The sequence below is a fragment of the Nonomuraea fuscirosea genome (genome assembly GCF_035917475.1).
Classification (GTDB): Bacteria; Actinomycetota; Actinomycetes; order Streptosporangiales; family Streptosporangiaceae; genus Nonomuraea; species Nonomuraea fuscirosea.
The window spans coordinates 7,622,445-7,736,998 of sequence record NZ_CP109074.1 but is presented as its reverse complement, the minus strand read 5'-3'; the positions used below and the strand labels follow the sequence as shown (position 1 = coordinate 7,736,998).

102 protein-coding genes and 1 pseudogene (2 of these 103 cut by a window edge) are annotated in these 114,554 nt (G+C 71.8%); 51 read left to right on the top strand and 52 right to left on the bottom strand.

What is annotated here, in order from left to right; translation table 11 throughout:
• The 10 genes from OIE67_RS35155 to OIE67_RS35110 all read left to right on the top strand — a co-directional run.
• Positions 1-970, top strand: the 3' portion of a protein-coding gene (locus OIE67_RS35155; RefSeq protein WP_326628608.1) for a sarcosine oxidase subunit beta family protein. It extends 233 nt beyond the left edge of the window; the window shows 970 of its 1,203 coding nt (coding positions 234-1,203); the start codon falls outside the window, past its left edge; its stop codon occupies positions 968-970.
• The gene (locus OIE67_RS35150; RefSeq protein WP_326628607.1) at positions 970-1,212 is read left to right on the top strand and encodes a sarcosine oxidase subunit delta; all 243 of its coding nucleotides are present in this window, start codon (positions 970-972) and stop codon (positions 1,210-1,212) included. Before OIE67_RS35155 ends, OIE67_RS35150 begins: the two co-directional genes overlap by 1 nt.
• Positions 1,209-4,508 (top strand): 2Fe-2S iron-sulfur cluster-binding protein, encoded by a 3,300-nt coding sequence (locus OIE67_RS35145; protein WP_326628605.1) that lies wholly within the window; start codon positions 1,209-1,211, stop codon positions 4,506-4,508. Before OIE67_RS35150 ends, OIE67_RS35145 begins: the two co-directional genes overlap by 4 nt.
• A gap of 61 nt (positions 4,509-4,569) precedes the next feature.
• The gene (locus OIE67_RS35140) at positions 4,570-5,241 is read left to right on the top strand and encodes an HNH endonuclease family protein (RefSeq protein ID WP_326628603.1); all 672 of its coding nucleotides are present in this window, start codon (positions 4,570-4,572) and stop codon (positions 5,239-5,241) included.
• A gap of 57 nt (positions 5,242-5,298) precedes the next feature.
• Positions 5,299-6,063: an endonuclease/exonuclease/phosphatase family protein gene (locus tag OIE67_RS35135; RefSeq protein WP_181307021.1), complete on the top strand. Its 765-nt coding sequence runs from the start codon at positions 5,299-5,301 to the stop codon at positions 6,061-6,063.
• 103 nt (positions 6,064-6,166) lie between these two features.
• Positions 6,167-7,618 carry a hypothetical protein gene (locus OIE67_RS35130; protein WP_326628599.1) on the top strand — a complete coding sequence of 484 codons (1,452 nt, stop codon included), beginning with the start codon at positions 6,167-6,169 and terminating at the stop codon, positions 7,616-7,618.
• A 9-nt stretch (positions 7,619-7,627) separates the two neighbouring features.
• Positions 7,628-8,641 (top strand): serine/threonine-protein kinase, encoded by a 1,014-nt coding sequence (locus OIE67_RS35125; RefSeq protein WP_326628597.1) that lies wholly within the window; start codon positions 7,628-7,630, stop codon positions 8,639-8,641.
• Positions 8,638-9,123, top strand: a complete 486-nt coding sequence (locus OIE67_RS35120) for a hypothetical protein (RefSeq protein WP_326628595.1) — start codon at positions 8,638-8,640, stop codon at positions 9,121-9,123. The genes OIE67_RS35125 and OIE67_RS35120 overlap by 4 nt, the downstream gene beginning before the upstream one ends.
• A complete protein-coding gene (locus OIE67_RS35115) occupies positions 9,116-11,584 on the top strand; it encodes an Hsp70 family protein (protein ID WP_326628593.1) in 2,469 nt (822 codons plus the stop codon). Before OIE67_RS35120 ends, OIE67_RS35115 begins: the two co-directional genes overlap by 8 nt.
• Positions 11,581-12,663, top strand: coding sequence for a hypothetical protein (locus OIE67_RS35110; RefSeq protein ID WP_326628592.1), 1,083 nt, complete (start codon positions 11,581-11,583; stop codon positions 12,661-12,663). The genes OIE67_RS35115 and OIE67_RS35110 overlap by 4 nt, the downstream gene beginning before the upstream one ends.
• A gap of 172 nt (positions 12,664-12,835) precedes the next feature.
• Here OIE67_RS35110 and OIE67_RS35105 read toward each other — a convergent pair whose 3' ends face one another.
• The 3 genes from OIE67_RS35105 to OIE67_RS35095 form a co-directional block, all read right to left on the bottom strand.
• On the bottom strand, positions 12,836-13,177 hold the full coding sequence (locus OIE67_RS35105) for a PepSY domain-containing protein (RefSeq protein ID WP_326628591.1): 342 nt from the start codon (positions 13,175-13,177) through the stop codon (positions 12,836-12,838).
• 66 nt (positions 13,178-13,243) lie between these two features.
• Positions 13,244-14,482 carry a sensor histidine kinase gene (locus OIE67_RS35100; protein ID WP_326628590.1) on the bottom strand — a complete coding sequence of 413 codons (1,239 nt, stop codon included), beginning with the start codon at positions 14,480-14,482 and terminating at the stop codon, positions 13,244-13,246.
• On the bottom strand, positions 14,479-15,156 hold the full coding sequence (locus OIE67_RS35095; RefSeq protein WP_326628588.1) for a response regulator transcription factor: 678 nt from the start codon (positions 15,154-15,156) through the stop codon (positions 14,479-14,481). The genes OIE67_RS35100 and OIE67_RS35095 overlap by 4 nt, the downstream gene beginning before the upstream one ends.
• 92 nt (positions 15,157-15,248) lie before the next feature.
• Between OIE67_RS35095 and OIE67_RS35090 the strand changes: the two genes are divergently transcribed.
• Positions 15,249-15,734, top strand: coding sequence for a hypothetical protein (locus tag OIE67_RS35090; protein ID WP_326628586.1), 486 nt, complete (start codon positions 15,249-15,251; stop codon positions 15,732-15,734).
• A 79-nt stretch (positions 15,735-15,813) separates the two neighbouring features.
• Here OIE67_RS35090 and OIE67_RS35085 read toward each other — a convergent pair whose 3' ends face one another.
• From OIE67_RS35085 to aceB, 8 genes are all read right to left on the bottom strand, one after another.
• A complete protein-coding gene (locus tag OIE67_RS35085) occupies positions 15,814-17,730 on the bottom strand; it encodes a zinc metalloprotease (protein ID WP_326628584.1) in 1,917 nt (638 codons plus the stop codon).
• Between the two features lie 61 nt (positions 17,731-17,791).
• The gene (locus tag OIE67_RS35080) at positions 17,792-18,004 is read right to left on the bottom strand and encodes a DUF2277 domain-containing protein (RefSeq protein WP_326628582.1); all 213 of its coding nucleotides are present in this window, start codon (positions 18,002-18,004) and stop codon (positions 17,792-17,794) included.
• Between the two features lie 3 nt (positions 18,005-18,007).
• The gene (locus OIE67_RS35075) at positions 18,008-18,748 is read right to left on the bottom strand and encodes an IclR family transcriptional regulator (protein WP_106235390.1); all 741 of its coding nucleotides are present in this window, start codon (positions 18,746-18,748) and stop codon (positions 18,008-18,010) included.
• A 14-nt stretch (positions 18,749-18,762) separates the two neighbouring features.
• On the bottom strand, positions 18,763-19,509 hold the full coding sequence (locus OIE67_RS35070; protein ID WP_106235392.1) for an IclR family transcriptional regulator: 747 nt from the start codon (positions 19,507-19,509) through the stop codon (positions 18,763-18,765).
• Positions 19,506-20,714 (bottom strand): (Fe-S)-binding protein, encoded by a 1,209-nt coding sequence (locus OIE67_RS35065; RefSeq protein WP_326628581.1) that lies wholly within the window; start codon positions 20,712-20,714, stop codon positions 19,506-19,508. The genes OIE67_RS35070 and OIE67_RS35065 overlap by 4 nt, the downstream gene beginning before the upstream one ends.
• A 46-nt stretch (positions 20,715-20,760) precedes the next feature.
• Positions 20,761-21,966 (bottom strand): FAD-binding oxidoreductase, encoded by a 1,206-nt coding sequence (locus tag OIE67_RS35060; RefSeq protein ID WP_326628579.1) that lies wholly within the window; start codon positions 21,964-21,966, stop codon positions 20,761-20,763.
• A 40-nt stretch (positions 21,967-22,006) separates the two neighbouring features.
• Positions 22,007-23,443 (bottom strand): FAD-linked oxidase C-terminal domain-containing protein, encoded by a 1,437-nt coding sequence (locus tag OIE67_RS35055; protein WP_326628577.1) that lies wholly within the window; start codon positions 23,441-23,443, stop codon positions 22,007-22,009.
• Between the two features lie 15 nt (positions 23,444-23,458).
• The gene (gene aceB, locus OIE67_RS35050; protein WP_326628575.1) at positions 23,459-25,036 is read right to left on the bottom strand and encodes a malate synthase A; all 1,578 of its coding nucleotides are present in this window, start codon (positions 25,034-25,036) and stop codon (positions 23,459-23,461) included.
• Between the two features lie 144 nt (positions 25,037-25,180).
• Between aceB and OIE67_RS35045 the strand changes: the two genes are divergently transcribed.
• The 7 genes from OIE67_RS35045 to OIE67_RS35015 all read left to right on the top strand — a co-directional run bounded on the left by OIE67_RS35045 (position 25,181) and on the right by OIE67_RS35015 (position 36,421).
• A complete protein-coding gene (locus OIE67_RS35045; RefSeq protein ID WP_326628573.1) occupies positions 25,181-25,873 on the top strand; it encodes a DUF4097 family beta strand repeat-containing protein in 693 nt (230 codons plus the stop codon).
• A 108-nt stretch (positions 25,874-25,981) separates the two neighbouring features.
• Positions 25,982-27,394: a GTPase HflX gene (gene hflX / locus OIE67_RS35040; protein ID WP_106235402.1), complete on the top strand. Its 1,413-nt coding sequence runs from the start codon at positions 25,982-25,984 to the stop codon at positions 27,392-27,394.
• 726 nt (positions 27,395-28,120) lie between these two features.
• A complete protein-coding gene (gene hutI, locus OIE67_RS35035; protein WP_103953925.1) occupies positions 28,121-29,329 on the top strand; it encodes an imidazolonepropionase in 1,209 nt (402 codons plus the stop codon).
• 235 nt (positions 29,330-29,564) lie between these two features.
• The gene (locus OIE67_RS35030) at positions 29,565-30,281 is read left to right on the top strand and encodes a DegV family protein (protein ID WP_326628569.1); all 717 of its coding nucleotides are present in this window, start codon (positions 29,565-29,567) and stop codon (positions 30,279-30,281) included.
• A 1,080-nt stretch (positions 30,282-31,361) separates the two neighbouring features.
• Complete coding sequence (locus tag OIE67_RS35025) at positions 31,362-31,997, top strand: ComEA family DNA-binding protein (RefSeq protein WP_326628567.1); 636 nt, start codon at positions 31,362-31,364, stop codon at positions 31,995-31,997.
• Positions 31,998-32,136: 139 nt separating this feature from the next.
• The gene (locus OIE67_RS35020) at positions 32,137-35,277 is read left to right on the top strand and encodes a ComEC/Rec2 family competence protein (RefSeq protein WP_326628565.1); all 3,141 of its coding nucleotides are present in this window, start codon (positions 32,137-32,139) and stop codon (positions 35,275-35,277) included.
• 436 nt (positions 35,278-35,713) lie between these two features.
• Entirely contained in the window at positions 35,714-36,421 is a 708-nt protein-coding gene (locus tag OIE67_RS35015; protein ID WP_326628563.1) for a hypothetical protein, read from the top strand.
• 23 nt (positions 36,422-36,444) lie between these two features.
• Here OIE67_RS35015 and OIE67_RS35010 read toward each other — a convergent pair whose 3' ends face one another.
• Entirely contained in the window at positions 36,445-37,365 is a 921-nt protein-coding gene (locus OIE67_RS35010) for a phosphotransferase (RefSeq protein ID WP_326628561.1), read from the bottom strand.
• Positions 37,366-37,516: 151 nt separating this feature from the next.
• Between OIE67_RS35010 and holA the strand changes: the two genes are divergently transcribed.
• Positions 37,517-38,500: a DNA polymerase III subunit delta gene (holA, locus tag OIE67_RS35005; RefSeq protein WP_326628559.1), complete on the top strand. Its 984-nt coding sequence runs from the start codon at positions 37,517-37,519 to the stop codon at positions 38,498-38,500.
• 618 nt (positions 38,501-39,118) lie between these two features.
• On the opposite strand, the gene OIE67_RS35000 is transcribed toward holA, so the two are convergent.
• Positions 39,119-39,604, bottom strand: coding sequence for a MarR family winged helix-turn-helix transcriptional regulator (locus OIE67_RS35000; protein WP_326628555.1), 486 nt, complete (start codon positions 39,602-39,604; stop codon positions 39,119-39,121).
• Between the two features lie 80 nt (positions 39,605-39,684).
• On the opposite strand from OIE67_RS35000, the gene OIE67_RS34995 reads away from it, so the two are divergent.
• Positions 39,685-41,100, top strand: a complete 1,416-nt coding sequence (locus OIE67_RS34995) for an MFS transporter (protein ID WP_326628553.1) — start codon at positions 39,685-39,687, stop codon at positions 41,098-41,100.
• 421 nt (positions 41,101-41,521) lie between these two features.
• Here OIE67_RS34995 and OIE67_RS34990 read toward each other — a convergent pair whose 3' ends face one another.
• From OIE67_RS34990 to OIE67_RS34960, 7 genes are all read right to left on the bottom strand, one after another.
• Positions 41,522-41,893, bottom strand: coding sequence for an HAD family hydrolase (locus OIE67_RS34990; RefSeq protein ID WP_326628551.1), 372 nt, complete (start codon positions 41,891-41,893; stop codon positions 41,522-41,524).
• A gap of 33 nt (positions 41,894-41,926) precedes the next feature.
• Complete coding sequence (locus OIE67_RS34985; RefSeq protein ID WP_326628550.1) at positions 41,927-42,619, bottom strand: ABC transporter ATP-binding protein; 693 nt, start codon at positions 42,617-42,619, stop codon at positions 41,927-41,929.
• Positions 42,612-43,538 carry an ABC transporter ATP-binding protein gene (locus OIE67_RS34980; RefSeq protein ID WP_106235418.1) on the bottom strand — a complete coding sequence of 309 codons (927 nt, stop codon included), beginning with the start codon at positions 43,536-43,538 and terminating at the stop codon, positions 42,612-42,614. The genes OIE67_RS34985 and OIE67_RS34980 overlap by 8 nt, the downstream gene beginning before the upstream one ends.
• A complete protein-coding gene (locus tag OIE67_RS34975) occupies positions 43,535-46,123 on the bottom strand; it encodes an FtsX-like permease family protein (protein ID WP_326628547.1) in 2,589 nt (862 codons plus the stop codon). Before OIE67_RS34975 ends, OIE67_RS34980 begins: the two co-directional genes overlap by 4 nt.
• 64 nt (positions 46,124-46,187) lie before the next feature.
• Positions 46,188-49,265 carry an ABC transporter permease gene (locus OIE67_RS34970; protein ID WP_326628545.1) on the bottom strand — a complete coding sequence of 1,026 codons (3,078 nt, stop codon included), beginning with the start codon at positions 49,263-49,265 and terminating at the stop codon, positions 46,188-46,190.
• Positions 49,266-49,446: 181 nt separating this feature from the next.
• Entirely contained in the window at positions 49,447-49,716 is a 270-nt protein-coding gene (rpsT, locus tag OIE67_RS34965) for a 30S ribosomal protein S20 (protein ID WP_106235424.1), read from the bottom strand.
• Between the two features lie 109 nt (positions 49,717-49,825).
• Positions 49,826-50,824, bottom strand: coding sequence for a glycoside hydrolase family 18 protein (locus OIE67_RS34960; protein WP_326628543.1), 999 nt, complete (start codon positions 50,822-50,824; stop codon positions 49,826-49,828).
• Between the two features lie 56 nt (positions 50,825-50,880).
• Here OIE67_RS34960 and lepA point away from each other — a divergent pair, with 56 nt between their 5' ends.
• Both lepA and OIE67_RS34950 read left to right on the top strand, forming a co-directional pair.
• Positions 50,881-52,710, top strand: coding sequence for a translation elongation factor 4 (lepA, locus tag OIE67_RS34955; protein ID WP_326628541.1), 1,830 nt, complete (start codon positions 50,881-50,883; stop codon positions 52,708-52,710).
• 97 nt (positions 52,711-52,807) lie between these two features.
• Entirely contained in the window at positions 52,808-53,299 is a 492-nt protein-coding gene (locus tag OIE67_RS34950) for a GNAT family N-acetyltransferase (protein ID WP_326628539.1), read from the top strand.
• A 21-nt stretch (positions 53,300-53,320) separates the two neighbouring features.
• Here OIE67_RS34950 and OIE67_RS34945 read toward each other — a convergent pair whose 3' ends face one another.
• Both OIE67_RS34945 and ccmA read right to left on the bottom strand, forming a co-directional pair.
• Entirely contained in the window at positions 53,321-54,832 is a 1,512-nt protein-coding gene (locus tag OIE67_RS34945; protein ID WP_326628537.1) for a DUF6297 family protein, read from the bottom strand.
• A complete protein-coding gene (ccmA, locus tag OIE67_RS34940; RefSeq protein ID WP_326628535.1) occupies positions 54,829-55,452 on the bottom strand; it encodes a heme ABC exporter ATP-binding protein CcmA in 624 nt (207 codons plus the stop codon). The genes OIE67_RS34945 and ccmA overlap by 4 nt, the downstream gene beginning before the upstream one ends.
• Positions 55,453-55,675: 223 nt before the next feature.
• Between ccmA and OIE67_RS34935 the strand changes: the two genes are divergently transcribed.
• Positions 55,676-55,993, top strand: coding sequence for a hypothetical protein (locus OIE67_RS34935; protein WP_146178049.1), 318 nt, complete (start codon positions 55,676-55,678; stop codon positions 55,991-55,993).
• Here the strand turns inward: OIE67_RS34935 and OIE67_RS34930 are convergent.
• The 6 genes from OIE67_RS34930 to OIE67_RS34905 form a co-directional block, all read right to left on the bottom strand.
• Entirely contained in the window at positions 55,953-56,777 is an 825-nt protein-coding gene (locus tag OIE67_RS34930) for a response regulator transcription factor (protein WP_326628533.1), read from the bottom strand. The two genes, OIE67_RS34935 and OIE67_RS34930, sit on opposite strands and share 41 nt — an antisense overlap.
• A complete protein-coding gene (locus tag OIE67_RS34925; protein WP_326628532.1) occupies positions 56,774-56,977 on the bottom strand; it encodes a hypothetical protein in 204 nt (67 codons plus the stop codon). Before OIE67_RS34925 ends, OIE67_RS34930 begins: the two co-directional genes overlap by 4 nt.
• The gene (locus OIE67_RS34920; RefSeq protein ID WP_326645547.1) at positions 56,974-58,797 is read right to left on the bottom strand and encodes a sensor histidine kinase; all 1,824 of its coding nucleotides are present in this window, start codon (positions 58,795-58,797) and stop codon (positions 56,974-56,976) included. The genes OIE67_RS34925 and OIE67_RS34920 overlap by 4 nt, the downstream gene beginning before the upstream one ends.
• Positions 58,790-59,278 carry a hypothetical protein gene (locus OIE67_RS34915; protein ID WP_326628530.1) on the bottom strand — a complete coding sequence of 163 codons (489 nt, stop codon included), beginning with the start codon at positions 59,276-59,278 and terminating at the stop codon, positions 58,790-58,792. The genes OIE67_RS34920 and OIE67_RS34915 overlap by 8 nt, the downstream gene beginning before the upstream one ends.
• Positions 59,279-59,879: 601 nt before the next feature.
• A complete protein-coding gene (locus OIE67_RS34910; protein ID WP_326628528.1) occupies positions 59,880-61,127 on the bottom strand; it encodes a glycoside hydrolase family 18 protein in 1,248 nt (415 codons plus the stop codon).
• 51 nt (positions 61,128-61,178) lie between these two features.
• Positions 61,179-62,405, bottom strand: a complete 1,227-nt coding sequence (locus OIE67_RS34905) for a styrene monooxygenase/indole monooxygenase family protein (protein ID WP_326628527.1) — start codon at positions 62,403-62,405, stop codon at positions 61,179-61,181.
• 93 nt (positions 62,406-62,498) lie between these two features.
• Between OIE67_RS34905 and hemW the strand changes: the two genes are divergently transcribed.
• On the top strand, positions 62,499-63,719 hold the full coding sequence (gene hemW / locus OIE67_RS34900; RefSeq protein ID WP_326628525.1) for a radical SAM family heme chaperone HemW: 1,221 nt from the start codon (positions 62,499-62,501) through the stop codon (positions 63,717-63,719).
• Positions 63,720-63,725: 6 nt separating this feature from the next.
• Here the strand turns inward: hemW and OIE67_RS34895 are convergent, their stop codons facing one another.
• From OIE67_RS34895 to OIE67_RS34885, 3 genes are read right to left on the bottom strand one after another with little or no spacing between them, the layout of a single operon-like run.
• Positions 63,726-64,547: a DUF4870 domain-containing protein gene (locus tag OIE67_RS34895; protein WP_326628523.1), complete on the bottom strand. Its 822-nt coding sequence runs from the start codon at positions 64,545-64,547 to the stop codon at positions 63,726-63,728.
• The gene (locus OIE67_RS34890) at positions 64,544-65,350 is read right to left on the bottom strand and encodes a DUF3097 domain-containing protein (RefSeq protein WP_326628520.1); all 807 of its coding nucleotides are present in this window, start codon (positions 65,348-65,350) and stop codon (positions 64,544-64,546) included. The genes OIE67_RS34895 and OIE67_RS34890 overlap by 4 nt, the downstream gene beginning before the upstream one ends.
• Positions 65,351-65,367: 17 nt before the next feature.
• Entirely contained in the window at positions 65,368-65,847 is a 480-nt protein-coding gene (locus tag OIE67_RS34885; protein WP_326628518.1) for a hypothetical protein, read from the bottom strand.
• A 505-nt stretch (positions 65,848-66,352) separates the two neighbouring features.
• Between OIE67_RS34885 and hrcA the strand changes: the two genes are divergently transcribed.
• Genes hrcA through OIE67_RS34870 form a run of 3 tightly spaced genes read left to right on the top strand, consistent with a single transcriptional unit; the run spans position 66,353 to position 69,242 of the window.
• On the top strand, positions 66,353-67,366 hold the full coding sequence (gene hrcA, locus OIE67_RS34880; RefSeq protein WP_106235455.1) for a heat-inducible transcriptional repressor HrcA: 1,014 nt from the start codon (positions 66,353-66,355) through the stop codon (positions 67,364-67,366).
• An 11-nt stretch (positions 67,367-67,377) separates the two neighbouring features.
• Positions 67,378-68,520 carry a molecular chaperone DnaJ gene (dnaJ, locus tag OIE67_RS34875; RefSeq protein ID WP_106235457.1) on the top strand — a complete coding sequence of 381 codons (1,143 nt, stop codon included), beginning with the start codon at positions 67,378-67,380 and terminating at the stop codon, positions 68,518-68,520.
• A complete protein-coding gene (locus OIE67_RS34870; RefSeq protein ID WP_326628513.1) occupies positions 68,517-69,242 on the top strand; it encodes a 16S rRNA (uracil(1498)-N(3))-methyltransferase in 726 nt (241 codons plus the stop codon). Before dnaJ ends, OIE67_RS34870 begins: the two co-directional genes overlap by 4 nt.
• 196 nt (positions 69,243-69,438) lie before the next feature.
• Here the strand turns inward: OIE67_RS34870 and OIE67_RS34865 are convergent, their stop codons facing one another.
• Positions 69,439-70,095 (bottom strand): hypothetical protein, encoded by a 657-nt coding sequence (locus OIE67_RS34865; RefSeq protein WP_326628510.1) that lies wholly within the window; start codon positions 70,093-70,095, stop codon positions 69,439-69,441.
• Positions 70,092-70,604 carry a SigE family RNA polymerase sigma factor gene (locus OIE67_RS34860; protein ID WP_106236047.1) on the bottom strand — a complete coding sequence of 171 codons (513 nt, stop codon included), beginning with the start codon at positions 70,602-70,604 and terminating at the stop codon, positions 70,092-70,094. Before OIE67_RS34860 ends, OIE67_RS34865 begins: the two co-directional genes overlap by 4 nt.
• Before the next feature lie 279 nt (positions 70,605-70,883).
• Here OIE67_RS34860 and OIE67_RS34855 point away from each other — a divergent pair, with 279 nt between their 5' ends.
• The 8 genes from OIE67_RS34855 (at position 70,884) to era (ending at position 76,837) form a co-directional block, all read left to right on the top strand.
• The gene (locus OIE67_RS34855; RefSeq protein WP_106235463.1) at positions 70,884-71,228 is read left to right on the top strand and encodes a histidine triad nucleotide-binding protein; all 345 of its coding nucleotides are present in this window, start codon (positions 70,884-70,886) and stop codon (positions 71,226-71,228) included.
• 119 nt (positions 71,229-71,347) lie between these two features.
• Entirely contained in the window at positions 71,348-72,388 is a 1,041-nt protein-coding gene (locus OIE67_RS34850; protein ID WP_106235465.1) for a PhoH family protein, read from the top strand.
• A complete protein-coding gene (gene ybeY / locus OIE67_RS34845; protein WP_106235467.1) occupies positions 72,385-72,861 on the top strand; it encodes an rRNA maturation RNase YbeY in 477 nt (158 codons plus the stop codon). Before OIE67_RS34850 ends, ybeY begins: the two co-directional genes overlap by 4 nt.
• Positions 72,858-74,153 (top strand): hemolysin family protein, encoded by a 1,296-nt coding sequence (locus tag OIE67_RS34840; protein ID WP_326628505.1) that lies wholly within the window; start codon positions 72,858-72,860, stop codon positions 74,151-74,153. Before ybeY ends, OIE67_RS34840 begins: the two co-directional genes overlap by 4 nt.
• Positions 74,154-74,473: 320 nt before the next feature.
• Entirely contained in the window at positions 74,474-75,106 is a 633-nt protein-coding gene (locus OIE67_RS34835; protein ID WP_146178051.1) for a hypothetical protein, read from the top strand.
• Between the two features lie 9 nt (positions 75,107-75,115).
• Positions 75,116-75,427 (top strand): cytidine/deoxycytidylate deaminase family protein, encoded by a 312-nt coding sequence (locus OIE67_RS34830; RefSeq protein WP_326628502.1) that lies wholly within the window; start codon positions 75,116-75,118, stop codon positions 75,425-75,427.
• A gap of 7 nt (positions 75,428-75,434) precedes the next feature.
• Positions 75,435-75,911 (top strand): NUDIX domain-containing protein, encoded by a 477-nt coding sequence (locus OIE67_RS34825; RefSeq protein WP_326645545.1) that lies wholly within the window; start codon positions 75,435-75,437, stop codon positions 75,909-75,911.
• A gap of 17 nt (positions 75,912-75,928) precedes the next feature.
• Complete coding sequence (gene era / locus OIE67_RS34820; RefSeq protein ID WP_245955604.1) at positions 75,929-76,837, top strand: GTPase Era; 909 nt, start codon at positions 75,929-75,931, stop codon at positions 76,835-76,837.
• Positions 76,838-76,861: 24 nt separating this feature from the next.
• Here era and OIE67_RS34815 read toward each other — a convergent pair whose 3' ends face one another.
• The 7 genes from OIE67_RS34815 to OIE67_RS34785 all read right to left on the bottom strand — a co-directional run bounded on the left by OIE67_RS34815 (position 76,862) and on the right by OIE67_RS34785 (position 81,942).
• Positions 76,862-77,320, bottom strand: coding sequence for a hypothetical protein (locus tag OIE67_RS34815; protein ID WP_326628498.1), 459 nt, complete (start codon positions 77,318-77,320; stop codon positions 76,862-76,864).
• A gap of 54 nt (positions 77,321-77,374) precedes the next feature.
• The gene (locus tag OIE67_RS34810; protein WP_326628496.1) at positions 77,375-78,091 is read right to left on the bottom strand and encodes an urease accessory protein UreD; all 717 of its coding nucleotides are present in this window, start codon (positions 78,089-78,091) and stop codon (positions 77,375-77,377) included.
• A gap of 143 nt (positions 78,092-78,234) precedes the next feature.
• On the bottom strand, positions 78,235-78,909 hold the full coding sequence (gene ureG / locus OIE67_RS34805) for an urease accessory protein UreG (RefSeq protein WP_326628494.1): 675 nt from the start codon (positions 78,907-78,909) through the stop codon (positions 78,235-78,237).
• A 16-nt stretch (positions 78,910-78,925) separates the two neighbouring features.
• The gene (locus OIE67_RS34800) at positions 78,926-79,618 is read right to left on the bottom strand and encodes an urease accessory protein UreF (protein ID WP_326628492.1); all 693 of its coding nucleotides are present in this window, start codon (positions 79,616-79,618) and stop codon (positions 78,926-78,928) included.
• On the bottom strand, positions 79,618-81,339 hold the full coding sequence (locus OIE67_RS34795) for an urease subunit alpha (protein WP_326628490.1): 1,722 nt from the start codon (positions 81,337-81,339) through the stop codon (positions 79,618-79,620). Before OIE67_RS34795 ends, OIE67_RS34800 begins: the two co-directional genes overlap by 1 nt.
• A complete protein-coding gene (locus OIE67_RS34790) occupies positions 81,332-81,643 on the bottom strand; it encodes an urease subunit beta (protein WP_326628488.1) in 312 nt (103 codons plus the stop codon). The genes OIE67_RS34795 and OIE67_RS34790 overlap by 8 nt, the downstream gene beginning before the upstream one ends.
• A complete protein-coding gene (locus OIE67_RS34785) occupies positions 81,640-81,942 on the bottom strand; it encodes an urease subunit gamma (protein ID WP_106236048.1) in 303 nt (100 codons plus the stop codon). The genes OIE67_RS34790 and OIE67_RS34785 overlap by 4 nt, the downstream gene beginning before the upstream one ends.
• 199 nt (positions 81,943-82,141) lie before the next feature.
• On the opposite strand from OIE67_RS34785, the gene urtA reads away from it, so the two are divergent.
• From urtA to urtE, 5 genes are read left to right on the top strand one after another with little or no spacing between them, the layout of a single operon-like run.
• The gene (urtA, locus tag OIE67_RS34780; protein WP_326628483.1) at positions 82,142-83,347 is read left to right on the top strand and encodes an urea ABC transporter substrate-binding protein; all 1,206 of its coding nucleotides are present in this window, start codon (positions 82,142-82,144) and stop codon (positions 83,345-83,347) included.
• A 2-nt stretch (positions 83,348-83,349) separates the two neighbouring features.
• Positions 83,350-84,198, top strand: coding sequence for an urea ABC transporter permease subunit UrtB (gene urtB / locus OIE67_RS34775; RefSeq protein WP_106236050.1), 849 nt, complete (start codon positions 83,350-83,352; stop codon positions 84,196-84,198).
• On the top strand, positions 84,195-85,235 hold the full coding sequence (gene urtC, locus OIE67_RS34770) for an urea ABC transporter permease subunit UrtC (RefSeq protein WP_326628480.1): 1,041 nt from the start codon (positions 84,195-84,197) through the stop codon (positions 85,233-85,235). Before urtB ends, urtC begins: the two co-directional genes overlap by 4 nt.
• Complete coding sequence (gene urtD / locus OIE67_RS34765; RefSeq protein WP_326628479.1) at positions 85,219-85,968, top strand: urea ABC transporter ATP-binding protein UrtD; 750 nt, start codon at positions 85,219-85,221, stop codon at positions 85,966-85,968. Before urtC ends, urtD begins: the two co-directional genes overlap by 17 nt.
• Positions 85,946-86,635, top strand: a complete 690-nt coding sequence (urtE, locus tag OIE67_RS34760) for an urea ABC transporter ATP-binding subunit UrtE (protein WP_326628476.1) — start codon at positions 85,946-85,948, stop codon at positions 86,633-86,635. Before urtD ends, urtE begins: the two co-directional genes overlap by 23 nt.
• Before the next feature lie 65 nt (positions 86,636-86,700).
• Here the strand turns inward: urtE and OIE67_RS34755 are convergent, their stop codons facing one another.
• The gene (locus tag OIE67_RS34755) at positions 86,701-89,277 is read right to left on the bottom strand and encodes an AfsR/SARP family transcriptional regulator (RefSeq protein WP_326628474.1); all 2,577 of its coding nucleotides are present in this window, start codon (positions 89,275-89,277) and stop codon (positions 86,701-86,703) included.
• Positions 89,278-89,323: 46 nt separating this feature from the next.
• Here OIE67_RS34755 and OIE67_RS55800 point away from each other — a divergent pair, with 46 nt between their 5' ends.
• Positions 89,324-93,403, top strand: coding sequence for a WD40 repeat domain-containing serine/threonine protein kinase (locus OIE67_RS55800; RefSeq protein ID WP_326645543.1), 4,080 nt, complete (start codon positions 89,324-89,326; stop codon positions 93,401-93,403).
• On the opposite strand, the gene OIE67_RS34745 is transcribed toward OIE67_RS55800, so the two are convergent.
• Positions 93,364-94,155, bottom strand: coding sequence for a Mut7-C RNAse domain-containing protein (locus OIE67_RS34745; protein WP_326628473.1), 792 nt, complete (start codon positions 94,153-94,155; stop codon positions 93,364-93,366). The two genes, OIE67_RS55800 and OIE67_RS34745, sit on opposite strands and share 40 nt — an antisense overlap.
• Before the next feature lie 26 nt (positions 94,156-94,181).
• On the opposite strand from OIE67_RS34745, the gene OIE67_RS34740 reads away from it, so the two are divergent.
• On the top strand, positions 94,182-95,117 hold the full coding sequence (locus OIE67_RS34740) for a TAXI family TRAP transporter solute-binding subunit (protein WP_326628472.1): 936 nt from the start codon (positions 94,182-94,184) through the stop codon (positions 95,115-95,117).
• Positions 95,118-95,256: 139 nt separating this feature from the next.
• Here OIE67_RS34740 and OIE67_RS34735 read toward each other — a convergent pair whose 3' ends face one another.
• From OIE67_RS34735 to OIE67_RS34710, 6 genes are all read right to left on the bottom strand, one after another.
• Positions 95,257-96,582: a sensor histidine kinase gene (locus tag OIE67_RS34735; RefSeq protein ID WP_326628470.1), complete on the bottom strand. Its 1,326-nt coding sequence runs from the start codon at positions 96,580-96,582 to the stop codon at positions 95,257-95,259.
• Complete coding sequence (locus tag OIE67_RS34730; protein ID WP_106235507.1) at positions 96,579-97,244, bottom strand: response regulator transcription factor; 666 nt, start codon at positions 97,242-97,244, stop codon at positions 96,579-96,581. Before OIE67_RS34730 ends, OIE67_RS34735 begins: the two co-directional genes overlap by 4 nt.
• A 9-nt stretch (positions 97,245-97,253) precedes the next feature.
• Complete coding sequence (locus tag OIE67_RS34725) at positions 97,254-98,564, bottom strand: MFS transporter (protein ID WP_326628466.1); 1,311 nt, start codon at positions 98,562-98,564, stop codon at positions 97,254-97,256.
• Between the two features lie 131 nt (positions 98,565-98,695).
• Positions 98,696-101,020, bottom strand: a complete 2,325-nt coding sequence (locus tag OIE67_RS34720; protein ID WP_326628464.1) for a glycoside hydrolase family 6 protein — start codon at positions 101,018-101,020, stop codon at positions 98,696-98,698.
• 51 nt (positions 101,021-101,071) lie between these two features.
• Positions 101,072-102,100 (bottom strand): GNAT family N-acetyltransferase, encoded by a 1,029-nt coding sequence (locus OIE67_RS34715; RefSeq protein ID WP_326628462.1) that lies wholly within the window; start codon positions 102,098-102,100, stop codon positions 101,072-101,074.
• 138 nt (positions 102,101-102,238) lie between these two features.
• A complete protein-coding gene (locus OIE67_RS34710) occupies positions 102,239-102,484 on the bottom strand; it encodes a DUF2630 family protein (RefSeq protein WP_326628460.1) in 246 nt (81 codons plus the stop codon).
• Between the two features lie 38 nt (positions 102,485-102,522).
• Here OIE67_RS34710 and ddaH point away from each other — a divergent pair, with 38 nt between their 5' ends.
• The 5 genes from ddaH (at position 102,523) to OIE67_RS34685 (ending at position 109,778) form a co-directional block, all read left to right on the top strand.
• Positions 102,523-103,269, top strand: a complete 747-nt coding sequence (gene ddaH / locus OIE67_RS34705) for a dimethylargininase (protein ID WP_326628458.1) — start codon at positions 102,523-102,525, stop codon at positions 103,267-103,269.
• Between the two features lie 181 nt (positions 103,270-103,450).
• Positions 103,451-105,157: a 2-isopropylmalate synthase gene (gene leuA, locus OIE67_RS34700; protein WP_326628456.1), complete on the top strand. Its 1,707-nt coding sequence runs from the start codon at positions 103,451-103,453 to the stop codon at positions 105,155-105,157.
• A 226-nt stretch (positions 105,158-105,383) separates the two neighbouring features.
• The gene (locus OIE67_RS34695) at positions 105,384-106,760 is read left to right on the top strand and encodes an MDR family MFS transporter (protein WP_326628454.1); all 1,377 of its coding nucleotides are present in this window, start codon (positions 105,384-105,386) and stop codon (positions 106,758-106,760) included.
• Positions 106,757-109,165, top strand: coding sequence for a PEP/pyruvate-binding domain-containing protein (locus OIE67_RS34690; protein ID WP_326628451.1), 2,409 nt, complete (start codon positions 106,757-106,759; stop codon positions 109,163-109,165). The genes OIE67_RS34695 and OIE67_RS34690 overlap by 4 nt, the downstream gene beginning before the upstream one ends.
• A gap of 10 nt (positions 109,166-109,175) precedes the next feature.
• A complete protein-coding gene (locus OIE67_RS34685; RefSeq protein ID WP_326628449.1) occupies positions 109,176-109,778 on the top strand; it encodes a TetR/AcrR family transcriptional regulator in 603 nt (200 codons plus the stop codon).
• Between the two features lie 107 nt (positions 109,779-109,885).
• Here the strand turns inward: OIE67_RS34685 and OIE67_RS34680 are convergent, their stop codons facing one another.
• Positions 109,886-110,209, bottom strand: a complete 324-nt coding sequence (locus tag OIE67_RS34680) for a PadR family transcriptional regulator (protein ID WP_326628447.1) — start codon at positions 110,207-110,209, stop codon at positions 109,886-109,888.
• A gap of 24 nt (positions 110,210-110,233) precedes the next feature.
• Positions 110,234-110,926 (bottom strand): TetR/AcrR family transcriptional regulator, encoded by a 693-nt coding sequence (locus OIE67_RS34675; protein WP_326628445.1) that lies wholly within the window; start codon positions 110,924-110,926, stop codon positions 110,234-110,236.
• A 120-nt stretch (positions 110,927-111,046) separates the two neighbouring features.
• Between OIE67_RS34675 and OIE67_RS34670 the strand changes: the two genes are divergently transcribed.
• Both OIE67_RS34670 and OIE67_RS34665 read left to right on the top strand, forming a co-directional pair.
• On the top strand, positions 111,047-111,400 hold the full coding sequence (locus OIE67_RS34670) for a YrdB family protein (RefSeq protein WP_326628443.1): 354 nt from the start codon (positions 111,047-111,049) through the stop codon (positions 111,398-111,400).
• Between the two features lie 26 nt (positions 111,401-111,426).
• Complete coding sequence (locus tag OIE67_RS34665; RefSeq protein WP_326628441.1) at positions 111,427-112,314, top strand: Gfo/Idh/MocA family protein; 888 nt, start codon at positions 111,427-111,429, stop codon at positions 112,312-112,314.
• 68 nt (positions 112,315-112,382) lie between these two features.
• Here OIE67_RS34665 and OIE67_RS34660 read toward each other — a convergent pair whose 3' ends face one another.
• Together OIE67_RS34660 and tnpA are read right to left on the bottom strand one after the other, a co-directional pair.
• Positions 112,383-113,207, bottom strand: a complete 825-nt coding sequence (locus OIE67_RS34660; protein WP_326628438.1) for a trypsin-like serine peptidase — start codon at positions 113,205-113,207, stop codon at positions 112,383-112,385.
• A gap of 168 nt (positions 113,208-113,375) precedes the next feature.
• Positions 113,376-113,792 carry an IS200/IS605 family transposase gene (gene tnpA, locus OIE67_RS34655; protein WP_326628436.1) on the bottom strand — a complete coding sequence of 139 codons (417 nt, stop codon included), beginning with the start codon at positions 113,790-113,792 and terminating at the stop codon, positions 113,376-113,378.
• A gap of 43 nt (positions 113,793-113,835) precedes the next feature.
• On the opposite strand from tnpA, the pseudogene OIE67_RS34650 reads away from it, so the two are divergent.
• Positions 113,836-113,931: pseudogene (locus OIE67_RS34650) on the top strand (hypothetical protein); the annotation flags it as partial.
• Between the two features lie 91 nt (positions 113,932-114,022).
• Positions 114,023-114,554 carry the 5' portion of an RNA-guided endonuclease InsQ/TnpB family protein gene (locus OIE67_RS34645; RefSeq protein WP_326628434.1) on the top strand. Its footprint extends 368 nt past the window's final position, so the window shows 532 of its 900 coding nt (coding positions 1-532); it begins with the start codon at positions 114,023-114,025; its stop codon lies off the right edge, out of view.

Genomic DNA, 114,554 nt, shown 5'->3' with positions numbered 1-114,554 from the left:
GCACTCGCTGAAACTGTGGGAGGGGTTGAGCGCGGAGCTGGACTACGACCTGCAGTTCAGTCAGCGAGGGGTGCTCAACCTGGCCCACAGCCTCGGCGACGTGCGCGAGGGCAGGCGCAGGGTGAACGCCAACCGGCTCAATGGCGTGGACGCCGAGTGGCTGGACGCCGACGAGGTCAGGAAGTTCTGCCCGATCATCAACGTCTCCGGCAGCGCCCGCTACCCGGTCATGGGGGCCACCCTGCAGCGGCGGGGGGGCATCGCCAAGCACGACCACGTCGCATGGGCGCTGGCCCGCAAGGCGGACGCGTACGGGATCGACCTCATCCAGGGATGCGAGGTCACCGGGTTCGAGCTGAGCGGCGGCCGGGTGACCGGCGTGCGGACCTCGCGCGGCCCGATCGCGGCCGGCAAGGTCGCGCTGGCGGCGGCCGGGCACACCTCGGTGCTCGCCGCGCTGGCCGGCGTCCGGCTGCCGTTGCAGTCGCACCCGCTCCAGGCGCTGGTGTCGGAGCTGCTGGAGCCGGTGCTCGACTGCGTGGTCATGTCGAACGCGGTGCACGTCTACGTCAGCCAGGCGCACAAGGGGGAGCTGGTCATGGGGGCGGGCATCGACGCGTACAACTCCTACGGGCAGCGCGGCGGCGTGCACGTGATCGAGGCGCAGATGGCGGCGGCGCTGGAGCTGTTCCCGCTGTTCAGCCGGGTACGCGTGCTGCGCACCTGGGCCGGCATCGTGGACGTCTCACCCGATGCCTCGCCGATCATCGGCCCAACCCCCGTCGAGAACCTGTACGTCAACGCCGGCTGGGGCACCGGCGGCTTCAAGGCCACCCCGGGCGCGGGCTGGGTGTACGCCCACACGATCGCCGAAGAACAACCCCATCCGCTGGCCGAGCCGTTCGGGCTGGACCGGTTCACCACGGGGGCGCTCATCGACGAGCACGGCGCGGCGGCGGTGGCCCACTGATGCTGCTCATCGACTGCCCCCACTGCGGGCCCCGCGACGAGAACGAGTACCACTACGGCGGCCAGGCCGGCATCCCCTACCCGCTCGGCGAGACCACCGACGAGGAGTGGGCCGCCTTCGTCTTCCTGCGCGACAACCCCAAGGGCTGGTTCCGCGAGCGGTGGTTCCACGTGCACGGCTGCCGGACCTGGTTCGACGTCGAGCGGCACACCGTCACTCACGAGGTGAGGAAGGCGCGATGAGGTTCACCTTCGACGGCCGCCCCATGGAGGGCGAGCCGGGTGACACGCTGGCCGCCGCGCTCCTGCGGGGCGGGGTCCGGATCGTCGGCCGCAGCGTCGAGCTGGGCCGGCCGCGCGGCGTCTTCACCGCCGGACCAGAGGAGCCGAACGCGCTGGTCCGGGTGGGCGCCGATCCGATGCTGGCGGCCACGACCGTGGAGCTGTACGACGGGCTGGAGGCGTGGAGCCTGCGCGGCAAGGGGCGGGTGGACGTCAGCGCCGCTTCCGATGCTGGGGACGGGCGTCGCTGTGACAAGGGTTACCTGCACTGCGACGTGCTCGTGGTCGGGGGCGGGCCCGCCGGGCTGGCCGCCGCCACGGCGGCCGGGCTGGCCGGCGCGCGGGTGATCCTCATGGACGACCAGCCCCGGCTGGGCGGCGACCTGCTGAACTCCAGGACGCTCCTGGACGGCCGGCCCGCGACGGACTGGGTGGACGCGCTCGACCTGCCGGGCCGGGTGCTGACCAGGACGACCGCCATCGGCTACTACGACCACAACTACGTGGTGGCCGTCGAGCGGCGGGCGCGCGGCGAGCGGCTGTGGCACGTCAGGGCGCGGCGGGTGGTGCTGGCGACGGGCGCGCACGAGCGCTCGCTCGCCTTCCCCGGCAACGACCGGCCCGGCGTCATGCTGGCCTCGGCCGCCCGCGCCTACGCCAACCGGTACGGGGTGACACCCTGGCGGCGGGCGGTGGTGTTCGCGTGCACGGACTCCGGCCACGAGGCGGCGCGGGACCTGGCGGCGGCCGGTGTGGAGATCGCGGAGATCGTCGATCCCCGTGTGGACGGGCAGGTGGTCACCGGCACGACGGGCGACGCGGAAGGCGTGCTGAACGGCGTCCAGGTGGGCGCGCGGCACGTCGAGGCGGACCTGCTGGCGGTGGCCGGCGGCTGGAACCCCGCTGTGTACCTGTTCAGCCAGTCGCAGGGCCGGGTCAGGTTCGACGAGGACCTCCAGGCGTTCGTCCCCGGCACATCGGCGCAGGCGGAACGGTCGGCGGGGGCGTGCGCGGGCCGCTACGGCACCCGTGAGGCCATCGCGGACGGCTACGCGGCCGGCACCGAGGCCGCCCGGGCCGCCCGCGCAGCCCGAGCCGCAGGCGCCGCGCAGGCCCGGACAGGCGAGGCCGGGGTCGATGCGACGGCCTCCGGGATGACGGACCGTGATGCGGCCTCCGGGATGACGGGCCGCGATGCGACGGGTCCCGGTGCGGCGGAGCCGGGTGCGGCCGGGTTGCGGGTGCCCGAGTGTGACGAGCGGCCGCTCGATAGGCCGGCCGTGTTGTGGGTGGTCGAAGGGAGCTCGCACGAGCCCGCCTTCGCGGATCTGCACCGGGACGTCACCGTGGCCGACCTCGCCAGGGCGACCGGTGCCGGGATGCGCTCGGTGGAGCACGTCAAGCGTTACACCACCGCGGGCACCGGCGCCGACCAGGGCAAGACGTCGGGCGCGGTCGTCGTCGGCGTCATGTCGGCCCTTCTCGGCGCGGCTCCCGGCCAGGTCGGCACCACGACGTTCCGGCCGCCGTACACGCCGGTGTCCTTCGCCACCCTGGCCGGACGTGACCGGGGCGAGCTGTCCGACCCGGTCAGGACGACCGCGATGCACGACGCGCATGTCGCCAGGGGCGCGGTGTTCGAGGACGTCGGCCAGTGGAAGCGCCCGTGGTACTTCCCGCAGGACGGCGAGCCGATGGAGGCCGCCGTGCGGCGGGAGTGCCACGCCGCCCGCACCGCCGTGGCCGCGATGGACGCCTCCACCCTCGGCAAGATCGACATCAGGGGCGCGGACGCGGGCGTGTTCCTCGACCTGATCTACACGAACCTGTACTCCACCCTCGCCGTCGGCGCCTGCCGCTACGGGCTGATGTGCGGGGCCGACGGGATGGTGTTCGACGACGGCACCACGACCCGGCTGGCCGAGGACCACTACCTCATGACCACGACCACGGGCAACGCCGCCGCCGTGCTCGACTGGCTGGAGGAGTGGCACCAGACCGAGTGGCCGGGCATGGACGTGTCGTTCACGTCGGTCACCGACCACTGGGCGACCGTGGCCGTGGCGGGGCCGCACGCCAGACGGGTCATCGCGGCTGTCGCGCCGGGGGCGGTGGAGCTGCCGTTCATGCGCTACGCGGCCACGGACGTGCTCGGCGTGCCGGGGCGGGTGTTCAGGATCAGCTTCTCGGGCGAGCTGGCGTACGAGGTGAACGTGCCCTGGGCGTACGGGCGGGCGCTGTGGGAGGCGGTGCTGGCGGCCGGGGCGGTGCCGTACGGGACCGAGACCATGCACGTGCTGCGGGCGGAGAAGGGGTTCGCGATCGTCGGGCAGGAGACCGACGGCACCGTCACCCCGCAGGACCTCGGCATGGCGTGGATCGTCTCCCGGCGCAAGCCGGAGTTCGTCGGCCGGCGCTCGCACCTCCGTCCCGACACCGCGCGCGAGGACCGCAAGCGCCTGATCGGCCTGCTGCCCGACGATCCGGGGGCCCGGCTGGAGGAGGGCGCGCAACTCGTCGCGGCCGGGCGGCCGGTGGAGGGCCCGGTGGAGGACCGGGCGGAGGGCTCAGCGGAGGGCCGGGTGGAGGGCCCGGTGATGGGCATGGTGCCCATGCTCGGCCACGTCACCTCGGCCTATCACAGCGCGGCGCTGGGACGGACGTTCGGGCTGGCGCTGGCCAGGGGCGTCGGGCCGGGAGACCGGCTCACCGCCGTGTCCGGGGGAGTGGCGCAGCCGGTGACCGTCGTGGAGCCCGTCTTCTACGACCCGGACAACGCCCGCCGCGACGGTGAGCCTCTGCCTGACGGCCGTCCGGCGCGGGTGCGGGAGGCGCGGGCCGAGAGCCCGGCGGCCGGGTTCGCCGCGCGGTTCGAGGCCGTGAGCGGGCCCGCCCTGAGCGTGCGGGAGGTGCCGTTCGAGCCGATGTGGGAGGTACGCGGGCAGGATCCGGGCGTGGGGCTGCGGCTGGGCCCGTCCTGGTGGCTCGTGTCCGGAGATATCGTGCCTCGTGATGGCTGGGTGGACGTCTCGGGCCAGCGCACGATCCTGGAGCTGACCGGCCCCAGGGCGGAGGACGTCCTCATCACCGGGTGCCCCCTCGATCTGGAGACGCTCCCCGGCCACACCCAGACCCTGCTCGGCAAGACGTCGGTCGTCCTGGAGCGGCGCGGCCCCGGCGACTACCGCGTCTACGTCAGGTCGTCCTTCACCCGCTACCTCGCGGAGTGGCTGCTAGACGCTATTAGCGCGTTATAACTCTTTAATCGGGCATTACCTAGACTTTAGGGAATAGTTGACCGAAGTCTGGGGAGCGGGCGTGCGAGTTCGGGCGTTCATGGCCGGTCTGGCCACAGTGGCGATGCTGGCCGGTTGCGGCGGGCTGGAAGCGCAGTCGTCGGGAGGCGGCAAGAGCTCGAAGACGGACTCGGCCGCGATCGCCGACGCCCGCGACAAGCTGGCCAAGCTGGACGTCAAGGGCCGCGCGCCCAAGACGGGCTTCGACCGCGACGAGTTCGGCCCGGCCTGGTCCGACGTCGATCACAACGGCTGCGACACCCGTAACGACATCCTCAAGCGCGACCTGGAGGACGAGACGTTCAAGTCGGGCACTCACGACTGCATCGTGCTCACCGGCACGCTCGACGACCCGTACAGCGGCAAGACGATCAAGTTCAAGCGCGGCCAGAGCACCAGCACGGCCGTCCAGATCGATCACCTGATCCCGCTGTCGGACGCCTGGCAGAAGGGCGCGCAGCAGTGGACGGACGCCAAGCGCAAGGAGTTCGCCAACGACCCGATGAACCTCATGGCCGTGGACGGCCCGCTGAACGGACAGAAGAGCGACTCCGACGCCGCCACCTGGCTGCCGCCGCGCAAGGCCTACCGGTGCACCTACATCGCCAAGCAGATCGACGTGAAGGCGAAGTACAAGCTGTGGGTGACCTCGGCGGAGAAGGACGCTATGAAGGGCATCCTGGACAGCTGCTGACTTCACGAGAAAGGCTACGTAAGATCACGAAATATGCGAGTGACTCAGCGTAGCCAGGTGACCGTCGCGTTAGTCCTCATCGCCACCGCCCTCCCGACCGTCCAGAGCGCTCAGGCCAGGGCCGTCAACGTCGTCGTCCTCGACTGGAACATCCACGGCGAGGACGCCGACATGAAGGCCATCGCCAAGGTGGTCAAGGACAGCGGGGCGAACGTCGTCACGCTCCAGGAGATCCACCGCCGGCCCGGCGCCGACCAGGTCCGCGAACTGGCCGACGCGCTCGGCTGGGACATCACGGCCAACGCCCACTTCGGCGCGGGCGACGACGTCGGGCCCTGTGACGATCCGCAACCGGGCAAGGCGGGCAACGCGATCCTGTCGTCGTACCGGATCGCCGAACGGGTGACGCTGCCGCTGTCGAACTTCGCCACCTGCCCCGTCAACCGCTCCATGGCCGGCGTCAAGCTCGACCTCGGCGGCGGCGCGCAGGTCAGGGTGTTCACCACGCACCTGTCGCCCGGTCTGTCGGCGACCTCGGTCAGCCGCCGCGAGGCCCAGGCCGCCAAGGTGCTCGCCTACTTCGGCACCAGGACCGGCGTGATCCTCACCGGCGACTTCAACGCGCCGCCTGGCGACGCGCTGTCCAAGCGGTTCGTGAGCGCCGGCTGGACGGACACCGGCGCCAGGTACGCCAACAAGCCCACCCACGGCGACGCCCGCATCGACTACGTCTACACCCGGGGGATCACGACGACCAGCGGGTCTGTGCTGCCGTCCACCCTGTCCGACCACCGCCCGCTGGTCATGAGGATGGTCCGCTGACCCCGCCCCACCGCTGACGTCCCGCCGATGAAGTCCCGCTGATTCCGACCTCCGTGGTGATGTCGCTGCGAATCGGCGCCCATCTGGTTTTCATCCGCCTGTCATGGAGCCTGACGCGGGCCTGCGCCAGGCTCGGGGCAGGCGGTCCTTCGATCTGGATGGGCAGGTCATGTTCGGGGCAGGCGAGGCGGGCTGGGCGGCACAAGGAGCCGGCGACGCGACGGTGGCGGCACTGCGTGACGTCGCCGGGGCGGACCTCTACCGGCGCAACGCGTTCCGGATCACCGGAGTCTCCACGTACGCGAACCGGCGCGCCGTACGGGAGCGCAGGCAGCGCGTCGGCACCGCGCTCCAGGTGGGCGCGGACCTCGACCTCGGTCACGCGCTGCCCGTCGGGCCCGGCGAGGTGCGCGCCGCCTTCGACCGGCTGCTCGACGACCCCCGCAGAAGGCTGGTCGACGAGCTGTTCTGGCTCTGGGACACCGACGACGCCACCTGCGCGTGCGTCAAGTCCCTGCACGCCGACCACGACGAGGCGGTACGCGCCCACTGCGCCGCGCTCGACCGGGAGGCCGACGACCCCGGGCCGATCGATCCCGAGCTGAAGAGGCTGTGGGAGTCGGCCGCCGAGTCCTGGCAGGCCGTCCTGCGCCGGGCCGCGTTCTGGGACCACGTCCGCCGCCGGGTCGCCGCGCTGGACGACCGGCAGCTCGACGAGTCCGCCGTGGACGGGCTGCGCCAGGAGTTCGCGACCGCGCTGCTGCGGCCGATCACCGACCTGGCCGGCCGGAACCAGCGGGACCAGGCGCGCCTCGCGAGTCTGGCCCGCCGCTGGCCGGCGCCGTCGGTCGCGATCGACGACCAGTTGGAGACGGTGGCCGCACCGCGCTACGAGGCGGCGCGCACGGGCCTGGCGACGGCGAACGACCGGCTGCAGGAGGGCGACACAGCGCTGGCGGCCGCGACGGTCTACACGGACGTGCTGCCTGAGCTCCGCCGACTGGACATCGTGGTGCCCCGCGACCGGCACCGCCGCACCGCCGGCGTGCATAACGACACCGCGATCCTGCTCAACAACTGCGCCATGATCCTGATGGAGCACACCGGGCCCGCGTCGGAGGCGACGGCGCGCAAATGGCTGACCACGGCTCTCGACCTGAGCTCCGACTCGTTCACCAAGGACGCCATCGAGCTGAACGAGCAGCAGGTGATCGAGCTCGTGGACACCTTCAACCGGATCACGTACGAGGCCGAGTCCCTGAAGGCCGGCTACGGGCCGGCCGTGGCCGACAGGTTCCTGCTGGAGCTCAGGCAGCAGGCGGCCGGCACGCCGGGCGAGGCGATGATCGACAAGCTGCGCCGCGACCTCGGCACCGACCGGGGCGGGTACGCGGCCGTGGCGGCTCCCCGGCGGCGGCGCACCGGGCTCAAGCTCGCCTTCTGGGCGGTCCTGGTGGCGGGCGGGATCTTCCTGCTGAACCAGTGCTCGGCCGGCTCCTCCGACACCGCGGCCCCCGCCGTCGGGCGCCCGGCCGCCGCGGCACAGAGCTGGTGAGGCGGGACGATGGCGCTGCTCAACAGCGGTGACCGGGTCACCGGCACTCTGGTGATCGACCGGCTGCTCGGCGAGGGCTCGTTCGCCGAGGTGCACCGCGTGCGGCACGAGCACCTGGGGCTGCAGGCGATGAAGCTGTTCAAGCGGATCGCCTCGCTGGAGGAGACGCACCGGATGCTGGACGAGGCCCGGCTGCTGTCCACGCTCGGCCACGCCAACATCGTCCGGCTCTTCGACGCCGGCACCGTGCGGACGCCGGAGGGACTGCGCGGCTTCTTCACGATGGAGTACGTCCCCGGCGGCAGCCTGGAGACCCTGACCGCCGCCTACCCGCGCGGGATCCCCACGGACCTCGTGGTGCGGGTGACGGAGCAGATGGCGGGCGGGCTCGCGCTCGCCCACGAGCAGGACCCGCCCGTCGTGCACCGCGACCTCACCCCGGCCAACGTGCTGATCGGCTACGAGGGCGGTGACGTGCGGGTGCGGGTCAGCGACTTCGGCCTGGCCAGGCGGGCCGACCCGGTCACCCGCATGGCCAGCGGGCGGGGCACGATCGTGTTCATGGCCCCCGAGGTGCTGGGCTATCTGGGTCACTCGTGCGCGAGCGACGTGTGGTCGGTCGGGGCGATCGCGTACCTGCTGCTCACCGGTTATCTGCCGTACGGGGAGGGCCTCGGCCTGTCCCGGTTCGACCGGCCGCTGCTGCCGCCCAGCAGGTACAACGACGAGGTGGATCGCGGCCTGGACGAGATCGTCATGGCCACGCTCGCGCTCGACCCGCGCGACCGTCCGGCCACGGCCGGCGAGCTCGGCGCCGCCCTGCGCGAGCGGCGCGCGTCCGTGGCGGGCCCGCCGGACGAGCGCGCCCGCCGGATCGCCGCCGAGGCGCTGCGCCTGCACCGCGTCCCCGGGCAACTGGCCCGCGCCACCGCACTCATGGAGGAAGCCGTCGAACTGTGGCCGCCCCTGCGCGAACTCCACCGGTCCCGGCTCGCGCTCTGGCGGCGGGGGGTGGTCCTGTGAACCGCCGTACGTTCCGGGAGGAGCTCGGGCAGTGGCGTCACCATCGGGCCTTCCGCATCCCGCCGCCCACCTGGGACGAACCCGTCATGGCGCAGCTCGCCGCGCTGCTCGACGCCCCGCGACCGCCGGAACCGCTGGACGAGAAGTCGCTCGCCACCGCGGCCACCCACCTGTGGCGGGCCGAGCGCAGGCTGGCCGCGCCCGGCGCGGACGCCGCCGGCCGGCAGACCGCCCGCCACCTGCGCACGACCCGCGCCGCGCTGGCCGAGGCCGGACTGGTCCTCCAGGACCACGACGGCGAGGCGTTCCACTCCGGCCGCTCCATCGAGGTCCTGCTGTTCCAGGACGACCCGTCGCTCAGCGCGGAGACGGTCCTGGAGACCGTGCGGCCCTCGATCTACCTGCGGGAGCGGCACATCCAGCTGGGCCAGGTGATCGTCGGCCGCCCCACCCGAGAGGACCTGAGGAACGGAAATGCGTGACACCATCGACTTCGGCATCGACCTCGGTACCACCAACAGCGCCATCGCCGTGGCGGACGACGACACCGTCACCGTGATCAAGAACAACGACGGCTGGGACACCACGCCCTCGGCCGTCTGGATGCCGAAGCCGGACCTCGTCCACGTCGGCCGGCGGGCAAGGGAGCGGGTGGAGAGCGACCCGGAGAACGCGGCGGCGGAGTTCAAGCTGGAGATGGGGCTGGCCGACGCGCGCACGAGCTTCGCCAGGGCCGGGGTGCGGCTGTCGCCGCCGCAGCTGTCGGCCGAGGTGCTCAAGTCGCTGCGCGCCGACGCGGCCCACCACACGGGCACCCCGCCGGACGCCGCCGTGATCACCGTGCCGGCCGCGTTCACGCTGAACCAGAACAAGGCCACCACCGACGCCGCCCTGCTGGCCGGCTTCACCACGGCCTGCCCGCTGGTGCAGGAGCCGACCGCGGCGGCGTTCGCGTACGGGTTCGACGACGCCGACGAGCGGGCGTACTGGATGGTGTTCGACTTCGGCGGCGGCACCTTCGACGCTGCGGTGGTCAGCAAGCGTGACGGGGACCTGCGGGTGCTCGACCACTCGGGGGACCCGTACCTGGGCGGCAAGCTGATCGACTGGGCGTTGGTCGAGCGGATCCTGGCCCCGGCCGCCGCCCGCGAGCTCGGGCTGGAGGAGTTTCGCCGGGACAACCCCAGATGGCGCTACAACTTCGCCAAGCTGAAGGCCGCCGCCGAGGAGGCGAAGATCCTGCTGTCCAGGATGGACCAGGCGGACCTCCTCGTCGACCTGACGGGCGCGGACGGCGGCACCGAGACCTTCGAGTACGCGCTGCGCCGCGGCGAGTTCGACGCGACCGCCGAGCCGTTCTACGAGCGGGCGATCAACCTGTGCCGCAGGGCGCTCAAGGAGGCCGCGCTGGGCCCGGCCGACATCGACCGGCTGCTGCTGGTCGGCGGCGTCACCCTGTCGCCGGGGCTGCGGGAGCGGCTCGCCGACCCGCGGCACGGCCTGGGCATCGAGCTCGACGTGAGCCTCGACCCCACGACCGTGGTCGCCCGCGGCGCGGCCGTCTTCGCCGCCACCCTGCGCCGGCCGCGGACGCAGACCAGGGTCGAGGGCGAGTTCGCGGTCGATCTGGCGTACGAGCCCATCGTCACCACGACCAGGCCCACCGTCGCCGGCCGGGTGAGCGGGCCGGCCACCGGCTGGGGCGGCCACTCGGTCACGCTGAGCAACCCCGAGGGGCGCCCGCCGTTCACCACTGGCAGGATCCCGCTCAGCGACACCGGCCACTTCGTCACCGAGGTGGACATCGACAAGGGGCGCACCTCCCGCTTCCGCGTCGAGCTGATCGACGACCGGGGCGCGCCCCTGCCGCTCACGCCGGACACGCTGTCGATCAAGCACGGCGAGGTCGAGTTCGGCGGGGTGCGGCTGGCGCACTCGCTCGGCATCCAGCTCGCCGATCGGGCCTTCGCGCCGATGTTGCGCAAGGGCGTCACGCTGCCGACGTCCGTACGCGAGGTGTTCCACACCGCCGCCGCGCTGCGCCGCTCCGACGCCGACGCGGTCATCCGCATCCCCGTGCTGCAGGGCGAGCGCAGCAGGGGCGAGCGCAACCGCGTGGTCGGCCAGCTGGAGATCCGGCCCAGGGACGTCACGATCGACCTGCCGCCGGGGACGGAGGTGGAGGTCACCTTCGAGGTCGACGCCTCCAGCCTGGTCACGGTGGTGGCGGACGTGCCGCTGGTGCAGACCCAGTTCGAGGGCGAGATCAACCTGAGCGACGTACGCATACCGGACGCGGAGGTGCTGGAGACGCTGCTCGCCGAGACCGAGCGGCGCCTGGACACGCTGCGCGGGACCGCCTCGTCGGGAGGCTCGTCCGACGTCGCCGGCCGGCTGGCCAGGATCGAGGCGGAGGGCACCGTCACGACCGCCCGCGAGCAGGTGCGCGCGGCCCGGGTCGACGTCGGCGCGGCGGCCACGGCGGAGGAGCGGCTGCGCGAGCTGCAGGCGGAGCTGGACGACGTCGAGGACGCCGCGCTGCTGCCCGCGCTCGCTGAGGAGCTGGAGGGGCTGCTGGACGAGGCGGACCGGCTCGTGGACGTGCTCGGCGACCCCGCCGACCGCGCGGAGCTGGCCGGGCTGCGCGGGCGCTCGCGCGAGGCGATCAGAGCGCGGGACATCGCGGCCGTACGCGCCCAGATCGACCGGGCCGGGCGGCTGCTGATGGAGCTGGAGCGGCGTAGCCCGGACTGGCCGGTCACCCTGTTCCAGGGACTGCGGGAGATGCTGGAGCCCTCTGGAGGGGCCCAGGCGCTGATCCAGGAGGGCGAGCGGGCCATCGCCGCCGGCGACCGGCCCGGGCTCGACGGGGTGAACCAGCGGATGATCCGCATGCTGCCGAAGGGCGAACAGGACAAGATCATCGGCCTGGTCAGGCGATGAGCGAGGCCCTGCGCACCCACCTGACCCTCGACCGTGCCCGCGCCGCCGCCCGCACCGGCGACCTGGACACCGCCCTCCGCCTGCTGGACAAGCTGGACCCGACGGCCGCCGACTCCCCGGACCAGACGGGGACGGGGACGGGTGCCGCGGCGGATCCGGCGGCGGATCCGGCATCGCCTTCGGCGCCGGATTCTGCGCCGGCTTCTGCGTCGGGCGCCGCGTCGAGCGCTGTGGCGGTGCTGGATCTGCGGGCTCGGGTGCACGCGCAGCGTGGGGAGCTGGCCGAGGCGGATCGGTGCTGGGCCGCCGTGCAGGAGTTGTCGCCCGGCGACGCGGCGGCGGCCGAGGGGCGGCGCACGATCGCGCGGATCACCGCGGGTCGCCGCCGGATGCGGCCGCTCGTCCGTCCGGGCCGGGCCGTGCCGGCCGCCGCGGCGGTGACGGTCGTGGTGCTGGCCGGCGGTGCTGTGGTGGCGCTGGGAGCGGCTGGGCGGGGCGCGGGGGCGCCCGCCTCGCCGGTACGGGCCGACGCCCTGGCCGGCCGGGTGGCGGCCCTGGAGGCCGCCCTTGAGACCGAACGCACGGCGCTGGGGAGGGAACGCGCGGCGGTCGAGCGGGAGCGGGCGGAACTGGCCGCCGCCGAGGAGCGCCGCGCCGCCGCCACAGACCGCCTCGACGCGGGGCTCGCCGCCATCGCCGGACGGCTCTCCATGCCGGGCGTCACGGTACGGCGCCGCTCCCAGGACGTGTACGTGCGCTTCGACACGGGCCTGTTCCCGCGCAGCGCGGACGTCAGCCCCCGAGGCAGGGCTCTGCTGCGCGGGCTGGGCCGCAGGATGACGGGCATGGACGTGCGGATCACGGTCGTGGGCCACGCGCTGCCGGTGCCCGGCGGCCGGACGCGCGGCGGCTCGGTGGTCGCCCTGGGCCGCGCCCTGGTGGCGGCCCGCCACCTGGCGGAGGGCGGCGGCCTGCCGCGCACGTCGTTCACGCTCGTCAGTGCCGGCCAGTCGGACAACCCGTACCGGCAGCCCCCGAGAAACCGCACGGTCACCCTGCGGATCACGCCCCAGAGCTGACACGGGCCGGGCACGGGGGCTCCGGCCCGTCATGAGGCGGATCGGGCATGAGGATGCCCGGCCCACGACGAAGCGGGCCGGGCATGAGGACGCCGGCCCGCGATGACTCGGGCCGGGCATGAGGACGCCGGCCCACCTGGAGGCGGGCCGGCGTGGCCGGGGGGAAGAGGGATCAGTCGTCGTCGTCACCGTCGTGGTCGTCGTCCCGGTCGTTCCTGTCGATCTCGTTCTTGACGACCTTGCCCGAGGCCGCGTCCACCTTCACCTCGTGACGCTGCGAGCCCTTGGTCAGCTCCAGCTCCCAGACGTCCGCCCGGGTGCCCCGGCTGTCGAAGTCGAGCTCGCTGACCCACGCGCCGGGCACGGTCTTGTGCGCGATCTCGATGGCCTGCTCGGCCGTGACCTTGGGGGCGGCGGGGGCGGCGGACGTGGTGGCCGCGTAGGCGGCGCCACCGCCACCGATCAGCGCGACGACTCCGGCACCTGCGACGATGAACTTCTTCGTGATCTGCATGACTCCACGAAACCGCGAAGCCCGGTAACCGCGCGCTAAACGGCGGTTAAGGCGAGGAGAAGGCGTTCAGGGGCGGGAGAGGAGCACCTCGACGCGGGCTCCGCCGTCCGCGGACCGGGAGACGGTCAGGCCGCCGCCGGACGACTCCGCGCTGCGCCGGGCGATGTCCAGCCCCAGCCCGGTCGAGCCGCCCCCGCTGTTCCCCCGTTCGAGCAGCGCGGGCTCGAACCCGGGGCCCGCGTCCTCCACGCTCAGCAGGGCTCCGGTGGGGTGCGGCCGGAGCCGTACCGCCATGGAGACGCCCTCAGGGGTGTGCGCGAAGACGTTGCCGAGCAGCGCGTCCACCGACGCGGCCAGCTCCTCGGCCCCCACCGCGACCGGCAGCGGGCCGTCGGGCAGCGTCACCGTCACCTCCCGCCCCTGGTCCTCGGCCAGTACCGACCAGAACCGCACCCGCTCGCGCACCACCGCCGCCGCGTCGCACGACTCGCGGCCCGCCGAGCGGTGCCGCGCCTCCGTGATGACCGAGCTCACCGCCCGCTCCAGCGCGTCCACCCTGGCCTGGACGCGCGCCGCCTCCTCCGGGTCACGCAGCGACTCCGCGTCCAGCCGCAGGCCCGTCAGCGGGGTGCGCAGCCGGTGCGACAGGTCGGCGACGGACTCCCGCTCGGCGACCAGGAGCTCGTCGATGCGCGCGGCCAGGTGGTTGAGCGCCAGCGCCACCGAACGCACCTCCGGTGGCCCGCCCGGCTCGGCCCTGGCGCTCAGGTCGCCCCCGGCCAGCCGGTGCGAGACCCGGGCCAGTCCGTCCACGGGCCGCGTCACGGCCAGCGCCAGCCGGTCGGCCAGCGCGATGCCCAGCACCACCAGCCCGAGCCCGAGCAGCAGCAGCGCCAGCCACGCCTCGCGCACGCCGCGCATCACCTCGGCGTCCGCCACGAACACCCTGATCACGGCCGTCCCCTCGGGCGACTGCGCCGAGACCAGCACCTCCCTGCCTCCGGGGGCCTCGGCGGTGACGCTGCGGCCCGTCGCGGCCAGGCGTACCGCGTCGGAGCGCGCGGCCTGGGCCCCGATGAGGCCCCCGCCGGGCAGGAACACCGTGACCGGCCGCGACACCTGCTCCACCGCCACGGCCAGCTCGTCCGTGCCCACCGCGACCGCCACGGACTCGGCGGCGGTCGTGGCCCGGCTCATCGCGCCGTTCTCGGCCACGGCGCGGATCAGCAGCGCCATCGGCACCAGCAACGCGATCAGCACCAGGGACGTCGTCGCCGCGACGAGCAGCGCCAGCCAGCGCCTCACGACGGCTCGACCAGCTTGACGCCGACGCCGCGCACCGTGTGCAGGTAATGCGGCTCGGCGGCCGTCTCGCCGAGCTTCCTGCGCAGCCACGACAGGTGCACGTCCACCGTCTTGTCCGCCCCGCCGTAGGGCAGCTGCCACACCTCGGTCAGCAGCTCCCGCTTGGTGACCACCTCGCCGGGGCGGGCCGCGAGATAGTGCAGCACGTCGAACTCGCGCGGCGTCAGGTCCAGCGCCGCGCCGTCGAGCGTGGCCGTACGCGCCCGCGGATCGACCCGCAGCGTCCCCACCGCCAGCGGCTCCGGCACCGACTCGCCCGAGCGCCGCAGCACGGCACGTACGCGGGCGTCGAGCTGCGCCGCGCTGTACGGCTTGACCACGTAGTCGTCGGCCCCCGCGTCCAGCACGGGCACCATCTCGGCGTCCCCGTCGCGGGCGGTGGCCACGATGACCGGCACCTTGCTGACCGCCCGCAACATCCGCAGCAGCTCCACCCCGTCCAGGTCGGGCAGCCCCAGGTCGAGCACGATCAGGTCGGGCCGGTCCTGTACGGCCAGCCGCAGCCCGTCGAGCGCCGTGGGGGAGGAGGAGACGGCATGGCCGAGCTCCCGCAGCCCGCGGCTGAGCGCCGTCCGGATCGCCGCATCGTCCTCGATGAGCAGAATGTCAGCCATAGCAAGAACGTAGACGCTTTCCCGCCCTGCATTGAGCAGCCTTAGGGCCGCCTTAACCTGGCCTTAGCCGTACATGGGGGAATGTGATGGCGATGAAGAGACTCGTCGTGGCCTGGGCCGCCACCGCGCTCGCCGCCACCGGCGCCGCCGTGGCGGTCATCGGCCTGCTCGGCAACGGCATCACCGGCACCGACGGCCACGTTCTCAACGCCGGGGAGGTACGCTCGGCGCTGGCCACCGCCGCCACCCGCACCCCTGCCGCGACCGGCGCCCCCACCGGCAGTCCCACCGGCAGTCCCACCGGCAGCCCGACCAGCACCGGCGCACCGCCGAGCGCGACGCCGTCGCGGACGCCCAGGGACAAGCTGATCCGCAGCGCCGGCGGGACGGTGATCGCCTCCTGCGACGGCGGCCTGGTGACGCTGCGCTCGTGGAGCCCGGCTCAGGACTACTCGGTGGACAGCGTGGACGCGGGGCCGGCCCGGGAGGCCAAGGTGGAGTTCGAGCCGGACGAGGGCGAGGACGTCGAGCTGACGATCGTCTGCTCGGGCGGCTCGCCCGTCGTCCGCTCCCGGTGACGGTGCGGCGGGAGGTCAGGAAAGCCGGGCGTCAGGAGTCCTGGGCGTCAGGAGACTGCGGCGGCAGGAGATTTTGGCCTTAGGAGACTTCGGCGGCGAGTGCCGTCTTCGTCAGCTCGGCCTGGCGCCGGATCTGACCCATGACGATCTCGTTGACCCCCTTGGCCTCGAACGTGGCGACCATCCGGTCCATCACCGCGTTCGCCCGGCCGAGGTCGCCCTGCCGCGCCTCGGCCCTGGCCAGCCGGCGCATGACCAGGTTGAGGGTGATGTTGTCGATGCCGGGGTCGCGGGCCACGGCGCTGAGGTGCTCGATGCCCTGTTTGGGATTGGGCAGCCGCACCCGCAGCCGGTTGCCCGGCGTCAGCTCCTTGAACTCCCGTTCCGCGTTCAGCCCCTTGACCATCCGGGCGTAGACGGCCAGCGGATGCTCGCCGTGCCGGCCGATGACCTCGTCCAGCGCCTGGTTGCCCGCGCTCAGCCGGGGCGAGTCCGAGCCGAGCAGCGAGAACAGCATGCCCTGCTCCTCGCCCAGCATCAGCTCGGCCACCTGGTGGTCGTCGCGGGAGACGGGGAAACGCACCTTGACCGGGCAGACGGCGGAGACGATGCGGGAGCCGTCGGCGGCGATGTACTGGGCCCGCACCTGGTACTCGCCGGGCTGCTGGAAGTAGTGGCCGTCGCGGCCGTGCCCGATGTACGCGCTGCGATAGAGGGCCGGATTGCCGTCGTCCAGCCGGATCCGCGGTGAGGTGTCCACGCAGTGCCGCATCATCGGCCGGTACAGCAGCGTCCTGCCGCCCGGCTGCGTGATCGACACCTGGGTGAACTCGGTGTCCGGATGCAGATGGCCGTGCGTGGCGCGCGGCCCGGACGTGCGGGAGAGCTTGAACTCCACCACGACGGGCTCGCCGAGCTCGAACGAGTCCTTGGCGCGCACCTCCAGCCGCAGCCCCGAGTGGTCCTCCACCGGCGGCTCGAAGGGGGCGATCTCGGCGGCGCCCTTGCCGAAGGCGTCCGCGCCCATGGCCACGTTCCGGTAGAAGCCGTGGCGCAGGTGGACCAGCTCGGCGTCGGTGAACTGGAACGGGAAGGCGGCCCAGTAGCCCTCCTCGCCGCCCTGGGAGTAGTGCTGGACGTAGTTCATCCACGACAGGTCGCCGAAGCCGCCGTCGGGGCCGAGCGGCTGGGGCGGGTTCGCCAGGTTCTTCTGCCAGGAGTGCAGCAGGTTGAAGGCGTGGCCGAGCTCGTGCACGTACGTGCGTAACTGCGCCCGCCGCGCCTGCGGCGTCGCGCCCATGATCGCGTCGTGGAAGACCGCGGCGCCCTGCCGCTGGTGCGCGTCGTTGTAGTCGAACATGATGCCCCGGTAGCCGCCCACGTGCTTGCTCGCCACCAGCAGCCACACCCGCCAGGCGGGCTGGTCGGCGAACGCGCTGAAATGCCGGGTCATCGCGTGGTGCAGCTCGGCGTCGTCCCAGGCCAGGTCCGCGCCCGAGCCGGTCACCGGGATCACCTCCGGCTCGTTCAGCCGCAGCTCGACGCCCGCCTCCGCGTACGCCGCCGGCACGGTCAGCTCCCGGTCGGGCGACCCGGCCGGCCCCGGCAGCGAGCCGGTCCGGTACGCCGTGAACGGCTCGGCGCCGACCACGGAGTCCACTTCGAGCACCACGCTGCGGAAGAACGGCGAGGCGAACGCCACCTCGTAGGTACGCCCCGCGACGGCGGCCGTCCCGCCCCCGTCGCCGATCGTCACGCGCACGTCCCGGTCCGGGGTGTCCGCGCTGAACGCGGCCCGTCCCTCGATCAGGGTCCGGTCACCGTCGCCCCGCACGGCAGGGGCGTCGGCCACGAACGAGCCGGCGTACGAGGTGGTCGCGCCCGCGACCGTGAACAGGTCGCCGCTCACCCGCCCCGTGGGCCTGGGCCCGTCCACGTCGACGCGGAGCGCCAGCCGCGAGTCGCCGTCCTGTCCCTGGTACAGCCCGCTGATCATGGGAGCTCCTGGGGATCGCCTGAGGTCATACCGGGGACACTTCTCCCGCGGGACGACCCTGTCAACGACTCCCGCGAACTTGGAGCGCCCCGAGCAGCTCCTCCGAGGCCCTGGTGATCGTCTCGACCGCCCGGTCGAAGGCCTCGGCGTTGTGCGCGGCCGGCGCGCGGAAGCCGGAGATCTTCCTGACGTACTGCAGCGCGGCGGCCCGTACGTCCTCCTCGGTCACGTCCTCGGTGTACGGCGGCCGGAGGGTTTTGATGCTTCTACACATGCCCTAACCGTAATGGCCGATGCGCTGGCTTATCTCCCTCGCGCCCTCGGCGAGCAGCGCGCCCACGTCCGGCAGCCGTTCCCTGGTCAGCCGGTAGGAGGGCCCGGAGGCGCTGACCGCGGCCACCACGGAGCCGTCGGCGCCCCTGATCGGCGCCGCCACCGCGTTCAGTCCCACCTCCAGCTCCTCCACGGCGCTGGCCCAGCCCTGATCCCTGATCTCCTCCAGCCCCAGCTCGGCGGGGGAGGTGATGGTGCGGGGCGTGTAGCGTTCCAGCTCGGCCGGCAGCCGCAGCGCGCCGAAGGCCAGCAGCACCTTGCCGCTGGAGGTGGCGTGGGAGGGGGTGCGCTGGCCGACCCAGTTGTGGCCGCTGATGGCGGCGGGGCCGCGTACCTGGCTGATGTTGACCGTGTCGCCGGCCCGCGCGACCGCGATGTTGACGGTCTCGCCGACCGCCTCCGCCAGCCGCAGGCACACCGGTCTGCTCTCGCGGGCCAGGTCGAGCTGGGCGGTGGCCGCGCCGGCCAGCCGGACGACGCCGAAGCCGAGCCGGTAGCGCCCGCGGTCGCCGCTCTGCTCCACGAGCCCGCCGTGCTCAAGGGCCGCGAGCAGCCGGGAGGCGGTGGATTTGTGCACGTCGAGCTCCTGTGCGACGTCCGTGACTCGGGTGGCGCCGTCGCGGGCCAGGATCTCCAGGATCGCGATGGCACGGTCGACCGACTGAACCGACGTGCTGTTGCCCATGGCGCAACGATAGTTCAGTTACGGACGGGACTGAGCTCGTCACCGAAATCGAGGGCGATCTTGCGCAGTCCTTCTGCCAGCTCGTCGCGGTCGAGAGCGTCGATCCGCCCGGCCGGCCCCGAGACCGACATCGCGGCCACCACGCGCTCGCCGTCCAGCACGGGCACGGCCAGGCAGTGCACGTCGAGCTCCTCCTCGCCCAGGTCCATGGCGTAGCCGCGGTCCTTGACCGCGCCCAGCTCGGCCAGCATGGCGGGCAGGTCGGTGATCGTGTTGGGGGTGCGGCGCGGCATGCCGGTGCGCTCGAACACGGCCACCGCCTCGGCGGCGGGGCGCCCGGCGAGCAGCACCTTGCCCACCGCCGTGCTGTGCGGCAGCACCCGCCGCCCGACCTCGGCGAACATGCGCAGCCTGCGCGGCGAGGGCACCTGCGCCACGTAGACGATGAAGTCGCCTTCGAGCACGGCCAGGTTCGCCGTCTCGCCGGACAGCTCCACCATCTTGGCCAGGTACGGCTGCGCCCACACGCCGACCATGCTCTCCGCGATGCCGCCCAGCCGCACCAGCCCGCCGCCCAGCGCGTAACGCCGGTCGGACTCCTGACGCACGTAACCGCGGGCGAGCAGCGTGCGCAGCAGCCGGTGGATGGTCCCGTACGGAAGCCCGGTCCTGGCGGCGATCTCCGACAGCGCCGCCTCACCCCCGTGCTCGGCCAGGGCCTCCAGCACGTCGAGCGCCCGCTCGACCGACTGGACGCTCACAGGCTCACCCCGCGCAGCGAGGCGTCCAGCACCTCGGCCGTGTGCGCCACCCGGATCTCCGCGCCGCCGCGCCGCATCGCCGCCGCGATCTGCATCGTGCAGCCGGGGTTGGCCGAGACCAGCAGCTCCGCGCCGGTCGTCCCGACCGCCTTGGCCTTCCTGTCGCCGAGGTCGCGCGCGGCCTGCGGCTGCAGCAGGTTGTACGTCCCCGCGGACCCGCAGCAGATGGCCGACTCGGGGATCTCGCGCAGCTCCAGCTCGGGGATCGCGCCCAGCAGCTCGCGCGGCTGCGAGCGCACGCCCTGGGCGTGGGCCAGGTGGCAGGCGTCGTGGTAGGCGACCGTGACGGGCAGCGGATGCCGCTTGGCCACGGGACCCAGCTCGGCCAGGTATTCCGACAGGTCCAGCACCCGGAACCCCGGCTCGCGCCCGAGCAGCTCGGCGTACTCCTTCATCGACGAACCGCAGCCGGCCGCGTTCACCACGACGGTGTCGACGCCGGCCCGCTCGAACACCCGCACCGTCCTGCTCGCCAGCCGTCTGGCCTGGCCGTCGAGCCCCGAGTGCACGCTGAGCGCGCCGCAGCAGCCCTGGCCGCGCGGGATGACCACGTCGCAGCCCTCCAGCGACAGCACCCGTGCGGTGGCCGCGTTGACCTGCGGGAAGAACTCGCCCTGCACGCAGCCGGTGAGCATCCCGACCACGGCCCTGCGCTCGCCCCTGGCCCGCACCACGCGCGGCAGGCGCTGGCGGTGCTCCACGCGCGGCGCGAGCGCGGCCATGGCGCCCAGGCTGGGATTCGCCCGGCCGAGGAAGGGCGCCATCCGCTCCGCCAGCCACATCCCCGGCCGCAGCAGCCGCAGCCTGCGCGGGTAGGGGAACAGGCTGAACACCAGGCCGCGCACGGCCCGCTCGCGCGGCTCGCGTACGTGCTGCCGCTCCACCTCGACCCTGGTCTGCTCGATCAGCCGGTCGTAGCGCACGCCCGAGGGACAGGCCGTCACGCACGCCATGCAGCCGAGGCAGGCGTCGAAGTGCCCGGCCATCTCCGGCGTCATGGGCGTGCCCTCGACGTGCTGCTTCATTAGATGGATCCGGCCGCGCGGCGAGTCCATCTCCTCGCCCCACAGCGCGTACGTGGGGCACGTCGGCAGGCAGAACCCGCAGTGCACGCAGTCGTTGATCAGCTCGGGATCCAAGCTCATGGCCGCACTCCCTTCCCCCTCGCGCCGGCTTCGCCGTCTCGGCCCATCAGATGCCTCCCACGAACCGGCCCGGAGACATCCTGCGCCCGGGATCGAAGCGTTCCTTGACCCGCCGCATCAGCGGCAGCCCGCTCACGTGCCCCCACCGGTCCACGCCCTGGCAGGGCGCCGCGAGCACGCTCACCCGCCCGCCGGCCGCCTCCACCTTCTCGCGCAGCCCCGACACCGTCGCGGCCAGCTCGTCCTCGTCCAGCTCGCGCCCCGGCTCCAGCAGCACCCGCCCGGCGACGGGGGAGCCGCGCAGCGACAGCCCGCACCCGGCCGCCGCGTCCAGCACGGCCGCCGTGCCGGAAGCCGGGAACCGTACCTCCACCAGCACGTCGTCACCGAAGACCTGCCCCCACCACGAAGGCGGCTCGCCGCTCACCTCGGCCGGGCCGATCAGCTCGCGCAGCGTCTCGGCCCTGGTCTGCGCCGCCGTGCCCTCGACCAGCGCGGCCAGGGTGAGCGGCCCCGCCGGGTCCGGCCGGTCCACCTCCACCGCGCTGGGCTCGGCCTGGGAGGCGGCCAGCGCCGCGGCGACCGCGGGGACCCGGGCGCCGCCCAGCTCGGCGACCACCCAGCGGCGCTCGGGGGGCATCGGGTGCAGGCGGAACGTGGCCTCGGCGATGACGCCGAGGGTGCCGTACGAGCCGGTGAAGAGCTTGCCCAGGTCGTAGCCCGCGACGTTCTTGACCACCTTGCCGCCGGATCTGGCCACGGTGCCGTCGGGGAGCACCACCGTGATGCCGATGAGCAGGTCGCGGGCGGTGCCGTAGCGGAACGCGCGCGGCCCGGGCAGCGGGGCGGCCAGCGTGCCGCCCACCGTCGCGTCCTCGCCGAACGGCACGTCCAGGGCCAGCTCCTGCCCCTCGCCGGCGAGGGCCGCGGACAGGGCCGCCATCGTCACCCCGGCCTGGGCGCGGACGACCAGGTCGCCGGCGGCGTGCTCCAGCACCTCGTTCATGCAGCACAGGTCGAGCAGGACGTCGCAGCGCTCGGGCGGCGGGGCCCAGTGCAGCTTCGTGCCGCCGCCCGCGGGTACCACCGCGAGGTCGCGTTCGGCGCAGGCGCGCAGGACGGCGGCGATCTCCTCGACGGTCTCGGGCAGCGCGACCCAGCGCGGCCGCACCCCGCACACGGCGTCGTCGTCGCCCGCCTGCCTGGTCGTCACCTCGCCGAACACGCCCGCCTCCTCAAGACCGCCGGTCACCACTGCCCGCTCACCCTCGACCCGCTCATGGACGACCCGTTCAAAACTGATCGGCCTTCCCCGACTCGACCAGCGGATGCACGCCCTTGCGCACGCCCGGCACCTCGCCGCACAACCTCGGGGTGGGGAACACCTTGCCCGGGTTCGCCAGGCCCTGAGGGTCGAACGCGCACCGGACGAGCTGCATCGTGTCCAGGTCGTCCGCGCTGAACATCTTCGGCATATATCGGGATTTGTCGACGCCGACGCCGTGCTCGCCCGTGATGGAGCCGCCGTGCTCGATGCACAGGTCCAGGATCGCGCCGGAGACCACCTCGGCCCGCTCGCCCGCCCCCGGATCCCCGTCGTCGAACAGCACCAGCGGATGCAGGTTGCCGTCGCCCGCGTGGAAGACGTTGGCCACCTTGATGTGGTGCTCCTCGGACAGCCGGTCGATGGCGGCCAGCACGGCGGGCAGGGACGTGCGCGGCACCACGCCGTCCTGGACGATGTAGGCCGGGCTGATCCGCCCGACCGCGGCGAACGCCGACTTGCGCCCCTTCCAGATCGCCGCCCGCTCGGCCGGATCGGCCGCCACCCGCAGCTCGAACGCCGCCGAGCAGATCTCCTCCAGCTGCGCGAACTGCCGCTCCACCTCGGCGGCGGGCCCGTCCAGCTCGACGATCAGCACGGCGCCCGCGCCCTCGGGGTAGGAGCAGGCCACCGCCGCCTCGGCCGCCTCGATGGCCAGCGCGTCCATCATCTCGATCGCGGCCGGCACGATGCCCGCCCCGATGATCGCCGAGACGGCCTGTCCGCCCTGCTCGATGCTCTCGAACGCGGCCAGTACCGTGGTCACGGCCTCGGGCGCGCGGCAGAGCCGTACCGTGATCTTGGTGGCGATGCCCAGCGTGCCCTCCGAGCCGATGAACGCGCCCAGCAGGTCGTAACCGGGGTCCATGCGGTCGAGCGTGACCAGGTCGCCGTCCGGGGTGACGATCTCGCACGCCTCGACGTGGTTGACGGTGAAGCCGTACTTGAGGCAGTGGGCGCCGCCCGAGTTCTCCGCCACGTTGCCGCCGATCGAGCAGATCTGCTGGCTGGAGGGGTCGGGCGCGTAGTAGTAGCCGCGGTCGCGCACGGCCTCGGTGATCGCCAGGTTGGTGACGCCCGGCTCCACGACGGCCCTGCGGTCGGCGAGGTCGATCTCCAGGATCGCGCGCATCCTGGAGGTGACGATCAGCACGCCGTCCTCGCGGGGGAGCGCGCCGCCCGACAGGCCCGTGCCCGAGCCTCTGGCCACGAACGGCACGCCGAAGTCGTTGCAGAGCCGCACCACCCGGGCGACCTGCTCGGCCGTGTCGGGAAGCACGACCACGCCGGGGGTCGCCCGGTGATAGGTGAGGCCGTCGCACTCGTAGGTGCGCAGGCGTACCGGATCGGTGATCACCGAGTCGTGAGGCAGCAGCGAGCGAAGAGCCGCTATGAGGGTGTCCATCACCGATCCCCCTTCTTATGGCATTTGAGCATAGGCCGGAAGCGTAAGGAACTCCGCGAAGTCGTCGTCCAGCGCCACTTCCTTGAACAGCTCGGTCGCCTGCCCGAACAGCTTCTCGTCGTAGCCGGGCTCCTGCGCGATCTTCGCCAGCTCCTCCGAGATGATCCGCTCGACCAGCTCCTTGGTCACCTGCGCGCCCGTGTCGGCCAGCGTGATGTCGTTGTGGATCCACTGCCAGATCTGCGAGCGCGAGATCTCGGCCGTGGCCGCGTCCTCCATGAGGTTGTGGATGGCCGCCGCGCCCAGCCCGCCCATCCAGGCGGCCAGGTAGCGCAGCGCCACGTCCACGTTGTTGCGCAGCCCCGCCTCGGTGATCTCGCCCGGCGTCTCGGAGACGGCCAGCAGCTCGGCCGCCGACACGCTGACGTCCTCGCGCAGCCGGTCGAGCTGGTTGGGCCGCGAGCCGAGCACACCGTCGAACACCTCACGGCAGACCGGCACCAGGTCGGGGTGCGCGACCCACGACCCGTCGAACCCGTCGTTGGACTCGCGCGTCTTGTCCGCCCGCACCTTCTCCAGCGCGACCGCGTTGACCTCGGGGTCCCGGCGCGAGGGGATGAACGCCGCCATCCCGCCGATCGCGTGCGCGCCGCGCTTGTGGCAGGTACGCACGAGCAGCTCGGTGTACGCGCGCATGAACGGCGCCGTCATCGTCACCGCGTTCCGCTCGGGCAGCAGGAACTCGCGCCCCCTGGTGCGGAACTTCTTGATCACACTGAACAGGTAGTCCCAGCGGCCCGCGTTGAGCCCGGCCGAGTGGTCGCGCAGCTCGTAGAGGATCTCCTCCATCTCGAACGCCGCCGGATACGTCTCGATGAGCACGGTCGCCCTGATCGTGCCGTACGGGATGCCGAGCAGCTCCTGGGCCCTGGTGAACACGTCGTTCCAGAGCCGGGCCTCCAGATGCGACTCGATCTTCGGCAGGTAGAAGTACGGCCCCCTGCCCTTGTCGATCTGCCGCTGGGCGCAGTGGAAGAAGTAGAGCGCGAAGTCGAACAGCGACCCCGCCACCGGCTGCCCGTCCACCTGGGCGTGCTTCTCGTCGAGGTGCCAGCCGCGCGGGCGGACCACGACCGTGGCCAGCTCGGCGTCGGGCCGCAGCGTGTAGGACTTGCCGCCGGTCTCGAAGTCGATCGTGCGGTCGAGCGCGTCGCGCAGGTTGAGGTGGCCGGCCACGCAGTTCTCCCAGAGCGGGGAGTTGGCGTCCTCGAAGTCGGCCAGCCACACCTTCGCGCCGGAGTTGAGTGCGTTGACGGTCATCTTCTTGTCGACCGGGCCGGTGATCTCGACCCGGCGGTCCTCCAGGCCGGGCGCGGGGGCGGCGACCTGCCAGTCGGCCTCCCTGACCTCCTTGGTCTCCGGCAGGAAGTCGAGCATGCCGCCCGCCGACAGCTCCGCCTGGCGGGCCTGGCGGGCGTCGAGCAGCTCCAGCCGCCTCGCGCCGAACTCCCGCTGGAGAGCCGCCACGAAGGCGAGCGCCTCCGGCGTGAGGATCTCGTCGAACCGGTCGAGCATCGGGCCGGTGATCTCCATCAGGACGCCTTTCCGCTGTGTGGAAAATTGATTCTGGATTGTGGAATTGAAATTACTCCCCTGGTGCCCGGGGGTCAAAGGTTGGGGTTCCCCCGGGGTGATCCCCGATGTGTGTCCGGGCCGCACACGTCAGGATTCGGGACTATGAAGACGATGGCGATCGCGGGCGGCCTGCTGGCCTCCGCCCTCTTGATGACGGGCTGCGGACTCGGGAGCCTGGGCGGTCCCAGCAACGAGGACACGGCCTCGTACGAGGTGAAGGACAAGGTCTCCACGCTCCGGCTGGACAGCGACGCGGGCGACGCCGTGATCACCGAGACCGACGGCGCGAGCGTGCGCGTGGTCGAGAAGCTGCGCTGGCGTGGCGACGACAAGCCCGTCCCCGAGCACAAGGTCGAGGGCGGCTCGCTGTTCCTCACCTACGAGTGCCCGTCGAACTGGGGGAGTTGCAGCGTCGACTACAAGATCGAGATCCCCAAGGGGTTGCCCGTCGACCTGGAGAGCGGCTCGGGCACCCTCACGCTCAGGGCGCTGACCGGCCCGATCGACCTGCGGGTCGGCTCCGGCGACGTGGACGCGGCCGACCTCGGCGGCAAGAAGGTGCTGGCCAAGGCCGGCTCGGGCAACATCGAGCTGAAGTACGTCTCCGCCCCCGACAACGTGGAGCTGGAGGTCGGGTCGGGCGACATCACGCTCAACGTCCCCGACGGCGCCTACGACGTGAAGAGCGACGTGGGCTCGGGCGACAAGAACGTCTCGATCAAGAGCGACAGCTCCTCGCCGCGGAAGATCTCGCTGAAGTCGGGTTCGGGCGACATCACCGTCGCGGCCCCTTGACGGGGCCGGGACGCGCCTGGATAACCAGGTGATTGCGCCGCGGGTGTCATGCCACCATCGTGGGAAGACATCGGGGTGTCCAGACGTTCCCTCATAGAGATGACACGAATGCACGAATACACCGAGCTCGACGAGTTCGAGACCGGCGACATGGACCTCGAGGAGCGCCAGGCGCTGCGCCGCGTGGCGGGCCTCTCCACCGAACTGCAGGACGTCTCCGAGGTCGAGTACCGGAAACTGCGGCTCGAACGGGTCGTCCTCGTCGGCGTCTGGACCTCCGGCACGGCCGAGGACGCAGACAACTCCCTTCTGGAGCTCAAGCTCCTGGCCGAGACGGCCGGGTCCGAGGTGCTCGAAGGCCTCGTCCAGCGCCGCCAGAAGCCCGACCCGGCCACCTACATCGGCTCGGGCAAGGCCCTGGAGCTGCGCGACGTGGTCGAGGCCACCGGCGCCGACACCGTGATCTGTGACGGTGAGCTGGCCCCCGGTCAGCTGCGCCAGCTCGAAGAGATCGTCAAGGTCAAGGTCATCGACCGGACCGCGCTGATCCTCGACATCTTCGCCCAGCACGCCAAGAGCCGCGAGGGCAAGGCGCAGGTCGAGCTGGCCCAGCTGTCCTACCTGCTGCCGCGCCTGCGCGGCTGGGGCGGCAACCTGTCCCGGCAGGTCGGCGGCCGCGCCGCGGGCGGCGTCGGCATCGGCGGCCGCGGCCCCGGTGAGACCAAGATCGAGCTGGACCGCCGGCGCATCCGCGAGCGCATGTCCAAGCTGCGCCGCCAGATCGGCGGCATGTCCACCTCCCGCGACACCATGCGCAACCGCCGCCAGCGGCGCGAGGTCCCGGCCGTGGCCATCGCCGGCTACACCAACGCGGGAAAGTCCTCGCTGCTCAACCGCGTCACCGGCGCGGGCGTGCTGGTGGAGGACGCGCTGTTCGCCACCCTCGACCCGACCGTGCGCCGGGCGCGCACGCCGGAGGGCCGGCTGTTCACGATCGCCGACACCGTCGGCTTCGTCCGGCACCTGCCCCACCAGCTTGTCGAGGCGTTCCGCTCGACGCTGGAGGAGGTCGCCGACGCCGACCTCATCCTGCACGTGGTCGACGGCTCGCACCCCGACCCCGAGGGGCAGCTGGCGGCCGTGCGCGAGGTCTTCGCCGACATCGAGGGCGCCGCCGAGGTGCCCGAGATCGTGGTGATCAACAAGGCCGACGCGGCCGACCAGGAGGTGCTCGACCGGATCGCCAGGCGCGAACGCGACAGCATCGTGGTGTCGGCGCGCACGGGCAAGGGGATCGGCGAGCTGATGGCGCTGATCGAGGAACGGCTGCCGCGGCTCGACCACGAGGTGCAGCTGCTGGTGCCCTACGACAGGGGAGACCTGGTCTCGCGGGCCCACAAGGAGGGCGAGGTGCTCTCGGTGGACCACGTGGGCGACGGCACCGTGCTGCACGCGCGGGTGCTGCCGAGCCTGGCGGAGGAGCTGAAGAAGGTGGGCAAGCCGGTGGAGCACGTCTCCTAGGCTTTCCCGGGCGCGCGTACGGGGCCGCTGAGGTCGCGTACGCTGCGGGTGGGCGTGCGGTGGGGGCGGTTGTCACCACCGCGCCTCACGGACACCCACGGACGACCGTGGACGCCCTTGCAAGGCGGCCATGGACGACCACGCCCACGGACGCCCACGGACGCCCACGGACGCCCACGACCACGCCGGCCCATGGACGGCGGCCATGGATACCCACGGCCGCCGACGCCCTTGGGCTCTCGATGGGACCGATGGGACACTTGAGGGGCGCCTTTTCGGCGCCCTTCCCGGTATCGGGGTCAGCTCTCGCCTCAAAGCGCGCAGACCTGCCCAAAAGCGGCAGTGGTCCCCGAACCCTGGGATTGCTAGGATTGGCCAGACCTAACTTTGGTCTGGATTTGGGTTCGGTTCTGAGTTTCGGATGAGGGTCGTGCGCGTTCGAGTCGTCAGCGGGAGCCCTGGGGACGCGGTAGGGCTGCGTGACGATTGGGATGAGTGGTCTTTCTTCCGAATAACCCTGTACACCGGCCCAACATGTGAAATAACGTAACTGAACTGAAATCGCCGGATCATGCCTCCGGCGATACGGTCACCGCACCAACGAGGTGCGGAAAAGAGCAGGAGACCCCCCATGTCGTCCGGACCCGGAGCGGACTCAGTGGGCGCGGCCCAGGCCGTGCGCTGGGCTCTGCGCTCATGCGGTGGGCCGTGCTGGGTGGTGATGCGGTGACCGTTCGACTGCTGACCAACATCGGCCGCCTCTGGACCGGCAACGAGGTCCTCAGCAACGCCGCCATCCTGGTGCACAACGACCGCATCGCGTGGGTCGGGCGCGCGCCCGACCTGCCGCAGAGCGTGCCCGGGGTCGTCGACGACATCGTCGACGTCGACCACGTCGAAAACCTGGGCGGCGCCCTGGTCACGCCCGGCCTGATCGACGCCCACACGCACCCCGTCTACGCCGGCAACCGCTACGCCGAGCTGGCGATCCGCACCGGCGGCTCCACCTCCGCCTCGATCACCGCGGCGGGCGGCGGCGTGGGCTCCACCGTCACCGTGACCCGCGGCACCGACCCGTGGACCCTGTGCAACGGCGTACGCGAGCGGCTGCGCGGCTGGCTGCTCAGCGGCACCACGACCGTCGAGGCCAAGACCGGCTACCACCTCACCCGCGACGGCGAGCTCGCCGACGTGCGGCTCCTGCGCGAGCTGGAGAAGGAGCCGATGATGCCGCGGGTGCACGTCACGTTCCTGGCCGCGCACGTGGTGCCGCCCGAATACTTCGGCCGGCAGCGCGAATACGTCGAGGCCGTGGGCGCCTGGTGCGCCGACGCGGCCGCGGCCGGCGCCGACAGCGTCGACGTCTACTGCGACGAGGGCTACTTCACCACCGAGGAGTCCCGCTGGGTCCTCGCCTCCGGCCGCAACGTGGGCCTGCTGCCGCGCATCCATGCCGGCCAGTACAGCCGCCGCGGCGCCGTCCAGCTGGCCGCCGAGCTCGGCTGCGCCTCCGCCGACGGCCTGCACCACATGTCCGACGAGGACATCGCCATCATGTCCCGCTACGGCGTCCCCGCCGTCGTCTGCCCCGCCACCGCCCTGCAGCGCGGTCACCTCCCGCCGGTCCGCCAGATGATCAAGCACGGCGTCCAGATCGCGCTCGGCAGCGACCACAACCCCGGCTACTGCGGCATCACCTCGATGTCCCTGGTGATCGCCATGGCGGTGTCGGCGTTCGGCATGAGCGTCAACGACGCCCTCCGCGCTGCCACCCTGGGCGGGGCCACCGTCCTCGGCGCCCCCGACCGCGGCGTCCTCGCACCGGGCCGGCTGGCCGACATCGTCCAGTGGGACGCCGACCACGAGGGCGCCTTCGCCTGGTCCTTCGGCCTCAAGCCGCGGCGGGTGTGGCGGGGCGGGACACCGGTCCAGTAGTCAGGCGCCGGCCATGCCACCGTGGATCGCCATCGTCACCGACTCCACCGCCTGCCTCGGCAAGGTGCCCGGCATGACAGTCATCCCCATCCAGGTCCTCCCACATCACCCCACACCCACATTCCCTCCAGCCCCGCCGACCACGCTCGGCCCTGCCACCTCGGACCCTTCCACCGCGTCTCGCCCTCCCACCGCGTCCGGCGCCACACCGGCCCTGGCGATAGCGTCATCGGAAGTGACGTCAGATGAGAGCTCCTTCACCGGAGACCTCACCAACGCGACCACCTCGCGCCCTTCCCCCGTTCGCTTCGCCTCCTGCTACGCCGAGCTGGCCGCCGCCGGCGCCACGGGCATCGTCTCGATCCACGTCTCCGCCGAACTGTCCGGCACCATAGATTCCGCCCGAGCCGCCGCGCGGGAGGCCCCCGTGCCCGTGGAGGTGATCGACAGCCGCTCGATCGCCATGGGCCTGGGATACCCCGTCCTGGCCGCCGCCCGTACCGCCGAGAACGGCGCCACGTTGGACGAGGTGACAGCGGCCGCACGCCGTTGCCTGCGAACCACGCGATCGTTCTTCTACGTGGACAACCTCGACTACCTCCGCCGCAGCGGGCGGATCGGCACGGCGGCCGCCCTCGTAGGCTCCGCCCTCATGATCAAGCCGTTGCTCCACATCATGGACGGCCGCATCTCCCTCCTGGAGAAGGTCCGCACCGCCTCACGCGCCATCGCCCGTCTCGAGGACCTGGCAGTGCAAGCAGCGGGAACGGGCCCCGTACGGGTCGCCGTACAACACCTGAACGCGACCGAACGAGCCGAGGCGCTGGCGGAACGCCTGCCGAAACGCCTCCCGGCCGTGGTGGACCTGCAGGTGGTGGAGGTAGGCGCGGAGCTCGGCATACACGTGGGCCCCGGCTTCCTCGGCCTCACCGTAACGCCAGAAGACGCCTGACAATCCCGCCCGCGGCACGTTGTCCACAGCCGCCCCATCCACACCCACCACTATCCCCAGAACGCCGCTCGGCCCCACTCCCACGGCCACCCACCCCATACCGTCGCCGACGTGCGAACCCCCGATCCGATGGCAGAGCGCGCCATAGCCGAAGCCCGGCTACGGTCGATCACCGCCCCTGCCCGCCGCCCCCGCCGCCTCATCGGCAAACCTCCCTGGGGCATGGGCAAGCCCCCCGGATCCCGGGAACCCGCTACCAACCCCAAAAGCCTGCCCCCACCACCCCGCGACCGCTCAACCCCGCACAACCAAAACCCACTGACGAGCCCCGACCCCGTAGCTCCGGCGCCCACAACCCCACACCCAAGGAAGCCGCCGCACGCAACCCCAGACCCAAAGCCGTGGGAACAGCCGTCCACACCGCCAACCGCCCAACGAGCAGCACCCACACCCACGTCCTTCCGACCTGCGACGCCGACGTACGCGAGACCGGAGCCGGGGCCGGGGGAACAAGCCTCCGCACACGCAGGTATGCGCCCTGGGGCGTCCGCGTTGCCGTCCTCGCGGTCTGCGGTGCCGGCGTACGCGAGGTCGCAGCCGGAGCCGGAGCCGTGGGAACAAGCGTCCCCAGCTTCGCACCCTGGGATACCCGCGCCAATGTCCTCACCGCCCGCCGCATCCACACCCTCGCGGGCGATGACGCCAACGGGTGCAACATCGCAACCCGTGCCGCCCGACCCCGCAGCCTCGCACCCCACCATGCCCTTGCCCGCCACACCCCCAGCCGCAACACTCCAACATTTCCCAATGCCCAGCTCTGCCAGCGGCCGGGTTTCAAGACCCGACCCCACCGCCAATCCCAGCCCGGGCTTCAACTCCGGACCTGATCATGGCTCCGCTCCTGGTCCCACCCCGGTCCTCACTCCCGCCCGCATCTCCGCACCCGCCGACAGCTTCGACCTCGGCCCCGCTCAGACGCCCACCACCGCCGCCTCACCCACCGCAGACCGGCCCGAGACCTCTGGCCCACCAACAGCCGGCCCGTCCACCTCCTCAACAGCCACCCTCTCCCCTCCATCATTGCGATCGCTCCGAGAGCTGATCGCCTCCAAGAGCTCCACCCTCGATCCGGGCAGACCAGGTCTGCGAGTCCTCCTCGCCATCGGCGCACTCGCAGTCGCCGCAGCCGCCTTCTTCGTCTGGCGCTCGAACCCGTCACCCCAACCCCTCGCCGCCCCCACCCCGATCACCCCCATCACATCGATCGCCCCCTCGCCCCAGTCCCCCTCCGCCAAAGTGACCGTCCACGTCGCGGGCAAGATCCGTAAGCCAGGCGTCTATCTGCTCCCCTCAGGCGCCCGAGTGACGGACGCGGTGACAGCCGCAGGTGGCGTGACGCGGGGTGCCTCGACCGGACCCCTCAACCTGGCCAGACGCCTGATCGATGGTGAGCAGATAGTGGTGGGCGCCACCTCACCCCAGACACCCCTCGGCCCCGGTGCCCCCGTCCCGGACCCGGCCACCGCCATCCTGGACCTGAACTCCGCCACCACCGACCAACTGGAGCAACTTCCGGGAGTCGGAGAAGTCCTGGCCGCCCGCATCTTCGAGTTCCGTACCAGCCGGGGCGGCTTCACCACGGTGGAGCAGCTACGCGAAGTCAGCGGCATAGGGCCGCGGAAGTTCGCCGGGATCAAGCCGAAGGTCCGCGTCTGACATGCCCAGGAAACGCACGGCAGACAGTTCGAAAGACCCGATCTCGGTCCCTCGCGAACGCACTTGGCCCCTCGCCGTACCTGCCCTGGCAGCCTGGGCCAGCGCCCTCGTCCTGCCCGCCTGCTCCGCCCTCACCGGCATGATCGTCGCCATAACCGCAGCGTTGGCGACCATCGTGGTGCTCCGCCTCATCCAGTCCGCAGACGGACAAACCGACAGCTCCACCGCCAGACGCACCGCATGGCGAAATGTCGCCCTAGCCACGCTCATCTGCACAGCGGCGGCCTCGGCCTCTGTCGCTTTCAGAGTCCATGCCCTCATCACAGGCCCAGCAGCCCAGCTCGCGGAGGCGAACGCGTTCGTCACCGCCCAGATCGCCCTGACCGACGACCCCAAACGCCGACCGGACAGAAGCGGCCACTTCCAACATGCCAGCTATGTGATCTCCGCAGACCTGATAACCATCCGAACCGCCACCACCACGCAAGCGGTCAACGTCCCCATCACCGTCTTCGCCACCGGCCAATCCTGGGGCCCGCTCCTGCCCACCCAGCACGTGGAGGTCACGGGCCGCCTGGCCAAACCGGTCCCCGGCTCACTGATAGCCGCAACCCTCCTGGTCCGAGGCCCGCCACGAGTGCTGACGCAGCCCTCAGGACTCCAGACGGCAGCGGGCGCGCTCAGATCGGGCCTGCGATCGGCCGCCGACATCCTCCCTCCCGACCAGCGCGGCCTCCTCCCCGGCCTCGTCGTCGGCGACGTCTCCCACATGGACCCACAGGTAACCGCCGACTTCAAAGAAGCGGGCCTCAGCCACCTGAACGCCGTATCAGGGGCAAATCTGGCGATTGTCGCAGGCGCCACACTCGCACTCTCCCGCCTCATCGGCCTCTCCTTGCCGCTGAGGGCGTTGTTCGCCGCAGTCGCGATGCTCGCGTTCGCCGTCGTCGCCCGCCCGTCCCCGAGCGTCCTGCGCGCCCTCCTCATGGGCCTGGCAGCAGCCATAGCCATGGGTACGGGCCGTTCGAAGGACGGCTTCGCGGCCCTGTCGGCAACCGTCCTCTTCCTGATCCTCTTCGCCCCTGACCTCGCCCGCAGCTACGGCTTCGCCCTCTCGGTAACCGCCACCGCCGGCATCCTCATCCTGGCCCCACGCTGGCGAGACAAGCTGACGGGCGCAAACACAGAAGCCACCCCACCAGAAACCCACCCTCACCCGGGCGACCCTCACCCGGGAGACTCCCGGCCGGGCGACTCTCGACCGGACCGCGCTCACCCGGACCACCCAGATCGGTTCCACTCGGATTGTGATGGCCTCGGTCGTGTCCACTCGGATTGTGACGACCGCGGTTGTGACCACTCGGATAGTGAACACCCTGGTTGTGAACACCCCGGTCGTGAACACTTGGATCGCGACCACGCCGATCGCGACCGTCCCCATCGCGACCGCGCCGAATGCGACTGCCCCCACCGCTGCAGCGCCGGCCCATTCGCTCTTGATCGCCCCAGCTTGCATCACTCCAACCCGGGCTATGCCAAGGTGGACAACCTCGAAACTGGCCAATGCGACGTTGACCGTTCCAGCTTGTCTCACCCCCGCCCGGACCACTCCCAGTCGGGCCACTTCGGAACTGCCCAGTTCGACCCTGGCCCTCCCAGCCCCGAGCACCGCATCCTCGACCCGAGCCGCTCCCATTGGGCGAGCCGCGACACCGACCGGTTGCACACCGACACCTTCGATCTCACCCGTATGACTGCAGGTCTACATGCTCGTCCACGCTCAAGCCAGGCCGTCCAGGATGGCCCGTCCCGTGCGGTCCAGCTCCCGGGTGACGCCCGTGGCGATGAGGTAGCGCGCCTTCAAGACGCCGATGCCCGCAGCACCGATCGCCTCGACCCGGCAGCGCGAGTCAACGCCGACCGCTTCGGGCCTGACGACTCCAAGCCCCACCGACTCGGCCCCGAACAGCACCACGGCCCCAGCTCGCTTCACTCCGACCCGCATGGCGCAGAGCCCAGCCCCCGAAGTGCCGATTCTGGGTCTTCGTGGCGGGTCCCGCGTTGGATGGCTGAGGCTGTTGCCGTTCCGGCCGCCGCGCAACTGGCCGTGACACCTGTCCTGGTGTTGATGGCGGGCCAGCTGACTCCCGTAGCCGTGATCGCCAACCTGCTCGTTGCGCCGGCCGTGGCTCCTGCCACTCTGCTCGGTTTCGGTGCCGCTCTGGTAGCCCCCGTCTGGCCGGACGGGGCCAGGTTGCTGGTGATCCCCGCCGGATACGCGGTCGGCTGGATCATCACGGTAGCCCGCTGGGCGGTGAATCTGCCGTTCGCCAACGTCCCGTGGCCCGCCGGCCTTGCCGGGCTCGGCCTGCTTCTGCTCGTGATGACCGTGACGGTGCTCATCTTGCGCCGTCGTGCATGGCGGGCGATAGGGCTCACGGCGACCGGTGCCGCGCTGGTGACGGTGCTGGTGATCCGGCCCATCGCCGGACCCTGGCCGCCCAGGAATTGGCTGATGGTCATGTGCGACGTGGGACAGGGCGACGGCCTGGTGATCTCGGCCGGGCCGGGACGCGGCGTCGTGGTGGACACCGGGCCGGATCCCGTGACCATGGACCGCTGCCTGAGGAGGATCGGCATCGAGGACGTACCGCTGCTTGTCCTCACTCATCCCCACGCCGATCATGTGAACGGCCTGCCAGGCGTGCTCAGGAACCGGCGCGTCGGCGCGGTGCTGGTCAGTCCGCAGCGAACGGACGCACGGTCAGGCGCACGCGTGTCCGCCACCCTCGCGCACCACCGGATCCCCGAATGGACCGCCCCACCAGGGACCCGCTGGCGGTTCGGTCCATCGGAGCTGACAGTACTCGCCCCGGAGGTCGCCGCCGATGACCTGCACGGATACGGGGAGGGAAGCGCGATCAACAACTCCAGCGTGGTCATGCACGTACGCTGGCGCGCCGGCTCGATCCTGCTGAGCGGCGACCTGGAAACGGAAGCGCAGGAACACCTGCACCACCGCTTGACCGTACGGGCAGACCTCCTTAAAACCCCGCACCACGGGTCGAACCGGCAGTCCCCGGCCTTCCTGTCCTCGCTAGGCGCACGAGCCGCGCTGATCAGCGTCGGAGCCGACAACGACTACGGCCATCCCGCGGTGTCCACGCTGAACCTGTTGCGTCGGCTCGGCCTCACCATCTACCGGACCGATAAGGAAGGGGATCTCGCCGTGGTGGAACGAGAGGAAGGAGGACTGGCTATCGTTTCACGCGGCACATGACCGAGTGAGTTCTGGGACGTGACTTCAGGATGCGCGTGAGGTGGTGTGGTTGTCCGCAGGACTTGGCCAGAGGCTGAATTGGGGAACGGCCCGGATGGTCTGAGGCTGTATTCGGGAACGGCTTGGGTGGCCTGAGGGCGAATCCGGGAACGGCCCGGATGGCCTGAGGGCGAGCGACTCGTCTGCCTGAGTCAAGGTCCCGGCCTGCACGACTCATTCGACTGGACGACGTCCTACGCGGCCCCTCGCTCACGTCCCCAAACCCCATTTCCCCCGTTCGGGGGAGTACGGCGATCATGACTTCACTCCCGAGGGGGAGCCGCGGTGCGGGGGCGATTGCAAAGCTCAGGAGGTCAGCAACCGTGACCTTCTCGACCGGGGTGCAAACGTGAGCATTCGGATTCACCGTAGGTTCCCAATGACTACCCGCACGTCCGTGATGGGCCTCATCGCCGCAGCGGCCCTCGCGGTCGTGCCCTCCGGGGCCTGGGCGATGGACGGCACCGCCGGTTCGGCGTCATCTGGGGTCTGGACGTCGGGCGATACTGCCGGTTCGGGATCGTCTGGGGTCTGGACGTCGGGTGGCGCTGCTGGATCGGTGGCGCCCATGGGCTGGTCGGCGGGTGGTGCCGCCGGGCTGGGGGCATCTGCCGTGCCGAGTCCGTCCGCGTCCGCAGTGAAGACCGCTCACCTGAAGGGGCGGGCCACGATGTACTTTCCGGCGCCCGACAACGACATCGAGGTCACGGCCGATGCCCATGCCGCGTTCGATCCGAACGGTGCGTGGAGACCTACCCGATCATGGGGGACGTTCCGGATCTCGCACCGGTACAAGTTGCCGGACGGGACATGGTTCACGAACTGGGGTGATTTCGCGGTCGACTGCCTAACCACCGGCGGGCCCACCGCGACCGTCACCGGCCGGCTCACCAAGGTGGCTCCCGGCGGGCCATGGGAGGAGCTGCTGAAGGAACGGACGCGCATGGGCCTCAGCTTCTACGTTGCCGGAAAGGGGCGAGGGCCGAGCCGGATCGGGTTGAGCGGGGCACCTCGGCCTGGGGAAGGCGAGTTGAGCGCCTGCATGGCTCCCGCGGCCGATGCGCCGGTGGTCAAGGGTGGCTACACGCTGGTGGGCAAAAGATGATCAGTCGTTCGGCCGAGGTGCTGTCACGCGTTGGCTCGGCGGAGGCGTTCGGCTGCTTGCGTCCAGAGTGCTCCGCCGGACACCGCTGTGTAGCCGTGGAGTGATTCCCATCGGATGTCGTGGGCGGCCGGCCACAGGCCGGCCGCCCAGGCGATCTGCTGCTCCTCGGCGGTGAACGAGCGGGCCCGAGCGTCCTGGTAGGCGGCCAGGAATGCCTCGGTGCTCTCGATCGGCGGCAATGTAGCTGGGCCCAGCTTGGGGAACACCGTGCTCGCGGCTCCCACCAGGGCGGCTTCCGGTTGCCAGGCCAGGCTGTCCCAGTCGTGCACGATCCACACCTGCCCGCCGTGCCACCGGAGGTTGTGCGCCTCGAAGTCGGCGTGGCCCAGCGCACGGGGCAGGTCGGTAGCCAGCATGCGCCGACGGGCCCTGTCGGCTATGTCCGTGACATAGGCGGGTACGAGGCTCTGATCCTTTTCGTCGAGAGACTCGATCGCGGGCCACAGACCGGGGTCCGGGTGATCCCACCGTACCCAGCGAGGATTCGGCAGGGGCGGCGTGACGGCGACGTCCTCGAGTGCGGTCATCAGCTGGGCGAAGACCTTCGCGTAGCGTACGGCGAGGTCTGGTGTGTCCCCGTGCAGCACCTCTCCTCCGGGACGGAACTCCTCGGCGTGTACGGCGAGGGGACCGACGCCGACGACCGGCGTGAGCGGACGGGCGCAAGGGAACCCGTTCTCGGCGAGGCGGGCCTGCGCGGCGACGCATGATCGCGCCCGGCCGTCGTCGTGACGGGCCTTGACCACGACGTACGTACCGCCGGCCAGCCGGAGACCGAGCACCGACGACATCGACCGCTGCCGGAACAGCACGTCGGCGGGTCGGTCCCCTAGGTGGTCCAGGCACCAGGCCGGTAGCCAGTCCGGCAGGTCATCGAGCAGCACAGGGAAACTGTGCCATGGTGCGTTACGAATGCGCCGGATGTCGCCTGAGACTCAGTGCAGGAGGCTGCGGACGTACCGTTTCCCCACCCGGCGTCCATCGCTCCCAGCTGCAGCGGAGGCGTTGAGTACCGGGTTGTCGGTGGGGCATGGCATGCTGCCTGACATGGCGGGAACCGATCCAGCACCTGTGACCTTGGTCGTCGGCGATGAGGAGTTGATGGCCGAGCGGGCGGTGAGCGGCGTCGTCGCCGCGGCCCGGGCGGCTGATCCCGCCTCCGAGGTGCATGACCTGCTGGGGAGCAAGGTCACCACGGGCGAGCTCACCCAGCTGACCTCGCCGTCGCTCTTCGGCGATCGTTCCGTGGTGGTGATCCGGTCGGCGCAGGATCTGACGAAGGACGTCATCGCCGAGGTCGTGGCCTACGCCAAGCAGCCGTCCGAGGACACGGTGATGGTGCTGGCGCACCCGGGTGGGGTGAAGGGCAAGGCGCTGGTCGACGGGGTGAAGAAGGCCGGGGCCAAGGTGATCACGATCAGCAAGGTCACCAAGGCGGGGGAGCGGCTGGAGTTCATCAAGGGGGAGTTCAAGCGGGCCGGGCGCAACATCGCGGGTGACGCGGCGCAGGCGCTGCTCGATGCCGTGGGAAACGACCTGCGGGAGCTGGCGGCGGCGTGCAGTCAGCTGGTGTTCGACAGCGAAGAGAAGACGATCAGCGCGGCGGCGGTGGCCCGCTATCACAAGGGGCGCGCGGAGGTCACCGGGTTCAATGTGGCCGATTCGGCGGTCGAGGGGCGGCTGGCGGAGGCGCTGGAGCAGTTGCGCTGGGCGCTCGGCACGGGCGTCGCCCCCGTGCTGCTGGTGAGTGCTCTGGCCGGTGGGTTGCGATCGCTGGCGAAGGTCGGCAGCGCGCCGCGCAACCTCCGGGGCGGGCAGCTGGCGAGTCATGTCGGCATGCCGCCGTGGAAGGTGGACCGGGTGAGACGGCAGCTCAACGGCTGGGGTCCGGAAGGGCTGTCGCGGGCGATCCAGGCCGTGGCCAGCGCCGACGAGCAGGTCAAAGGTGGGGGCGCGGATCCGGCCTACGCCCTGGAACACACGGTGCAGGTCATCGTGGCCAACCGAACGGGCCGGTGACGTTCAAGAGGCGCCTCGGTGTGGCCGGGGGATCGAGGAGGTAGGTCGGCCCGTCCGATTGGGCGTGGTGGTGGCGTCCTGAGGGTACGGCGCGGCGTGATCGGCTGGTCAGGGCGATGGCCCCCGAGGGCACGAGTTGACGTGCCAGTTGACCCCGGTGGCGGCGTTCGAGAGGTGGGTCGGTAGGAGCGCGCCAGGGGAGCGGTATCGCGAGAGGCAGTGCAGTCGTCCTCCGGGAGACGGCGCAGAGGAGGCGCGATCAGTGGGGAGGAGTCTGCGGAGGTGGGTCAGCGAGGGGTGACCAAGGGAGCGATATCGCGAGTGGCGGGGGAGCGGTCAGCCGGGTGGCGGGTCGGAAGGGGAGAAGCGTCAGAGGGGAGGAGAACGACGGGAGCGCCTTTCGCGACGGACCCTGCCCTGGGCGATCAGGATGTCCCGCTCTGACAACGCAGTTGGCCAGGCCGTCTTCGAACGCGAACGCCAAGGACCCGCTCCGACAAGGCCACGTCGCCTTCACGGCATCGAGCTGAGCGTCGTCCTGCGGCGGCCGGGCAACTGGAACGGCGTTGTGGCCTGCGCGGACAGGCTTCTGGCCTGCCGAGCTCGCGAGGGGGCGGGTCAGCGGGGGGTTTCCGCGTTGAGGAGCAGGCGTTTGAGGAGGTTGTTCAGGACCGTCTGATCCTCGGGTGGCAGGGTGCTGATCATTGCGGCCTCCACCTCGGCGCGGATCGTCATCGCATCCGTCCACAGGTCGTGGCCCTTGGGGGTGAGTTCGACGTCCACGCGACGCCGGTCCTCGGTGCTGCGTACGCGCCGCACCAGCTGCGACCGTTCCAGCGTGTCCAGCCGGCCCGTCATCCCGGCCGGCGAGAGCAGGAGGTCCGCGGCCAGCTCCGAGGGCGTCGCCGAACCGCCGCGTGCCACCAGGCGGTGCAGCGTCTCGAACTCGAAGTCCTGCATGCCGACCTCCGACAGCGCCGCCTCCTTGGTGTGGCCCAAGTGCTTCACCAGGGACTGCAGGCGGGTGACGATCGCCTCGACCCGTTCGTCGAAGGGTGCCTTGCCGCGCCAGCGGGCCAGGTGGCGATCGACGGAGTCTTCCATGCGCGAGATCCTATGCCAGCTAGTATTTTGTTGACGAAACATTCGCTGGCGAAATATCGTCTCTCACCATGATGTCTCGGTTGTTGATCGGACGGTGCCTGTCGGCGCTGGCCACGGCGCTCATACCGACGACCCTGACCCTGGCGGTGCTGCGTGCCACCGACGACGGTGGGGCGCTCGGGATCGTGCTGGCGAGCGAACTGGTTCCCATGCTGCTGCTCCTCCCCGTCGGCGGCGTGCTGGCCGACCGGCTCAGGCCCGAGCGGGTGGCGTTGTTCGCCGACCTGGTCCGGGGCCTGTCGCAGGCCGCCATCGCCGTGGAACTGCTTCTCGGGCTGTACCGGCTGGTCGACCTCGCGCTGTTGTCGGCGCTCGCCGGGGCGGCCATCGCGTTCGGGAGCCCGGCTGTGCCACGGCTGGTGGTCGCGGTGGTGCCCGGGCCGGCCAGGTTGCGGATGAACGCGCGCATCGGTGTGGTGACGAGCCTGTCGTCGGTGGCGGCCCCGGCTATCGCCGGTACGGTCACCGTCGCCGCCGGGCCTGGTTGGGCGGCGGGGTTGACCGCGGTGCTGTTCGCCGGGTCGGCGCTGACGCTCGGCGGCATTCGAACGTCGATCGCCCGGCGCGCGGAGGGTTTCCAAGACGCTGAGCAGGGCGCGGGGGTACAGGGTGCTGAGGACGGTGCGGGGGTTCGGGGTGCTGAGGACGACGGTGCGGGGGTCCGGGGCGCTGAGCAGGGCGCGGGGGTCCGGGGTGCTGAGGGAGGAGTGGCGGGCCGGCGGGTTGAGGGCTCTGGGGTTGAGCGTGAGGCTGAAGGGCGGGGCACGTTCTCCGCGTTCGGGCGGGACCTGCGTCGTGGATGGCGGGAGATTCGGCAGCGGCCGTGGTTCCTGGCATGCGTGTTCGGCCACGGCGTGTGGCATTTCGTCGCCGGACTGTTCCTGACGCTCGCCCCCGTGACGGTCGTACAAGACCTGGGCGGTGAGACGAACTGGATGGTGATCGTGCAGAGCGGGACCGTCGGGATGGTGCTGGGCGTGTTCGCCGCGCCCAGGCTGCCGATCCGGCGGCCGCTGGCGGTGATGCAGGTCGGCGCCGCCGCCTACCTGCTGCCCATGGCCGCCTTGGCCGTGCCGGGTCCTGTCGCGGTGCTGGCGGTGGCGTACTTCGCGGCCATGTTCGGGCTGGGGGTGCTCATCCCGTTGTGGGAGACGGTCGTGGCCGAGGAGATCCCGGAGCGGGCGCTGGGGCGGGTGCGGTCGTTCGACACGCTGATCTCGTTCGCGTCGCGACCGTTCGGGCTGGCGGTGGCGGCGCCGCTGGCGGGGCTGACCGGGGTCACGGCTCTGGCGGTGGTGGGCGGCGTACTCGTCGCGGCCGCTAATCTGGCCGCGATCGCCTGGTCGCCCACGACGGCCGAACCCAGAGCACGTCCGCGCGACGATGTCGACGAGCAGCGCCCACTGCGGCGCGGCCAAAGGCGGCCGAGTGTTTGATCGCGGCTGGGTCGGGACGCGCTCACAAGCCTGGACGTAGCGTGTGCCTGATAGCTGGGTTGAGGTGGGCTCGGCCGCCTGAACGTGGCCGGGTCGGTCTTCACCAGGGCGGCGGCTGTGCCTTCGATGCTGCTGCAATCGGCTCGGCCGGCGATGGTCTGGCGGACCCGGTCGCGTGCGGGACTCCGTGAGGGCCTTTCGTGGTGACGTCCTTGCGGCTCTGAAGAAGTAGCGAGCAGGACGCTTCGCGGTAGGAGGCCGTACGGCGTGATCAAAGCGCCGTCGAGCCGGTCGGCTCAAGGGGCTCGCGCATGACGGCGATGGCCTCGATGGCGTCAGCGACCACGTGATCGGCCCTGTGTTCGCGGGCCGGCCAGGTCCCCCGGCCTATCCAGATTGTCCGCAGACCGGCCGCCCGGCCTCACTCGATGTCGGCGACGAGATTGTCGCCGACCATCCAGCCGCCCAGAGCAAGGCTGGCTCCACACCGCTGAGCGGCGATCTCGAACAGGCCGGTCTCGGGCTTCCTGATGCCCTCGGCTCCCGATACGGCGTAACCGTCCGCCGCGTCGGCCAGGCCCGTCCGGTGGAGCTTGCCGAGTTGGTTGTCCGCCATGCCGTTGGTGACGATCCCCACCCGCCACCCCGCAGCGCGCAGGCCGGCTATCCCGGAAAGGACGCCGGGGTAGCACCGTACGAGGTCGGGCATGCGGCGGCGGTAGGCCGCCCACAGCTCCTCGACCGACTCGGAAAGAGCGAAATGCTCGCGGACGTCGAGGGCCAGACGCTGCACGCAGCCGATCATAGAAAGCCGGCACCCGGGGGATCAGGTGCGGGCGGCCTCGTGGATGACGCCGTCGCTGATCTCCAGGACCCGGTCCGCCACCGTCATCAAGCTCTCGTCGTGCGTGGCCACCAGCGCCGTGACCCCCTCACTCCGTACGAGCGCCCGCAGCAGTTCCATGATCTGCCGCCCCGTCTGCGAGTCCAGTTGCCCGGTCGGCTCGTCGGCCACCAGCAGCCGGGGCCGGTTGGCCAGGGAGCGGGCGATGGCCACCCGCTGCCGCTGACCCCCGGACAGTTCGTACGGCCGCTGGTTGACGTGCTGTTCCAGCCCCACGAGCGCGAGCAGCATCCGGACCCGGGCCTCCCGCTCCTCCACGGGCGTGCGCAGGAGCCGCATCGGCACCCCGACGTTCTCGGCCGCCGACAGGACGGGGATCAGGCCGAAGGACTGGAAGACGAAGCCGACGACGTCGCGGCGCAGGGCCAGCAGCTCGTCCTCCGACATGGCCGTGACCTCGTGCCCGTCCACCACGACCCGGCCGGCGTCCGCGTTGTCCAGGCCGCCGATCTGGTTGAGCAGGGTGGTCTTGCCGGAGCCCGACCGGCCCCGTACGGCGACCAGTTCGCCGGGATGGATGGAGAACGTCACGTCCCGCAGCGCCACGACCTCCTTCGGCCCGGTCCGGTAGACCTTGCGCAGGCCTTCCACCACGACGAGGGGCGAGTCAGTCATTCGAGGGCTCCTCACGGGCGGGCCACACGCCGATGTGGTCGGATTCGAGTTCGAGGCGGACCCGCCGCTCCATGTCGAGGGCGCTGGTGAAGTCGCGGGGCAGTTGCAGCCGTCCGACGCGGTCGAGCACGGCGTACTCCTCGGCGATGATCTGGCCCTCGGCGCCCTCGCGCCGGAGCGTCTCGCTGCTGGTACGGCCGTCGCGGATGCCCACCGTGCGGTCCACCTGCTCGGACACGAGCGGGTCGTGCGTCACGATGACCACGGTCACGCCCAGTTCCCTGTTGGCTGTGCGCAGGGCGTCGAACACCTGCTCCGACGTCTCGCTGTCCAGCTCGCCCGTCGGTTCGTCGGCCAGGATGAGCTGCGGGGAGTTGGCCAGCGCGACGGCGATGGCGACGCGCTGCTGCTGGCCGCCGGACAGCTCGGGGGGTCTGCGGCCGGCGCAGGAGTCGACGCCGAGCAGCTCCAGCAGCTCCTCCGCCCGTCCCCGCCGCGCCTTGCCGCGGGAGGCGAGCTTCATCGGCAGCTCGACGTTCTCCCGAGCGGTCAGGTACGGCAGCAGGTTGCGCGCCGTCTGCTGCCAGATGAACCCCACCACGGAACGCCGGTAGCGCAGCCGATCGCGGGGGCTCATGGACAGCAGGTCCATGCCCGCCACCCTGGCCACCCCGGCCGTCGGCACGTCCAGCCCGGACAGCACGTTGAGCAGCGTCGACTTGCCCGATCCCGACGCGCCGACGATGGCCACCAGCTCGCCCTTGTCGATCACCAGGTCGAGACCCTGCAGCGCCACGACCTCGACGCCCTCGGTCTTGTAGATGCGGACGAGGTTGTCGCACACGATGTGCGAGTCGCCGCCGAAGGCGGCCTTCTGGCGGGTGGCCTTGGCTTCCAGCTCTGACAGGGTCGGGTTCATGTGGAGTCCCCCACTCGAAGCACGGCGCCGAGGCTGCGACGACGGCTGATGACGGTGTGCGCGTACGCGCCGAGCACGGCGACCACGGCCAGCCCGGCGGCCAGCGCGCTCGGCAGGAACAGGTCGAGCGAGTAGTCGCCGACGGCCAGGTCACCGGCGTAGGACGACAGGTCGACGCCGGGCCCGAGCGCGGCCGGCAGGCCGAGGCCCAGGCCGAGCCCGACCAGCGCGGTGACGAGGATCATGGGCAGGATCTCCAGCACGGTCAGCCGCTGCGCCTGGCGTTCGGACAGCCCCAGCGTACGCAGGAACGACACCGTCCTGGCCCGCTCGGCCGCCCCGACGACCAGCGACAGGACGACGGCGACCAGCGCGTACGCCGCCAGCGCGACCGTCACCACGACGAGCGTCGAGCGGACGGTGCTGGTCAGCGGATCGTCCTGGATGGCCGCCATCGCGCTCTCCTGGGAGACGACGCGGGCGGAGGGGACCAGCCGCGCCAGCTCGGGAAGCGAGACGTCGCCCTTGATCAGCAGCGTGTTCACGGCGGGCCGCAGCTGCACGCCGATGGGCACGACGACGAACTTGCCGGTGGTGAAGAAGCCGGGCACCGACTCGATCACGCCGCGCGTGGCCAGCTTGAGCCGCGACTGCCAGCCGATCTCGAGCGTTCCCCGCCCGCGCAGCTCAGGGGAGACGAGCACGCCGTCGGACAGCGCGGGCAGGCCGACGGGGGCGTCGCCGAGGATGGCGCGCCACTGGGCCACGTCCACGGCGATGGCCTCGGCCCGTTCGGCGCCGTACCCGACCTGGACCCGTCCCGTCTGGGCCGGCACCACCTGCTCCACCCCGGCCAGGCGGCGCACCCGCTCGATCGCGTCGGCCGGGATCTCGCTCTCCGTGCTCACCCTGACCGGTGCGCCCACCTGCTGCCAGGCCGCCAGCCGCTGCGTGCTCGCGATCCCGTCGGAGACGACGGCGGCGAACACCGACACGCCCAGCGCCGGCAGCAGGATCAGCACCGGCAGCACGCTGCCGGATCGCGACCTGGCCGCCCTGGTCAGCCCGAGGAACGGCACGGCCGCGCGGGCGCGCGCGCTCAGCCGGACGAACAGCCGCAGCGGGTACGGATAGCAGCGCAAGGTGATCAGCGCAGCCGCCACGGTCAGCGCGATGGGCACCACCAGCAGGAACGGGTCCTGCCCCGCCGAGGCGTTCAGCCCGCGGGCCCGTAGCAGATAGGCCCCGGCCAGCGCCAGCACCACGACCAGCACCTCAAGCGTGATCCGCCGGGCGGACGGCCGGGCGGTGGCCACGTCCTCGCGCCGCTCGTGCAGGGGCGTGCGGTGCAGGAGAGCCGGCCTGACGACGGCGAACCCGACGGTCACCACCACCACGATCACCGGCCCGGCGTGCACGACGGGCAGGACGGGACCGGGCACCAGGTACGACAGCGCGTACCCGATCACCGCGGCGGGCGCCACGGCCAGCGCGGTCAGCGCCGCCGCCGTCCCCGCCACCTGCGGCAACGAGCCACCCCGGGCCCGCGCCAGGCTCAGCGTGTGGTCGAGTTTGTCGGCCAGGAGCTGTACGGCGAGGATGATCACGCCGAGCGCCACGGCCAGCAGCCCGCCGAGCACCAGGTACATCACGGTCTGCGCGGTCGACAGCTCGGCGAGGAAGCCGGTGAGCAGCTCGGGCAGCCCGGTGACCAGGTAGTAGGGGCTGGACGTGCCCACGGTCTGGAGCGCCACGACCCGGTCGAACTCGTGGACGGCCGCCCGCAGGCCGGGCACGTCGAGCGCGTCGGCCGCCCGGGGGACGAGGGGCAGGATCCAGCGGTAGGTCAGGTTGCGTCCCTCGCCGCTGAGCGCGCTGAGCCCGGCGTCGGACGTGAGCGTGGTGATGTGCCGGACGAAGTCCTGGCGGCCGGGCGGCTGCTCTTCGAGGATGCGCAGGATGTCGGAGTTGTGGGACCAGTAGCGGTCGCCGGGATCCTTGGCGCGGAAGACGCCGACGATCTTGACGGCGGCGTAGTCGTTCTCGCCGACGAACACCGTCTGGCCCAGCCGCAGGTTCATCTTGTCCAGGGCCTGTTCGACGACGCCCACCTCGAAGACCGGGATCGTCTCGCCCTCGTAGCGCGTCGTGGCGGGCGCGCCGGGCGCGCGCCCGCGCACCCAGTCCACGCGCCGATCGGCGTCGGAGAGCCAGCCCAGGTTGAGGAAGGACTTGCCGCCGGTGCCGGTGATCGGCGTGAGCGTGGTCTTGGCGCTCATGTGGCCGGCACTGCTGGGCGCGGCCAGCGGGCGCAGCTCGGGCGGCAGGATCTCGCGCCAGAGGCGCTCGCGGGAGTCGAACTGGGCGCGTTCGTGCAGGTCCTCGGCGCGCGATCCGGATGAGACGGTCACGGCCAGGTCGGTCTGGACGGCGGGCGCGGCCTGGAGGTCGCGGCGCAGCGCCTCGTCGTACGCCGCCTGCGTCGCCCTGGGCAGGCCCGCGACCAGCAGGCAGGCGCCCAGCGTCAGCACGAAGAGCACGGCGACCGTGCCCAGATGCTCCCGGGCGAGCAGCCGGATCCTCACTGTTCCTCCCGAAGAACGAGCAGCCGGATCCTCGCCGTTCCTGCCGGGCGAGCGGCCGGAATCGTCACTGTTCCTCCCGGAAGGCGAGCCCTTGCCGGCGCAGGTTGCGCGTCAGCCCGGCGACGATCGCGAACAGCACCCCGGCCACCAGCACCAGCATCACCGCGGTCGCCGCCCACGGGATGTCGAGCAGCACCCCCGGCGTGACGGCCGCCGCCTGGCCGGTCAGCACGATGTGCGGCACCACCAGCACCCCGACGACGATCGCGAGCCCGGTCCCGGCCACCAGCGACAGCCCGACCACGAACGTCTGCTCCATCGCGAGGATCCCGAACACCTGCCGCGAGTTCACCCCGAGCGCCCGCAGGATCGCGAACTCGGCCATCCGCTCCCGCGCCGCGACGGCCGCGTTGACCAGGAACCCCAGCACGGCGAAGACCAGCGCCGCCAGGAACCCCAGCATCAGCGCCCCCTGCAGCCCGCTGGCCAGCGGGTCGTTCTGCAGCGTCGCGGCCAGCGCCCGCTGGTCGAGCACGGAGACGTCCCATTCCGGGTGTTTTCCGAGCGCCGCCACGGCCGCCGCGCCGTCCCCGGCCAGCCACCACTCCGTGGCGGGCCGCGGCGACTGGGCCGCGGCGAGCTCGTGCGCCTGCATCGTGCTCCAGTCGGCCAGTACGGCCTTCTGCCCGGCCGGCGCGGTGGGCATCGTCTCGACGACGCCGACGACCTTGACCGTCTGGACCCGCCGGTCGATGCTGGCCTTCCCGACCTGCCCGACGCCCAGCTTGAGCGAGGCGGCCAGGTCGGCGGTGAGCACCACGGGCAGCGGCCCGAGCCGCGGCGGCGCCGCGAACGCGGCCGATCCCGGCCCGGTGCCGACGGTCATCGTGAGCGGAGGCGCGGCCACGTCCCGGCCGTCGGCGCGCAGGCCGGTCAGGGTGAGGTTCGCCTCGCTCTCCGGCACGCCGGAGAGCAGGCCGCGCAGCGAGATCGGGTACGACAGCGCCCCGCTCCGCCCGGCCAGGGCCCGGAGGTCCACGTCGACCTGGTTCTCGCCCGCCTTGAGCACGCCGAGCGAGACCTCCCGCCACACGCCGAGGGCGTCGGACAGGACGAGCCGCAGCGGCAGGTCCGTGCTCACCCGGGCGGCCAGGCTGAGTGTGGTGGGCCGGCCGGGCAGGTCGAGCTTGCCCGCGACGTCGCCGGCCAGACCCCGCGACAGCTCGGCGGTCGTCTGCGCCGACAGATCTGGACGAAGGTGGAAAAGCTCCCCCATCTTCCCGGCGTCGAGCGTGAGCAGCAGCGCGTTCTCGCCACCGACCTCGCTCTGGCCCCGGTATCCGGGGGAGGCGGCGGTGAGTCCAGGCAGGGTGGTGAACGCGGTGCCGCGCCCGAGCGCGCCCAGCTCGGGCCCGTCCGGCGGTCCCGACAGCCGCAGGTCGGCGCCCGCCTGGTGCCGGGCCTGGTCGAGCTGCGAGGAACGCCAGGTGGCGGTGGTGGCCAGGGAGACGATGCCGATCGCGACGGCCATGGTGAGCAGCAGCGCGGGGCCGGCGTACTTGAGCGGCCGCCGGCTGACCTGCCAGGCGCCCAGCGCGGGGGCGAGGGCGGGCCGTCTGGACGTCACCCGTTCGGCCAGCCTGGACACGCGCGGCACCAGCCGCAGCCCCAGCATGCCGCCGGTGAGCAGGGCCAGCGCGGGCCCGGAGATGATCAGCGGGTCGATGCCCAGCCCGCCCTGCGCGGTGGTGGTCACGGGCGCGCCGTAGCGCTGGAGCTGCCAGATGGCCAGTCCGGCCACGACCAGCAGCGCCAGGTCGGCGCCCGCCCGTTCGATCAGCCCGCGCCCGCCGCCGCGTCCGCGCGCCGACTGCTCCTCCACGTACGTGCGCCGCGCGCCGGCCAGGGCGGGCAGCATGAGCAGCACGGCCGCGGCCAGCGCCACGCCGGACGACACGAGGAACGTGCCCAGGTCCGCGACCGGCGCGAGCCGCACGCCCGAGGCCCTGATCCAGGGCAGCATGGTGACCAGCGCGAGCAGCGGCGGCCCGAGGAACGGCGCCACGATCGCGCAGGGCAGAGCCACCAGCAGCGCCTCGCCGCCGGCCAGCGCGGCCAGCCGCATGGTGCCCGCGCCGCGCGAGCGCAGCAGCGCCACCTCCATGCGGCGGTGGTCGGCCAGCAGCCGCGCGGTCAGCATCAGCGCGTACGCGGCCAGCAACAGCAGTTGCAGCACCGGGATCAGCATGGTGGAGCGGGCCACCAGCGAGGCGGTGTCGAGCTGGGTGAGCATCTCGGGCAGGCGGCTGGCCGTCTCGCAGCCGGTGCACCCGGCGGCCTTGAGCCGGTCGCCCAGGTCCGCGACGGCGCCGGCCAGCGGGCGCAGCCGTTCCGGCGTGATGGCGCGCAGGTCGGGCACGGCGGCCCAGGTCGCGTTGACGCTGGTCGCGAACCGGCCGACGAACGTCTCACGCGCGACCATCAGCGGCCCGTACGTGGTGAAGTCGCGGCGCTCGAGGCCCGTGCTGAGCAGCTGCTCGCCCGCCCATCGTGCGCCGAACGGGTCGTCGAGCTGGAAGACGCCGACCACGCGGACCTTGACCGGCCGCGGGTCGAGCCGGCCCCGCACGGTGTACTCGTGGCCCACCTCGAACCCGGTCGCCGTGGCCGCCGACAGTGAGAGCACCGCCTCGACCGGGTCGTTCCCCGGCTTGGGTCCCGGCTCGGGCGCAGGCTTGGGCCACGTGCCTGAGACCAGCCTGGCCTGCTGGTCGAGGCCGTCGTAGCTGCCGAACCTGAGCAGCTCGGGCAGCTTCCTGTCCTCCTGGCCCGGCATGGTGTAGGAGTCGGAGCGCAGACTGGTGGTGACGGCGGGCGTGCTGGGGTAGGCCTTGGCGAGCTCGGCGCGGATGGAGGCGTCGTACTTCGGGAACGTCTCCGCGGTCACGGAGGCGCTGATGGTGACGGCGGTCTGCTCGTACGAGGCGGTCTCCATCGTCCGGCGGACACCGGCTTCGGCGATGGAGGAGGCGTACATGGTCAGCGCCACGAGCGTGGTCGTGGCGAGCAGGATCGACCCGAACGCGGCCAGCAGGAGCAACGGCTCGCTGAACGCCCGTTTGACGACGAGCGGCCCCCGCATATGTCCCCCCTTAACCCCGTTTAGTGCACTTTCGAGCACGCGCGGAGCGAGGGGCAAGGCGATCTTTGCAACGGTGACTCACCCGATACGGCAGTGTGATATCGAAACCGTGACAAAGTCCCGACAAAAACAAGAACGCCGCACTCCGACGTGGAGTGCGGCGTTGCTGATCCGGTCGCGCTTACTTGGCGGCCAGGGCCGCGGCCTGCTTGGCGATCGCGGACTTGCGGTTGGCGGCCTGGTTCTTGTGGATGACGCCCTTGCTGACGGCCTTGTCGAGCTGACGGGCGGCGACCCGCTGAAGGGCTGCGGCCTGCTCGACGTCGCCCTGCTCGGCGGCCTCGCGGAACTTGCGGACGGCAGTCTTCAGCGAGGACTTGACTGCCTTGTTGCGCAGACGAGCCTTCTCGTTCTGCTTGTTGCGCTTGATCTGGGACTTGATGTTCGCCACGAAGAAGCCTCGGTGAAGTCTGAAGTGATTGGACGGGGCGCGCGGGCTCGAGAGAGGGCGCGCCACACGCAGTTGCCCAGGCTACCAATAACCCAGGCCGCTGCTCAAATCAACGCCATCGTGTCATGTACTCGTGCCAATCCTTTTCCGTGGCCGCGAAGTCCACGTAGAGGGCCAGCCCGAACCGCTCGCGACGGCCGTGCCCGGACAGCGCCAGCCTGGCGCCCTCGGCCGTCATCTCGACGCTCTCGGCGGCGTCCAGCCATGCTACCCCGTGGTCGTGGTAGGCGGGGGCGCCGATGACCAGGGACTTCCCGGCGGGTACCAGGTCCAGGGCGAGGCGGGCCTGGCGGGCCACGTGGCCGCCGTAGAGCGACTGCAGCGGGGTGTAGGAGTCGTACGTCATGACGGCCACCTGGTCCACCCGGTGCACGACTTCACTGAAATATCCCTCGGACCAGTACTTGTCGTGACCCAGCAGGGCTCTGGCGGTCAGGCGCATGCCCGGGTACGGCTCGATCTGCGGGGTGGAGGCGGACAGGAGCTTCGTGAACTGCCTGGTCCGGTCGAGCAGGTCGAGGAACTCCGTGTCCGCGTCGCCGATCGGCTCGAAGTTGTAGTGGATGCCGTCGTAGCCGGTCTTCATGACGGCGGCCACGCCGGCCAGGACGTTCTCGCGGGACTTCGGGTCGTCGAGGTCGAGGTGGTCGTCGAGGTCCGCGTCGACGGTCTGGCCGAGCCAGGCGGAGATGCGGATCCCGGGCAGCCGCTCCCGCATCCAAGAGATGAAATTTCCGGCATTGGGGTATTTAGCGGGATCTAATCGGCCGTCGTACTCGAAGGGGCCCGAGTGGACGTACACGTCCTTGATGCCCGTGGCGCGCAGCCGTACCGCGAGCAGTTCCACGTCGTGCTCCGTGCGGCGGCCGTCGACCCACGCGTGGCCCAGCCAGAGGGCGTCGTTGCCCGTGCTCTTCGCCCAGGCCGCCGGGGCACCGGTAAACTGGAGGCGGAGCGCCACGGCGAGGAGGCCGACCAGCGCGACTACGACGGCCAAGGCCAGCGCGACCAGGCGCAGGCCGCGGCGGATGACGGTCCGGGCTATCACCCGGGCATGTCACCATAAAAGACTGCTCTACCTCAACCCTGTCGAAACGGACTTCGGTGCGCACTCAGCCTGGCCAGACCGACCCCGCGTTGATCCGCAACTTCTGCATCATCGCGCACATCGACCATGGCAAGTCGACGCTTGCCGACCGCATGCTGCAGATCACCGGCGTGGTCGACGACCGTTCCATGCGTGCCCAATACCTCGACAGGATGGACATCGAGCGCGAACGGGGCATCACGATCAAGTCGCAGGCGGTGCGGCTGCCGTGGGACGGTCACGTGCTCAACATGATCGACACCCCCGGGCACGTCGACTTCACCTACGAGGTGTCCCGGTCGCTGCAGGCGTGCGAGGGCGCGATCCTGCTGGTCGACGCGGCCCAGGGCATCGAGGCGCAGACGCTGGCCAACCTCTACCTGGCCATGAGCGCCGACCTGCACATCATCCCCGTGCTCAACAAGATCGACCTGCCCGCCGCGCAGCCGGAGAAGTTCGCCGAGGAGCTCGCGGGGCTGATCGGCTGCGACCCGTCCGACGTGCTCAAGGTGTCCGGCAAGACCGGCGTGGGCGTGCGTGAGCTGCTCGACCACGTCGTGCAGACCGTGCCCCCGCCCGTCGGCGTCGCCGACGCGGCCGCCCGGGCGCTGATCTTCGACTCCGTCTACGACACCTACCGCGGCGTGGTCACCTACGTCCGGGTGTTCGACGGCCACCTGGGCAAGCGCGAGCGCATCCTGATGATGTCCACCAACGCCACCCACGAGACGCTGGAGATCGGCGTCATCTCACCAGAGCCCAAGGTCGCCGACCTGGGCCTGGGCGTGGGCGAGGTGGGCTACCTGATCACCGGCGTCAAGGACGTGCGCCAGTCGCGGGTCGGCGACACCGTCACCTCCGCGGTCAAGTCCGCCACGGACATGCTGGCGGGCTACGAGCACCCCAAGCCGATGGTGTTCTCCGGCCTCTACCCGATCGACGGCGACGAATATCCCGAGCTGCGCGAGGCGCTCGACAAGCTCCAGCTCAACGACGCCGCGCTGGTCTACGAGCCGGAGACCTCGGCGGCGCTCGGGTTCGGCTTCCGCGTCGGCTTCCTCGGGCTGCTGCACATGGAGATCGTGCGCGAGCGGCTGGAGCGGGAGTTCGGGCTGTCGCTGATCTCCACCGCGCCCAACGTGGTCTACCGCGTGGTCATGGAGGACGGGAAAGAGCTCACCGTCACCAACCCGTCGGAGTTCCCCACCGGGGGCAAGATCGCGCAGGTCTTCGAGCCGGTCACCAAGTCCACGATCCTGGCGCCGTCCGAGTTCATCGGGGCGATCATGGAGATCTGCCAGGGGCGGCGCGGCCAGCTCCTCGGCATGGACTACCTGTCGGAGGACCGGGTCGAGATCCGCTACACGCTGCCGCTCGGCGAGATCATCTTCGACTTCTTCGACCAGCTCAAGTCGCGCACCCGCGGCTACGCCTCGCTCGACTACGAGCCCGCCGGCGAGCAGGAGGCCGAGCTGGTCAAGGTCGACATCCTGCTGCAGGGCGAGGCGGTCGACGCCTTCAGCGCCATCGTGCACAAGGACAAGGCCTACGGCTACGGCGTCGACATGGCCAAGAAGCTGCGCGAGCTGATCCCGCGGCAGCAGTTCGAGGTGCCCATCCAGGCCGCCATCGGGGCCAGGGTCATCGCCCGCGAGAACATCAGGGCCATCCGCAAGGACGTCCTGGCCAAGTGTTACGGCGGTGACATCTCCCGTAAGCGCAAACTGCTGGAGAAGCAGAAGGAGGGCAAGAAGCGGATGAAGATGGTCGGCCGGGTCGAGGTGCCCCAGGAGGCCTTCGTCGCCGCGCTCTCCACCGACGGCAGCGCCGACAAGGCCAAGAAGTAGCCCCTGCGGGCCGAGGGCCTCTGGTGTTCATCGCCGGAGGCCCTTTGCGCTGCCTTCGTCCGATCGCCATCTCGATGGCGGCGGATACGCTGAAAGCATGGAAGTGGTACATACGGCGCGTATGGTCCTATCTCGGGTCACGGTCGACGATCTGGACGCCGTCCACGAGATTCACGCCGACCCGCGGACGAGCGTCTACCACCCGAGCGGCCCCGTGACCGACCCGGAGTCCAGCCGCGCCATGCTCGACCTGTGGCTGGCCGACTGGGAGGAGCGGGGGATCGGCTACTGGGCGGCGCGGCCGCTGGACGAGCCGCTCGTGCTCGGGTTCGGCGGGCTGCGCCGCGCGATCGTGGACGGGCGCGAGGTGCTGAACCTGTACTACCGCTTCCGCCCCGCCGCCTGGGGCAAGGGGTACGCGGTCGAGCTGGCCAGGGCCGCCCTCGACGTCGGCGAAGGGCTGGGGCAGGTCGTCGCGGTGATCAGGGACATCAACCTGCCCTCGCGCCGGGTGGCCGAGCGGATCGGCATGAAGAAGGACCGGACGATCCCGTACGGAGGCGTGCCCAGCGACGTCTACGTCACCTGACCCCGCTTGCCGAGCGAGGTCTTACCTCATCCGACCCGTCCGCCACACGTACCCCATGAGCACCACCGCACCCATGGCAGCCTGAGCGATCAGGAACGGGGTCAGCACGGCCGGCTGCGTGAACAGTGCCGTCGCGGTGGGGAGGCAGCCGAGCAGGGCCAGGTCGGGGCCGGTGGCCGCCCAGAGCAGCGGGCCGGTCGGGATGGCGCCGCCGGGGGTGTCGAGAACCGGCATGGAGTGGTCGACCGGGGCGCGTCTGGCCATCCGCAGTGAGGCGGCGGCCAGTGCGGGCCCGGCCAGCAGCCCCAGCGCCCACCACGCCCCGGCTCCCGCTGCCGCCGTCTGCAGCGTTGCGGGGACGGCCAGGGTCAGGGCGGTGAGGGCGGTGGCCGCCCAGACGCCGGCCAGCAGGGCGGGCAGGGCCGCGCGGGCCGCCAGCGCCGGGCGGCGGCCCACGCCGATGAGCCTGGCCAGGGCCGGGTTGTCGGCGTCCCTGCGGGCGCCCGACGTACCCAACGAGGCCACGGCCAGCGCGCCGGCCAGCACGGCCGCCCCCAGCGCCACCGGCGGGCCGCCCGCCTGAGCCAGCACCGCGGGCAGTGCCGTCGTCGCCGCGACGGCCGCCAGCCGTCCCGGCGTGCGGGCCAGCTTGCGCCAGTCGTGCCAGGCCAGCGCGAACGGCGCGGGCAGCGACGGCCACCGCCTGGAGGTGAGCCGCCTGGCCCGCCAGCGGTTGTCCTCGGCGATCCAGGTGAGCGCGCCGGGGTCGAGGGAGACGGTCGCCCGCGCCACATGGCCGGCCCTGGTCGAGGCGTTCGCGAGGGTGCGGGTGGGGATACGGTCGAGGGAGGTCCATGCCCGCCGTACCAGCAGGGCCGAGAGCACCGCGGCCCCCGACGCGGCGGCGGCCAGGGCGGTGAGAGGAGCGCTCGCGGCGATCGTCACCACCGTACGGAGCTGCCCGCTCACCGCCACCACGGCCAGCACCAGCAGCACCGCCATCGCGCTGGTCAGCCAGATCTGCCAGGGCTGGGAGACCTGCCCGAGCACGGCCAGCGCCAGCCCGCCCGCCGTCGCGGAGACGCCGAGCACCAGTGCGCCGACCAGCCGCCACCCGAGCTGGTCGGGCGCGCCCAGCACGGCCAGCAGCCCCACGCCCAGCAGCACGCCCGCCACCAGGGCGATCACACCCAGCGCGCGGGCCGTCCGGCCGAGGAGGTGGCGCCGGTTCAGCGGGGAGAGCAGCAGCCAGGACGCGTCCGCGGCGGGCAGCAGGACAGGCCCCGCCGCGCGGGCCGCCGCCAGGAAGCCCGCCACGGCGAGCGCGAGCAGCGCCGCACCCGCGCCGGCCCGCACCGGGTCGATCGGCCCGGCCAGGCCGGTGAGCAGGCCGGACAGCGGGCGTCCGAGCACGGCCACGATCATGGCCATGCCGAAGACGGCGGCGTAGCGGTCGATCATCGTGGCGGGGGCGCGGCCGCGCGAGCGGAGGTAGGCCCGCACCGTCCGCACGCTCACCTCCGGCCCGCTCACGCGCCCACCCCCGCAGGAGAGATCTGCCGGGCTCCGGCGGCCAGGCCCTCGTCGTGGGTGGCCATGACGACGGTGCCGCCCTCGTCCGCGTACGCGGCGAGCAGGCCGGTCAGGCGGTCGCGGAAGGCGGCGTCCAGGCCGCGCTCCGGCTCGTCCAGCAGCAGCAACGTGCTCGGCCGCAGCAGCGCGGCGGCCAGGCAGAGGCGCTGGCGCTGGCCGGTGGACAGGTTCAGCGGCGGCGCGTCGCCCCGCTCCGTCAGCGCGAACGCCTCCATCGCCGCGTCCACCGACATCCTGGGACGGGCGTGCACGGCTCCCATCAGCTCCAGATGTTCGCGCGCCGTGAGCCCCGGATACCAAGCGGGCTCGTCAGCCAGCAACGCGACGCGCCCCCAGAAGGCGGCGTCGTCGGCAGGGGGCTCGCCGAACACCCGGATCTCTCCGGAGGTGGCCGGCTGGAGACCGGCCAGGCAGCGCAGGAGGGTGGACTTGCCCGAGCCGTTGGGGCCCACCACCGCCACGATCTCGCCGGGGGAGACGGTCAGGCGCAGGTCCCGGAGCACGGGGTTGCCGCCCAGCTCGACCGTGAGGTTGTCGGTGGTGATGATCGGGTCGTGCATCGTACGAGCGTATCCATCGTTTCGGGGGAGCGCGCAACGGCCTCCTCCGGGTTCGGCGAGAGCAGAACGGGGCTTGGCGGGAGTCGAACGGGGGCCGGGCGCGGCGTGCGTGATGACGCGGTCCGAGAGGCGCCAAAGGGCGGGATCCCCGGCGACGCAAGGGATTCTGTCGGTGCCACCCTCTACCTTTGCATTCCGAACACCTGTGCGACTGGAGGGTGACGTGATTGCTTCTGAGCGATTCGAGCGTGCCGCGGTGCTGGGGGTGGCTGTGGCCGAGGAGGCGCGGCGGCTGCTGAAGCTGCATGTGGGCGAAGGCGAGGAGGGTGACGACGGCACCGTCCTCGTGGACGTGCCCTACCCCGACGCGGCCGTGGTCACGGCGCTGCTCGACGTGGCGGCCGAGTGTTTCGGCGAACGGGGCGACTCGGTCGAGGAGACCAGGCAGGCGGCCCTGGAGACGTTGTTACAGCTGGCCGGGTTCGACGAGGAGTCGCAGCTCAATGCGGGCCGGCCAGGCCGTGACGGTAGGCGTACGTGACGGCCTGGGCCCGGTCCCTGAGGCGGGCCTTGGCGAAGAGGTTGTTGATGTGCGTCTTGACGGTGGCTTCGGTGATGTAGAGGCGCAGGGCGATCTCGGCGTTCGACAGGCCCTCGGCGATGAGGGCCAGCACCTCGCTCTCGCGCGGAGTCAGCCCGTCCGGCGCCTCGCCGCCCCGGCGATCCGCCGGACCGGGTTTCGCCCTGCCCGCTTGGTGGGCCGACTCGTCGGCCGTCTCGTAAGGGGTCTCGCCGGCCGTCTTGCCGAGCGTCTTGTCGAGCGCCTCGCCGGGCGTCTTGCCAGGCTTCTTGTCGGGGGGCGGCTGGGAGGTGGTGCGGTCCGGTGGGCTGGTGTGGTCCGGTGAGGGAGGGGAGATCGTGTCCAGGAGACGGCGTTGCACCGTGGGGTCGAGCTGGGCGTCGCCGCGCATCACCGTGGCCACGGCCGAGGCGATGTCGTCGGCGTCCGCGTCCTTGGTGAGAAACCCTCGCGCGCCCGCACGCAGCGCCGCGAAGACCGACTCGTCGTCCGAATACGTGGTGAGCACGACGACCTGAGTCCCGGGGTGGGCGGCGCGGATGCGTCCGGTCGCCTCCACACCGTCCATGCGCGGCATGCGCAGGTCCATCAGCACCACGTCCGGCGACTCCGCGCCGACCAGCCGCAACGCGGCCTCACCGTCGCCCGCCGACCCGACCACCTCGATCCCCGGCAACAGCCCGAGCAGCAGCACCAGCCCCTCACGCACCACCGCCTGGTCGTCGACCACCACCACTCTGATCACCGGAGGAACTTCCCCATGATCCCGTTCCCTTCGATGCCGATCCAGCCACTGACGACGCCGCCGCTCATGCCTCGCCCCCATGCCCAGCCGTCCTCGGCCGCATCGCCGTCCCTGGTCGCGGTGCCGATCGGGGCGCGGGATCCGACGCGAGGAGAAGGAGGAGCGAAGGGGGAGCCGTGCTCGCGAGAAGAACGGCTCATGCCGGCACCCTCAGGTGCACCAGGAAGACGCCGTCGCGTTCGCCCGCCGACAGCGTGCCACCGAGCAGCTCGGCACGCTCGCGCATCCCCACCAGTCCATACCCGCTCCCGGGTGATTCCGTCCCGGGTGACCCAGTCTGGGGCGATCCCGGTTCGGGCGGCCCCGGTTCGGGTGATCCCGGCTCAGACGGCCTGGGCTCGGGCGGCCCCGACCCGGGCGATTCCGGCTCAGACGGCCTGGGCTCAGGTAGCCCCGGCTCGGGGGGATTCGGCTCAGGTGACCGCGTCCTGGGCGGTTCCGTTCCGGCGGAGGTGGGGCTGATGACTCGCAGGTCGCACCAGGCCGGGCCGAAGTCGAGCTCGACCTCGGCCGGGCTGCCGGGCGCGTGGCGGCGTACGTTCGTGAGGGCCTCCTGCGCGGTGCGCAGCATCGCGAGCTCCGTCTCAGGAGAGAGCCGGCGCTCCGGGCCCGAGATGCGCAGCGTGCAGGGTCTGTGGGTGGTGCTCTCGAAGTTCTCCGCGAGCGAGCGCAGCGCCACGGGCAGTTCAGGAGGATCCTCGCGCAGCGCCGACACCGCCCGGCCGGCCTCCTCCAGCCCCGACTTGGCCAGGTCGCGGGCGTGGGTGACGCGGTCGAGCGCCTCGGCCGTACGTTCCGCGCGCAGCAGCAGCTTGGCGCCTTCGAGGTGGACGAGCTGGGCGGACAGGGAGTGGGCCAGGATGTCGTGGATCTCCCTGGCGATCCTGGCTCTCTCCGCGAGCACGGCCTCCCTCGCCTCGGCGGCTCTGGCGGCTTTGCGCTGTTTGCCGGCGTACGTGACCAGGAAGATCAGGCAGACGCTGAGGATGAGCGTGAGGTCCTGGACCGGCGCGCCGGAGATCCCGCCTGCGACGATCAGCCCGGCGACGGCCAGCAACGCGACCGCCAGCGACCGCGCCAAGGTCAGGCGGCTCACCGCCAGGCTGACGCACACGAGCAGCGAGCCGATCGTGGCCCCGCTGTGGGTGATCGAGTTCAGGGCGATGGAGAGGAGCACCCCGAGGCTGAGCGCGATCGTCGTGGCGAGCTGCGACATGCTCACCCCTGGCCGGCGCATCCTCCGCCAAGCGGCTGGGAGAGAACGCCCGGACGGCTGGTCCGCGCGTACGCTGCGCCACGCGTTCGGCCGGCTGGCCGGAAAGCGGGTGCGCACGCTGCGCCACACGCCGGAAAGGCCGGTCGGGACGCGTATGCGCAGGGTCCGCCATGCGCCGAGCAGGCGGGTGCGTAGGGTTCGCCAGGCGGCGGAAAGGCCGGCCGGAAAGCGGGTGCTTTCGGTCCGCCAGACGCCGGAAAGGCTGGGCGGGAACTGGGTGCTTGGGGTCCGCCCCGTGGCTGGGAGGGAACGTCCGGCCGGCGAGGGTGCGCGGATGGTGCGCCCCGAGGCTGGGAACGGATCCCCGGTGAACCGGCGCGGGCGTGTGCTCTCCCCTTCGGCCGGAAGCGGACGTCCGGCCGGCGGGCTCTCACCGATGCCGATGCCGATGCCGGTGCCAGCGCCGGCGCCGGTGGTGGTGGTGGTGGTGGTGCGGATGGCGGTGCTCGTGCTGGTCTGTGTGGCGGGGAGGAAGCCCACGTTCTTCCTACGGGGGAGGCTCCAAGGGCGTGACAGGAGCAGGGCGGCGAGGAGGGAGAGGGCCAGAGCGACGGTCAGCAGGGTGACGACCAGCGACATACCGGTCAGGCCCGGCGCGGGTGTCTCCCGCGCCAGCGCCACGATCAGCAGCACGATCACCCCCAGCCGCAACGCGACCGGGACGAACCTGGACAGCTCACGCATCACCCTTCGAAAGTATCCGGTCGCCGGTCAGCGCACGGCCCCGGCGTGCGACGAGGTACGCCTGGGTGCCGAGCGTGAGGCCGAGGAACAGCAGGGCTCCGCCGGTCGAGACGGACAGCCCGACGGCCGTTCCCACGAAGTAGAGGCCGACCCGGGTCGCGATCGAGACCAGCCATGCCAGCAGCGTCCAGACGGTGGCCTTCGCCCAGGCGATGCCGGCGTCGTCGAGCCAGACGCGCACGCTGCTCGCACGCCACGCGCCGAGCGCCACGGCGGCGACCGCTTCCACGGCGAAGAGGGCCAGGCTGAGTGCGGGCTGCCCGGTGTCGAAGAGCCCGCCGGACGTGAAGCCGAGCACCACCAGGGCGGCGGCGGTGACGAGGGTTCCCGTCACGCGGGCGGCGGGCCGGGTTCGGGTCTGTCGGTAGACGGCGAGCGAGAGGGCGAGAAGGACGAGAAGGGAAATCTCCACGGTGTTCACGAGGTCCGACCGTAGGCAGACGCCCCCGAAACCGGATCGACCCGCGGGTTGAGCCCCCGAATCTCCACCCTGGGGTGGAGCGTCCGCCCGGGCCATCGGCAGCACCCGGTTGTGTGGTCAACTTGGGCCCGGCGTGTGGCCGCGCTGAGCCCTGTCGTGCGGTCCCGTCGAGTGTGGTCGCGCGGTCGGGCTGCGCCTGGCGGCGTGGTCAGGATGTTGCTGGGCGTGTAACCGCGCCGGCCAGGTCGTGCCCGGGAGTGGGGTTGGGTTGTGCCTGGCCCGCCCTGGTGGCTCGCCGTGGTGGTCTGGGTGGGTCCGGTTGCGTCGCCGAGGGTGTGGTCGGGTCGCGCCTGCTTGGTAGCGCCTGGCTGGGGGCGGGTGTGGCCGGCTGTGTCGCCAGGGGCGTGGTTGGAGTGTGGTCGGAGGGCCTCGCTTCGTCGTGCCTGGTTGCGGGGAGGCGGTCGTGTTCGGAGGTGTGGGGTAGTCGCGGGTCCGGACCCGTGGGGTAGATCGTGTGTCCGGGTGTGGGGCGTAGGTCGCGACTGGGACAGGTGGGGAGGCCGCGCCCGAGGGCCTTGGGCGGGTGGGCGCGGCCTGGGGGTCAGCGGAGGATTGAGTACAAAGCGGTGGTTAGGGAGGCGCGGGAGTCGTCCTGGTCGATGGACCACATCATCGAGCCGCCCAGCCCCTTCAATCGGATGTAGGCCGCCTTCTGCAGCATCACCGCCGGGTCGTCGTACGACCAGAACTCGTTGCCGTCGTACAGCCACATCGTCCCCGTGCGCAGGTCGCGGTGGCGTTTGCCGGGTTTGGTGAGGAGGTCCTTGTAGTCCTCGGTGCCGGGGGCCCACTTGCCGGGGGCGGGGCCGGTGGCGGGCTGGTAGAGGCCGTTGCCGCCGCCGGTGACGCCGGTCCAGCCCTGGCCGTACGCGGGCACGCCGACCACGAGCTTGCGGGCCGGCGCCCCACGGGAGAGGTAGTCGCGTACGGTCTGGTCGACGCTGTACCTGACCGGGTTCGGGTCGCGCCGGTCGGTGAGCAGGTTGCCGTTGTGGCCGGTCCTGGGCTCCCACGAGCCGCGCAGGTCGTAACCCTGGACGGTGGCGAAGTCGAGCTGCCGGAAGACGTCGCGGACCTCGAAGCCGGCGTCGATCTTGGCGGCGGCGGCCGGGAGGAAGGCGGTGAGCTGGGCCTTGGCCGAGTACGCGGTGAGCTGCTTGCGCAGTTCGCGGACGAAGAGCGTGAAGTTGCGCTTGTCCTCCGGTCTGATGACGTTGCCGTCGGCGCCGGACGAGCCCGGCCACTCCCAGTCCAGGTCGATGCCGTCGAACACGTCGGCCCCCGCGCCCGGCTCCAGCCCCGGCAGGTTGCCGCGCAGCCACAGGTCGATGCAGGAGGCCGCCAGCGCGGAGCGGGACTCGGGGGTGAGGACGGCGTCGGAGAAGTGCGCGGAGCCGGTCCAGCCGCCGAGCGAGATCATCACCTTGAGCCCGCGGTGCTTGGCCTTGAGCTTGCGCAGCTGGTTGAGGTTGCCGTTGAGCGCCTGACCCGGGGCGTCGGCGACCCCGTCCACGCTCTGCTCGGCCGGTACGGGACGCTGCCAGTCCGCCCACGGGTCGGCCGAGTAGCAGGCGCCCTCGGCGTTCACGAAGCCGAACGCGTAGTTGAGATGGGTGAGCTTGGCGGCGGCGCCGGAGACGTCCATGTCCCTGACGTGGTAGTTCCGGCCGTAGATGCCCCATTGGATGAAGTACGCGACCCGCTTGAAGCCGGTATGGGCCTCGGCGGGCACGGCGAGCGCCGAGAGGCCGAGTAAGAGCGACAGTGTGATCAGGACCTTCTTACGCACGGAGCGGCTCCCGGGGACTGCGCAGCTTTATATAGGAAACTTTCCTATAAGTTAGACGCGATCGTAGAGCGGCTTCTGTTCCCCGTCAACGACCCGCGCGACCTCTTCGGGCGAGGACAGCAGGCTCCAGGCGAACGCGGGGTCGGCGAACAGCGACACCACCAGATCGGCGAGGTCCTGCCTGGTGGCGGCGGCCAGCAGCAGCCGCGCGACGTGCTCGGGCGGCGGCTGCAGGAACGCGTTCGTCCAGTCGGTGACCGGCGCCGCCGCCTCCCACATCCGCTCGGCCGTGGCGTGGGCGAACGCGGCGTCGTACGGGCCGCCGGCCGCGATGGCGTCGGCCGCGATCCAGGCGCATCTGGAGCCCAGGTTCGCGCCCTGGCCGGTGATCGGGTCGTTGACGATCCAGGCGTCGCCGACGGCCAGCGCGATCCGGCCGCCGGGCAGCTCGGCCACCGGCCGGCGTACGGTGGGCGTGATCGCGCCCTGCAGCAGGTCGTCGGGCCCCAGCAGGCCGAACTCGGCCGGGTTCAGCCCTTCGGCCAGCCGCGGCGCGTACTCGCGGATCAGACCGGGCAGGGCGGCGGAGACCTCGTTCCACGGCATGTGGGTGACCGGCTCCAGCGGGCCGCCGGGGATCGCCTCGACGAGCAGGGTGGAGACGACGCCCTCCCGCGTCATCATCGGCAGGCGGAAGATCTCGCCCACCCCGCCGGCGATGTTGTTGGAGAAGGCGGCAGGCAGGTCGATGCCGTGGTAGAGCCCGGCGGCCAGCCTGCGCTGCGGCCGGTCGTACGGGGAGCGCGCCGGATCGCGCGGGAAGAGCTCGGCCACCGAACGCCGTCCCGCCGCCACCACCATCAGCTCGTGTCCCCGCGACCAGCGATCCACCTGCGCCGCGTCCGGTTCCGTGGCGGCCGGCACGATCTCGCCGCCCCGTCCGGCGTAGTCGTCCATGAACGCGGGCAGCAGCAGCCGGAAGTCGACGGCGTGGAACGGCTCGCTCACGTAGCCGGTGAACTCCAGCGGCGGATCGCCCTTGATCGAGAGCGTGGCGGAGTTCATGAGGCACGCGGGGTCGCGGAAGTGGGCGCTGCCCAGCTCCCGCTCCCGTTCCTGCGTGTGGCCCATCCTGGCCACCGTGTTGGGCAGCCGCCCCGTACGGATCGACTCGGCCCCGCGCTCGCAGTAGAGCGTGGTCTCGACGCCGAGCTGCTGCAGCCGCAGAGCGAGGGTGAGCCCCGAGATCCCCGCCCCCACGATGCCGATGCCCGCCATGGTGTTTCTCCCTTCGCTGGTATCACATCAGTTGACATGTCCTGACTTGCAGTCGGATTGGAGCACTCTTGGGAGGCGGGCACACTGGTAGGTGTGCCATCCACCCTGCCTGACGGCGATCCCGCGCCCACCACGGGCGAACTGCCCGACAGCGCCCTCCTGGGCCTCGGCGAGCGCCCGTTCGGCTTCTACGTGCACGTGCCGTTCTGCGTGACCCGCTGCGGCTACTGCGACTTCAACACCTACACCGCCGCCGAGCTCGGCCCCGGCGCGTCCCACCACGACTACGCCGACACGGTCGTGACGGAGATCCGCCTGGCCCGCCGCGTCCTGGGCGGCACCGAGCTGCCGGTGGAGACGGTGTTCTTCGGCGGGGGCACGCCCACGCTGCTGCCGCCCGAGGACCTGGCCAGGATCCTGGCCGCGATCGACTCCGAGTTCGGGCTGGCGCCTGGGGCGGAGGTCACCACGGAGGCCAATCCCGAGTCGGTCGATCCGTCGTCCCTGGAGAAGCTGCGTCACGGCGGGTTCAACCGGATCAGCTTCGGCATGCAGAGCGCGCGCGAGCACGTGCTGCGGGTCCTCGACCGGCAGCACACGCCGGGCCGGGCCGCGGCGGCGGTCAAGGAGGCCAGGCAGGCCGGGTTCGATCACGTCAACCTCGATCTGATCTACAGCACTCCGGGTGAGACCGACGACGACTGGCGGGCCTCGCTGTCCGCGGCGATCGAGGCCGGCCCCGACCACGTGTCGGCGTACTCGCTGATCGTCGAGGAGGGCACCCGCCTGGCGGCCAGGATCCGGCGCGGCGAGCTGCCCATGCCCGACGACGACGTGGCCGCCGACCGCTACCTGATCGCCGACGAACTGCTCTCCAGTGCCGGTCTGCACTGGTACGAGGTGTCCAACTGGGCGGTGGACGACGCCGCCCGCTGCCGGCACAACCTGCTCTACTGGACCGGCGGCGACTGGTGGGCGGCCGGCCCCGGCGCGCACAGCCACGTCGGCGGCACCCGCTGGTGGAACGTCAAACATCCGGCCGCCTACGCGCAACGGCTGTCCGGCGGCGCCTCGCCCGCCCACGCGCGCGAGGTGCTCGGCCAGGACGACCGCGACGCCGAGCGGCTGATGCTGGAGCTGCGGCTGGCCTCCGGCTACCCGCTGGCGCGGGTGGCGCCGGCCGCCCGCCCGGCCGTGGCGAGCGCCCTGGCGCGCGGGCTGCTGGAGCCCGAGCCGTTCAAGGCCGGCTTGATGGTGCTCACCCTCCAGGGCCGGTTGCTCGCCGACGCCCTCGTCAGGGACCTCCTGGTATGAGGGGGTTCAGGTGATCATCCGGATGGAGAACGGGTAGCGGTACGGCTGCCCCTTGTTGCTGGCCACGGCGGCCTGGATGTGGAAGATCAGGGACAGCACCCAGATGACCGGCAGCAGCAGGACGCCGATGAAGATGACCGTCAGGATGCCCGCGACGAGGTAGCCGATGAACATCGTGATCTGGAAGTTCAGCGCCTCCGCCGCCTGGTCCCGGACATAGGGGGACTCGTCCTTCTTCATCAGGTAGATGATCAGCGGGCCGATCCACGAGACCAGCAGGCCGAGCAGGTGCGACAGCATCGCCATGGTGGTGTCGTCGGTGCCGGGGCGGGGGCCGAACCTGCCGGGGACGTACGGCTCGCCACGGCCGGGAGCGTAACCGTGGGGCTGCCCGTAGCCGGGCTGACCGCCGTGACCGGGCTGACCGTAGCCCGCTTGCCCGTAGCCCGCTTGACCGTAGTTGGGCTGGCTGGGACCGGGCTGGCCGTAGTTCGGGATCGAGCTGGGCTGCTGCCCGTAGGGGAGCTGCTGACCGGACGGGTTCTGCTGCCCGTATCCGGGTTGCTGCCCGTAACCCGGCTGTGAGCCGGGCTGCTGGCCATACCCGGGCTGTTGACCGTAGCCGGGTTGCTGGCCGTACCCGGGCTGAGAGCCGGGTTGCTGCCCGTACCCCGGCTGGGAGCTGGGCTGCTGGCCGTAGGACGGCTGTGAGCCGGGTTGCTGCCCGTAGCCGGGCTGGGGGCCGGACGCCGGAGGTTGGATGTCGGCCGCGGAGATCTTCTTGGTGGCGTCGTCATCGGGCGGCGGCTGGGGCGGGTCCTGGCTCATGGTGCCTCCGTAACGAAGTCGATCAGTTCCTCGACCCGGCCGAGCAGTTCCGGCTCCAGGTCCGTGTACGTCGAGACGGCGCCGAGAATGCGCCGCCAGGCCTGCGCCGGCTCCGTCCGCCAGCCCAGGGCCGCGATCACGCCCTCCTTCCACGGCACCCCGCGCGGCACGTCCGGCCAGGCGGGGATGCGCAGCACGGAGGGTTTGACCGCCTGCCAGATGTCGATGTACGGATGCCCCACCACGAGCACGTCCGGCGAGGTGATCTCGGCGGCGATCCTGCTCTCCTTGGAGCCGGGCACCAGGTGGTCCACCAGCACGCCCAGCCGGCGCCCCGGCTCGGGGCCGAACTCGGCCACGATGGCGGGCAGGTCGTCCACGCCTTCGAGGTATTCGACCACGACTCCCTCGACCCGCAGGTCGTGGCCCCAGATCTTCTCGACGAGGGCGGCGTCGTGGACGCCTTCCACGTAGATCCGGCTCTGCCTGGCGACCCTGGCCCGCAGCCCCTCCACCGCGACGGAGCCCGAGGCGCTGCGCCGGGGCGCGGCGGGGGCGGCGGCGGGGCGTACCAAGGTCACGGGCTTGCCCTCCAGCAGGAAGGCGGCGGGCGCCAGCGGGAACAGGCGGCGTTTGCCGAACCGGTCCTCCAGCGTGACGGCCTCCTTGTCGCAGGCCACCACGGCGCCGCAGAAGCCGCTGTCGGCGTCCTCGACGACCAGATCCATCTCGGCGGGCACCTTGGGGATCTTCCCCTTGCCCGGCCGACGCCAGTTTCCCGCCAGAACATCGCCCTCGTACACACGGGGACCGTAGCAAATCACCCGCTGACCGCAAGGCGCTTGCGCGCGCCGCTACGGCGGACCAGGACGACGACCGTGCCGGCGACGGCGGCCAGCAGGCCCGCGCCGGGCAGCAGGAACAGCCCCGCCAGCCCGCCGGTGACGCCGCCCAGACTGGACAGGAGGTCGCGGCCCACGCCGTAGCGGACGGTGGCCTGCTCCTGGTTGGTGCAGGTGAGCTGGTAGTCGCCCTTGGCCGGCGCGTTGATCACGAGGATCTCCTGCCAGGTCGTGTCGTTCCAGGTGACACTCTGGTTCCCCGCGACCTTGGCGAGCCTGGCCTGGCCGGGGCCGCCGGAGATGGCGCAGTCGTAGGAGATGCGGGCGGCGCTGGCGACGTACACGGCGGGTTTGTCGGCCGGATCGACCGTCACCGTGACGCTCTCGCCGGACTCGAACGTCTTCGTCGGCGCCATGTCCGTCACGCTGCTCACCAGGCCGCCGCCGAACAGAGCCACGCCCGCCACCGCGCACGCCAGGAACACGCCCCAGGCGGCGGCGAGCCACCACAGGCTGGGTTTTATGGCTTTGGAGTCGATTCGTGGTGGAAATTGGGCCTGTTGGCCGTATTGTCCGTACTGAGGTGGCGGGCCGAACTGGGTGGGCTCACCGTACTGCGGCGGCTGCCCGTGGGGTGGAGGCTTTCCGTACTGGGGCGGCTGCCCCTGCGGCGGTTGCCCGTACGGTGACTGTCCGTAGGGTTGTGAGCCGGGTTGCGGCCCGTACTGAGGAGGTTGCGGCTGACCGTGGTGGGGCCCCTGCTCAGACGGGGGGCCGTACGGCCGGGGCTGAGAATCGTCGGTCATGCTGGCCAGTCTGAGGCCTGTCGCTCACACCACGCCAGCAGCAGGATGGGACCCGCTGTTATCGCACCTTGTGGGCGAGAGCCGTACACTTGGCACTCGGGAACACAGAGTGCTAGACACCGCGTTCCTGAAAGAGACAGAGGCAGGAGGTGAGCACGTGCTCGACGAACGGAAGCTGGCTGTGCTCAGGGCCATTGTCGAAGACTACGTGTCCACCAACGAACCGGTGGGCTCCAAGGCGCTCGCCGAGCGTCACAACCTGAAGGTCTCCCCGGCCACGGTCAGAAACGACATGGCCGCGCTGGAGGAGGAGGGTTACATCACCCAGCCGCACACCAGCGCGGGCCGCGTGCCGACGGACAAGGGCTACCGCCTGTTCGTCGACCGGCTCTCGCAGGTGAAGCCGCTGTCCGGAGCCGAGCGCAGGGCCATCGAGACGTTCCTGGCCGGCGCGGTCGACCTCGACGACGTGGTCACCCGCACCGTCCGGCTGCTCGCGCAGCTGACCCGGCAGGTCGCGGTCGTGCAATATCCGACGCTGACCCGTTCGACGGTCAGGCACGTCGAGCTGGTCCCGCTGAGCGACCGGCGGGTCATGCTGGTGCTGATCACCAACACCGGCCGCGTCGAGCAGCGCGTGGTCGAGCTGCCCGAGGTGGTGGAGGACGCCCGCATCGCGCATCTGCGCGCCGTGCTCAACTCCTGCCTCGACGGCTGCGGCCTGAGCAGTGTGCCCGACCTGGTCGCCGACCTGCCCGAGCGGCTGCCCCTCGAAGACCGGCCCGTGGTGGCCACGGTCCTGTCGGTCCTGCTCGAGACGCTGGTCGAGCGGCACGACGAGAAGATCGTGTTCGCCGGCGCGGCCAACCTCGCCGGCGCCGACTTCACCACCGGCCTGCGCGACGTGCTGGAGGCGCTGGAGGAGCAGGTCGTCCTCATGCGGCTGCTCGGCGAGACAACCTCAGACACCCCGTCCGCGCTCACCGTGCGCATCGGCGCGGAAAACCCCTACCTGCGGGGGACATCCATCGTCGCGACCGGATACGGTTCTGGCGACAACCAACTGGCCCGGCTCGGCGTACTCGGGCCGACCAGGATGGATTATCCCGTGACGATGGGCGCCGTACGCGCGGTGGCACGCTACGTCAGCCAGATACTGGCTGCATCATAAGAGGTCGATAAGTGGCAAACAGCGACTACTACGCCACCCTCGGGGTGCGCCGTGACGCGAGTCAGGACGAGATCAAGAAGGCGTACCGCCGACTCGCCCGTGAGCTGCACCCCGACGTGAACCCCGATCCTGAGACCCAGGAGCGGTTCAAGGAGATCACGCAGGCCTACGAGGTGCTCTCCGACCCCAACAAGCGCCAGATGTACGACCTGGGTGGCGACCCCTTCGGCGGTGCGGGAGCGGGCGCGGGCGCCGCGGGCGGGTTCGGCGCGGGCTTCCCGTTCAGCGACATCATGGACGCCTTCTTCGGCACGGCGGCCGGCGCCCGCGGGCCGCGCTCACGCGCCCGCAGGGGTCGCAACGCCACCATCCGGGTGGAGCTCGACCTGCGCGAGACGGCGTTCGGCACCACCCGCGAGCTGGCCGTCGACACGGCCGTGGTGTGCGAGGTGTGCCACGGCGCCGGCGCCGCGCAGGGTACCCACCCCGACACCTGTGACATGTGCAACGGGCGCGGTGAGATCTCCCAGGTCACCCGCTCCTTCCTGGGCCAGGTCATGACCTCGCGGCCGTGCCCTCAGTGCGGTGGTTTCGGGACGATCATCCGCCACCCCTGCCAGGAGTGCTCCGGCGACGGCCGGGTCCGCACCCGCCGTACGATCAAGGTCCGCATCCCCGCCGGCGTCGAGGACGGCACGCACATCCAGCTCGCCGGCGAGGGCGAGGTCGGCCCGGGCGGCGGCCCGCCGGGAGACCTCTTCCTGGAGATCGTCGAGCGCCCCCACGAGATCTTCGAACGGCGCGGCGACGACCTCCACTGCACCGTGCAGATCCCGATGACGGCCGCCGCGCTCGGCACCGTGCTGGCGGTGGAGACGCTCGACGGCTCCGAGGAGATCGACGTCCGCCCCGGCACCCAGTCCGGCCAGGTCATCACCATGTACGGCCGGGGCGTGCAGCGCCTCAACGAGTCCGGCAGGGGCGACCTGCTCATCCACGTCAACGTCGAGACGCCGACCCGGCTCGACACCGCCCAGGAAGAACTGCTCCGCGAGCTGTCCAGGCAGCGGGGTGAGGAGCGCCCGCCTGGCAAGTTCGCACCGGGTCAGCAGGGTTTTTTCTCCCGCCTGCGTGACGCCTTCAACGGCCGTTGACGGCGCCCGTCTTCCTGGCCGAGGCGCTCGACGGCCCCGGGCTGACGCTCGACGGGCCCGAAGGGCGGCACGCCGCCTCCGTACGACGGCTGCGCGCGGGTGAGCGGGTCGATCTGACCGACGGCGCCGGCACGGTGGCCGAGTGCGTCGTACGCGAGACGCTGAAGGACGCGCTCAGGCTCGACGTGCTGCGCCGCTACCGGGTCGAGGCGCCCGCGCCCCGGCTCGTCGTCGTCCAGGGGCTGCCCAAGGGCGACAGAGGTGAGCTCGCGGTCGAGATGATGACCGAGGCCGGCGTGGACGTGATCGTCCCGTGGGCGGCCGCGCGGAGCATCACCCAATGGAAGGGCGACAAGGTCGCCAAGGCGCTCGGCCGGTGGCGGGCCACGGCCCGTGAGGCGGGCAAGCAGGCCCGCCGCTTCCACCTGCCCGAGGTGACCGACCTGGCCACGACGGCGCAGGTCGAACGGCTGCTCACCGGGGCGGCCCTCGGCCTGGTGCTGCACGAGGAGGCGGCCGAGCCGCTGTCGAAGGTGACACTGCCCGTGAGCGGCGACATCGTGATGGTCGTGGGGCCCGAGGGAGGCGTCTCGGAGGACGAGATCGCCCGGTTCGGGGCGGCTGGGGCGGCGCCGGTGCTGCTGGGGCCGACGGTCCTGCGCACGTCCACGGCGGGGGTCGCGGCGGCGGCCGTCCTGCTGAGCCGTACCGGACGCTGGTGAGGCGCGAGAGCCGCACAGGCCGTGAGAACCGCTCAGGCGTGAGAACCGCTCAGGCGTGAGAACCGCTCAGGTTGCGAGAGCTGCTCAGGCCGTGAGAACCGCTCAGGCTGTGAGGGTGTGACCGCGACGGTGCGGTGGTGAAGGTGTGACCGCGACGGTGCGGTCGTGAGGGTGTGCGGGGGCCGGCTGAGCCGGGTCAGGGCACCGTGGTGTCGGAGGTGTCCTGGAGCGGGCTGGCCAGGTCCGCGGGTGTCTCCATCGCGTCGTCGGTCGGCGGGCACTCCTCAGGCGGGCACGCCGTGGGCGCCACGCTCGTCTCCTCCATCGTCGGCGTCGGTGTCGGCGATGGTGACAGCGTAGGACAGTCGGCAGGAGGCTCGGTCTGCTCGGCCAGGGTCGAGGGGCAGTCGGTCGGCGTCGGGCTGGGCGACGGGGACGGCCTGCTGGTCGACTCGGCCTTGCGGCTGGTGCGCGGGGTCGGCGGCTTGGAGGTCTCGGGGATCACGACCGCGGGCGGGTCGGTGGTCCGCTCCGGCGGGGGAGGCTGTAGGGAGCGGGTGGTGGAGGAGTTGGAAGGAGCCTCGGAGGTCGTCTCGTTGTCGATGGGGGCGGCCGGAATCTGGTCGATGATCTGCGAGCGCAACGAGGGAACGGCCATCACGATCGTTCCCGCCACCAGCAGGGCGCTGGCGGCGGCCGCGCCCGCTCGCCACCAGAACAGATTGCGCACTCCACGCCGCTCGATGCGGCCACGGATGATCTCCAGTCCTTCCGGCGAGGGTACGACCGCGTCCGCCTCCGCGCGGAGCGCACGGCGCAAGAGGTCGCCGTACTCGTCGGGGGGATGGGTCATGACATTTTCTCCAGGACCGATCGCAACGCGGCCATACCACGTGCCGTGTGGCTCTTGACCGCGCCCTTGCTGATGCCCATGGCGTGAGCGATCTCAGCTTCGGACAGATCACCGTAGTAGCGTAGAACCAGTGCTTCTCTCTGTCGGGTCGGCAGGGCTCGTAACGCCTCGATGACGGCGGAGCGTTCCAGCTCGCCGATCGCGCCGTTCTCGGCGCTCGGAGCGTCAGGCAGGCCCTTGGGGGCGTATTTCTCGACGACCGCGCGGTGACGCAGCACGGACCGGGACCGGTTGACGACGGATTGACGCAGGTAGGCGAGTGCTTTGTCGGGGTCACGCAGTCTGCGCCAGGCGCCATGGATGGCGACGAACGCATCCTGCACGACTTCCTCGGCTGTTGCAATGTCGCGCACCAGCAACACGGCGAGACGCACCAACGACCGGAAGTGCGCGCTGTACAGCGCCGTCACGGCCATGTCGGCATCCCACCCGACCTGCACCGCCCCCATCGACCTGTCGGCCAGGAGGGTTTCGGTGGTCACATCAGTGGGACGCGCGGCCTTCCCAGAGGGTTTACGCTCTTCCGGTTCTTGAGGTTTCCCCGGTTCCTTAGGGTGCATTACCCAGTCGTGTCCTCGCCAGGTGGCGCTCGCCCGACCCTGAATCGTCTTCTTTTAGCTGTAGTGTCGCACACTCACCCTAACCTCGTTGATCTTCCTACGCACGACACAGCTGATTACCGATTCGCAACGGACTTGCTGACGGTGGGCTCTCGGTAGGGTGATCGGGTGAGCGATTGCCTCTTCTGCAAAATCGTCGCCAACGAGATTCCCGCTGAGATCGTCTACGAAACCGGCCGGACCCTCGCCTTCCGCGACGTGAATCCGCAGGCTCCCACGCACGTTCTCGTCATCCCGAAGGAGCATCACGCCGACGCCGCGGCGCTGGCCGCGGCCGACGACGGGCTGGCCGACGAGGTGCTGAAGTCCGCGCACGAGGTGGCCGTGCTGGACGGGGTGTCCGGGAGCGGCTATCGCATCGTGTTCAACACCGGGGCGGGCGCCGGGCAGACGGTCTTCCACGTCCACGCCCACGTCCTGGGCGGGCGCGATCTGGGCTGGCCGCCCGGATAACGGACACCTCCGGCCTGACGCGGTGATATTGGCGCGAGCAATCGGCCAGGTCCCGGCTACGATGGGGCGGAGAAGCACACCTGAAAGAGACCGGGAGGCATCAGGCCGCTGGCCTGCCCATGTCCGAACTACACGAATCCCGACGCACAGCACCTCCTTCGCGGACTCAGGCGAAGGTGCTGATTCCGGACGAATACCCGATGGTCAGCCTCCTGGGCTCCCGTGACGAGCTGCTCCGCGTCATCGAGGGCGCCTTCAGGGCCGACATCCACGTGCGTGGCAACGAGATCACCGTCACCGGCAGCCCCGACGAGAGCGGCACCGTGGTGCGCCTCTTCGAGGAGCTCGTCGAGGTCCTGCGCAGCGGCGGCGAGCTCACCCCCGACGCGGTCGAGCGCAGCATCGCCATGCTGCGCATGACCTCCGACCGTCCCGCCGAGGTGCTCTCCCTCGACATCCTCTCCTCGCGCGGCCGTACCATCCGGCCCAAGACCGTCAACCAGAAGCGCTACGTCGACGCGATCGACAACCACACGGTCGTGTTCGGCATCGGCCCGGCCGGCACCGGCAAGACCTATCTGGCGATGGCCAAGGCCGTGCGGGCGCTGCAGGAGAAGCGGGTCAACCGCATCATCCTCACCCGGCCGGCGGTCGAGGCCGGAGAGCGGCTCGGCTTCCTGCCCGGCACGCTCTACGAGAAGATCGACCCCTACCTGCGGCCGCTCTACGACGCCCTGCACGACATGGTCGACCCTGACTCGATCCCCAAGCTCATGGCCGCGGGCACGATCGAGGTCGCGCCGCTGGCGTACATGCGCGGGCGCACGCTCAACGACGCCTTCATCATCCTCGACGAGGCGCAGAACTCCTCGGCCGAGCAGATGAAGATGTTCCTCACCCGGCTGGGGTTCAACTCCAAGATCGTGGTGACGGGTGACGTGACCCAGGTCGACCTGCCGTCGGGCACGGTCAGCGGGCTGCGGGTGGTCCAGGACATCCTGGAGGGCATCCCCGACATCCACTTCGCCCGCCTGTCCAGCGCCGACGTGGTCCGCCACAAGCTGGTCAGCGAGATCGTGGACGCCTACGGGCGCTACGATGCCACGCAGGCCGCTCAGGAGCCGAAGGCGATCCAGCAGCGGGGGAAGCGACGGCCATGAGCATTGAGATCAACAACGAGTCCGGCGTAGGGGTCGACGAGGAGAGCATCGCCGCCCTGGCCGCTCACGTGCTCGGCGAGATGGGCATCAACCCGCTCGCCGAGCTGTCCATCGTGGTCGTCGACGAGGACGCCATGGCCGAGCTGCACGAGAAGTGGATGGGCGAGCCCGGCCCGACCGACGTGCTGGCGTTCCCGATGGACGAACTGCGTCCCGGGGGCGGCGCGCGCGGCGAGGGCGACGGTCCCGCCGACCCGGCTCTGCTCGGCGACGTCGTGCTCTGCCCGCAGGTGGCGGCCAGGCAGGCGGAGGAGGCCGGTCACAGCGCAGCCGAGGAGCTGGAGCTGCTGTGCACCCACGGCATCCTGCACCTGCTCGGCTACGACCACGCCGAGCCGGAGGAGCACAAGGAGATGTTCGGACTGCAGTCCCGGCTCCTCGAGTCGTGGCAGGAGGTGCGCAACCCGCGGTGAACGCCTGGTTGCTGTCGGTCATCGCCCTTGTGATCATCGGTGGCCTGATCGCCAGCGCGGAAACGGCGCTGACACGCATCTCCAGGGTGCGTGCCGAGGAATACGCGCGCGAGGACAGACGCGGCGCCGCACGGTTGCAGGCGATCGTGACCGACCCGCCGCGCTACCTCAACCTGCTCCTGCTGCTGCGGCTGAGCTGTGAGCTGGTCGCGACGGTGATCGCGACGCTGCTCTTCATCGACCTGCTCGACGATCAGGGCTGGGCCTACTTCTGGGCCGCGGTCGTGATGATCGTGATCAGCTACGTCGTGGTCGGCGTCATGCCGCGGACGCTGGGGCGCCAGCACGCCGAGCCGGTCGCGCTGGCCAGCGCCCCCATCGTGTACGGCCTGACCCGCATCTTCGGCCCCCTGCCCAAGCTGCTCATCCTGCTCGGCAACGCGCTCACCCCCGGCAAGGGCTTCCGCGACGGCCCGTTCACCTCGGAGGCCGAGCTGCGCGACCTGGTCGACCTGGCCGAGGAGCGCCGGGTGATCGAGCCCGACGAGCGCGAGATGATCCACTCGGTCTTCGAGCTGGGTGACACGCTGGTGCGCGAGGTCATGGTGCCGCGTACCGACATGGTCTACATCGAGCGCGGCAAGACGATCAGCCAGGCGCTGTCGCTCGCGCTGCGCAGCGGCTTCTCCCGCATCCCGGTCGTGGGCGAGAACGAGGACGACGTCATCGGCATCGCCTACCTCAAGGACATCGCCCGCAAGATCCACGAGTCGGGTGAGGGCGGGGGCAAGGAGCAGGTCGAGTCGATCATGCGTCCGGCCGCGTACGTGCCGGAGAGCAAGCCCATCGACCAGCTCATGCGGGAGATGCAGGCCCGGCAGATCCACATCGCCATCGTCATCGACGAGTACGGCGGCACCGCCGGCCTGGTCACGATCGAGGACGTCCTGGAGGAGATCGTCGGGGAGATCACCGACGAGTACGACCAGGAGGCGCCGCGGGTGGAGACCATGCCGGACGGCGCGTTGCGCGTGACGGCCCGGATGCCGGTGGACGAGCTGGCCGAGCTGTTCGACACCGAGATCGAGGTGGACGACGTGGAGACCGTGGGCGGGCTGCTGGCCCACGCGCTCGGCCGGGTCCCGATCGCCGGGTCGCACGCGGAGGTGGGCGGGCTGTCGCTCACGGCCGAGAGCCTGGCCGGGCGGCGCAACCGGATCAGCACGGTGGTGGCGCGGCGGGTCACGCCCCCTGAGGACAAGGTGGTCCCGGCCGCCGCCGAACGCGACTGACCGGACGTGGAATCACCTCAAGGGTGATGCGGCAAGCGTTCTACAAGTCTTCTGCAAGCCGCGTCCGCCATTCTCCATTCACGACATCCAGTGCGGTGGGTGTCAAAGGGGAAGCCTCCGAGGGCCGGGTGGGGTTCGCGGCCTGAGGAGACTCCCCGGGGGGACGACAACGTCCTGGCTGGGCGACCGGCTGAGACGTTGCTCGGCGTAAAGGGTGTTCTCCTCCGGAAACGGAGGAGGGCACCCTTTTTGCGCTTCGGTGGCCACCCCGGTGGATTGCCGTCTTCGCAGGTGGGGGAAGTTGCGAAGCAGGGGGGATCATGAAACGCGTACCGGGGGTCATCGCCTGCGCACTGCTGGCCGGAGTCCTGGCGGGATGCGGCGGCGGGGGAGCCGAGAGCTTCCTCGACGCCCGGGCCATGGCACAGCTGCGCGAGGTGCTGAACAAGAAGCCACCGCTGCCCGACGGCTTCACGCCGCGGCCCGAGCAGGCCTGGCGGATGCCGTTCGGGCAGGCGGACAGGAACTGCAGGGCCGTGCTGGAGCCGGCCGGCGGGCGGGCGCCGGCGCAGGCGCTGAAGGCCCAGGCGGCCGTCAGCTACGAGGGCGACGGGCTCGGCGAGCAGGCCGGGGTGGGGCTGGCCAGGTACGCGAACGAGCAGGCGCGCGGGCACCTCGACAAGCTGGCCAAGGCCATGGACTCGTGCCGTTCCGTGCACACCTCCAGCGGCACCGACCTGAGCGTGCGGACGCTTCCCGTGCGCGACGCGGGGGACGAGGCCGTGGGCGCGCGGCTGCACGGGCGGCTGAACGGCTACCCGTACGCGTTGGACGTCGTCGTGTCCCGCGTCGGTGACACGCTCGTGTCCGTGGTGCACACCGGGATGAACGACGTGGACGCGGCACGTACCCGCAAGGTGGTCGAGGCGGCGATCTCCTTGGTCAGCGCCTAATCTGGATCCGTGAACCCTGAAGACAGCAAGATCATCACGCTGGCCCGTGCCGCCAGGGCGCGCAACGGCTCCGCCGAGGGGGCGGCCGTCCGCGACGAGACCGGCCGCACCTACGCGGCCACCGACGTCGCCCTGACCGCGCTCAAGCTGTCGGCGGTGCAGGTGGCGGCGGCCATGGCGATCTCCGGCGGAGCGACGTCCCTGGAGGCGGCGGCGCTGGTCAGCGAGGGCGCGCCGAGCCCCGACGACGAGGCGGTGGCCGCCGAGCTGGGCGTCGGCAAGCTGCTCGTGGCCGGTCCCGACGGCACCCTGCGGGGCTGACGTGGCGATGTCGCCCTTCCTGGCGAGCCTGCGGGAGAAGGTCGGAAACGATCTGCTCATGCTGCCGTCGGTGTCCGGGCACGTGTTCGACGACGAGGGCCGGCTGCTGCTGGCCCGGCACGGTGACGTGGGGCTCTGGGCCCCGCCGGGCGGCGGGATCGACCCGGACGAACGGCCGGAGGACGCCGTGGTCAGGGAGCTGCGCGAGGAGCTCGGCGTCGAGATCGAGGTGCGCGGCCTGATCGGCGTGTACGGCGGGCCCGAGTTCCGCACCCGTTACCCCAACGGCCATCAGGTGGCCTACGTCGTCGCCGTCTACGGCTGTGCGCTGGCCCCCGGCTCGGGCGAGCCGCGCCCCGACGGAGACGAGATCAACGACTACCGGTGGGTGTCCGAGAGCGAGCTGCCCGGCTTCGAGACGACGGCGTGGACGCCCGGAGTGGCGCCGACGGCGTTCGCCTGGTGGCGTGAACAGGCTCGATGATGGGACAGAATGCACATGTGACTTCGCCAGACAACCATCGCGCCGGATTCGCCTGCTTCGTGGGGAGGCCGAACGTCGGCAAGTCCACGCTGATGAACGCCCTGGTCGGCACGAAAGTGGCGATCACCTCGTCGAAGCCCCAGACGACCAGGCGGGTCATCAGGGGCATCGTGCACCGGCCCGACGCCCAGATCATCATCGTCGACACCCCCGGCCTGCACCGGCCGCGCACGCTGCTCGGCGAGCGGCTCGACAGCCTGGTGCTGTCCACGCTGACCGAGGTCGACCTGATCGGGTTCTGCGTGCCGGCCAACGAGCCCATCGGCAAGGGCGACCGGTTCATCGCCGACAAGCTGTCCGCGGTGAAGAAGACCCCGGTCATCGCGGTGGTGACCAAGTGCGACCTGGCGAGCAAGGAGCAGATCGCCGCGCAGTTGCTGGCGGTGTCGGAGGTGGCCGAATTCGCCGCGGTCGTGCCCGTGTCGGCGCAGTCGGGCGAGCAGCTCGACGTGCTGGGCGACGTGATCATCGAGCATCTGCCCGAGTCGCCGCCCCTCTACGAGGGCGGCCAGCTCACCGACGAGCCGGAGCAGGTGCTGGTGGGCGAGCTGATCAGGGAGGCGGCGCTGGAGGGCGTACGCGACGAGCTGCCCCACTCGATCGCCGTGGTCGTCGACGAGATGATGGTCCGCGAGGGGCGTGACGACCTGCTCGACATCTACGCCCACATGTTCGTCGAACGGCCCTCGCAGAAGGCGATCGTCATCGGGCACAAGGGAGAGCGGCTGCGCGACGTGGGCACCAGGGCGCGCAAGCAGATCGAGGCGCTGCTGGGCACGCGGGTCTACCTCGACCTGCGGATCAGCGTGGCCAAGGACTGGCAGCGCGACCCCAAGCAGCTGCGCCGCCTGGGCTTCTACGACTGATCCCGGCTCAGGGTGGCCGGGGCTTCAGCGGCGGCCGACCAGGGCCATGAAGGCGAGCAGGACGATCGCCAGGGCGCAGGCCAGCGCGGCGAACCAGCCGAACCTGATCACGGGCTCGATCGACAGCAGCTCGCCGAGGTCGATGGAGATGCGGTCGCGCAGCCCGCTGCCCTCGGTCACGAACAGGACGAGCACCAGCACGGCCGCGCCGCCGGGCACGAGTGCCAGCGCCGCCAGCCTCGGACGCGACAACAATCCCGCCAGGCCGCAGCCCAGCGCCGCCAGCCCGGCGATCAGCGTGTAGACGCCGAATGCGTCGTCGATGCCGCGTACGTCGCTGGCCACCCCGGCGCCGATCAGGCCGCTCGTCGCCTGCAGCCCGGCCCAGGGCAGGACCGCGCAGAACACGAGGAGTGCTCCGGCGGCGATCACGGCCAGCGGGTAACCACGGCGCAGTTTCGGGTGGGCGGGTGCGACGGCCATACGATCACTGTAAGCCGGGAGATGCGCCGCGCTCCACCGTACGCAACGGAGTCGTCACCACGGCGTGGCGGCGGTGGCCGGCTCATCCGCCACAGCCGTGCGCTCGCCCCACTCCAGCCGTGACCGCAGCTGAACGGCGTCCTTGGCGAGCGCGGACACCAGCGTGCCGGGGCCGGCCAGCGGCAGCACCGCGACGCCCTCGGCCACGGCCGGCTCCTTGGCGCGGGCGGTCAGGAACGTGGTGCCGACGCAGCGCGCGGGGCCGTACACGGCGGGGGAGGAGTCGAGGTCCGGGTCGCCGGCCGTGAACTCCTGCCGCAGCAGCGGCAGGCCGTCGCGGGTGACCTCGAAGCGGGAGCGGCAGCGGCCGGACGGCTCGCCGTGGCGGCCGAAGACGATCTCCTCCCGCCAGAACGCGCTCGCGCCGTCCTCCAGCGTGAGCCGGACCAGGAGGCGGTGCGCGCAGCCGGCGGCGAGCACGGTCGGCTCGGGGGCGAAGCGGAGCGTGCCGCCGGCGCCCACGTGGGCGGTGACCAGCAGCTCGGACTCGCCCGGGCCGGGCAGGACCAGTGTGGCGGCGACCGAGCCGAGCTCCAGGGTGGTGCCGGGGGCGACGTACAGGTCGAGCGCGAGCACGTCGCCGCCGAGCGGGCCCGCCGCGGTGGAGACGAGGTGGACGGTGCGCGGCCCCGTCTGGCGCAGCGTCAGCGGCGGCGCCGAGGCCAGCCGGCTCACCACGGTACGGCCGTCGGCAGCTCGTGCGGTGGCCACGGCGGCACTCGCCCGCATCACCCGGCGGCCGTTCGCCGGCGGCGCGGGCGTCGCGCGCCGGTCGGCCGATGGCGAGGGCGTCGCGGGGTCGTCGGTCGCCAGGGCGGAGGTTGTGCGACCGGCCGGTGGTGGCGGTGGTGGCATTACGAGACGGGGGAGGCGTGGGTGTGGGACCAGTCGCGTACCTGCTCGTAGACCCAGGCGGCGACCTCGGCGGCGGTCGGCTCCTGGCGGATCGAGGTGAAGCGCACCGGCCGGTCTCCGCGCACCGCGGCCGCGTCGCGGGCCATCACGTCGAGGTCGGCGCCCACCATCGGGGCCAGGTCGGTCTTGTTGATCACCAGCAGGTCCGCGCTGGTGACGCCGGGGCCGCCCTTGCGCGGGACCTTGTCGCCGCCGGACACGTCCAGCACGAAGATCTGCCGGTCGGCCAGCCCGCGGCTGAACGTGGCCGTCAGGTTGTCGCCGCCGCTCTCGACGATCACCAGGTCGAGCGGGCCGAAGTGGTGTTCCAGGGTCTCCACGGCGTCGAGGTTCGCGGCGATGTCGTCGCGGATGGCGGTGTGCGGGCAGCACCCGGTCTCGACGGCGAGGATGCGCTCCTGGTCGAGCACACCCGCGCGGCGCAGGAAGTCGGCGTCCTCGGTCGTGTAGATGTCGTTGGTCACCACGCCCAGGGACAGCGACGGGCCCAGGGTCCGGCACAGGGCCGCCACCAGGGCCGTCTTGCCGCTGCCGACCGGCCCGCCGACGCCCAGGCGCAGCGCGCGGCCGCGGCCGTCGGGGGCGTGGTGGTGGTCGTCGTGATTGGCTCCCATGAAGGGGTCCTTTCTGTCAGGAGATGAACAGGCGTACCTCGGCTCGGGCGTGCTGTTCGGCGAGGAGATCGAGCGCGGGCGCCGAGCAGGCGGGCAGCGCCCCCAGCGCCTCCAGGGGCGTGAGGTGGTCGGACGGCCGGCAGGCGTGGGTGGCCACGGCGGTGAGGTCGGGGGTCAGGGTGGCCAGGACGGCGTGCACGGACACCGGGTCGAGGCCCAGCAGCCGGACCGCCGCCGTGGCCGGCCCCGTGACCGCGTGGTAGGCCGCCGCCAGCGCGGCCTCCTCCGGCGTGCAACCGGCCGCGTGTGCCGCCGCGCCGAGGGCGAGGGGGTGGTGCGGACTCGGGATCGCCCGGGCGAGCTCGTCCAGCACGGGGGACGGCCAGATCCGGCGGGCCACCCGCAGCAGCAGCCGGCCCTGGGTGCGCGACGCCTCCCGCTGCGCCGGGGACGCGGTCCTGGCGTCCACCTCGGCGTCCAGCGCCTCCCACGAGACCGTGCCCCCACCGGCGGAGGCGTGGGTGCAGGCGGCGGCGGTCAGGGCGGCGGCGACGGCGCCGGCCGTGCGCAGCCGTCCGCGCAGGAAGTGGGCCAGTGAGGGCACGTCGTGGACCGCCCCCGACGTGACGGCGCGTTCGGCACCGCCGGAGTGGGCGTGACCCCCGGCCGGCAGCCGGGAGTCGGTGAGGAGGAGCAGGGCGGGACGCATCAGAAGAGGAAGTAACGCTGGGCCATGGGCAGGGCGGTGGCGGGGGCGGGTTCGACGAGGTCGCCGTCGATGCGGACCTCGAACGTGTCGGGCGCCACCTCGATCCGCGGCAGCGCGTCGTTGAGCGGCATCGAGGACTTGCCGCGCCTCCGTACGTCCGCGACCGGCGCGAGGCGGCGGCGCACCGCCAGCCGGTCGGCCAGCCCCGACTCCACGGCGGCGGGCGAGACGAAGTGCAGCGAGGTGGCCGCCGCGGTGACCGGCGCGGCGCCGAACATGGGGCGGGGCAGCACCGGCTGCGGCGTCGGGATCGAGGCGTTGGCGTCGCCCATCTGCGCCCAGGCGACCACGCCGCCCTTGAGCACCAGGTCGGGCTTGACCCCGAAGAAGGCCGGGTCCCAGAGGACGAGGTCGGCGAGCTTGCCGGGCTCGACGGAGCCGACGTCGGCCTCCAGCCCGTGGGCGATGGCCGGGCAGATCGTATATTTCGCGATATAGCGGCGGGCGCGCAGGTTGTCGGCCGGGCCGCCCAGCGAGCCTCGCCGCCCCTTCATGACGTGCGCCGTCTGCCACGTACGGATGATCGTCTCGCCGATCCTGCCCATGGCCTGCGAGTCGGAGCCGATCATGGAGATCGCCCCGAGGTCGTGCAGGATGTCCTCGGCGGCCATCGTCGTCGGCCGGATGCGCGACTCGGCGAACGCCAGGTCCTCGGGGATCGACGGGTTGAGATGGTGACAGACCATCAGCATGTCGAGGTGCTCGTCGAGCGTGTTGACGGTGTGCGGCCTGGTCGGGTTGGTGGAGGACGGCAGCACGTTGGGGTAGGCCGCGACGCGGATGATGTCGGGCGCGTGCCCGCCGCCCGCCCCTTCGGTGTGGTACGCGTGAATCGTCCGGTCGCCGATGGCCGCGAGGGTCGACTCGACGAAGCCGGCCTCGTTCAGCGTGTCGGTGTGGATCGTGACCTGCACGCCGGCGGCGTCGGCGACGCTCAGGCAGGCGTCGATGGCGGCCGGCGTGGTGCCCCAGTCCTCGTGCAGCTTGAAGCCGGAGGCGCCGGCCCGCAGCTGTTCGAGCAGGCCCTCCTCGCTGACGGTGTTGCCCTTGCCGAGCAGGGCGAAGTTCAGCGGGTAGGCGTCGAGCGACTCCAGCATGCGGGCGAGGTACCAGGTGCCGGTGACGGTGGTGGCCTTGGTGCCCTCGACGGGCCCGGTGCCGCCGCCGACGACCGTGGTGACGCCGGAGCCGACGGCCTCGTCGAGCAGTTGCGGGCAGATGAGGTGGACGTGCGAGTCGACGGCCCCGGCGGTGAGGATCTTGCCGTTGCCGGCCAGCACCTCCGTGGACGGCCCGATGACCAGGTCGACGCCGTCCATCGTGTCGGGATTGCCGGCTTTGCCGATGCCCATGACGCGGCCGTCGCGGATGCCGACGTCGGCCTTGATCACGCCCCAGTGGTCGAGGATCACCGCGCCGGTGATGATCAGATCGGCCGCGCCCTCGGCGCGGGTGGTCCTGGCCTGGCCCATGGACTCGCGGATGACCTTGCCGCCGCCGAAGACGGCCTCGTCGCCGGGCCCGGCCGGGCCCATGGAGCGGTCCTCGGTGACCTCGATGAACAGGTCGGTGTCGGCCAGCCGGATCCGGTCGCCGGTGGTGGGCCCGTAGAGGGCGGCGTAGCGGGCGCGGGTGATCTGAGAAGCCGGCCGGTCAGTCATCGAGCGGCCCCGCCCACTCCGGGCGCAGCCCCGGCACCACCCGGTTCCCCGCCAGCGGCACCAGCGACACGTCCCGTTCGACGCCGGGCTCGAACCTGATCGCCGTCCCCGCCGGCACGTCCAGCCGCATCCCCCACGCCGCCTTCCTGTCGAACTCCAGCCCCGGGTTGGCCGCGGCGAAGTGGTAGTGCGAGCCCACCTGCACCGGCCGGTCGGCCGTGTTGACCACCCGCACGCTCACCCGCTCGCGCCCCGGGTTGAGCGCGATCACGCCCTCCGGATGGACGTACTCGCCCGGGATCACGGGATCGGCCTGTGCACGGTGACCAGCTTCGTGCCGTCGGGGAAGGTGGCCTCGATCTGCACGCTGTCGAGCATCTCCGGTACGCCCTCCATGACGTCGGCCCGGCCGAGCACCGACCGCCCGGCCTCCATCAGGTCGGCCACGCTGCGCCCGTCCCTGGCCCCCTCCATGAGGAAGGACGCGATGACGGCGGTAGCCTCGGGATGGTTGAGCCGCAGGCCCCGGGCCTGGCGCTCGCGCGCGACCCCGGCGGCGACGTGGATGAGCAGCCGTTCCTGCTCGTGTGGGGTTAGCCGCATGGCCCGGACCATAGGAACCGGCCGTTTCCACGGCGTTGCCGGATCATGTCGTGTTGGTTTCGCCCTGCGGCGAAGCAAGGCATGACGGTTTTTGTGCGCTTGTGAACGCTTGGCAATCGCCAATTAACAATCGGGATCTTCTGGCGAAATGTCGCCGAGTCACCTTTCTCGCAGAACCGGTCGGCAGGAAGGAACGGCTGTGCGCATCTCCCGCCCGATTGTCTCCGCGATCCTCCTCTTAACCCTCGCGGCCTGCGGGTCCGACGCCGAACCCGCCGCCCAGTCCAGCGAGATCAAGGTCGGACTCCTGCACTCGCTCAGCGGCACCATGGCGATCAGCGAGGTCACCGTCCGCGACGCCGAACTGCTCGCCATCGAAGAGATCAACAAAGCCGGCGGCGTCCTGGGCAAGAAGCTCGTCCCGGTCGTGGAGGACGGCGCATCCGACTGGCCCACGTTCGCCGAGAAGGCCACCAAACTGATCAGGCAGGACAAGGTCGCGACCGTCTTCGGCGGCTGGACCTCGGCCAGCAGGAAGGCGATGCTGCCGGTCTTCGAACGCTACAAGGCGCTGCTCTGGTATCCGGTGCAGTACGAGGGGCTGGAGAGCTCGCCGTACATCTTCTACACCGGCGCCACCACCAACCAGCAGATCATCCCCGGCCTCGACTACCTCAAGGAGCAGGGCAAGAAGAAGCTGTTCCTGGTCGGCAGCGACTACGTCTTCCCGCGCACCGCGAACAAGATCATCAAGGCGTACGCGGCCGCGAACGGGATGGAGATCCTCGGCGAGGAGTACACCCCGCTCGGTCACACCGAGTACTCCACCCTGGTCAACAAGGTCACGGGAGCCAAGCCGGACGCGGTCTTCAACACGTTGAACGGCGACTCGAACGTGGCCTTCTTCAAACAGCTCAAGAGTGCGGGAGCCACGGCCGAGAGCATGCCGGTCCTGTCGGTGAGCATCGCCGAGGAGGAGGTCACCGGCATCGGCGTGGACAACATCGCCGGCCAGCCGGTCGCCTGGAACTACTACCAGACCACCGAGACCCCGGCCAACGACGCGTTCGTCAAGGCGTACAAGGCCAAATACGGCGCCGCCAAGGTCACCAGCGACCCCATGGAGGCCGGCTACAACGCCGTCTACCTGTGGGCCGAAGCGGTCAAGAAGGCCGGCACGACCGAGGTGGAGGCGGTCAAGAAGGCCGCGCCCGGCATCGCGCTCGAACGTCCGGAAGGGCTGGTCACCATCGACGGCGAGAACCAGCACATGTACAAGACCGCCCGCATCGGCATCATCCAGCCGGACGGGCTGATCAAGCAGGTGTGGGACTCGGGTGAGCCGATCAAGCCGGACCCGTACCTGAAGGGCTACCCCTGGGCCGCGAGCCTGGCGGCGGGGTGACGATGACGGCCTTCGTCAACCAGCTGCCGATCGGGCTCTCGATCGGGGCGGTGCTGCTGCTCATCGCGCTCGGCCTGACGTTCACGTTCGGCCAGATGGGCGTGATCAACATGGCGCACGGGTCGTTCATCATGGCCGGGGCCTACACCGCGTACCTGCTGCAGGACCTGGTCCTGGCCCTGCCGGCGGCCTTCCTGGTCGCCGGCGCCATGGGGCTGGTCCTGGAGCGGCTCGCGATCAGGCACCTGTACGGCCGGCCGCTGGACACGCTGCTGCTCACCTGGGGCGTCAGCCTGGTGCTGCAGCAGCTCGCCCGCGACCTGTTCGGCGCGCCCAACGTGCAGGTGAGCGCGCCCTCCTGGCTGTCGGGAGGCGTGGGCATCCTGCCCTACAACCGGCTGTTCATCATGGGGCTCGCGGTGGCCGGCGTGGTGGGGGTCTGGTTCTACCTCACCCGCACCGGGCTCGGCCGCAGGACCCAGGCGGTGGTGCAGAACCGGCAGCTCGCCGCCACCAGCGGGATCGACACCGGCCGGATCGACATGCTGACCTTCTTCATCGGGTCGGGGCTGGCCGGCGTCGCGGGCGTGGCGGTGACGCTCATCGGCCCGGTCGGGCCCGCGCTCGGCGACTACTACATCGTGGACGCCTTCCTCGTCGTCGTGGCCGGCGGGCTCGGGCAGCTGCGCGGGGCCGTGCTCGCGGCGCTCGGGCTCGGCCTGCTCAACTCCTACGCCGAGTTCTGGTCGGACGCCTCGCTGGCCAAGGTGATCGTGTTCGCGGTCATCATCGCGTTCCTGCAGATCCGGCCGCAGGGCATGTTCGTGCTCAGATCGAGGGCGCTCACATGATCAGACGTCATCTGCCCTTCGCGACCGTGGCCGTGATCGCGCTGGTGGCCGCGCCGCTGCTGCTGGAGCCGTTCCGGCTGGGGCTGCTCGCGAAATACCTGTGCTACGCGATCGTCGCGCTCGGGATCGGGCTGGCCTGGGGCAAGGGCGGCATGCTCACCCTCGGCCAGGGCGTCTTCTTCGGGCTCGGCGGCTACTCCATGGCGATGTACCTCAAGCTCACCGAGGCGGGAGGCGCCGGCGGCGGGCTGCCCGACTTCATGGTGTGGAGCGGCGTGGAGTCGCTGCCCGCCCTGTGGGTGCCGTTCGCCAACCCGGTCTTCGCGCTCGGCATGGCCGTGCTCGGGCCGGTGGCGATCGCGCTGATCCTCGGCACGCTCGTCTTCCGGCAGCGGGTACGGGGGGCGTACTTCGCGATCCTCACCCAGGCGCTGGCCGCCGCCATGGTCATCCTGCTGGTCGGGCAGCAGGGCCTGACCGGCGGCACCAACGGCATGACGAACTTCTTCGAGCTGTTCGGCCAGGACCTGGCCGAGGACTCCACCCAGCGCGGTCTCTACCTGGTCGTGGCGAGCGTGCTCGGCCTGCTCTACCTGGCCACCCGCCAGCTCGTGAACAGCCGCTACGGCCGCCTGCTCGTCGCGGTCAGAGACGGCGAGGACCGGGTGCGCTTCCTCGGCTACGACCCGGCCCTGGTCAAGACCGTCACCTTCGCCGTCTCGGCGGGCATGGCCGGCCTGGCGGGCGCGCTGTTCGTCCCGGTCGTCGGCATCATCTCGCCCGCGCTGCTCGGCGTCGTGCCCTCGCTCGAACTGGTCGTCGCGGTGGCCGTGGGCGGGCGGCACGCGCTGGCCGGCGCCGTCCTCGGCGCGGTCGTCATGGGGTACGCCAAGACGGCGTTCAGCGAGCAGTTCGCCGACGGCTGGCTCTACCTGCAAGGAGCCCTGTTCATCCTGGTGATGACGCTCGCCCCCAAGGGCATCGCCGGAATCAGCCGAAGCATCGCCGGGAGGCTGCGCCATGCTAGAGCTACGTGACGTCCAGGTGATCTTCGACGGCTTCCGCGCGCTCGACGGCGTCGACCTGACCGTGCCCGAGGGCGAGCTGCGCTTCCTCATCGGGCCGAACGGGGCCGGCAAGACCACGCTCATCGACGTGATCACGGGCCTGACCAGGCCGGCCGCCGGCAGCGTGCGGTTCGGCGGCGCGGACCTGGTCGGCAGGAAGGAGCACGAGATCGTCCGGATGGGCGTCGGGCGCACGTTCCAGACCTCGGTGGTGTTCGAGGCGCTCACCGTGATCGAGAACCTCGACCTGGCCGCCACCTTCCGCAAGCCGCTGTGGTCGCTGACCCGGCGGCGCGACGGCGTGTCGGAGGCCGTCGAGGAGGCCCTGGCCAGGACGGGTCTCGAAGAGCTCGCCGAGCGTTCAGCGGGCGTTCTCTCGCACGGCCAGCGCCAGTGGCTGGAGATCGGCATGCTGCTGGCGCAGCGGCCGAAACTGCTGCTCCTGGACGAGCCGGTGGCCGGCATGTCCAAGGAAGAACGCGAGCGTACGGGTGAACTGCTCACCGAGATCGCCGACGACCACACGGTGATCGTGGTGGAGCACGACATGGACTTCCTGCGCCGGCACGCCTCGGTGGTGACCGTGCTGCACGAGGGCAGGGTGCTGGTCGAGGGGTCGGTGGACGAGGTCAGCGCCGACCCCCGGGTGCAGGAGGTCTATCTGGGGAGGAGAGCTGGCGATGCTGTCGGTAACCGGCCTTGAGTCGGGGTACGGGAGGGCGCGCGTGCTGTTCGGGGTGTCGCTGGAGGTCGGCCCCGGTCAGCTCGTGTGCGTCATGGGACGCAACGGGGTCGGCAAGACCACGCTGCTCAACACCGTCATGGGGGTGCTGCCCGCCACGGCGGGCACGGTGACGTTCGACGGGCGCGACGTCACCAGGCTCAAGCCGCACGAGCGGGTGCGGCTCGGCATGGGATACGTCCCGCAGGGCCACCAGTGCTTCCCCCAGCTGTCCGTGCTGGGCAACCTGCTCGTCACCGTCGAGGCGGCCAAGCAGCCCAGGAGCGCCGTGGACGAGGCCCTCGACGTCTTCCCCGCGCTCAGGCCCCTGCTCAAGCGGAGCGCCGGGCACCTGTCGGGCGGGCAGCAGCAGCAACTCGCCATGGCCCGCGCCCTGGTGACCAGGCCCAGGATGCTGATCCTCGACGAGCCCACCGAGGGCATCCAGCCGTCGATCATCGTCGAGATCGAGGCCGCCATCGAGCGGCTGCACGCCTCGGGCCTGGCCGTGCTGCTGGTGGAGCAGTACCTGGACATCGCGCTGCGGCTGGCCGACACGTTCGTCATCCTCGACGGCGGTCACGTCGTGCGTACGGGAGAGGCCGGCGACCTGCACAAGGAGGACGTCCGCCGGCTGCTGGCCGTCTGACGGGCCGGACGGCCGGACCGTCCGGCGGGGCCCCCGAAGGAGGACGTCCGCCGGCGGCCGGTCGGCTAACGTGCCACCTGCGCGAGCAGGGCGCGGGCGTTGCCGGCGGCCTGGCGGTCGTCGGCCCGCTCGAAGACCTCCAGCGCCGTGCCCGCCAGCTCCCGCGCCCGCGCCGTCGCGCCCTCCGCCCGGTTGACCCGGGCCAGGCCCAGCAGGGCGTGGGCGTCGAGCAGGCGGTCGCCGAGACGGACGGCGATGCCTCTGGCCCGTTCGGCGGCGGCCCTGGCCTCAGGCTTGGCGCCCTGCGCCAGGCGTACCGCGGCCAGGTCGAGCAGGGTGTCGGCCTGCCGGTGCCGGTCGCCCAGCTCGGTGAGGTGATCGACGGCGCGGGTCAGGTGATCGGCGGCCTCGTCCAGGCGGCCGGCCCGGCGCAGCACCGCGCCGAGCACGCTCTCGGCGTCGGCCGCGTCGCGCTGGTTCCCCGCCGTCTCCAGGCACGACACCAGCGCCCGCTCGGCCTCCTCCAGCCGGCCCCGCTCCAGGTGCACCCGGCCGAGCCGGCGCCGGGCGTGGTTCACGTCGCGGGTGCGGCCCTGGCGCAGGAACATGCCCAGCGCGAGCCGCAGCCTCTCGTGCGCCAGGTCCCATTCGCGTTCGGCGAGATGCAGGTCGCCCAGGTCGAGCAGGACGAGCGCCTCGCTCCGGTCGTCGGCGGAGCGGCGGGCCGACTCCAGCGCCCGGCCGGACACCGCCCGCCAGTCGTCGAGGAAGCGGTGCCGCTCCAGGTAGGGCGCCAGCAGGTGCGCCAGCCGCCAGCAGGGGTCGTCGAGCCCCGCGTCGTGCAGGTCGGCGACCAGGCTCACCAGGAACGAGCGCTCGGCGTCCAGCCACTCGACCGACTCCCTGATGTCGCGGGTCGCCACGGCCGTGGCCGGATCGCCCGACACCAGCGAGAACCGCGAGGCCCGCACCCTGGCCAGCACCACCGCCGACACCTTGGCCAGCACGCCGGGCACCGGCTGCTCGCGGGCGAACAGCCGGGTCAGCGCGTGTATCCGGTAGCGGACCTGCCCCGCCGCGTCGACGCCCGCCGTCTCCAGCAGCCCGGCGTCCACCAGCGCCTCGGCCCCGCCGCCGAGCTGGTCGGTCAGCCAGTCGGCGAAGTCGGGCGCGGACAGGGCGCCGAGGCCGCGCAGCGTCAGCCTGGCCGGCTCGGGCAGCCCGTCGTAGCCGACGGTGAACACGCTGCGCACCGTCCGGTCGCCCGCGTGCAGCCGGTCGAGCCGTTCGTGCTCGTCCTCCAGCAGGCCCACCAGGTAGTCGACGGTCCACTCCGGGCGCGCCGCCAGCCTGGAGGCGGCGATGCGCAGCGCGATCGGCAGCCCGCCGCAGAACCTGGCCAGCCGGCCCATCGCCGCGTCAGCGGGCCGCCCGGAACCGGCCGTCAGCAGGTCGAGCGACTCCTCCGGACCGAGCACGCCCACCGACAGCCGGGTCGCCCCGGTCAGGCCGCCCAGCGGGGACCTGCTGGTCACGACCGTCGGGCAGGAGGTCAGCAGCGGGCGCACCTGCGCCTCGTCGGCGGCGTTGTCGAGCAGCACCAGCAGCCGCCGGTTGGCGCAGTAGGCGCGGAACAGGCGCTCACGCTGCTCCAGCGTCGCCGGGATGGCCTGGGCCGGGCAGCCCAGCCAGCGCAGGAAGTCCTCCAGGACGGCCGCGGCGGCCGTCGTCTCGCGCAGGTCGGCGTACAGGATGCCGTCGGGGTACGCCTCGCGCCCACGCCAGGCCGCGCGCACGGCCAGCGCCGACTTGCCGGCGCCCGCCTGGCCGTGCACCACCACCTGGTCGCCGAGCACCCGGTCGAGCAGGTCGGCGCGGCCGGTGAAGTCGTGGATGTCGGGCGGCAGCAGCACCGGCGGGCCCGCCGAGACGTGCAGCGAGACGTCGTCGTGCAGCATGCGGTGGTAGAGGAGCTGCAGCTCGGAGTCGGGCTCGATGGCGTGCCCGCCGTCGAGCTGGTCGCGCAGCACCGCGTACGCGGCCAGCGCGTCCACCCGGCGGCCGCTGCGGTAGAGGGCCAGCATGTACTGGCCGCGGAAGCGCTGCCACGTCGGATGCTGCTTGGTCAGCCGGCGCAGCTCCACCAGCAGCTCGCGGTGCCGGCCCGCGTCGAGGTCGGCCTGCAGCCTGCGCTCCAGCGCCAGCAGCCGCAGCTCCTCCAGCTCCTCGCGCAGCCGCCGCGTCTCGGCCCAGCGCTCGCCCTCGGGGTCGACGTCCTCCAGGAGGTCGCCCCGCCACAGGCCCAGCGCCTCCTCGTAGGCGCCCTTGTCGACCAGCAGCCGGAAGCGGTCGACGTCGAGCTGCTCGTCGCGCAGCGCCAGCACGTAGGACCCGGCGACGGTGCTGATCACGTCCTTGCCGACGAGCCGGCGCAGCTCGCCCACGTAACCGCGGACCAGCGAGTCGGAGCGGTCGCCGCCCTCACGCGGCCACAGCAGCCTGCGCAGCCGCTCGACCGTCAGCGGGTGGCCCGCGTTCAGCAGGAACATCGCGAGCAGGTCGCGGTGCTTGGGCACGGTCGGGGTGCGGTCGTGCCCCTCGCCGTCGCGTACCTCAAGCGGCCCCATGATGCGAAATTCCACGCGGCCTTCCTTCGGGGAGGAGATCTCGATCAGAATGGCACATTTGATGACTGCCCTCACTCCATCAGACCCACGACGGCTGGGCCGCTACTGGCTGGCCGGCCGCCTCGGCGCGGGCGGCCAGGGTGTCGTGTACGAGGCGTACGGCGAGAGCGGCGAGCGCGTCGCGGTCAAGGTGCCCAGGCTCGACGGCCCCGAGGCGCGGGCCAGACTGGCCAAGGAGGCGGCCGCGGCCGGGCGGGTGGCCTCGTTCTGCACCGCCGCCGTGATCGAGGCCCAGGTCGAGCAGGCGCCGCTGTACATCGTCAGCGAGTACGTCCCGGGGCCCAGCCTGCGCCGGGCGGTGACCGAATCCGGGCCTTACGGGGCCGACGCGCTGCGCCGGCTCGCGATCGGCGTGGCCACCGCGCTGACCGCCATCCACCAGGCCGGCATCGTGCACCGCGACCTCAAACCGGACAACATCATCCTCGGCCCCGACGGCCCCCGCGTGATCGACTTCGGCGTGGCCCGCGAGACCGGGCCCACCACGACGGGACCGATCATGGGCACGCCCGGCTACATGGCCCCCGAGGTGCTCACCGGCCGCGCCGCCACCGGGGCGGCCGACGTGTGGGCGTGGGCGATGGTGCTGCTGTTCGCGGCACGGGGGAGTGACGCGATCCCGGCGGGCGAGCCGATGGCGGTGGTGAGCCGGGTGCTGGAGTTCACGGCCGACGTCACGGGGCTGCCGGACGGGATCGCGCCGTTGGTCGCCGCCGCCACCGCCCACGACCCCGCCACCCGTCCTGCCGCCAGGGACCTGCTGCTCGGCCTGCTGGACCTGCTGGACGTACCGAGACTGCCGGGGTCGTCGGGACGGCCAGAGCTGTCGGGGCTCCCGGGCGACGGCGGCGATCTGGTGGGCGACGGCGGTGGCCGGGCAGGCGTCGGCGGTGGCCCGGCGAGGGACGGCCGCTGGGTGGGTGACGGTGACGGCCGGGCGGGGGACGGCCGCTGGGCGGTCGAGGGTGACGGCCCGGCTGGGGGCGATGACCGGAGCGGCGGCGAGCCGGTGGACGCCCCACTGGTCCGTGGCAGCGGGGTGGCGGCGGAGCTGACCGGCGAGGCGGATCCCGGCCTGGGCGCGGTGGCCGAGGAGCTGTACCGCGAGCTGAGCGAGGCGGAGCGGGCCTGCGTGCCCGAGGTCTTCCTGCGCATGCTCGACGGCGACACGCTGCGGCCGGTGCGGCGTGACGAGCTGCCGGAGATCGAGGGCTTGGACGACATGCTCGACCTCTTCGCCGCCGCGGGCCTGGTGACGCGGCGCGAGGAGACGCCCGAGAGCGAGCGGACGCCCGAGCCGTCCGGGGAGGCAAGCAAGCCGCTCGGAGAGGCGGACGAGCGGACTGGGGAGGCGGGCGAGCGGGGTGGGGAGACGGACGAGCGGGGTGGGGAAGCGGGTGAGCCGTCTGGGGAGCTGGACGAGCGAACTAGGGAGGCGGGCGAGCGGGGCGAGGAAACGGACGAGCGGGGTGGGGTGGTGTACGAGTTGCCTGCGCCGGGGTTGGTGCGGGCGTGGCCGCGATTGCGGGAATGGGTGGCGGCCAACCGTGACGGGCTGCCCGTGCATCGCCGTCTGGCTGATGCCGCCGCCGAATGGGACGGTCATGGCAGGCGGCCCGCTGACCTGATGCAGGGCACGCCGCTCGACCGAACGCTGCGGTGGGCGGCCGCTGAGCGCAGGGACCTCACGCTGGCCAGGCGGGAGCGCGAGTTCCTCGACGCCGCCGCGGCCGAGGTGCGCAGGCGCGGCAGGAGGCGCGGCCTGATCGCGGCGGCGCTGGCCGTGCTGCTGGTCGTCGCGCTGGGCGGGCTGGGGACGGCCGAATACCTGCGCAGGGAGTCCGTACGCCAGCGCGACGACGCCAGGGCCAAGGAGCTGGCGCTGCGCGCGTCCGGGCTGCGTGAGGTGGAGCCGGAGCTGGCCCGGCTGCTGTCCGTGGCGGCCTGGCGGCTGTCCCCGGAGACGACGGAGGCGCGGGGAGCGCTGCTCGACTCGGCGTCCCAGCACGTGAGCGACGTGTTCACGGCCCCGTACGTGGACTCGTCGAGCGTGCAGGCGCTCGACGTGGACGGCCGCATCCTGGCCGCCGCGACGGACGGGACCGCGCGGCTCTGGGACGTCACGAGCGGGCGGCGGCTGCGCGAGGTCACCGGGATCGGCACGGGCGTGACCCGGCTGGCCGTGAGCCGCGACGGCCGCAGCCTGGCCGCGCTGGACGACGACGGCGTGCGGGTGTGGGACACCGTCACCGGCCGGCCCCTCGGCGGCCCGTTCGCGAAGGAGGCGGGCGGGTTCGACGGGCTGGAGTTCGACCGGTCCGGCCGCCTGATCTCCGTGCCACGCCCGTCGGGCGGCGCGGAATGGTGGGACGTGTCCAAGCGTGCCCGGCTCACCGCTCCCGGCGGAGCGGCGCTCATCGGGGTCAGCCCCGACGGCCGCTACGGGGTCGTCGCCGCCGGCCGGCGGACGGCCGAGGTGTGGGACCTGCGGCGGGGTCGGCGGCTGCGCCTTCCCTCGCTGCCCGGCACCGGCACCACGACCGCCGCCGCCTTCAGCGACGACAGCCGGGCGCTGGCGCTCGTCGAGGACACGCCACGCCACGACAAGCCCATCACCCACCTGTACGACCTGACCACGCGTACGGCGAAGCAGCCCGTCGAGGGCAGCACGTTGCAGGCCGCGGACTTCGTCTTCGGCGGCGGGTACGTCGCCCTGTGGTCACCGGGGGAGCAGCTCACCGTGGCCCGGTGGGACGGCTGGACGACCATGCTGACCCTTCCGCTGCCCGCCGATCCCGTACAGGTGCGCTACGACCTGGTGGGCAGGGCCGTGCGGGTGCTGAACGGGCAGGGCGGGGTCGTCACCCTGGACGTCTCCATGATGTTCGACCGGCCGCTGCGGCTCGACCCGCCGCTCGACCACGACGTCGTCAGCCTCAAGGTGGCGCCCGGCGGCCGGATGCTGGCCGTCAAGCGGGAGCCTTCGGCGCTCACCGCCCATCAGCTGCGCACCCTGGAACTGCTCGACCCGGCGACCGGCGCGCGGAAGGCCGGTCCGATCGCCTGGAAGGGCGAGGGGAAGGCGATGGCCTTCAGCCGGGACGGCACCCGGCTGGCCTTCGGCGACGGGGAGGTGGTCCGCGTGCTCGACGTCGCCTCCGGGCGGGTCACGCAGCAGTTCGGGCTCGTCGCCGAGCAGGGCGACAGCGCCTCGGGACCGGCCTACAGCGTCTCGGAGCAGATAGAGGGCACCTTCGAGCCCTCCGAGAGTGCCTCCGAGCCGTCTGAGAGTGCCTCCGAGCCGTCTGAGAGTGCTCCCGAGCCGTCTGAGAGTGCCGCCGAGTCGGCTGGGAGTGCCGCCGAGCGGCCCAGTAGCGTCTCCGAGCTGGCCTTCGGGCCCGATGGCAGGACGCTGGCGGTGCAGCCGGACGGGGGTGAGTTCTTCGTGGTGGATCTGCGGGATCTCAAGCGCAGGTCGTTCGCCGGCAGCGGTGTGCCGGGTGGCGGGCCGATGGAGTTCGCCCCTGACGGCGCCCGGCTGTTCGTCGCGGAGCCGCAGCCGCGGCTCTACGACCCCGGCCGCGACGCCCTCGTGCCTGTGGCCGCCGGCACCGGAAGCCTCGAAGGTGCCTTCGCCTACAGCCCCGACGGGCGCAGGATCGCCTTCTCCGGGCCGGACCGGATCACCGTCTGGGACCGCGACCTGCGCACCCGGCTCGGCGCCTTCCCCGTTACGGCCGGGATGCGGGCGGCCATCATGCTGACGTGGTCGCCGGACGGCCGCTGGATCGCCTCGTTCGAGGACGGGCCGCGGCTGCGGTTGTGGGATGTGGCGAGCGGGCGGCAGATCGGGGTCGTGTACGACGGGCTGGCGGAGTCCGACATCGACAACGCGTGGCTCGGCTTCTCGGCCGACGGGACGAAGCTGCACAGCCTGGGTGTCGACGGCACCTTCCGTACGCACGAGCTCGACGGCGCCCGGCTGGCCGCGACGGTGTGCGAGCTGGCCGGTCGCGCGCTCACCGCCACGGAGTGGAGGGACTACATGCCCGGCGTCGACCCGTTCGCCCTGTGCACCTGACCGTCATCGGAGCCGTCGCCCTCTGAGCCGGTGCCGCTCGCCCAAGCCCTGGCCGTGCGGACGATCTCCTCCAGGTGGTCGCTGTGCGCGCCGTGCCAGTAGACCTGGCCGCAGGCGGCGCAACGGCCGTACGCGTCGTAGCTGCGTCGCGTGCCCGCCTCCAGCCGGAGCTCGACCTCCTCCTTCGGCACCGGCACCAGCACGCCGTTGCACGCGGTGCAGCGCGTCCATGGACGCAGCGGCGGGGAGAAGCGTTCGAGCAGGTCGCGGAGCTGGTCGGCGGGGGCCGAGCCGCGCACGTAGGCGCCCAGCCACAGCGCGCGGCGGCGCAGCAGGCCGCGGTCCTGGGTGAGCAGCACCCGCCGCTCCTCGTTGGCCTGCACCACCAGCGCCGGATCGTCCATGTCGTTGTGGTACGCGGTGTCGACGCCCAGCAGCCGCAGCCGCCGCGCCAGCGTGCCCAGGTGCACGTCCAGCAGGAACCGGGGCTCCTCGGGCAGCGGCTGGGGCCGGGGGACCGGGTGCACCTCCACCACGTCGCCGTCGGCCGGCTGGTAGGAGGGCGGCACGCCCCTGCCGTTCACCATCAGGGGACCGACCTCGGTCAGCGGGACCCCGATCGACTCCACGTGGTGGCCCAGCGTCGAGGTGCCGTCGGGGGTCACCTCCTGCCACTCGTGGCGGCGGTTCGCGGGCAGGAACATCCTCAGCTCTGAGGAGATGCGCAGGCGTGCGGTCGTCACAATGTCCATTCTGTGACACCGAGTACCGTGAATTCATGCCGATATCCCGCCGCTCGTTCGCCGGGCTCGCCGGGCTGGCGGGGTTCGCCGCCCTGTTCGCCGCCGGGGCCGCCGGGTGTTCGGGCGACGGAGACGGGCAGCGCGAGCTGCGGCTGGCGACCGGGCTCGCGGGCGGGCCCTACGGGGCGCTCGGCGACCGGCTCGCCGAGGAGTTGCGGCGCGGCGGGCTGGGCGTGCGGGTGCTGCCCACCGCCGCCAGTGTGCAGAACCTGACGATGATGACCGACGGGCGCGCCGACGTCGGGTTCGCGCTGGCCGACAGCGCGGACGACGCCGTACGCGTACGCCACCAGCCCGTCTCCGCCCTGGCCAGGATGTACATGAACTACGTGCACCTGGTCGTCGGCACCGACTCCGAGATCACCGCGGTCGGCGGGCTGGCGGGGCGGGCCGTGTCCATCGGGGTGGAGGGCTCGGGCACGGCGGTGACCGCGACCCGCGTGCTGGCCGCCGCCCGGCTCCGGCGCCCGCCGCGGATCACCCGGCTGGGGCTGGACGCCTCCATCGGCGCGCTGCGCGCGGGCCGGGTCGAGGCGTTCTTCTGGTCGGGCGGGGTGCCCACGCCCGCGCTGGCCGAGCTCGCCGGCATCCGGCTGCTGCCGCTGGAGTCGCTGGTGCCGGTGCTGCGGCGCGAGTTCGGCCCCGTGTACGAGGACGCCACCGTGCCCGCCCGCGCGTACGGCGGACCCAGGGCCGTGCCGACCGTGGGCACGCCCAGTTACCTGATGTGCCGGACCTCGCTGCCCGACGACCTGGCGTACACGATCACCGAGACCCTCTTCACCGCCCGCGACCGGCTCCAGGCCCCGTCGGCCCCCGGAGGACGGCTGGACCGGCGCTACGCCATCGGCACCGGGGTCGTCCCGCTGCACACCGGCGCCGCCCGCTACTACCGCTCGGTCTACGGCTGAGCGACAGATCCGGTCCGAGCGACAGCCCGGTCTGAGGGGCAGGCCGGTCTGAGGGGCATCCCGGTCCAAGCGATAGCCCGGTCTGAGGGGCAGGCCGGTTCGCGGTTGAGCGGCGGGCAGGATCCGGCCCGGGAGGTGGTCACGGGTCGGGGAGGCGGAGCTCGACGACGAGGCCGTGCGGCTCGGCCGGGCTCAGGTCCAGCGTGGCCCCGCAGGCTCTGGCCAGTTCGGCGGCGATGGCCAGGCCCAGGCCGCTGCCGGGCACGTTCGCGTGGGCCCCGGACCGCCAGAAGCGCGCCTGCGCCTCCGAGCGTTCCTCCGCGCTCAGCCCGGGCCCGTCGTCGGCCACCCGCAGCACGCCGTCGCGCAGGGTGACGGTCACGGTGCCGCCGGCGGGGACGAACTTCTGCGCGTTGTCGAGGGCGATGTCGGCGATCCTGGCCGCCGCCTCAGGCACGACCGACATTTCGGGAATGTCGGTGGTCAGCCGGACGTCCTTCGCCGCGTACACCTCCCGCCACACCCCCAGCCGCGGCGCCAGCGCGACCTCCTTGCCCTCGACCCCCGCGCCCGCCTCCACCCTGGCCAGCGCCAGCAGGTCCTCGACCAGCAGGGCCAGCCGGTCCAGCTCGGCCATCGCCTCCTCGAACTCGGCCGTCCCCTCGGCGCGCAGATGCGGCTCCAGGTTCTCCAGCCGCAGGCTCAGCACCGTGAGCGGCGTCCGCAGCTCGTGTGAGGCGTCGGCCACGAACGCCCGCTGCCGCTCCATCGCGCCGGCGACCGCGTCCGCCATCGCGTTGAAGCGCTCCTCCAGCCGCCGCAGCTCGGACGGGCCCGCCCCCGGAAGCGCCCGCGCGTCCATCCGGCCCTGCGCGATGGCCCGCGTGGTGCGGTCCAGCTCGGTGACCGGACGCAGGATCCAGCGCGCCAGCCGCCTGGCCGCCACCGTCGAGACGCCCAGCATCAGCAGCGCGCCCAGCGCAAGCGCGGCCCACACCAGGGTCACCTCCAGGCGGGCCCGGCCGGCGGGGGCCTGCAGCAGCACCACCCCCGACAGTTGCGCGTCCCGGCCGGCCGGCTCGGCCAGCAGCACCGTGCCGGGGCCGAACGGGCTGATCGTGGGCAGGTCCTCGGTCGTGCGGCCGGACAACGCCAGGCGCAGGGCGTCGCCGTCGTCGGCGGTGAAGCTGCCGGCGGTCAGCAGGATCGAGCCGTCGCGGTCCCGTACGCGGACGGCGGCGCCGTACAGGTCGGCGTAGCGGGTGATCTCGGACAGCAGCCCTGTGCGGTCGTCCTCCCGCGCCGCCTGGTCGGCCAGCTCCGCGAAGCGGGTGGCGTCGGCGCGGCGGTCGAGCAGCAGACGGTTCGTCCGATGGGAGGCGTAGGCCAGGCCCAGCGGCACCGCCAGCGCCGCCACCAGGAACACGATCAGCGTCGTGAACGTGACCACCAGCCGCGAGTTCACGCCGTCGAGCCCAGCCGGTAGCCGGTCCCGCGCAGCGTCTCCACCAGAGCGGGGCGGCCGGTCTTGGAGCGCAGGTTGGCCACGTGCACGTCGAGCGAGCGGGAGGCCGACAGCAGCGGGTCGCCCCAGATCTCGTCGAGGATCTCCTCCCTGCCGCGCACCACGCCCGGCTCGCGGGCCAGCATCGCCAGCAGGTCGAACTCGCGCCGGGTCAGCGTCACCGGCTCTCCGGCCACCGTGACCTGCCGGTACTCCAGGTCGATGCGGACGTCGCCGACGCTCACCACGTCGTCGCGCGGCGGGCGCGGGCGGGTGCCGCGCCGGACCACCGCCTCCATGCGCGCCATCAGCTCGACCGTACGGAACGGCTTGACCAGGTAGTCGTCGGCCCCCGACCGCAGCCCGCGCAGCACCTCGCGCTCCTCGGTGCGGGCCGTGACCACGATCAGCGGCACCGCCGAGACCCGGCGCAGGCGGCGCAGCACGTCGAGCCCGTCCATGTCCGGCAGGCCCAGGTCCAGCAGGACGAAGTCGGCGCCCCCCGCCAGGCGGAGGGCGTCGACGGCCAGGCCCGCCCTGGTGACCTGGTGGCCGTGCCGGTCGAGGGCCGTGGTGAGCGCGGACGCGAGCCGATCGTCGTCCTCGACCAGGAGAACTCGCATGCCGTCAGGTTAGACGCGCGTCGGCACCGACTCCGCCGCGGACCGCTCGGCGCGGGAGAGCGCGGCGTCCCTGGTCTCGCGCATGGTGAGGTAGACGATGAGGGACACGGCGGCGCAGCCGGAGACGTACCAGAAGAAGCCGGACTCGATGCCGCTGTCCTTGAACCACAGCGCCACGTACTCGGCGGTGCCGCCGAACAGGGCGTTCGCGATCGCGTACGGGAGCGCGACGCCGAGCGCGCGCACGTGCGTCGGGAAGAGCTCGGCCTTGACCACCGCGTTGATCGAGGTGTAGCCGGTGACGATGATCAGGCCGATCAGCGACAGCACCAGGCCGCCGCCGAAGCCCTGCACCCCGCCGAGCGCGGTCATCAGCGGCACCGTGCCCACCATCGACCCGATGCCGAACGTGATCAGCAGCGGCCGGCGGCCGATCCGGTCCGACAGCCCGCCCGCCAGCGGCTGCAGGCACATGAAGATGAACAGCGCGGAGAAGCTCACCAGCGTGGCCGTCTCCTTGGCCAGGCCCGCCGTGTTCGACAGGTACTTGGTGAGATAGGTGGTGTAGGTGTAGTACGCGACCGTGCCGCCCATCGTCAGCGCGATGACCAGCAGCGCCTCCTTCTTGTGGGCGAGCAACTCCGCGATCGTGCCGCGGCCCTGCGAGGTCTCGCGCTCCTCCTCGTCGTACGCCTCCGTCTCCAGCAGGCTGCGGCGCAGGTAGAACACCACCGCGGCGGCCACCGCGCCGACCACGAACGGGATGCGCCAGCCGTAGGAGTTCAGCGCCTCCTTCGTCATCGTGTTCTGCAGGATGATCTGCAGGCCGAGGCCGACGAGCTGGCCGGCGGTCATGGAGACGTACTGGAAGCTGGAGGCGAAGCCGCGCCGGCCGCGCGGGGTGGCCTCGGTGAGGTAGGTGGCGCTGGCCGCGTACTCGCCGCCGACCGACAGGCCCTGGAGCAGGCGCGCCACCACCAGCACGAGCGCGCCGAAGTAACCGACCGACTCGTACGTCGGGGCGATGGCGATCAGCAGCGCGCTGGCCGACATCAGCGTGACGGTGAGCGTGAGCGCCGCCTTGCGGCCCTTCCTGTCGGCGTAGCGGCCGAGCAGCCAGCCGCCGAGCGGGCGCATGAAGAAGCCGACGGCGAAGATCGCGGCGGTGTTGAGCAGCTTCGCCGTGTCGTTTCCGTCGGGGAAGAAAGAAGCGGCGAAATAGACGGCGAAACTGCTGTAGACGAACCAGTCATACCATTCGACCATGTTGCCGACCGAGCCGCCGAGCACGGCTTTCCACGGCACGCGCGCCTTGCTCACGAAATACCTCCGGGGGGCCTCTGGGGGGAGTAGCTGCTGGCCAGAGCCTTACGTCAGAAGGATGTTCGGACAAGGGAGCGGGCGTCAGATCTAACGTGCGCTTAACATGGCGTTCTTACGCGTGCATTACCTCAGCCCAACGCGGGGTCGGCGTTCTTCGCCCTTTCCAGCGCCAGGGCGTCCCACCACTGGCCCGCCTCCGGCGCCTCGACGCCGCGCTCGGGGTCCTTCCTCCCGCTCGTGCCCCGCCGGCAGCGGCCGTCGGAGGTGCCCGGTCTGGCCACCCAGAGATAGGCGTCCACCAGGTCCTTGCCCGTGTCCGTCGTCGGCCGCTCGCCGACGCCCCTGCCCGGCGGGTTGCACCAGGTCTGCGGGTCCTCGTAGTGCTTGTCCGGGGCCCATGAGCCGCGGCCGTTCCTGGAGGTGTCCACGACGAAGTGCGGCATGGAGGCGGGGTCGACGTCGGCGTCCTTCGGGCAGCCGGTCCCCTTCGTCTTCAGGCGCACGGCGATGCAGGCGGACAGCTCCTCGCCGTACGCGACGCTCTTGTCCGTGGCCGTGTAGGCGGAGGTGTTGACGATGAAGCCGTCGGCCTCGTCCACGCCCGCGCCGATGAGCCGCCCGGCCATCGTCTCGGTGCCCGGATAGAGCGCCTGGCCGCCGTCGAGGTAGACGGCCGTGCGCGGGCCGGCCTTCAGGCTCCGTACCGCCTGGCGCAGGTCGCGGAAGCGCCGGCCGTCGTCGTCGGGCAGCGGGCAGTTCTTCGCGCCGGGCAGCTTGACCAGGCTGGAGGGCTCCAGGACGACCACCGCCGCGGCCGGTCCGATCTGGCGCGCGATGCCGCTGATCCACTCCTGGTACGCGGCCAGGTCGGCGGCGCTCGCCGGGCGGCGGCAGTCGCTGCCGGGCATGCGGTTGACCAGGAAGACGGGGACGCCGCCCTCCTGCGCCGCGGCCGTGATCGCGGCGTCCACCTTCGCGCGGACCTCCGGCTCGCCTAGCCGGATGGCGTAGGGAACCGCGGCGAGTTTCCGCATGAGGGCGGCGTCCCGCGGGCGGTCCTTCTCCCAGAGCTCGGCCTGACGGGAGGCGTTGGGCTCGTCGGGGGCGTAGAACGGCACGTCCTGGGCGGCTCTGAGGGGGTTCTGGCTGGTGGCCGGGGTCTGCTCGGTCGTGGTGCCGGTCGCTTGAGGGGTGCCGGTCGGCTGCGGGGTGCCGCCGTCCGTCGTCGTTCCGGCGGCCTGGGTGGCGCCGGCGGGCGGCGTGGTCCTGGCGGCCGGGGAGCCCTGCCCGCGCAGGACGAGCGCCGCCGAGACGCCGGCGACGACCAGCACCGCGGCGGTGCCCGCGACCAGGAGCCTGCGCCGCGCCTGCGGGGAGGTGCGCGGCTCGGTGTCGGGGGCCGCGCCGGCCGGCGGTGGGGCCGTACCGGACGGCGGCGGAGTCGTGCTGGAGGGCGACGGGGCGCCGGAAGGGAGTGAGGCCGGGCCGGTAGGCGGTAGGACACCGGAAGGGAGTGAGGCCGGGCCGGTAGGCGGCAGGGCGCCGGTGCCCGGAGGTGGCGTGTGCCCGGCGCCGCCAGCTGCCGGCTCCGGATACCCGGCGGCGGGCGGCGGGGGCGTGGAGGCCGGGGTGGATTCCTGGCCGGCGGTGGTGAGGTTGGCGGAGCTCAGCCGGTCCATCAGCTCCTGGGCCGTCGGGCGCCGGCCGGGGTTCTTGGTCAGGGACGCCAGCACCAGCTCACGCAGCGGCCCCGACAGGCCACGCAGCTCAGGCGGCTCGTTGACGATGCGCAGCAGGATCGTCGGGATCGAGCCGGAACCGAACGGGGGCAAGCCTCCGGCGGCGAAGGCGACCGTGCAGCCCCAGGAGAAGATGTCGGAGGCCGGGCCGATGTCGGAGCCCGACACCTGCTCGGGCGACATGTACGACGGCGTCCCCACGATCGCGCTGCTCACCTCGGATCCCGCCAGCCGGGCGATCCCGAAGTCGATGACCTTGGGCCCGACCTGCGACAGCAGCACGTTCGACGGCTTGAGATCGCGGTGCACGACCCCGGCCCCGTGGATGGCGCGCAGGGCCATCGCCATCGCCGCGGCCAGCCCGTCGAGGGCCGAGCCCGTCAGCGGGCCCGAGTCGCGCACGGCGTCCGCGAGGCTGGGGCCCTCGACGTATTCGGTGACGAGGTAGGCCGTCTCGCCCTCCACCTCGGCGTCCAGCACGGGCGCGGTGCAGAAGCGGGCCACCCGCTTGGCCGCGGCCACCTCGCGGGCGAAACGCCGCCTGAAGCCCGCGTCCGCGTCCATCCTGGCGTGGATCAGCTTGACCGCCACCCGGCCGCCGTCAGGCCCCCGGCCCAGGTAGACGACGCCCATGCCGCCCTCGCCCAGCCGCCCGAGCAGCGCGTACGGCCCTGCCTGCCGCGGATCGTCGTCTCTCAGTGCCTGCACGGTCATAGACGGCCAGTTAACCAAGGAGTCAACGGAAGATCCATGCCGTCCGGCCGGCTACAGCGACAGCCGCAGGTCGTTCCACTCGTCGAAGAGCACGAACCCCATGGCCTCGTTGATGGCGAGCATGTGGGCGTTGGAGGTGGCGTTCCAGGTGATGACGCGCTCGATCGCCGGCTCGTGCTCCCGCATGAGGAACAGGTTGGCGAGCTTGAGCGCCAGGCCCAGGCGGTGGCCCCGGTGCTCGCGTGACACGGTCGTGTCCCCCTGATCGGCCCAGCCGCCGGTGTGGTCGGTCGAGACGAAGATGCGGGTGTATCCGGCGGGGGCGCCGTCGCGGTCGCGGCGGGCGATCGTGGTGTAGCAGGTCTCGTCGCCGTCCGTGATGCGTTCCTCGTAGGCACGCACGCGGTCGATGCCGTAGTCGATGTCGCCGACGTCGGCGTCGCGCGGGGCGTCGTTCATGCCGGCCATGACCGCCGCGAGGTCGGGCAGCAGCCCCGGCGTCGCCGGGCCGATCCAGCTCTCCAGGCTGTAGCCCTCGACCTGGGGACACATGGCCCGCAGCGCCGTCCAGTCGGTCGTGCGCAGGTCGAGCACGTTGCGCGCCCGCACGTGCCCCACCGTCATGCCGCGCGCGCGGGCGAAGGGGGTGCCCGGGCCGGCGACCGGGGTGTCGGTGAGGAGCAGGCTCCTGCCATGGGCGCGCAGGCGGTCGAGAGCGTGCTCGAAGAGGGCCGAGCCGTGGCCGTGGCCCTGGTGCTCAGGGCGTACGGCGAGGGGGAAGATCCAGGCCATGTGGGGGTTGTCGGAGGTGGGCAGCGACAGGGCGTAGCCGCCGGCGACCTTACCGCCGCCGCCGTCGTCGTCGTCCTCGCCGTCGACCAGCGCCCAGGCCTCGGCCCGGGCGGAGGGCGTGTGCGCGCAGACGTCGCGGTGGAACCGGGCGAGGGACAGCCCGGGCCCGGGGATGCCGGCGGTGGCCGCCGTGTACGCCGCGTGCAGGCCGGCGACGAGGTCGTCCTCCCGGGGACGGGTGCCCCCAGTGCCCGTCCGGTCGGGGATGGGAATGGGCTGGATCCGCATGCTCGTAGCCAAACGCACGCGCCTTCGCCAGGGCGAATGGTTTTCCGGGGAACCGCCGTGGCGCGTGGCACTCCACCACCCGCGCACCGGCGGCGACTCTCCGCCTCTCGTGCTGGCGGCGGCTCTCAGCCCGTGGGTCTACTGGCGGTAGTTCTCCACCTCGCCGGCGGGGCGGGCGGCGGCGCCGTCGGGGTCCTCGCCCGCGTTGCGCCGGGCGCGGCGCTGCCTGAGCAGGTCCCAGCACTGGTCGAGGGCCGTCTCCAGCTCCTTGATGCGTGTGTGTTCCTGGTCCGTGGTCACGTCGCCGGAGCGCAGCTTGTCGCGCAGGTCGTGCTCCTCGGTGACCAGTGCGCTGATCCTGGTGAGAATTTCGTCGTCCCGCATGCCCAAGACTCTAATCACCTCGTGATAGAACACGCGCTATGTCTGGTATCGCGCTGGTAAGAAAGCCCGGCCCCAGAATCGCCGAAGGAATCGTCACCCATCTGACCAGAGAGCCCGTGGATCACGAGCGGGCCGCCGTCCAGCACGATGCCTACGTGGCGGCGCTGGCCGCGAACGGATGGCGTCCCGTGTACGTCCCGCCCGCCGACGACCTGCCCGACGCGCCGTTCGTGGAGGACGCGGTGGTGATGTCGGGACGGCTGGCCGTGCTGACCAGGCCGGGGGCGCCGGAACGGCGGCCCGAGGTGGAGTCGGTGGCCCAGGCCGTGCGGGAGCTGGGCGTCATGTCGGTCCGGATCACGCCGCCCGGCACGCTGGACGGCGGCGACGTGCTCCAGGTCGGCCCCACCGTGTACGTCGGCAGGTCCGCCCGCACCGACGCCGACGGCATCAGGCAGCTGACCGCCCTCCTGCCCGAGCGCAGCGTCGTGCCCGTGGAGCTGCGCGGCGTGCTGCACCTGAAGTCGGCGGTGACCGCGCTGCCCGACGGGACGCTGATCGGGGACCCGGACCAGGTGGACCTGCCCGGCCTGCTGGTGCCGGAGGAGCCGGCGGGCGCGCACGTGGTGGTGCTGGGCGAGGACCGGGTGCTGCTGGCCGCGTCGGCCCCGCAGACCGCCGCAATGCTCGAAAAGCGCGGATTTTTCGTGACAAAGGTGGATATCTCGGAGTACGAGAAGCTGGAAGGCTGCGTGACCTGCCTCAGTGTCCTCGTCGCCGGCTGAGCCTTCTCAGGATCTGAGATGCTGGACGGTCCACGGCGAGACGTCTGATACCGTTCATGGCATGCTGCGCGGTCTCCTTCTTAGCTGCCGCGGCGGGGGCCTCTAAGGCCGGCTCCCTCGCCGCGGAGCGAGTCGTGCGCGTCGGCCGCTTTCTTTTCGAGACCGACGAGGAGCAGCAGACATGACCGCTCAGCAGCCCAGCCGCATGCCGATCCATCGCTATCAGCCGTATCAGCCCGTCCGGCTGGCCGACCGCACCTGGCCCGGCAAGGTCATCACCGAGGCGCCCCGATGGTGCGCCGTCGACCTGCGTGACGGCAACCAGGCCCTGATCGACCCGATGGACTCCCACCGCAAGCTGCAGATGTTCGAGCTGCTGGTACGCATGGGCTACAAGGAGATCGAGGTGGGTTTCCCGGCCGCCTCGCAGACCGACTTCGACTTCGTCCGCCAGATCATCGAAGAGGACCGCATCCCCGGCGACGTGGTCATCCAGGTGCTGACGCAGGCCAGGCCCGAGCTCATCGAGCGCACCTTCGAGTCGATCCAGGGCGCGAAGCAGGCCATCGTCCACCTGTACAACTCGACCTCCACCCTCCAGCGCCGGGTGGTCTTCGGCCAGGACAAGGACGGCATCACCGCCATCGCGGTCGAGGGCGCCAAGCTGGTCAAGAAGCTCGCCGACGCCTCCGACGTCGACGTCCGTTTCCAGTACTCGCCCGAGTCGTTCACCGGCACCGAGCTGGACTACGCGGTCGAGGTGTGCGACGCGGTCAACGAGGTGTGGCAGCCGACCCCCGACCGCAAGGTCATCATCAACCTGCCGGCCACCGTCGAGATGGCCACCCCCAACGTCTACGCCGACCAGATCGAGTGGATGCACCGCAACCTCGCCCACCGCGACTCGATCGTCCTGTCGCTGCACCCGCACAACGACCGCGGCACCGCCGTGGCCGCCGCCGAGCTGGGCTACATGGCGGGCGCCGACCGGATCGAGGGCTGCCTGTTCGGCAACGGCGAGCGCACCGGCAACGTCTGCCTGGTCACCCTGGGCATGAACCTGTTCTCCCAGGGCGTCGACCCCCAGATCGACTTCAGTGACATCGACGAGATCCGCCGGGTCACCGAATACTGCAACCAGCTGCCCGTGCACCCGCGTCACCCGTGGGGCGGCGAGCTGGTCTACACCGCCTTCTCCGGCTCCCACCAGGACGCCATCAAGAAGGGCTTCGAGCATCTCGAACGCGACGCCGCGGCGGCCGGGGTGCCGGTCGAGCAGTTCACGTGGGCGGTGCCGTACCTGCCGATCGACCCGAAGGACATCGGCCGCTCCTACGAGGCGGTCATCCGGGTCAACAGCCAGTCGGGCAAGGGCGGGGTCGCCTACATCATGAAGGCCGACCACCAGCTCGACCTGCCGCGCCGGCTGCAGATCGAGTTCTCCAGGGTCGTGCAGGCGCGCACCGACAGCGAGGGCGGCGAGATCAGCCCCGCCGCCATGTTCGAGATCTTCCGCGACGAATACCTGCCCAACCCGGCCAACCGGTGGGGCCGCCTGAGCCTCATGGCCCACCGCCACGCCTCCACGGTGGACGACAAGGACCGCATCGGCGCCGACGTCCGCCTCGACGGGGAGATCCGCGAGATCGAGGGCACCGGCAACGGCCCCATCTCGGCCTTCGTCGACGCGATCTCGGGCGTCGGCATCCAGGTGCGGGTGCTCGACTACGTGGAGCACGCGATGAGCGCGGGCAGCGACGCCAAGGCGGCGTCCTACCTGGAGTGCGAGGTCGACGGGCAGGTGCTGTGGGGTGTGGGCGTCGACGCCAACACCACGACGGCCTCGCTCAAGGCCATCATCTCCGCGGTCAACCGCGCCTCCCGCTGACTTCTCGAAGCCCGAGCCCTCATGGTGACGAGGGCTCGGGCTTTCCCATGCCCTGAGCCCGCCCGGTCGCGGGGAGGTGTCGCGGGCCCTCCCCTTCCGCCGTCGAGACGTACCTCTCACCCGCCTTTCGCCTCCGGTAAGAATGATGAACGGGTAGTGAACGTTGCGTTTCTATGAGAGGGACTCTATGCTCCTTAGAGAACGACACGTTCTCTAAGGGGCGGCCATGGTGCTCGTGCTGTCGGGGCTGATGTTGTGCATGCTGCTCGGCGCGCTCGATCAGACGATCATGGCGCCCGCGCTGCCCGCCGTGGCGGCCGGGCTGGGCGGGCTCGACCAGATGTCCGCCGTCATCAGCGCCTACCTCGTCGCCGCCACCGTCGTCATGCCGCTCTACGGCAAGCTCGGCGACCGCTACGGCCGCAAGCCTGTCATGCAGGCCGCCATCCTCATCTTCGTCGCCGGAGCCGTCCTGTGCGGGCTGGCCACGTCGATGCCGCAGTTCATCGCTTTCCGCGCGGTCCAGGGCATCGGCGGGGGCGGATTGATGATCGGGGCGCAGGCGATCATCGGGGAGGTGGTGAGCCCGCGCGAGCGGGGCCGCTACCTGGGGCTCATCGGGGCCGCGTACGTGGTGGCGGCGGTGGGCGGCCCGCTCATCGGCGGGTTCTTCATCGACCAGTTGAGCTGGCGGTGGATCTTCGCCATCTACCCGCCCCTGGGGCTGCTCGCGCTGACCGTGCTGACCGCCACGCTGAAGCTGCCGAGACCCGTCGGCCGGGCGCCGCTCGACGTGGCGGGCGCCGTCACGCTGGGCGTCGCCGTCGTGGGCGTCGTCCTGCTGGGGGAGAGCGGCGACCTCGCCTACCTCGGCCTGACGGCGGCCGGGGTGGCCGGCTGGCTGGTCAGCGCCCGGTACGCGGTCGACCCGGTCCTGCCGCTGCGGCTGTTCAGGGACCGGGCGTTCGCGGTGCCGGTGGCGATCAGTTTCGTCATCGGATTCGCGTTGTTCGGCTCGGTGTCGTACCTTCCGGCGTACGCGCAGATCGCGCTGCACACGAGCGCCACGCGGGCCGGGCTGATGGTGACCGCGCTCATGGGCGGCGTGCTCGTCACCACCATCGTCTCCGGCCGGCTCATCACCAGGACCGGCGTCTACAAGCCGTACCCCGTCGCGGGCACCGTCGTCGCGGCGGCCGGGCTCGGGCTCATCGGGCTCGCCGGCGCCTCGCCGATCGGGCTCGTGGCGGGGATGGCGCTGACCGGGCTGGGCGTGGGGCTGGTCATGCAGGTCATGGTGATGGCCGCACAGAACGCCGTCCCGTACGCGGACCTGGGCGCCGCCACCTCGGCGGTGACGTTCCTGCGGCAGATCGGCGCCTCCGCCGGGGTCGCACTGGTCGGCGCGCTGATCACCATGCGGTCGGGCATCTCGGGGAGCAGCCCCGCCACGCTGCCCGCCGGCGTGCGCGAGGCGTTCGCCGCGGCCGTGCCGCCCGTGTTCGCCGCCATGGCGCCGCTGCTGGTCGTCGCGTTCTTCCTGGCCCTGGTCCTGCCGGCGCGCCCGCTCCGCACCACCGCCTACGTCGAGGAGAGACAGTGAAACTGGTCGCACCCCTGAACGCCTTCGGGCGCGCCGACCTGGCCATGGCCGGAGGCAAGGGCGCCAACCTGGGCGAGCTCGTCCGGCACGGCTTTCCGGTGCCCGACGGGTTCGTGATCACCACGCACGCGTACGAGCTGGTCGCCCGCGACCGCGATACGCGCGAGCACTTCGAGAGCGTTGAGCCGCCCGAGGAGCTGCGGGAGGCGATCACCGGCGCCTACGCGACGCTCGGCGGCGGGCCGGTGGCCGTGCGGTCGAGCGCGACCGCCGAGGACCTGCCGGGGGCGGCCTTCGCCGGCCAGCAGGACACCTACCTCAACGTGGTCGGTGAGGACGCGCTGCTCGACGCGGTACGCCGTTGCTGGGGCTCGCTCTGGACCGACCGCGCCGTCTCCTACCGGGCCCGGCTGCGCCTGGACGACTCCGAGGTGCGGATCGCGGTGGTCGTGCAGCGCATGGTGGAGGCCGAGACGGCCGGGGTGATGTTCACCGCGAACCCGGTCACGGGCGACCGCGAGCAGTTCGTCGTCGACGCCGGCCGCGGGCTGGGGGAGGCGGTCGTGTCCGGGCTGGTCACCCCCGACCACTACGTGCTGCGGCCGTCGGGGGAGGTGGTGGAGTTCACGCCGGGACGCGGGGAGGTCGTGATCCGCAGCGCCGCCGGCGGGGGAGTCGTGCACGAGAGCGCCGCGGAGACCGCCGGGAGCCCTGCCGGGGCGCAGGCGGACGCGCGGACCGGCGGCGCGGCCGGTGCCCGGGCCGAGCGGGGGCCGGTCGAGGGCACCGCCGTGCTGCTGTCCGACGAGGTGTTACGGGAGCTGGCCGGGCTGGGACGGCGGGTGGCCGAGGCCTTCGGGCGGCCGCAGGACATCGAGTGGGCGTACGTGGCGGGCCGGCTCCACCTGCTTCAGGCCCGCCCCATGACCGCCCTCCCGCCGCCTCCCGTGGGCCCGCTCGACGGGATACGGCGCCGCACGGCCGAGGTCCTGCTCGAGTACGTGCCCGTGCGGCCGTACCCGATGGACATGTCCTCGTGGCTGCCCGACGGCCCCGCGGGGCAGATGAGCAAGGTGTTCGCCGCGTACGGCATCCGTAACCCGATCCACAACGCCCTTCAGGAGGAGGACGGCGTCGTCTACCGGATCGAACCGGTCAAGCCGAGCCTGACCCCGAGGGTGCTGACCGCGCCGTTCCGGGCGCTGGCCAAGGCATGGAGGTACGACCCCGCCCGCTGGACCGAGGACCCCCGCTTCCAGGCGTACCTGAGGGATGTCGACCAGCTGCGTGCCCGCGACCTCGGGACGATGCCGTGGAAGGAGCTGCGGCAGGTGCCCAGACAGGCGCTCGGCCTGGTGGATCCGATAGCCGACCTGCGGATCGACTACCTGCCGGGCGTCGGGGTCGCGCTGCTGCGGCTGATGCTGGCGCTCGCGCCGCTCGGCCGCGGGAAGCTGTTCCGGGAGCTGCTGCTCGGGGCGCGTACCCGTACAGACGACGCCAACCGGGCGTTGGAGCGCCTCGCCGAGACGGCCCGCCGCACGGGGGCGCTGGAGGCGGAGCAGCCGCCCGCCGAGTTCGCCGCCCAGCTGGCGAGCTTCATGGCCGAGTACGGCCACCGTGAGACCACGAGCCCCATCCTGATCTCCTCGCCCACCTGGGAGGACGCCCCCGAGGTGGTGCTCGACCTGGTCGGTGTGCTGGCCGCGGCGCCGCCGAGAGAGCGCGAGAAGCAGCCCGGGCGCCCGCTGAGGTCGCCCCGGCTGGCCCGCCGGGTGGCGGCGGCCCACGACGGCATGGCCTTCCGGGAGGACAGCCACTTCTTCTTCATGCTGCCGGCGCCGCTCATGCGCAGGGCGCTGCTGGAGATGGGCCGCAGACTGACCGGCGCGCGCCTGCTCGACCATTCCGAGGATGTCTTCCACCTGCGGCTGGAAGAGCTGGAGGCGCTGCGCGGGACCGACGACCCGGCGGCCGCCCGGCTGCGGGACCGGGTCCGGCGGCGGGCGTCCAAGCGGGAGGAGCTGTCCGGCGTGCGGCTCATCGACCCCGCCGCCGTCCACCCCGTCACCGACCCCGGCCCGGCGCTGCTGACCGGCACCGCGGCGGGCGGCGGCACCGCCACGGGACCGGTCAAGGTGATCGCGAGCGTCGCCGAGTTCGGCCGGCTGGAGTCCGGCGACGTGCTGGTCTGCCCGTACACGAACCCGTCGTGGACCCCGCTGTTCCAGCGGGCCGCGGCCGTCGTCGTGGACACCGGCGGCGCGGCCTCGCACGCCGCCATCGTCGCCAGGGAGTACGGCATCCCCGCCGTGATGGGCACGGGACGCGGCACGTCGGTGCTCGAAGACGGCCTGGTGGTCACCGTCAACGGTGACACCGGCACCGTCACGGCCACTCCCTAGAATGCCTGCCATGGTGACCGACCATCGCAAGCAGCCGCGCCGCCGGGGCGAGGCGCTGAGCGCCGCCATCTTCCAGGCCACGCTTGACGAGCTGTCCGAGGTCGGTTACGCCGGGCTGACCATGGAGGGCGTCGCCGAGCGGGCGAGGGCCAGCAAGGCCTCGCTCTACCGGCGCTGGCCCAGCCGCATCGAGCTGGTGATGGAGGCGGTCTACCGGTCGATGCCGTCGCCCGGCTCCTCGCCCGACACCGGCAACCTGCGCGACGATCTGGTGGCCCTGCTGACCATCACCGCCGACGCCCTGTCGGGCCCGGCGGGCGAGGCGATGCGCGGGCTGCTGGGCGAGGCGCTGCGCGGCGAGTCACCGCTGCGCACCATGCGGCGCACCACGCAGGGCAGGGGCAGGCGGCTGATGGAGGAGGTGGTGCGGCGGGCGGTCGAGCGCGGCGAGGTGGCGTCGTCGGACGTCACGCCGCGCCGCCTCGACTCCGGTCACGCCCTGCTGCGCCACCACTTCCTCTTCGAGGGCCTGCCGTTCCCCGACGGCCTCGTCGTCCAGATCGTGGACGAGGTCCTCGTCCCGCTGTTCAAGCCGCCCCGGGCGGACCGCTGACGGGGTGAGCAGGTCGCCCGATCAAGCCGCCCCGGGTGGACCGCTGACGGGGTGGGCAGGTCGCCCGAGAGGAGCGCCCCGCCTCGGGGGACGCGGCCGTGCGGGTGTCATGCCGGCTTCAGAGCCACGCGGTCGCCCCCCGCCCGTTCGATCCGGCGCAGCAGGTCGAGCTGCTCGCGCAGCGCGTCACGCCCCGCCTCGGTGATCCGGTACGGCCGGTGCCGCTCCACCGACTGCACGGCCTCGATCAGGCCGTCCTCCGCCAGCCGCATCAGCGTCCCGTACAGGGTGCCGGGCTCCAGCGAGGTCCCCGAGAACTCCTCGATGTCGCCGATCATGCGATATCCGTGCTTCTGCCCCTCCGCGAGGCTGATGAGCACCAGCAGCGCCACGTCCGCGCAACGGCTGAGCTCTTGGTTCCCGCGAGCCATCCACTCAGTAAAAGTGAGTACGGGTCACTGGGCAAGACCCATCGTCTCGGCCATGGTCAGCATCGAGTGCCCGAAGGCCGTGCGCCGGTGCTCGATGGTGTTGTTGAACTGACCGAACACCTCGAAGTTGACCCAGCCGTACATCGCGGTCCACGCGGTGACCGCACGCCAGATCACCGCGTCGGGGACGCCCGGCATGAGCTCGCGCAGAGCGGCCGCGTCCGGCTCCAGCTCCTTCGGCGCCTCCGCCTCGGGGGCGCGCACCGCGCCCGCCTGCCAGGCGTCGCGGATGATGCCGGCCAGCACGGTGAGGTCGCGTACGCGGGCCGGGATCGTGTCCTGCGGCGCCTGGTAGCCGGGCACGGGGGAGCCGTAGATCAGCGCGTATTCGTGCGGGTGCGCCACCGCCCAGTCGCGCACGCCGTGGCAGGCCGCCAGCCACCGCCCGAGGTGGTCGGCGCGCGGGGCCGCCGCCTCGGCCTGCTCGACGGCCTCGCCGAGCGCGTTGTAGCCGTCGATGATCAGCGTGGTGAGCAGGTCGTCGCGGCTCGGGAAATAGCGGTAGATGGCCGAGGAGACCATGCCCATCTCCCGCGCGACGGCCCGCAGTGACAGGCCGCCCGCCCCTTCGGTGGCGAGCCGGCGCCGTGCGATGTCGGTGATCTCTTTGGTGAGTTCGGCCCTGACCCGTTCTCTGGCGGTACGGCTGGCTGTCATGTGCGCACATTACCAGAGCGCCGCAAGCAAACGAGAGCACCGCTCTTGACGATTGGTGCTCTTTTGAGAGAGCATTGCTCTCGAAACGGAACGCCGGAACGTTGAACCACGGAGGCCCCCATGCTCGCCCTCGCCAAGCACGCCAACGCCCTGCTGATGTTCCTGCTGGAGCTCGGCGTGCTGGCCTCCGTCGCGTACTGGGGGTTCACGCTCAGCCCGAACTGGGCCGTCAAGCTCCTGGCCGGGCTCGGCGGACCGGCCCTGTTCATCGGCGCCTGGGCGCTGTTCGGGGCCGGTGGCGGCGAGAACGCCGTCTACCCGCTGACGGGCCTGGCCCGCGCCGCCCTGGAGATCCTCTGGTTCGGCGGCGGCGCCCTGGCGCTCTACGCCTCCGGGCTGGTCACCCCCGCCGTCGTCTTCGCCGCGCTGTTCGTCGTCAACGCGCTCCTGCGCCTGCTCTGGAGCCAGAACTGAGCGCGCGGTACGGCTACGCTCGACGCGTGAAGACAGCCATGATCGGCCTGGGCGACATCGCGGAGAAGGCCTACCTGCCCGTGCTGGCCGCCCAGCCCGCCCTCGACCTGCACCTGTGCACCCGCGACGAGGCCAGGCTCGACCGGCTCGGCGACGCCCACCGCGTCGCCGCCCGGTTCACCCGCGTCGACGAGGTGATCAAGGCCGGGGTCGAGGCGGCGTTCGTGCACGCCGCCACCGAGGCCCATGCCGAGATCGTCGAGCCGCTGCTCGAAGCCGGGATCCACGTCTACGTCGACAAGCCGATCGCCTACACCCTGGCCGAGTCCGAGCGTCTGGTACGCCTGGCCAGGACCGCCGGCCGGTCGCTGATGGTCGGCTTCAACCGCCGCCACGCCCCCGGCTACGTCTCGCTGGCCGCCCATCCCCGGCATCTGGTCGTCATGGAGAAGAACCGGCACAACCTGCCCGACACCCCGCGCCTGGCCGTCTTCGACGACTTCATCCACGTCGCCGACACGCTCAGGTTCCTCGCCCCCGGCGAGGTCACCGGCACCACGATCAGGACCCGCGTCCGTGACGGGCTCATCGAGCACATCGTCCTGGAGCTGTCGGGCGACGGTTTCACCGCACTCGGCGTGATGAACAGGGTGAGCGGCGCGAGCGAGGAGACCTGCGAGGCGATGGGCGACGGCCGCAAGCGCCGCGTGATCAACCTCGGCGACGTCGTCGACTACCAGGGCGGCGAGGGGCTGGCCAGGCGGCCCGACTGGGTGCCGGTGGCCAGGCAGCGCGGCATCGAGCAGATCTGCCTGGAGTTCCTGGCCGCCGTGCGAGACGGCCGCCGGATCGACGCGGGCGACGCCCTGGCCACCCACGCCCTCTGCGAGCAGATCGTCACCCAGGCGACCTGACCCGCCCCGGCCGGGCGGGCAGAGCGAAAGGTCCGCGACCCGGCCACGCGGCCGCGGGTGAGCGCGGGTCAGCCGGTCGGGGTGAGCAGGCGCATCGCGCGGTCGGCCCTGGCCAGCATCCGGCCGAACCGGTCGCCCAGCCGGGTCAGCACCGTGTAGCCCTTGGCGTCGCTCAGCGGGCTGGAGGACGACACGACGCCCGCCACCGACCCCCCGTACAACGCGGGCCCGCCGCTGCCGCCCGCGGCGGCGTGGCAGTTGCGGGTGACCATCAGCCCCGGCCCTTCCGAGACGCCTTCGACGGTGTCGCCCACGCACCGGTACATCTTGGTGCCCGGATAACCCCGGCCCACCGGATAGCCGAGCAGCTCCAGCCCGCGCAGCTCGGTGCCCCTGGCCGTGGGCATGGGCGGCAGCCCGCGCCCGGTCACGTCCTCCAGCGGGCGCTTGCGGCGCTCGACCCCGACCAGCCCCACGTCGTACGGCAGCAGCTCGGAGGAGAACGGCCTGCTGCGCCAGCGCGCCGGCACCCACGTGCGCACGACGGGCCAGACCCCCAGCGGCGGCCGGCCCCTGTCGTAGCCCGGCAGGAACGCCAGCCGCCTGAGCAGCCGCCCGTCGTGATAGAGGCAGTGCGCCGCCGTCAGCACCAGGCTGCGGCTGCGCGTGCCGATCACCGTGCCCCCGCACAGCACGTCCGTCTTCGCGACGGGGTCGCGGCCGAGCAGCACCCCGGTCAGCCGCCGCGGCCCCGTGTAGGGGCGCGGGACCGGCGCGTAGCCCAGGCGGTCGCCGTCAGGCGTCAGCACGCGGGGAACGGGCACGTTGCGTTGGGACACCTCGGTGAGGGCGGCTGGATCGAGCAGGACCAGAGAGAGCACCAACCTGAGCACCGTTCCACTCTAAGGGGAAGATGATCAATGTTCTGACCTGCGACATCAATGTTTGCCGAAGGTCTGCAGAAAGCCTCGGCCTTCAGACCGGGATGGATGTGGTCCCCGAAGGGGGTGCCCCGCCTCCGGCGGGGCGTTGCGGGGCGCGTGGCGCGGATCCTGAAGCGGTCAGGTGGGGCGGCGCTGTCGTTCGATGTATGTCTTGATGAGGGTGTGCGGGGCTTCGCCGCAGGATGCGGCGAGGTAGGACGGCGACCAGAAGGGGCCCTTCATGGGGACGTGGTTGAGGTGGCCGGTGAACTCTCTGCGCGGGTAGAGGGATGAGACGCCCTTGAGGGGTTTGACGAGCTTGGAGACGGCCATCTTGGGTGGGTAGTGGACGAGCAGGTGGACGTGGTCGTCTGCGCCGTTGAACTCGCGTAGTTCGGCTTCGAAGTTGTCGCATACCTCGATCATGATCTCTTCGCAGCGGCGTAGCATCCCGTCGTTGAAGACGTTTCGCCGGCATCTGGTCACGAAGACCAGATGGACGTGCATCGCGGAAACCACATGTCTGCCTCGCCGGTATTCCACGTCCTGACTCATAGACCACTTGTTAATGTGTTCGAGTTGGTGAAGGTGCGGGCAGGTGGCAGGGAAGGGGCGTCTGGCTGTGCTGGCGGGGCGGAAGTATCGCGCGGACTTCGACCCCGGGCAGCGGATCTTCGCTGAGCGGTTGGGCGGGATCTGCCGCAGCGTGTGGAACACCGGTCTCCAGCAGCGCCGCGAGTATCGCAAGCGGGGCGTTTCGGATGTCGCGTCCGCTGGGTGGAGTGGTGAAATCGGCGACCGTCTCCCTCGACGGGATGCATTGGTTCATCAGCTTCCTTGTCGAGGACGGGCTGGGCCAGGTCGAACACCACGTGCGTGCCGAGCGGAAGGTCGGGGTGGACCGGGGCGTGGTCACCGCCGCCGTCACCTCCGACGGGGAGTTCTTCGATCGTCGCCACGCCACCGCCGATGGTGTCTCCAGCCGGGTGATACCTTCGGCCGCCAAGAAGGACCGGACATCCGATCTGGGCTATCTCACTCGCGGTGAAGCAGAACGGTATCCGCGGCTGCAGCGTCGGCTGGCCCGCAGCGCGAAGGGCTCCAAGCGGCGCAAGGCGATCATCGCTCGGCTGGGTGAGATCATGCGCCGGGTCAGATGGCGGCGTGGCGACTTCAACGCCCAGACCGCGCACCGTCTTACCCGCGACTACGGCGTGGTGATCCTCGAAGACTTGAAGACGACGAACCTGACCAGCGCCGCGCGGCCGAAACCCGACCCCGGCCGCCCTGGCGCTTTCCTGCCCAACGGGCGGGCCG

Bases quoted from the DNA above. Each gene is read 5' to 3' on its own strand.
- OIE67_RS34985 (WP_326628550.1), bottom strand. From the start codon at position 42,619: ATGACTGACTCGCCCCTCGTCGTGGTGGAAGGCCTGCGCAAGGTCTAC.
- urtB (WP_106236050.1), top strand. From the start codon at position 83,350: ATGACGGCCTTCGTCAACCAGCTGCCGATCGGGCTCTCGATCGGGGCG.
- OIE67_RS34865 (WP_326628510.1), bottom strand. From the start codon at position 70,095: ATGACCCATCCCCCCGACGAGTACGGCGACCTCTTGCGCCGTGCGCTC.
- OIE67_RS35055 (WP_326628577.1), bottom strand. From the start codon at position 23,443: ATGGACACCCTCATAGCGGCTCTTCGCTCGCTGCTGCCTCACGACTCG.
- OIE67_RS35150 (WP_326628607.1), top strand. From the start codon at position 970: ATGCTGCTCATCGACTGCCCCCACTGCGGGCCCCGCGACGAGAACGAG.
- OIE67_RS35085 (WP_326628584.1), bottom strand. From the start codon at position 17,730: ATGATCAGCGGGCTGTACCAGGGACAGGACGGCGACTCGCGGCTGGCG.
- OIE67_RS35125 (WP_326628597.1), top strand. From the start codon at position 7,628: ATGGCGCTGCTCAACAGCGGTGACCGGGTCACCGGCACTCTGGTGATC.
- OIE67_RS35110 (WP_326628592.1), top strand. From the start codon at position 11,581: ATGAGCGAGGCCCTGCGCACCCACCTGACCCTCGACCGTGCCCGCGCC.
- OIE67_RS34675 (WP_326628445.1), bottom strand. From the start codon at position 110,926: ATGACAGCCAGCCGTACCGCCAGAGAACGGGTCAGGGCCGAACTCACC.
- urtC (WP_326628480.1), top strand. From the start codon at position 84,195: ATGATCAGACGTCATCTGCCCTTCGCGACCGTGGCCGTGATCGCGCTG.
- OIE67_RS34925 (WP_326628532.1), bottom strand. From the start codon at position 56,977: ATGAGCCGTTCTTCTCGCGAGCACGGCTCCCCCTTCGCTCCTCCTTCT.
- OIE67_RS34860 (WP_106236047.1), bottom strand. From the start codon at position 70,604: ATGGGGGCGGTGCAGGTCGGGTGGGATGCCGACATGGCCGTGACGGCG.
- OIE67_RS34730 (WP_106235507.1), bottom strand. From the start codon at position 97,244: ATGCGAGTTCTCCTGGTCGAGGACGACGATCGGCTCGCGTCCGCGCTC.
- OIE67_RS35065 (WP_326628581.1), bottom strand. From the start codon at position 20,714: ATGAGCTTGGATCCCGAGCTGATCAACGACTGCGTGCACTGCGGGTTC.
- ddaH (WP_326628458.1), top strand. From the start codon at position 102,523: ATGTCTGGTATCGCGCTGGTAAGAAAGCCCGGCCCCAGAATCGCCGAA.
- holA (WP_326628559.1), top strand. From the start codon at position 37,517: ATGCTGCCTGACATGGCGGGAACCGATCCAGCACCTGTGACCTTGGTC.
- OIE67_RS34710 (WP_326628460.1), bottom strand. From the start codon at position 102,484: ATGCGGGACGACGAAATTCTCACCAGGATCAGCGCACTGGTCACCGAG.
- OIE67_RS34835 (WP_146178051.1), top strand. From the start codon at position 74,474: ATGAAACGCGTACCGGGGGTCATCGCCTGCGCACTGCTGGCCGGAGTC.
- OIE67_RS35075 (WP_106235390.1), bottom strand. From the start codon at position 18,748: ATGGGCAACAGCACGTCGGTTCAGTCGGTCGACCGTGCCATCGCGATC.
- OIE67_RS34825 (WP_326645545.1), top strand. From the start codon at position 75,435: ATGTCGCCCTTCCTGGCGAGCCTGCGGGAGAAGGTCGGAAACGATCTG.
- OIE67_RS34720 (WP_326628464.1), bottom strand. From the start codon at position 101,020: ATGACCGTGCAGGCACTGAGAGACGACGATCCGCGGCAGGCAGGGCCG.
- OIE67_RS34715 (WP_326628462.1), bottom strand. From the start codon at position 102,100: ATGCGGATCCAGCCCATTCCCATCCCCGACCGGACGGGCACTGGGGGC.
- OIE67_RS35095 (WP_326628588.1), bottom strand. From the start codon at position 15,156: ATGGCTGACATTCTGCTCATCGAGGACGATGCGGCGATCCGGACGGCG.
- OIE67_RS34970 (WP_326628545.1), bottom strand. From the start codon at position 49,265: ATGCGGGGGCCGCTCGTCGTCAAACGGGCGTTCAGCGAGCCGTTGCTC.
- OIE67_RS34680 (WP_326628447.1), bottom strand. From the start codon at position 110,209: ATGGCTCGCGGGAACCAAGAGCTCAGCCGTTGCGCGGACGTGGCGCTG.
- OIE67_RS34695 (WP_326628454.1), top strand. From the start codon at position 105,384: ATGGTGCTCGTGCTGTCGGGGCTGATGTTGTGCATGCTGCTCGGCGCG.
- OIE67_RS34895 (WP_326628523.1), bottom strand. From the start codon at position 64,547: ATGAGCCAGGACCCGCCCCAGCCGCCGCCCGATGACGACGCCACCAAG.
- OIE67_RS35145 (WP_326628605.1), top strand. From the start codon at position 1,209: ATGAGGTTCACCTTCGACGGCCGCCCCATGGAGGGCGAGCCGGGTGAC.
- ureG (WP_326628494.1), bottom strand. From the start codon at position 78,909: ATGGGAGCCAATCACGACGACCACCACCACGCCCCCGACGGCCGCGGC.
- aceB (WP_326628575.1), bottom strand. From the start codon at position 25,036: ATGGAGATCACCGGCCCGATGCTCGACCGGTTCGACGAGATCCTCACG.
- hflX (WP_106235402.1), top strand. From the start codon at position 25,982: ATGCACGAATACACCGAGCTCGACGAGTTCGAGACCGGCGACATGGAC.
- OIE67_RS34905 (WP_326628527.1), bottom strand. From the start codon at position 62,405: ATGGCGGGCATCGGCATCGTGGGGGCGGGGATCTCGGGGCTCACCCTC.
- OIE67_RS34670 (WP_326628443.1), top strand. From the start codon at position 111,047: ATGCTCGCCCTCGCCAAGCACGCCAACGCCCTGCTGATGTTCCTGCTG.
- OIE67_RS34740 (WP_326628472.1), top strand. From the start codon at position 94,182: ATGCCGATATCCCGCCGCTCGTTCGCCGGGCTCGCCGGGCTGGCGGGG.
- OIE67_RS34685 (WP_326628449.1), top strand. From the start codon at position 109,176: ATGGTGACCGACCATCGCAAGCAGCCGCGCCGCCGGGGCGAGGCGCTG.
- tnpA (WP_326628436.1), bottom strand. From the start codon at position 113,792: ATGAGTCAGGACGTGGAATACCGGCGAGGCAGACATGTGGTTTCCGCG.
- OIE67_RS34795 (WP_326628490.1), bottom strand. From the start codon at position 81,339: ATGACTGACCGGCCGGCTTCTCAGATCACCCGCGCCCGCTACGCCGCC.
- OIE67_RS34800 (WP_326628492.1), bottom strand. From the start codon at position 79,618: ATGCGTCCCGCCCTGCTCCTCCTCACCGACTCCCGGCTGCCGGCCGGG.
- ybeY (WP_106235467.1), top strand. From the start codon at position 72,385: ATGAGCATTGAGATCAACAACGAGTCCGGCGTAGGGGTCGACGAGGAG.
- OIE67_RS34980 (WP_106235418.1), bottom strand. From the start codon at position 43,538: ATGAACCCGACCCTGTCAGAGCTGGAAGCCAAGGCCACCCGCCAGAAG.
- OIE67_RS35080 (WP_326628582.1), bottom strand. From the start codon at position 18,004: ATGTGTAGAAGCATCAAAACCCTCCGGCCGCCGTACACCGAGGACGTG.
- OIE67_RS34950 (WP_326628539.1), top strand. From the start codon at position 52,808: ATGGAAGTGGTACATACGGCGCGTATGGTCCTATCTCGGGTCACGGTC.
- OIE67_RS35090 (WP_326628586.1), top strand. From the start codon at position 15,249: ATGAAGAGACTCGTCGTGGCCTGGGCCGCCACCGCGCTCGCCGCCACC.
- leuA (WP_326628456.1), top strand. From the start codon at position 103,451: ATGACCGCTCAGCAGCCCAGCCGCATGCCGATCCATCGCTATCAGCCG.
- OIE67_RS35115 (WP_326628593.1), top strand. From the start codon at position 9,116: ATGCGTGACACCATCGACTTCGGCATCGACCTCGGTACCACCAACAGC.
- OIE67_RS35130 (WP_326628599.1), top strand. From the start codon at position 6,167: ATGGAGCCTGACGCGGGCCTGCGCCAGGCTCGGGGCAGGCGGTCCTTC.
- urtE (WP_326628476.1), top strand. From the start codon at position 85,946: ATGCTGTCGGTAACCGGCCTTGAGTCGGGGTACGGGAGGGCGCGCGTG.
- OIE67_RS35000 (WP_326628555.1), bottom strand. From the start codon at position 39,604: ATGGAAGACTCCGTCGATCGCCACCTGGCCCGCTGGCGCGGCAAGGCA.
- OIE67_RS34850 (WP_106235465.1), top strand. From the start codon at position 71,348: ATGTCCGAACTACACGAATCCCGACGCACAGCACCTCCTTCGCGGACT.
- OIE67_RS35020 (WP_326628565.1), top strand. From the start codon at position 32,137: ATGATCGTCGCCATAACCGCAGCGTTGGCGACCATCGTGGTGCTCCGC.
- OIE67_RS34920 (WP_326645547.1), bottom strand. From the start codon at position 58,797: ATGCGTGAGCTGTCCAGGTTCGTCCCGGTCGCGTTGCGGCTGGGGGTG.
- ccmA (WP_326628535.1), bottom strand. From the start codon at position 55,452: ATGCACGACCCGATCATCACCACCGACAACCTCACGGTCGAGCTGGGC.
- OIE67_RS34815 (WP_326628498.1), bottom strand. From the start codon at position 77,320: ATGGCCGTCGCACCCGCCCACCCGAAACTGCGCCGTGGTTACCCGCTG.
- OIE67_RS35105 (WP_326628591.1), bottom strand. From the start codon at position 13,177: ATGCAGATCACGAAGAAGTTCATCGTCGCAGGTGCCGGAGTCGTCGCG.
- OIE67_RS35045 (WP_326628573.1), top strand. From the start codon at position 25,181: ATGAAGACGATGGCGATCGCGGGCGGCCTGCTGGCCTCCGCCCTCTTG.
- OIE67_RS34785 (WP_106236048.1), bottom strand. From the start codon at position 81,942: ATGCGGCTAACCCCACACGAGCAGGAACGGCTGCTCATCCACGTCGCC.
- urtD (WP_326628479.1), top strand. From the start codon at position 85,219: ATGCTAGAGCTACGTGACGTCCAGGTGATCTTCGACGGCTTCCGCGCG.
- OIE67_RS34745 (WP_326628473.1), bottom strand. From the start codon at position 94,155: ATGGACATTGTGACGACCGCACGCCTGCGCATCTCCTCAGAGCTGAGG.
- OIE67_RS55800 (WP_326645543.1), top strand. From the start codon at position 89,324: ATGACTGCCCTCACTCCATCAGACCCACGACGGCTGGGCCGCTACTGG.